This window comes from Gordonia sp. SCSIO 19800 (assembly GCF_018132775.1).
GTDB classification, from domain to species: Bacteria; Actinomycetota; Actinomycetes; order Mycobacteriales; family Mycobacteriaceae; genus Gordonia; species Gordonia hongkongensis.
Window position 1 is genome coordinate 57,378 of record NZ_JAGRQM010000010.1, and the last position, 101,401, is coordinate 158,778.

Annotated in this window: 83 protein-coding genes and 1 pseudogene (1 of these 84 running past the window's edge); 52 read left to right on the plus strand and 32 right to left on the minus strand. The window is 68.9% G+C overall.

The window, feature by feature from the left end; genetic code table 11:
• Both KB201_RS13515 and KB201_RS13520 read left to right on the plus strand, forming a co-directional pair.
• Positions 1-140: the end of an acetyl-CoA C-acetyltransferase gene (locus KB201_RS13515; protein WP_058252264.1), read on the plus strand. It extends 1,072 nt beyond the left edge of the window; the window shows 140 of its 1,212 coding nt (coding positions 1,073-1,212); the start codon falls outside the window, past its left edge; its stop codon occupies positions 138-140.
• A gap of 112 nt (positions 141-252) precedes the next feature.
• Complete coding sequence (locus KB201_RS13520; RefSeq protein WP_211539457.1) at positions 253-2,454, plus strand: 3-hydroxyacyl-CoA dehydrogenase NAD-binding domain-containing protein; 2,202 nt, start codon at positions 253-255, stop codon at positions 2,452-2,454.
• Between the two features lie 150 nt (positions 2,455-2,604).
• Here the strand turns inward: KB201_RS13520 and KB201_RS13525 are convergent, their stop codons facing one another.
• The 3 genes from KB201_RS13525 to KB201_RS13535 form a co-directional block, all read right to left on the minus strand.
• Positions 2,605-3,279 (minus strand): slipin family protein, encoded by a 675-nt coding sequence (locus KB201_RS13525; protein ID WP_211539458.1) that lies wholly within the window; start codon positions 3,277-3,279, stop codon positions 2,605-2,607.
• A gap of 744 nt (positions 3,280-4,023) precedes the next feature.
• Positions 4,024-4,881: an alpha/beta fold hydrolase gene (locus KB201_RS13530; protein ID WP_211539459.1), complete on the minus strand. Its 858-nt coding sequence runs from the start codon at positions 4,879-4,881 to the stop codon at positions 4,024-4,026.
• A 22-nt stretch (positions 4,882-4,903) separates the two neighbouring features.
• Complete coding sequence (locus KB201_RS13535) at positions 4,904-5,236, minus strand: helix-turn-helix transcriptional regulator (RefSeq protein ID WP_211539460.1); 333 nt, start codon at positions 5,234-5,236, stop codon at positions 4,904-4,906.
• A 95-nt stretch (positions 5,237-5,331) separates the two neighbouring features.
• Between KB201_RS13535 and KB201_RS13540 the strand changes: the two genes are divergently transcribed.
• The 5 genes from KB201_RS13540 to KB201_RS13560 are packed head-to-tail and all read left to right on the plus strand — an operon-like array spanning position 5,332 to position 10,339.
• Positions 5,332-6,963, plus strand: a complete 1,632-nt coding sequence (locus tag KB201_RS13540; RefSeq protein WP_211539461.1) for an ABC transporter substrate-binding protein — start codon at positions 5,332-5,334, stop codon at positions 6,961-6,963.
• 34 nt (positions 6,964-6,997) lie between these two features.
• Positions 6,998-8,104 (plus strand): ABC transporter permease, encoded by a 1,107-nt coding sequence (locus tag KB201_RS13545; RefSeq protein ID WP_078113266.1) that lies wholly within the window; start codon positions 6,998-7,000, stop codon positions 8,102-8,104.
• Positions 8,101-8,967 carry an ABC transporter permease gene (locus KB201_RS13550; RefSeq protein WP_211539462.1) on the plus strand — a complete coding sequence of 289 codons (867 nt, stop codon included), beginning with the start codon at positions 8,101-8,103 and terminating at the stop codon, positions 8,965-8,967. Before KB201_RS13545 ends, KB201_RS13550 begins: the two co-directional genes overlap by 4 nt.
• Positions 8,964-9,725: an ATP-binding cassette domain-containing protein gene (locus KB201_RS13555; RefSeq protein ID WP_211539463.1), complete on the plus strand. Its 762-nt coding sequence runs from the start codon at positions 8,964-8,966 to the stop codon at positions 9,723-9,725. Before KB201_RS13550 ends, KB201_RS13555 begins: the two co-directional genes overlap by 4 nt.
• Positions 9,722-10,339: an ABC transporter ATP-binding protein gene (locus KB201_RS13560; protein ID WP_211539464.1), complete on the plus strand. Its 618-nt coding sequence runs from the start codon at positions 9,722-9,724 to the stop codon at positions 10,337-10,339. The genes KB201_RS13555 and KB201_RS13560 overlap by 4 nt, the downstream gene beginning before the upstream one ends.
• Positions 10,340-10,489: 150 nt before the next feature.
• Here the strand turns inward: KB201_RS13560 and KB201_RS13565 are convergent, their stop codons facing one another.
• Complete coding sequence (locus KB201_RS13565; RefSeq protein WP_058252256.1) at positions 10,490-11,446, minus strand: R2-like ligand-binding oxidase; 957 nt, start codon at positions 11,444-11,446, stop codon at positions 10,490-10,492.
• 400 nt (positions 11,447-11,846) lie between these two features.
• Here KB201_RS13565 and KB201_RS13570 point away from each other — a divergent pair, with 400 nt between their 5' ends.
• Positions 11,847-12,974 carry an NDMA-dependent alcohol dehydrogenase gene (locus KB201_RS13570; RefSeq protein ID WP_058252255.1) on the plus strand — a complete coding sequence of 376 codons (1,128 nt, stop codon included), beginning with the start codon at positions 11,847-11,849 and terminating at the stop codon, positions 12,972-12,974.
• Between the two features lie 24 nt (positions 12,975-12,998).
• On the opposite strand, the gene KB201_RS13575 is transcribed toward KB201_RS13570, so the two are convergent.
• A complete protein-coding gene (locus KB201_RS13575; RefSeq protein ID WP_058252254.1) occupies positions 12,999-13,568 on the minus strand; it encodes a potassium channel family protein in 570 nt (189 codons plus the stop codon).
• Positions 13,565-15,562, minus strand: a complete 1,998-nt coding sequence (locus KB201_RS13580; RefSeq protein ID WP_058252253.1) for a M13 family metallopeptidase — start codon at positions 15,560-15,562, stop codon at positions 13,565-13,567. The genes KB201_RS13575 and KB201_RS13580 overlap by 4 nt, the downstream gene beginning before the upstream one ends.
• A 399-nt stretch (positions 15,563-15,961) precedes the next feature.
• Between KB201_RS13580 and KB201_RS13585 the strand changes: the two genes are divergently transcribed.
• Positions 15,962-17,413 carry an NAD(P)/FAD-dependent oxidoreductase gene (locus KB201_RS13585; protein WP_211539465.1) on the plus strand — a complete coding sequence of 484 codons (1,452 nt, stop codon included), beginning with the start codon at positions 15,962-15,964 and terminating at the stop codon, positions 17,411-17,413.
• 36 nt (positions 17,414-17,449) lie between these two features.
• On the opposite strand, the gene KB201_RS13590 is transcribed toward KB201_RS13585, so the two are convergent.
• A complete protein-coding gene (locus KB201_RS13590; RefSeq protein ID WP_211539466.1) occupies positions 17,450-17,896 on the minus strand; it encodes a pyridoxamine 5'-phosphate oxidase family protein in 447 nt (148 codons plus the stop codon).
• Positions 17,897-17,989: 93 nt separating this feature from the next.
• Here KB201_RS13590 and KB201_RS13595 point away from each other — a divergent pair, with 93 nt between their 5' ends.
• The 3 genes from KB201_RS13595 to KB201_RS13605 all read left to right on the plus strand — a co-directional run bounded on the left by KB201_RS13595 (position 17,990) and on the right by KB201_RS13605 (position 20,462).
• On the plus strand, positions 17,990-18,733 hold the full coding sequence (locus KB201_RS13595; protein WP_211539467.1) for a FadR/GntR family transcriptional regulator: 744 nt from the start codon (positions 17,990-17,992) through the stop codon (positions 18,731-18,733).
• A 15-nt stretch (positions 18,734-18,748) separates the two neighbouring features.
• The gene (locus tag KB201_RS13600; RefSeq protein ID WP_058252317.1) at positions 18,749-19,468 is read left to right on the plus strand and encodes a sterol desaturase family protein; all 720 of its coding nucleotides are present in this window, start codon (positions 18,749-18,751) and stop codon (positions 19,466-19,468) included.
• Positions 19,469-19,544: 76 nt separating this feature from the next.
• On the plus strand, positions 19,545-20,462 hold the full coding sequence (locus KB201_RS13605; RefSeq protein ID WP_211539468.1) for an NAD(P)-dependent oxidoreductase: 918 nt from the start codon (positions 19,545-19,547) through the stop codon (positions 20,460-20,462).
• 124 nt (positions 20,463-20,586) lie between these two features.
• Here the strand turns inward: KB201_RS13605 and KB201_RS13610 are convergent, their stop codons facing one another.
• Complete coding sequence (locus tag KB201_RS13610) at positions 20,587-21,351, minus strand: pirin-like bicupin family protein (RefSeq protein ID WP_058252248.1); 765 nt, start codon at positions 21,349-21,351, stop codon at positions 20,587-20,589.
• A 204-nt stretch (positions 21,352-21,555) separates the two neighbouring features.
• Here KB201_RS13610 and KB201_RS13615 point away from each other — a divergent pair, with 204 nt between their 5' ends.
• A complete protein-coding gene (locus KB201_RS13615) occupies positions 21,556-23,193 on the plus strand; it encodes an NTF2-like N-terminal transpeptidase domain-containing protein (RefSeq protein WP_211539469.1) in 1,638 nt (545 codons plus the stop codon).
• A gap of 27 nt (positions 23,194-23,220) precedes the next feature.
• Here the strand turns inward: KB201_RS13615 and KB201_RS13620 are convergent, their stop codons facing one another.
• Entirely contained in the window at positions 23,221-23,688 is a 468-nt protein-coding gene (locus KB201_RS13620; RefSeq protein WP_058252246.1) for a DUF3054 domain-containing protein, read from the minus strand.
• Positions 23,689-23,694: 6 nt separating this feature from the next.
• Entirely contained in the window at positions 23,695-24,960 is a 1,266-nt protein-coding gene (locus tag KB201_RS13625) for a YbhN family protein (protein WP_159371612.1), read from the minus strand.
• A gap of 115 nt (positions 24,961-25,075) precedes the next feature.
• On the opposite strand from KB201_RS13625, the gene KB201_RS13630 reads away from it, so the two are divergent.
• The 3 genes from KB201_RS13630 to KB201_RS13640 are packed head-to-tail and all read left to right on the plus strand — an operon-like array spanning position 25,076 to position 28,309.
• Positions 25,076-26,401 (plus strand): AI-2E family transporter, encoded by a 1,326-nt coding sequence (locus KB201_RS13630; protein WP_058252316.1) that lies wholly within the window; start codon positions 25,076-25,078, stop codon positions 26,399-26,401.
• Complete coding sequence (macS, locus tag KB201_RS13635; protein ID WP_058252244.1) at positions 26,398-27,609, plus strand: MacS family sensor histidine kinase; 1,212 nt, start codon at positions 26,398-26,400, stop codon at positions 27,607-27,609. The genes KB201_RS13630 and macS overlap by 4 nt, the downstream gene beginning before the upstream one ends.
• A gap of 22 nt (positions 27,610-27,631) precedes the next feature.
• Positions 27,632-28,309: a response regulator transcription factor gene (locus KB201_RS13640; RefSeq protein WP_058252243.1), complete on the plus strand. Its 678-nt coding sequence runs from the start codon at positions 27,632-27,634 to the stop codon at positions 28,307-28,309.
• A 179-nt stretch (positions 28,310-28,488) separates the two neighbouring features.
• On the opposite strand, the gene KB201_RS13645 is transcribed toward KB201_RS13640, so the two are convergent.
• The 3 genes from KB201_RS13645 to trmB form a co-directional block, all read right to left on the minus strand.
• The gene (locus KB201_RS13645; RefSeq protein ID WP_211539470.1) at positions 28,489-31,752 is read right to left on the minus strand and encodes an MMPL family transporter; all 3,264 of its coding nucleotides are present in this window, start codon (positions 31,750-31,752) and stop codon (positions 28,489-28,491) included.
• 220 nt (positions 31,753-31,972) lie between these two features.
• On the minus strand, positions 31,973-32,644 hold the full coding sequence (locus KB201_RS13650) for an NYN domain-containing protein (protein WP_058252241.1): 672 nt from the start codon (positions 32,642-32,644) through the stop codon (positions 31,973-31,975).
• Positions 32,637-33,428: a tRNA (guanosine(46)-N7)-methyltransferase TrmB gene (trmB, locus tag KB201_RS13655; protein WP_058252240.1), complete on the minus strand. Its 792-nt coding sequence runs from the start codon at positions 33,426-33,428 to the stop codon at positions 32,637-32,639. The genes KB201_RS13650 and trmB overlap by 8 nt, the downstream gene beginning before the upstream one ends.
• Positions 33,429-33,651: 223 nt before the next feature.
• Here trmB and KB201_RS13660 point away from each other — a divergent pair, with 223 nt between their 5' ends.
• The 8 genes from KB201_RS13660 (at position 33,652) to KB201_RS13695 (ending at position 43,950) form a co-directional block, all read left to right on the plus strand.
• Positions 33,652-34,530, plus strand: coding sequence for a hypothetical protein (locus KB201_RS13660; protein ID WP_211539471.1), 879 nt, complete (start codon positions 33,652-33,654; stop codon positions 34,528-34,530).
• On the plus strand, positions 34,527-36,074 hold the full coding sequence (locus KB201_RS13665) for a hypothetical protein (RefSeq protein WP_211539472.1): 1,548 nt from the start codon (positions 34,527-34,529) through the stop codon (positions 36,072-36,074). The genes KB201_RS13660 and KB201_RS13665 overlap by 4 nt, the downstream gene beginning before the upstream one ends.
• Positions 36,071-36,475, plus strand: coding sequence for a DUF6802 family protein (locus KB201_RS13670; RefSeq protein WP_374193923.1), 405 nt, complete (start codon positions 36,071-36,073; stop codon positions 36,473-36,475). The genes KB201_RS13665 and KB201_RS13670 overlap by 4 nt, the downstream gene beginning before the upstream one ends.
• A gap of 211 nt (positions 36,476-36,686) precedes the next feature.
• Positions 36,687-38,513 carry a phosphoenolpyruvate carboxykinase (GTP) gene (locus tag KB201_RS13675; RefSeq protein ID WP_058252237.1) on the plus strand — a complete coding sequence of 609 codons (1,827 nt, stop codon included), beginning with the start codon at positions 36,687-36,689 and terminating at the stop codon, positions 38,511-38,513.
• 75 nt (positions 38,514-38,588) lie between these two features.
• Positions 38,589-39,596, plus strand: a complete 1,008-nt coding sequence (locus tag KB201_RS13680) for an esterase-like activity of phytase family protein (RefSeq protein ID WP_058252236.1) — start codon at positions 38,589-38,591, stop codon at positions 39,594-39,596.
• Between the two features lie 93 nt (positions 39,597-39,689).
• Positions 39,690-40,505 (plus strand): ABC transporter ATP-binding protein, encoded by an 816-nt coding sequence (locus tag KB201_RS13685; RefSeq protein ID WP_058252235.1) that lies wholly within the window; start codon positions 39,690-39,692, stop codon positions 40,503-40,505.
• Positions 40,506-40,526: 21 nt separating this feature from the next.
• Positions 40,527-43,073 (plus strand): ABC transporter permease, encoded by a 2,547-nt coding sequence (locus KB201_RS13690; RefSeq protein WP_078113300.1) that lies wholly within the window; start codon positions 40,527-40,529, stop codon positions 43,071-43,073.
• A 55-nt stretch (positions 43,074-43,128) separates the two neighbouring features.
• Positions 43,129-43,950: a hypothetical protein gene (locus tag KB201_RS13695; protein ID WP_078113255.1), complete on the plus strand. Its 822-nt coding sequence runs from the start codon at positions 43,129-43,131 to the stop codon at positions 43,948-43,950.
• A gap of 106 nt (positions 43,951-44,056) precedes the next feature.
• Here KB201_RS13695 and KB201_RS13700 read toward each other — a convergent pair whose 3' ends face one another.
• The gene (locus KB201_RS13700; RefSeq protein WP_078113254.1) at positions 44,057-44,824 is read right to left on the minus strand and encodes a class I SAM-dependent methyltransferase; all 768 of its coding nucleotides are present in this window, start codon (positions 44,822-44,824) and stop codon (positions 44,057-44,059) included.
• Between the two features lie 103 nt (positions 44,825-44,927).
• On the opposite strand from KB201_RS13700, the gene KB201_RS13705 reads away from it, so the two are divergent.
• Positions 44,928-46,088, plus strand: coding sequence for a glycosyltransferase family 4 protein (locus KB201_RS13705; RefSeq protein ID WP_078113253.1), 1,161 nt, complete (start codon positions 44,928-44,930; stop codon positions 46,086-46,088).
• Here KB201_RS13705 and KB201_RS13710 read toward each other — a convergent pair.
• Together KB201_RS13710 and KB201_RS13715 are read right to left on the minus strand one after the other, a co-directional pair.
• A complete protein-coding gene (locus KB201_RS13710) occupies positions 46,045-47,931 on the minus strand; it encodes a hypothetical protein (RefSeq protein ID WP_211539474.1) in 1,887 nt (628 codons plus the stop codon). The two genes, KB201_RS13705 and KB201_RS13710, sit on opposite strands and share 44 nt — an antisense overlap.
• Before the next feature lie 13 nt (positions 47,932-47,944).
• Positions 47,945-48,883 (minus strand): CoA ester lyase, encoded by a 939-nt coding sequence (locus tag KB201_RS13715; protein ID WP_058252230.1) that lies wholly within the window; start codon positions 48,881-48,883, stop codon positions 47,945-47,947.
• 161 nt (positions 48,884-49,044) lie between these two features.
• On the opposite strand from KB201_RS13715, the gene KB201_RS13720 reads away from it, so the two are divergent.
• Together KB201_RS13720 and KB201_RS13725 are read left to right on the plus strand one after the other, a co-directional pair.
• A complete protein-coding gene (locus KB201_RS13720; protein ID WP_211539475.1) occupies positions 49,045-50,226 on the plus strand; it encodes a polysaccharide biosynthesis protein in 1,182 nt (393 codons plus the stop codon).
• A 49-nt stretch (positions 50,227-50,275) separates the two neighbouring features.
• The gene (locus KB201_RS13725) at positions 50,276-50,746 is read left to right on the plus strand and encodes an SRPBCC family protein (protein ID WP_078113249.1); all 471 of its coding nucleotides are present in this window, start codon (positions 50,276-50,278) and stop codon (positions 50,744-50,746) included.
• Between the two features lie 12 nt (positions 50,747-50,758).
• On the opposite strand, the gene KB201_RS13730 is transcribed toward KB201_RS13725, so the two are convergent.
• The gene (locus KB201_RS13730; RefSeq protein WP_211539476.1) at positions 50,759-51,946 is read right to left on the minus strand and encodes a DUF3068 domain-containing protein; all 1,188 of its coding nucleotides are present in this window, start codon (positions 51,944-51,946) and stop codon (positions 50,759-50,761) included.
• Positions 51,947-51,990: 44 nt separating this feature from the next.
• Between KB201_RS13730 and KB201_RS13735 the strand changes: the two genes are divergently transcribed.
• The gene (locus tag KB201_RS13735) at positions 51,991-53,313 is read left to right on the plus strand and encodes an acyltransferase (protein ID WP_211539477.1); all 1,323 of its coding nucleotides are present in this window, start codon (positions 51,991-51,993) and stop codon (positions 53,311-53,313) included.
• A gap of 2,114 nt (positions 53,314-55,427) precedes the next feature.
• Here the strand turns inward: KB201_RS13735 and KB201_RS25170 are convergent.
• The 5 genes and pseudogenes from KB201_RS25170 to KB201_RS13760 form a co-directional block, all read right to left on the minus strand.
• A pseudogene (locus KB201_RS25170) lies at positions 55,428-57,491 on the minus strand (DUF3367 domain-containing protein); the annotation flags it as partial.
• Positions 57,492-57,543: 52 nt separating this feature from the next.
• Positions 57,544-57,744, minus strand: coding sequence for a DUF2613 domain-containing protein (locus KB201_RS13745; protein ID WP_004023745.1), 201 nt, complete (start codon positions 57,742-57,744; stop codon positions 57,544-57,546).
• A gap of 75 nt (positions 57,745-57,819) precedes the next feature.
• On the minus strand, positions 57,820-58,542 hold the full coding sequence (locus tag KB201_RS13750; RefSeq protein WP_211539478.1) for a DJ-1/PfpI family protein: 723 nt from the start codon (positions 58,540-58,542) through the stop codon (positions 57,820-57,822).
• A gap of 36 nt (positions 58,543-58,578) precedes the next feature.
• Positions 58,579-59,544: a GlxA family transcriptional regulator gene (locus tag KB201_RS13755; protein ID WP_211539479.1), complete on the minus strand. Its 966-nt coding sequence runs from the start codon at positions 59,542-59,544 to the stop codon at positions 58,579-58,581.
• Positions 59,545-59,870: 326 nt separating this feature from the next.
• Positions 59,871-60,428 carry a universal stress protein gene (locus KB201_RS13760; RefSeq protein ID WP_211539480.1) on the minus strand — a complete coding sequence of 186 codons (558 nt, stop codon included), beginning with the start codon at positions 60,426-60,428 and terminating at the stop codon, positions 59,871-59,873.
• 98 nt (positions 60,429-60,526) lie between these two features.
• Here KB201_RS13760 and KB201_RS13765 point away from each other — a divergent pair, with 98 nt between their 5' ends.
• Together KB201_RS13765 and KB201_RS13770 are read left to right on the plus strand one after the other, a co-directional pair.
• A complete protein-coding gene (locus KB201_RS13765; RefSeq protein WP_211539481.1) occupies positions 60,527-61,690 on the plus strand; it encodes a glycoside hydrolase family 3 N-terminal domain-containing protein in 1,164 nt (387 codons plus the stop codon).
• 108 nt (positions 61,691-61,798) lie between these two features.
• Positions 61,799-62,401: a TetR/AcrR family transcriptional regulator gene (locus KB201_RS13770; RefSeq protein WP_058252311.1), complete on the plus strand. Its 603-nt coding sequence runs from the start codon at positions 61,799-61,801 to the stop codon at positions 62,399-62,401.
• Between the two features lie 114 nt (positions 62,402-62,515).
• On the opposite strand, the gene KB201_RS13775 is transcribed toward KB201_RS13770, so the two are convergent.
• The gene (locus KB201_RS13775) at positions 62,516-63,403 is read right to left on the minus strand and encodes a MaoC/PaaZ C-terminal domain-containing protein (protein ID WP_211539482.1); all 888 of its coding nucleotides are present in this window, start codon (positions 63,401-63,403) and stop codon (positions 62,516-62,518) included.
• Positions 63,403-64,767, minus strand: a complete 1,365-nt coding sequence (locus tag KB201_RS13780; protein ID WP_211539483.1) for a 3-oxoacyl-ACP reductase — start codon at positions 64,765-64,767, stop codon at positions 63,403-63,405. Before KB201_RS13780 ends, KB201_RS13775 begins: the two co-directional genes overlap by 1 nt.
• A 90-nt stretch (positions 64,768-64,857) precedes the next feature.
• Here KB201_RS13780 and KB201_RS13785 point away from each other — a divergent pair, with 90 nt between their 5' ends.
• The 6 genes from KB201_RS13785 to KB201_RS13810 all read left to right on the plus strand — a co-directional run bounded on the left by KB201_RS13785 (position 64,858) and on the right by KB201_RS13810 (position 72,937).
• The gene (locus KB201_RS13785; RefSeq protein ID WP_068970533.1) at positions 64,858-66,171 is read left to right on the plus strand and encodes an acetyl-CoA C-acetyltransferase; all 1,314 of its coding nucleotides are present in this window, start codon (positions 64,858-64,860) and stop codon (positions 66,169-66,171) included.
• 282 nt (positions 66,172-66,453) lie between these two features.
• A complete protein-coding gene (locus tag KB201_RS13790) occupies positions 66,454-68,151 on the plus strand; it encodes a VanW family protein (RefSeq protein WP_249145492.1) in 1,698 nt (565 codons plus the stop codon).
• A 105-nt stretch (positions 68,152-68,256) separates the two neighbouring features.
• On the plus strand, positions 68,257-69,036 hold the full coding sequence (locus tag KB201_RS13795) for an SDR family NAD(P)-dependent oxidoreductase (protein WP_058252218.1): 780 nt from the start codon (positions 68,257-68,259) through the stop codon (positions 69,034-69,036).
• 147 nt (positions 69,037-69,183) lie between these two features.
• Entirely contained in the window at positions 69,184-70,749 is a 1,566-nt protein-coding gene (locus tag KB201_RS13800; RefSeq protein WP_211539484.1) for an SLC13 family permease, read from the plus strand.
• Positions 70,750-70,843: 94 nt separating this feature from the next.
• Positions 70,844-72,061: a glycerate kinase gene (locus tag KB201_RS13805; protein WP_211539485.1), complete on the plus strand. Its 1,218-nt coding sequence runs from the start codon at positions 70,844-70,846 to the stop codon at positions 72,059-72,061.
• Between the two features lie 132 nt (positions 72,062-72,193).
• Positions 72,194-72,937: a hypothetical protein gene (locus tag KB201_RS13810; protein ID WP_211539486.1), complete on the plus strand. Its 744-nt coding sequence runs from the start codon at positions 72,194-72,196 to the stop codon at positions 72,935-72,937.
• A gap of 117 nt (positions 72,938-73,054) precedes the next feature.
• Here the strand turns inward: KB201_RS13810 and KB201_RS13815 are convergent, their stop codons facing one another.
• A complete protein-coding gene (locus KB201_RS13815; protein ID WP_211539487.1) occupies positions 73,055-74,890 on the minus strand; it encodes an acyl-CoA dehydrogenase in 1,836 nt (611 codons plus the stop codon).
• Positions 74,891-75,143: 253 nt separating this feature from the next.
• On the opposite strand from KB201_RS13815, the gene KB201_RS13820 reads away from it, so the two are divergent.
• The gene (locus tag KB201_RS13820; RefSeq protein ID WP_165629459.1) at positions 75,144-75,710 is read left to right on the plus strand and encodes a hypothetical protein; all 567 of its coding nucleotides are present in this window, start codon (positions 75,144-75,146) and stop codon (positions 75,708-75,710) included.
• Positions 75,711-75,718: 8 nt separating this feature from the next.
• Here KB201_RS13820 and KB201_RS13825 read toward each other — a convergent pair whose 3' ends face one another.
• A complete protein-coding gene (locus tag KB201_RS13825) occupies positions 75,719-76,489 on the minus strand; it encodes a deoxyribonuclease IV (protein ID WP_065630358.1) in 771 nt (256 codons plus the stop codon).
• Between the two features lie 115 nt (positions 76,490-76,604).
• Complete coding sequence (locus KB201_RS13830) at positions 76,605-76,820, minus strand: hypothetical protein (protein WP_065630359.1); 216 nt, start codon at positions 76,818-76,820, stop codon at positions 76,605-76,607.
• Between the two features lie 235 nt (positions 76,821-77,055).
• Here KB201_RS13830 and KB201_RS13835 point away from each other — a divergent pair, with 235 nt between their 5' ends.
• From KB201_RS13835 to KB201_RS13850, 4 genes are all read left to right on the plus strand, one after another.
• The gene (locus KB201_RS13835) at positions 77,056-78,345 is read left to right on the plus strand and encodes a phosphatase PAP2 family protein (RefSeq protein ID WP_374193924.1); all 1,290 of its coding nucleotides are present in this window, start codon (positions 77,056-77,058) and stop codon (positions 78,343-78,345) included.
• A gap of 17 nt (positions 78,346-78,362) precedes the next feature.
• Positions 78,363-78,818 carry a hypothetical protein gene (locus KB201_RS13840; protein ID WP_165629460.1) on the plus strand — a complete coding sequence of 152 codons (456 nt, stop codon included), beginning with the start codon at positions 78,363-78,365 and terminating at the stop codon, positions 78,816-78,818.
• A 103-nt stretch (positions 78,819-78,921) separates the two neighbouring features.
• Positions 78,922-79,569: a DUF305 domain-containing protein gene (locus KB201_RS13845; RefSeq protein ID WP_211539488.1), complete on the plus strand. Its 648-nt coding sequence runs from the start codon at positions 78,922-78,924 to the stop codon at positions 79,567-79,569.
• Positions 79,570-79,723: 154 nt separating this feature from the next.
• Positions 79,724-80,233 (plus strand): nitroreductase/quinone reductase family protein, encoded by a 510-nt coding sequence (locus KB201_RS13850; RefSeq protein ID WP_065630362.1) that lies wholly within the window; start codon positions 79,724-79,726, stop codon positions 80,231-80,233.
• Between the two features lie 45 nt (positions 80,234-80,278).
• Here KB201_RS13850 and KB201_RS13855 read toward each other — a convergent pair whose 3' ends face one another.
• Both KB201_RS13855 and KB201_RS13860 read right to left on the minus strand, forming a co-directional pair.
• A complete protein-coding gene (locus tag KB201_RS13855; protein ID WP_058252206.1) occupies positions 80,279-81,349 on the minus strand; it encodes a DUF4185 domain-containing protein in 1,071 nt (356 codons plus the stop codon).
• 80 nt (positions 81,350-81,429) lie between these two features.
• Positions 81,430-82,308: an acyl-CoA thioesterase domain-containing protein gene (locus KB201_RS13860; RefSeq protein ID WP_065630363.1), complete on the minus strand. Its 879-nt coding sequence runs from the start codon at positions 82,306-82,308 to the stop codon at positions 81,430-81,432.
• Positions 82,309-82,415: 107 nt separating this feature from the next.
• Here KB201_RS13860 and KB201_RS13865 point away from each other — a divergent pair, with 107 nt between their 5' ends.
• Positions 82,416-83,003: an HdeD family acid-resistance protein gene (locus KB201_RS13865; RefSeq protein ID WP_068971230.1), complete on the plus strand. Its 588-nt coding sequence runs from the start codon at positions 82,416-82,418 to the stop codon at positions 83,001-83,003.
• A 238-nt stretch (positions 83,004-83,241) separates the two neighbouring features.
• Here the strand turns inward: KB201_RS13865 and KB201_RS13870 are convergent, their stop codons facing one another.
• Positions 83,242-87,108 (minus strand): Pls/PosA family non-ribosomal peptide synthetase, encoded by a 3,867-nt coding sequence (locus KB201_RS13870; RefSeq protein WP_165629466.1) that lies wholly within the window; start codon positions 87,106-87,108, stop codon positions 83,242-83,244.
• A gap of 159 nt (positions 87,109-87,267) precedes the next feature.
• On the opposite strand from KB201_RS13870, the gene KB201_RS13875 reads away from it, so the two are divergent.
• From KB201_RS13875 to KB201_RS13885, 3 genes are all read left to right on the plus strand, one after another.
• Entirely contained in the window at positions 87,268-88,242 is a 975-nt protein-coding gene (locus KB201_RS13875) for an alpha/beta hydrolase (RefSeq protein ID WP_159371587.1), read from the plus strand.
• A gap of 4 nt (positions 88,243-88,246) precedes the next feature.
• Positions 88,247-88,654, plus strand: coding sequence for a YidH family protein (locus KB201_RS13880; protein WP_068972081.1), 408 nt, complete (start codon positions 88,247-88,249; stop codon positions 88,652-88,654).
• Between the two features lie 75 nt (positions 88,655-88,729).
• Positions 88,730-89,011, plus strand: a complete 282-nt coding sequence (locus KB201_RS13885; protein WP_159371585.1) for a hypothetical protein — start codon at positions 88,730-88,732, stop codon at positions 89,009-89,011.
• A gap of 251 nt (positions 89,012-89,262) precedes the next feature.
• On the opposite strand, the gene KB201_RS13890 is transcribed toward KB201_RS13885, so the two are convergent.
• Positions 89,263-91,179: an ABC transporter ATP-binding protein gene (locus tag KB201_RS13890; RefSeq protein ID WP_058249912.1), complete on the minus strand. Its 1,917-nt coding sequence runs from the start codon at positions 91,177-91,179 to the stop codon at positions 89,263-89,265.
• A 234-nt stretch (positions 91,180-91,413) separates the two neighbouring features.
• Here KB201_RS13890 and fgd point away from each other — a divergent pair, with 234 nt between their 5' ends.
• Complete coding sequence (gene fgd / locus KB201_RS13895) at positions 91,414-92,424, plus strand: glucose-6-phosphate dehydrogenase (coenzyme-F420) (protein ID WP_065630452.1); 1,011 nt, start codon at positions 91,414-91,416, stop codon at positions 92,422-92,424.
• On the opposite strand, the gene KB201_RS13900 is transcribed toward fgd, so the two are convergent.
• The gene (locus KB201_RS13900) at positions 92,425-93,324 is read right to left on the minus strand and encodes a LysR family transcriptional regulator (RefSeq protein ID WP_078113230.1); all 900 of its coding nucleotides are present in this window, start codon (positions 93,322-93,324) and stop codon (positions 92,425-92,427) included. It abuts the gene before it with no gap.
• 96 nt (positions 93,325-93,420) lie between these two features.
• Here KB201_RS13900 and KB201_RS13905 point away from each other — a divergent pair, with 96 nt between their 5' ends.
• Genes KB201_RS13905 through KB201_RS13930 form a run of 6 tightly spaced genes read left to right on the plus strand, consistent with a single transcriptional unit; the run spans position 93,421 to position 100,781 of the window.
• Positions 93,421-94,512 carry a DMT family transporter gene (locus KB201_RS13905; protein WP_211539489.1) on the plus strand — a complete coding sequence of 364 codons (1,092 nt, stop codon included), beginning with the start codon at positions 93,421-93,423 and terminating at the stop codon, positions 94,510-94,512.
• Positions 94,470-95,069, plus strand: a complete 600-nt coding sequence (locus tag KB201_RS13910) for a hypothetical protein (protein ID WP_211539490.1) — start codon at positions 94,470-94,472, stop codon at positions 95,067-95,069. Before KB201_RS13905 ends, KB201_RS13910 begins: the two co-directional genes overlap by 43 nt.
• 17 nt (positions 95,070-95,086) lie before the next feature.
• The gene (locus KB201_RS13915; RefSeq protein WP_065630369.1) at positions 95,087-95,692 is read left to right on the plus strand and encodes a TetR/AcrR family transcriptional regulator; all 606 of its coding nucleotides are present in this window, start codon (positions 95,087-95,089) and stop codon (positions 95,690-95,692) included.
• Positions 95,689-97,341, plus strand: coding sequence for an FAD-binding oxidoreductase (locus KB201_RS13920; RefSeq protein WP_211539491.1), 1,653 nt, complete (start codon positions 95,689-95,691; stop codon positions 97,339-97,341). The genes KB201_RS13915 and KB201_RS13920 overlap by 4 nt, the downstream gene beginning before the upstream one ends.
• Positions 97,342-97,383: 42 nt before the next feature.
• Positions 97,384-99,582, plus strand: coding sequence for a phosphate acetyltransferase (pta, locus tag KB201_RS13925; RefSeq protein WP_211539492.1), 2,199 nt, complete (start codon positions 97,384-97,386; stop codon positions 99,580-99,582).
• Positions 99,579-100,781, plus strand: coding sequence for an acetate kinase (locus KB201_RS13930; protein WP_211539493.1), 1,203 nt, complete (start codon positions 99,579-99,581; stop codon positions 100,779-100,781). The genes pta and KB201_RS13930 overlap by 4 nt, the downstream gene beginning before the upstream one ends.
• Positions 100,782-101,401 lie beyond the last annotated feature (620 nt).

The window sequence follows — 101,401 nt, forward strand, 5'->3', positions numbered from 1 at the left end:
GGCACCCGCTCGGTGCAACCGGCGCGATGATCTACGGCACCTGCCTCGACGAGCTCGAGCGCACCGGCGGCCGCTACGGCCTGATCACCCTCTGCATCGGTGGCGGCATGGGCGTCGCGACCGTCATCGAGCGTCTCTGACCCTTCGAGGCTCGCTTCGCTCGCTCCTCAGGGGGCGGCGGGGCGCGTCGCTTCGCTCGCTCCTCAGGGGGCAGCGATGACCACTTCACGAGAAAGAACTCTGCGAATCACCATGAGTGACAACATGATCAACTGGGAGAAGGACGCCGATGGCGTCGTCATCCTGACCATGGACGACCCCAACCAGGGCGCCAACACGATGAACGCGCTGTACCAGGAGTCGATGGCCGCGACCGTCGATCGCCTGGAGGCCGAGAAGGACGACATCACCGGTGTCGTCCTCACCTCCGCGAAGAAGACCTTCTTCGCCGGCGGCGACCTCAAGGACATGACGAGCGATCGCAGCGGTGTCTCCAAGGAGGAGATCGCCACGCAGATCACCGAGACCACCAACGCCATGAAGAAGGTGCTGCGTCGTCTCGAGACCCTGGGCAAGCCGGTCGTCGCGGCCATCAACGGTGCCGCACTCGGCGGCGGCCTGGAGATCGCGCTGCACACCCACTACCGCATCGCCGCAGACGTCAAGGGTGTTCAGATCGGCCTGCCCGAGGCGACTCTCGGCCTGCTGCCCGGCGGCGGTGGCGTCGTGCGTACCGTCCGTCTGCTCGGTATCCAGAACGCCCTCATGGGTGTCCTGCTCCAGGGCCAGCGCTTCAACCCGACCAAGGCCAAGGAGACCGGCCTTGTCAACGAGGTCGTCGGCTCCATCGAGGAACTGATCCCCGCCGCGAAGGCATGGATCAAGGAGAACCCCGAGGCTCAGCAGCCGTTCGACGTCAAGGGTTACAAGATCCCGGGCGGTGCCCCCACCAACCCGGCGTTCGCCGCCAACCTCCCGGCGCTGCCGGCCCTGCTGCGCAAGCAGATCAAGGGCGCCAACATGCCGGCTCCGCGTGCCATCCTGGCCGCCGCGGTCGAGGGCGCCTACGTCGACGTCGACACCGCCGACATCATCGAGACCCGCTACTTCGTCTCGCTGGTCACCGGCCAGGTCGCGCAGAACATGATCAAGGCGTTCTTCTTCGACCTGCAGCACATCAACGGCGGCGGCTCGCGCCCCGAGGGTTACGACAAGTTCACCGCCAAGAAGGTCGGCGTCATCGGCGCCGGAATGATGGGCGCGGCAATCGCTTACGTGTCGGCGAAGGCCGGCATCGAGGTCGTCCTCAAGGACATCGACCTCGACGCCGCCAAGCGTGGCAAGGGCTACTCGGAGAAGCTCGAGGAGAAGGCTCTCGCCAAGGGCAAGACCACCCAGGAGAAGAGCGACGCGCTGCTCGCCCGTATCCACCCGACCGTCGATGCCGCCGACTTCAAGGGCGTCGACCTCGTCATCGAGGCCGCCTTCGAGTCGGTCGAGGTCAAGCACAAGGTGTTCCAGGAGATCGAGGACATCGTCGAGCCCGACGCCGTCCTGGGTTCCAACACCTCGACGCTGCCGATCACCATCCTCGCCGAGGGTGTGAAGCGTTCCGAGGACTTCATCGGAATCCACTTCTTCTCGCCGGTCGACAAGATGCCGCTGGTCGAGATCATCAAGGGTGAGAAGACCTCGGATGCCGTGCTGGCCAAGGTCATCGACTACACGCTGGCGATCCGAAAGACCCCGATCGTCGTCAACGACAGCCGTGGCTTCTTCACCAGCCGCGTCATCGGCACCTTCGTCAACGAGGCCATCGCGGCCGTCGGCGAGGGCGTCGAGCCGGCGTTCATCGAGCATGCGGGCACCCAGGCCGGTTACCCGGCCGCGCCGCTGCAGCTCATGGACGAGCTGACCCTGACCCTGCCGCAGAAGATCCGCAAGGAGACCGAGGCAGCGGCCAAGGCCGAGGGCAAGGAACTTCCGCAGCACGGCTCGAACGCGGTCGTCGACTGGATGGTCGAGAACGGCCGCACCGCCAAGAAGGACGGCAAGGGCTTCTACGACTACGACGAGAACGGCAAGCGCACCCAGCTCTGGCCGGGTCTGCGTGAGCACTTCAAGTCGGGCACCACGGAGATCCCGCTCGAGGACATGAAGGAGCGCATGCTCTTCGCCGAGTCCCTCGAGACCGTCAAGTGCTTCGACGAAGGTGTGCTCACCTCGGTCGAGGACGCCAACATCGGTTCGATCTTCGGCATCGGCTTTCCGGCCTGGACCGGTGGTGTCATCCAGTACATCAACGGTTACGAGGGTGGCGTGCCCGGCTTCGTCGCGCGTGCCAAGGAACTCGCGGGCAAGTACGGCAAGCACTTCGAGCCGCCGGCCTCGCTGGTCGAGAAGGCCGAGCAGGGTGTCATCAAGCTGACCAACGAAAACCTCGCTGCGAAGTAGGGATTTCGCTGGGTGACCAGCAGACAACAAGGGCCCCGGCCGGATTCGTTCCGGCCGGGGCCTTGTTGTGCCAAAACCGTTCCCGCGTGGCCATTTCCATCCCGCTGATCTGATCCGATCAGCGGGACGGAAACGGGACCGCGGGAAGGCTCAGTCCTCGGTCGCCACCTCGGCACCGCCGACGCTGAGGACGACGCGGGCGCCATACGGCACCGACTCGACGAGGCGCAGCTGGGCCAGTGCCGGGTGGGCATCGAGCAACCGGCCCGCGTTGGCCAGCGCGCGCAGCGCGGCGGTCTCCGCGCGTGCCGCCTCGAGCTTGGCCTGACCGCGGGTCTTCGCCGTGATCACCTCGAGGGCCGCGGTGCGGACCTCGGCCGGGACGATGACGTCGCGAATGACGACCTCGAGAACCTCCAGACCGACGGTGCCGGCTACCTCGGCAGCCGCGGCGCGGATCGGCGCGACGTCGACGGTGTCGCCGCGACGGATGAGGTCGTCCGAACCCACGCCGGCGCAGACCTCGCGCAGCGCGACCTGCGCGGCCAGGTAGACCGCGCCGATCGGGTCGGCAGACCGCTCGACGAAGGCAACCGCGTCGATCACGCAGGCACGCAACGTCATCGAGACACGGACCGACATGGAGTCGGCGGTCAGTATCTCCTGCGGCGCGACGGGGATCAGTCGCTCGCGCAGGTCGACGTCGAACGTGGCGTCAGGCTTGCGCACACGATGGCGGCCGGCGGGCAGCGCCTGGACGGCGGTACCCCGGTAGGCCAGCACGGTGTGGCCCGGCGGGACGGTGATTCGGTTGTGGAACAGCATGGCGATCCTCCTTCCGTTGCGTCGCAATGCTTGTCGGGTCGGGTGTGGGTTCGGATGGCGACACCGCTCGCGGGTGGACCAGCCGGTGGGGTTCGCCGCGGAGTCGCGGACGGCTCGGACGACGACCACAAGACCGGCCCGGCCCGTGCTCCCGGGAGCGGTGCCGTGTCAGGACTCGAACCTGCTCGGGATGTATCCCTTGCCATCTGAAGGCGGACGAGGATTCCGACGCGCAGAAACACTTTGCGGTACCCCGCTCCGGTCTGCTGGTCCTCGTGCCGAACGGGAACTATGCCAGCGTCGTGCGCTGGGGCGCAACGGAATAACGGCGAGTGCGGGGGTGACCCTTCGTGATGCGCCCTCCGCAAGCTCCAGGCGCTCCTCAGCTCAGGGAGCGGAGGGATCGCGGGCCCGACCGCTTACTCGGGGCGCATCCTCGGCGTCGGCCCCTGGGTGGGTCGTCACGCGCCCGGATGCAACGGAATGTCGGCCGTCACGAATCCCGATGGAACCGATGGGCGCCGAGGCACGTCCAACTGTTCGTGATCCCGATACCCACCGATCGTTCCGGCCTGATCCTGCGCGAGCACGCCGTGCGTGCCGGATTCTCCGAAGCCGACCTCGACGAGGCGGTGAGCTGCGATCACCTGGTATGTCTTGGTCCCGGCGTCTTCGCCCTCGCTGTCGGGTATGTTGTGGTCGCGGGGGTGACGACGCCCGGCGGCGCGACTCGACCACAAGCGGTCATCGGGCGAGGAAGGCTCCCACCGTCGCCTCGAACGCAGCCTTGGCCTCGATCATCACCCAGTGCCCGCACCTCGGGAAGATGTGCAGCTCGGCGTCGGGGATCAGGCGCATCGGGACCATCGCCATGTCGGGTGGGCTGACACGGTCGTCGCGGCCCCAGGTCAGCAGCGTCGGGCAGGCGACCTTGTGCATAGACGCCCAGTACGGCGGGTTGTCGGACGCGGCCATGAACTGCTGCTGCATCTCGAATGCGGCCGAGCCGTACATCATCTGCGCCGTCTTCTGCGCGTCGGGATTGATGGCGGCCTCCCAGCGCTCGGCGATCAGTTCCTCGGTGACCAGGGCGCGGTCGAAGACCATCGAGGTGAGCCAGCGGACGAGCTTGTCCTTGTCCGGGGCGTCGGTGAACTCCTGCAGGAGTCGGAGGCCCTCACTGGGGCTGGGGCTGAACACATTCGGGCCGACGCCGCCGATGGTCACGAGCTTCTCGACGCGCTCGGGCTTCTTGATCGCCAGGTTGACGCCGACGACGCCGCCCATCGAGTTGCCGATCATCGCGGCCTTGTCGATGCCGAGCGCGTCCATGAACCGGATGACCGAACCGCCGGCGGTCAGCACCGGGTGGCCTTCGACGGCGTCGCTGACGCCGAAGCCGGGGAACTCGAGAACGAAACAATGGTGCGTCTGTGCGAAGTGTCCGAGGTTCCCGCGGTAGTTGCGCCAGCCGGTCACGCCGGGGCCGGACCCGTGCAACAGGATCAACGGCGGCGCGTCGGCGTCACCGGCCTCGTGATAGCGCAGCGTGCCCTGGTCGGTCGTCAGTTCCCGTTTGGTCGCATCGAAGGTGACATCCACGTCGACCAGACTAGAACGTGTTCTAATCCGTTGTCACCGGGTGGGCGTGATCCGGCCGATCCGCTGAGGTCAGATGCCCGACCCCGATGATGTCGTGCAGGATGCGGTGCACGATCGCGTCGCCGACGACCTCGTAGTGGACCGCCCGTCCGGATTTCTCCGAGCGGACCCACCCCTGGTCGCGCAGCTTGCGGATCGACTGCGACGCGGCGTTCTCGGTGACGCCAATGCGGGAGGCCAGTTCGGCGACCGTAGAACCCGGGCGCGCGTGCATCTCGGCGACGAGACGGAGCCGGTTCGGGTCGCTGAGCAGCATGAACCGCGCGGCCCAGGAATTTGCGTCGAAATCGGTCATCGGGCCTCCTGATGGTTCCGGCGACATAGCAATAGTTGTACGCCGATCGTTCACCGCCCTGTCGGGTGGCGGCAAACGTGTGTCTGGGAGAACATATGTCTGTGCACACAGGTGTTGGAAGAACGACGTCCACGATCCGCGGGATCGCCATCGCAGGCGCGGCCGCGCTGATCGCGACCGCCGCGCTCGCCGGCTGTTCCTCGTCGGATGGGACAACGGCGACAGATCAGATCGTCCTCGGCGAAGGTCAGGACCTCGGCGACTTCAACCCCATGCTCGGGTATGGACAACTCGGCGTCTCGCCGATCTACGACGGTTTGCTGAGCCCGGCGGCCGACGGTGACGACCGGGTGCCCGATCTCGTGGCATCGCTCGCCGAGTCGGAGCCCGAACGAGTCGGGCCGCGCACCTGGCGGGTACCGCTGCGATCGGGTGTGACGTTCTCCGACGGCACCGCGTTCGACTCCGCCGACGTCGTGGCGACGTACGGCGCGGTCGTCGATCCGCAGGTCGCGTCCGACATCTCGACCGATTTCGCCCCGATCGTCGCGATCGAAGCAGATGGGCCGCAGGCCGTCACGGTGCGGATGAACACCGAGGCCGACCCGTCGCCGTATCTGCTCCTCGGGATCGTGCCCTCGGAGAAGGTGGAAGCGAAGCCTGCCGCCGAGTGGGCGCTGAACACGGCACCGGTCGGTACGGGCGCCTACGTACTGGACTCGCTCGAACCCGATCAGGCCGTCCTTGTGGCGCGTGAGGGCTACTGGGGTGAGCAGCCGTCGGTGACACGCCTGGTGTATTCCCATGTGCCCGATGACAACACACGGGCACAGCGCATCACCACCGGCGAGATCGACGGCGCCAATCTGCCACCCCGAGCGGCCGAGAGCCTGGCCGGCCGCGACGGTATCGACGTCGTCGCGGTGAAATCCGCTGACTGGCGCGGTGTCTCGTTGCCCAGCGCCAACGCGTTCACCGCCGACCCCGCCGCACGACGGGCGATGAACCTGGGTGTGGACCGGCGCGCCGTCGTCGACGACGTCCTGATCGGCAAAGGAGAAGCGGCCAGCACGCCGATCGCGTCGGTCTACGGTGAGGAGGTCTACGACCAGGGCGCGCAGTTCCCGTTCGACACCGACGCGGCTGCGGCGGCCCTCGATGCCGCGGGATGGCGCATCGGCGACGACGGCGTCCGCGCTCGAGGCGCCGATCGTGCGTCGTTCCCGCTGCTCTACAACGCCGAGGACACGCTGCGGCGCGACCTCGCGGTGGCGTTCGCGGCGCAGATGAAGGCCATCGGGGTCGAAGTCCTGACCCGGGGAACGTCGTGGGACGAGATCGAGACGAAGATGACCTCCGCCGGTGTGTTGCTCGGTGGCGGGGCGACGCCGTACAGCATCGACTCCCAGGTGTACGACACCCTGCACACCCGCGTGCCCGATTCCTCGCCGTACTCCAACCCGGGCAACTTCACCGCGCCTGGACTCGACGCGCTGCTCGACGAGGCACGCGAGAGTGCGCCCGGCCCCGAGAACGATGCCCGGTACAAGCGGATCCAGCAGATCTACGAGCAGCAGCCGTCGTATGTCTTCCTGGCCTTCCTGCACCACACGTACGCATCGCGAAGCGCGGGCTGGCAGCATGACGCCCCGATTCTCGAACCGCACTCGCACGGCGTCTCGTGGGGGCCGTGGTGGAACATGCCGTCGTGGCGTCAGCAGGGGTGACCCCGTCGGGTGGGCCCCGCCCGAGCGGAACCTCATGACACGGTCAGGCACACGGGATGCGGCGCTGCTGGGAACGGGTGTGACCGCAGCGGCCGGAGCCCGACGCCCGGATGTGGCGAAGACACCCGGGAAACCGCTGGGCGAGAGGCCATCGCGTCGCCGCTCGCGGGTGCGGGCTGTCGGCCGGCTGCTGGCGCGTCGTGTCGCGCTGATGGTTCCCACCGCAATCCTGGTGTCGCTGGGCATCTTCGCCATCGCCGCGGCGTCGCCCTTCGACCCCCTGACCGCCCATCTCGGTGACAACTACCAGTCCGCTACCCAGTCTCAGCGCGACGCGGTCACGGCCGCCTACGACCTCGACCAGCACTGGCTGCAGGCGTGGTGGAACTGGTGGGGCGCACTGCTGCACGGCGATCTGGGCTGGTCGTCGACACGAGGTCAACCTGTCGCCGACGTCATCGCCGAGCGCTGGCCGTTCACGCTCGGGATGTCACTCGCGGCGCTCGTGTCGGCGGCGGTGATCGCTGTCCTGGGCGGGGCTGTCATCGGGATGCGCCGGGGCGGAATCCTCGATCGCGCGTGCACGGCAACGGCCGCACTCCTCGCCGCGACCCCGCCGTTCGTGGTGTCGCTCGTCCTGGTCAGCGTGTTCGCGGTCGGTCTGGGGTGGTTGCCCACCTCGGGTGCCCGTCGTCCCGGCGACGACTATTCGCTCGACGGCCTGCTGACCCACGCGGTCCTGCCGTACGTCGCGCTGACGTTGTCGATGATCCCGTGGTTGCTGCTCACCATGAGATCCGCGGTCGTCGACGCCGCGGCATCCGACGCCGTGAACGGCGCTCGCGCGCGCGGTGTCAGTGGCTGGGCACTGCTGCGAGGCCACGTTGTCCCGGTGTCGGTGCTGCCGACGCTGGCACTCCTCGGCACTCGCCTGCCGGAACTGATCGCCGGGGCGGCCATCGTCGAAACGGTCTTCGGCTGGCCGGGTCTGGCGCAGTCACTCGTGGATTCCGCTGTCGCGCTCGACTTCTCGCTACTCGCCGCGCTGGCGGTGGGATCAGCTCTGCTCGTACTGCTCGGCTCCGCACTCTCCGATGCGGCCGCGGTGTGGGTGGACCCACGGATCGGCATGGTCGCATGACGGCACTGGCGGCGCATCAGCCTTCCACATCGAGCCGCCGCGCCGAGTTCGCGTTCCGACTACGGTTCCTCGCCCCCTGGATCGTGATCGCGATGATGGTCCTCGTCGCAGTCGGCTGGCCGCTGATCGCCGGTGAACAGACCGCCGATTTCGCGAGGTCCCTCCAGGCTCCCGGTGGCGAGTCGCTGCTCGGCACCGACCACTCGGGGTACGACCTCGGGGTCAGAACAGCGGAGGGGCTGCGCATCTCGTTGCTGATCGCAGCTGCCTGCGCGGTTCTCGCGACTGCGCTCGGACTGATGATCGGCATCGGTTCGGTCACCGCGGGCGGTTGGGTCGACGCGATCGTGATGCGGGTCGTCGACGGCGTCAACGCACTTCCGCACCTCGTGGTGGGCGTGGTCATCGCGGCGATGTGGCGGGGTGAGCCGGTCGCGATCATCGCCTCCATCGCGTTGACGCATTGGCCTGCGGTGGCTCGCGTCGTGCGGGCCGAACTGCTCGAGGTCACCTCTGCCGGATGGGTGGAGGCGTCGCGGCTTGCCGGGGCGACGCGGACATTCGTGGCCACCCGGCACCTCCTCCCGGCCGTCAGCGGTCAGGTGCTGGTGGCGATGACCGTGCTGCTGCCGCACGCGGTGTGGCATGAGACGACCCTGTCGTTCCTGGGCGTCGGCCTCTCACCCGATGCCGCGAGTCTGGGCACCCTTCTCGGACAGGCACGCGGCGACGTCCTGACCGGTGCGTGGTGGACGCTGGTGGTGCCAGGAGTCGCACTGATGGTCACCGCGCTGGCGTGCGCGGCCGCGGCGTCGACTCTGCGCAGGGCCACCCTGCCGCCGGCCGGCGGGGTGTGGCGATGAGTATCGCGGTCGAGAACATCACCGTCGACATCGCCATCCGTGACCGCTGGCGCCGGTCGTTGGTGCGGGTCCTCGACGCGGTGACCCTCGAGGTACCCGCCGGATCGATGACCGCGCTCGTGGGCGAGTCCGGTTGCGGAAAATCGATGATCGCCTCCGTGCTGACCGGACTCCTGCCTCCCGGGTCGACCGCGAGCGGAAGTCTGCGGATCGACGACGAGCAGTTCCGCGACGACGCGCTGGTCGACGACCCGCGCTGGCGCAGGTTGCGTGGGCACCGCATCGGGTTCGTCCCGCAGTCCGCCGCGACATCCTTCACTCCGGTGCGCACGATCGGCGCCCAGCTCCACGAGGTCATCGCACACCTGGGTGGCACGTCCGACGCCGTCGAGTTGTGCCACCGCGTACACCTCGACCCCGACGCACTCCGGTCGTGTCCCCACGAACTGTCCGGCGGTATGGCGCAGCGCGCCGCGATCGCCGCGGCGCTGGCCGGGAACCCCGACATGATCGTCGCGGACGAGCCGACCTCGGCGCTCGACTCGGAGCTCGCCGCCTCCGTCTGGGAACTCCTCGCCTCCGCCGCTCGGGAAGGCGCTGCGGTCCTGGTCATCACACACGACGTCGAGACGATGCGGCTCGGGTGCGATTCGGTGGCCGTCATGCGTGCGGGGCGGATTGTCGAGCAGCGCCGGCTCGATCAGATCGCGGACTCCGACGACGCCTATGTCGCCGGATTCTTCGAGGCTGCGTCGTGAACACCGGCGAGCTCCTCGTCGGTACGGGGTTGAGCGCTCACTTCGATGACACGGTCGTGTTCGACGGCCTCGACGTCGCCGTCGGACCCGGGGCGGTGACCGGGGTCGTCGGACGATCGGGGAGCGGCAAGACGACGCTGCTGCGCATCCTCGCGGGTCTCACCGCCCCCGCGGGCGGGACGGTCGAGTGGCGCGGGGACCGCCGGCGGCCCGGGGATGTCGGTCTGCTGGCCCAGCATCCGCGCCTGGTCACCAATCCGCGCTGGACACTGCGCCGGATCGTCGCCGAACCCGCGACAATTGCCGGACGTACCTGCGACACCGAGTCGGTGGCAACCCGGGTCGGTCTCGACAGTTCGCTGCTCGACCGTTACCCCGCGCAGGTGAGCGACGGCCAGTTGCAGCGGGCATGCATCGGGCGGCTCGTGGTGCAGGGGCCGCGGATCGTGCTGTGCGACGAACCGACCGCGATGCTGGACCCCATGGCGACGCGCTCGGTGACGGCGCTGCTCGACGACCTCGTCGCCGACGGGGCAGGGCTGCTGCTGGTGAGCCACGACCGACGGCTCGTGGAATCCCGCAGCCGGGACGTCATCGACCTTGATCTGCGCTGACGGTCCGGCCGGCGTGCGGGTCGCCTTGTGGCTTCGACTCGGCGCCTCGACCTCGACGCGCTCCTTCGTCGCTTGCTCGGCCCGGCGGCTGCGCTCGGTGCCGGCTCAACCAGCGGTGGGGGGCTCGACCAGCGGTGGGCGGAGGGACTGTCACATCTGCAGGCGGATGGCGTCGTCCTCGCCGAACTGGTCTTCGAGGACCTCGGGGGAGTAGTCGAGGTCGATCTCGGTGACCGGGCGGCCCCGGGCGGACTCGATGGCCGACAGCCGGCGCTGGGCGCGGTCGGCGGCATAGGCCAGGAACTCGTCGTTGTCGAGGCCGAAGGGTTGGACCTCGAACTGCTGGTTGACCCACTCGATCATGCCCAGGGCGAGCGGCAGCAGCTCGTTCATGCGTTCGCCGACGGCGTCCCAGAGCGAGTCATCGGCGGCCACGTGCCGGCGGCACGTGAAGGTTCCCCACGCCATGTGCCGGCGCTCGTCGTCGCCGATGAACCGGATCAGCTTCTGCATCCCGGGGAAGATCCCGTGCTGGGTGCAGACCTTCTGCCACGCGTGGTAACCGGTGAGTGCCAGGCTGCCCTCGATCACGTGGTTGTAGGTGACGCTGGCGCGGATCTGGTTCCGTGGCGACGGGTCGTGGTCGAGGATGTGCAGGGACGCCGGCAGCTCCTCGTAGAACAGCTGGTGGTAGTACGGATTCGCGCTGACGAAGTTCTGGAGGTCGCCGGTGAGGCCGACGGCGTCCATCCATCGCCGGAACACCTGGGTGTGCTTGGCCTCCTCGAAGCAGAACTGGGACAGGTACATCTCGTCACCGAAGCGTCCCTCGGTCGCCATCGCCTTCATGAACGGCTGGATGTCCTGGGTGACCGCCTCCTCGCCGGCGATGAACTGACTCACCAGATAGGTGGCACTCCGCCGCTGCTCGTCGGTGAGCTCGGCCCAGTCCTGAGCGTCCTGCGCGAAGTCGATGGCGACCGGGTCCCAGAACCGGGCATTGCCTTTCACGAAGAGCCGCAACGGAAACGAGTCCCAGTTGAGACCGCCTTGTCGCAATGACGAGAAGTCCTGCCGGCCCTCCGCTTTGTGTTCGATGAGAGTCATGAGATCACCAGCCAGACACTTCGGAAGTGGAATACCCCGACGCTAACCCGTTCCTCGATCCGCAGACATGAGATCGGCCAACTCTGTTGTCGCCGAGGTACTTTGCGGTGTGATGCCGACCGTCCGGCGCCGTCGTCGCTTCGGACCCGTCGTCGACGGTGCGCCTCGTTCGTCGACTGTGCGTCTTTCGCCGTCGACTGTGCAGCGGTTCCCGGCCGCCGGGACAGCGGTCGCGCCCGCCACGAAATCCTCGGCTGGAACGTCACCCCCAATCCTGTGCCATGGATTGCGTGAAACGCCTGCGAAGGTGTCATCGGTGGACCACCATGTGATCTACGTCGCATAAGCAGACGGCGATATCTGACGCCCCGATTCGGGGTAGCACGAGCGAGGAGCACGAATGAAGACCAAAGGTGCAGTTCTGCGCAATCCGGGCGAAGAGTGGAAGATCGAGGAGTTCGAGCTCGGTGATCCGGTCGCGGGCGAAGTCCAGGTCAAACTCGTCAGCTCGGGTCTGTGTCACTCGGATCACCACCTGCGGACCGGCGACAGCCCGGCACCCATGCCGGTGCTCGGCGGACACGAGGGCGCCGGCATCGTCACCAAGGTGGGCCCGGGTGTCACCCGCCTCAAGGAGGGTGACCACGTCGTCACCGCCTTCATCCCCGCGTGCGGCACGTGCGAGCCGTGCTCACGCGGTCAGCAGAACATCTGCGACGAGGGCGCGCGGCTCCTGACCGGCCTGTCCATCGCAGACGACACGAACCGCGCGTACACCCACGACGGGGTGCCACTGGTGCAGATGTGCATGCTCGGCACCTTCGCCCCGTACATCACGGTCAATCAGGCGTCGCTGGTCAAGATCGAGGACGACATCCCCCTCCAGACGGCTGCGCTGCTCGGTTGCGGTGTGGCGACCGGCTGGGGTTCGGCCGTCGAGATCGGCGGCACGCATGCCGGTGACACCGTGGTGGTCGTGGGCATCGGTGGTGTCGGTATCAACTCGGTGCAGGGTGCCGCGGCGGCCGGTGCGCGCAACGTCATCGCCGTCGATCCGGTGCCGTTCAAGTTGCAGATGGCCGAAAAGCTGGGTGCGACACACACGTTCCCGTCGATGGAGGCGGCGCTCGAGGCGATCGGTGACATCACCTGGGGCAAGATGGCCAACACGACCATCCTCACGGTGGGTGAGATCGACGGGTCGATGATCGCCCCGGCTCTGGCTCTCACCGGCAAGGCGGGACAGGTCGTCGTCGTGGGCATGGGCAACTTCGCGTCCATGGACGCCCAGATGAACCTCTTCGATCTCACCCTCATGCAGAAGCGCGTGCAGGGCGCCATCTTCGGCGGTGCGAGCCCCCGCACCCAGGTTCCGGCGCTCCTGAACGAGTATCGGGCCGGCAAGCTCAACCTCGACGGCCTGGTGACCAACACCTACCGACTCGACCAGATCAACGAGGCCTACGACGACATGCTGGCGGGCAACAACATCCGCGGCATGATCGTCTACGGGGACGACGACTACTGAGACTGAGCCAGTAGCGACGCCAGGTCACCGTCCGGTGGCCTGGCGTCGCTGGTTCACCAGCAGGTTGAGGAAGCGCACGCCCAGACCGAGGAGCAGCAGGGTGCTCGCCATCTGGATCGACACCGCGACGCGCGCACCCTGCGAATCCGGCGCGATGTCGCCGAAACCCGTCGTGGTGAACACGGTGAGGCAGAAGTACAGCGCGTCGACCCGGGTGAGCGACTCGTTGAAACTGCCGGGATCGTATTCGGAGAACAGGAAATACGTCGTCGCGAATGCGACGATGTAGAACCCGGCCAGCGCCACCAGCATCTCCATCGCGGTCGCGACGGGCCGGTCGGAACCGGCGAACTTGCGGACCTCCCAGACACAGAACGCGATCAGCAACGCGGCCCCGACGACGAGCCCGAGATAGTTCAGATCGCTCTCTTTGTCGATGGGCAGCAGGAAGTATCCGGCGAGCAGGACGACGGCGGCTCCGATCGGTCGCAGCAGAGCGACCGTGAGTTCGCGTCCCCGCACCAGACCCAGTGATGCGGCCGTACCCGGCGGACCCTCGTCGCGCGGATCGGGTCCGCCGGGCACGTCGTTCACCAGATCCGCACGCGTTCGGCGGGGTCCAGGTACAGCGAGTCCCCGGGCTTGACGTCGAAGGCCTCGTAGAACGCGTCCATGTTGCGGACGACGCCGTTGCACCGGAACTCCGGCGGCGAATGCGGGTCGATCGAGAGGCGTCGGATGGCTTCGGCATCTCGGGTCTTGGTCCGCCAGATCTGCGCCCAGCTGTAGAACACGCGCTGTGTTCCGGTCAGGCCGTCGATGATCGGCGGTTGGGCCCCGCTCGCCTCGTTCGCGATCTGGTACGCGACGAGTCCGATCGACAACCCGCCGAGGTCACCGATGTTCTCACCGATGGTGAAGTCGCCGTTGACCTTGTGCTCGGGATCGAGTCCGGTCGGGGTGAACTCACCGTACTGGTCGATGAGTTTGCGTGTCCGCGAGGAGAACTCGGTCCGGTCGGTGTCGGTCCACCAGTCGACGAGGTTGCCGTCGCCGTCGTACTTCGCGCCCTGATCGTCGAATCCGTGCCCGATCTCGTGACCGATGACCGCGCCGATGCCGCCGTAGTTGACCGCGTCGTCGGCGTCGGGGTCGAAGAACGGTGGCTGCAGGATCGCGGCGGGGAACACGATCTCGTTCATGCCGGGGTTGTAGTAGGCGTTGACCGTCTGCGGCGTCATGAACCATTCGTCGTGGTCGACCGGTGAGCCGATCTTGGCGAACTCGCGGTCCTGCTCGAACGACGCGGACCGGGCGACGTTCCCGATGAGGTCGCCGCGATCGACGCTCAACGAACTGTAGTCGCGCCACTTGGCCGGATAGCCGATCTTGGGGGTGAACTTGCCGAGCTTGACCAGCGCCTTCTCCCGGGTCTCCGGGGTCATCCACGGCAGGTCGGAGATGTTGCGGCGGTAGGCCTCGACCAGGTTGGCGATCAGCTCGTCCATCCGTGCCTTGGCCTCGGGCGGGAAGTGCTTGGCCACATAGAGTTTGCCGACCGCGAATCCCATCGCGGCCTCGACGAACCCGACGCCCCGCTTCCACCGGTCGCGGTTGGCCTCCGCGCCGGTCAGGATGCGGCCGTAGAAGTCGAAGTTCTCGTCGACGAACGGTGCGGACAGGTACGACGCGGCCGAATGCACGAGCCGCCAGGTCAGCCAGGTCTTCCACTCGTCCAGGGGGCGATCCGTGAGGAGGCCGGCGACGCCCGACAGGAACGACGGCTGCGCGACGACGACCTCGGCGAAGGTCGCGTCACCGCTCGTGCCCAGGCCGCCGAACCACTCCGAAAACGGGAAACCGTCTGCGGTGGTGCTCAACTCGTCGAGGGACATGAGGTTGTAGGTGAGCTCGGCATCGCGGCGTCGGACCACATCCCAGTGCTGAGCGGCGATAGCCGTCTCGAGGTCGAGGACCGTCGCGGCCCGGGCGGCGGCGTCGTCGAAGCCGGCGAGCGCGAACATGCGCTCGACGTGCGCGACATACGCCGTCCTGGTCTCGGCGTGCTTGTCCTCCCGGTAGTAGGACTCGTCGGGAAGTCCGAGACCGGACTGCGTCAGGTGCACGAGGTATCGGTCGGACTGCTTCGCATCCGTGTCGACGTAGTAACCGAACAGGCCACCGGTGCCGTGGCGCTGCAACCGTCCGATCCGCCGGGCGAGCGCCTCGAGCGAGTCGATGGCCGCGATCTTCTCCAGTTCGCCGGTGATCGGGCCGATCCCGAGGGCCTCGATGTGGTCGGTGTCCATGAACGACGCGTACAGGTCGCCGATCTTCTGCTCGTCGGAACCGCTTTCCGGGTTCGACGAAGCGCAGTCGGTGATGATGTCGCGCACGTTCTCCTCGGAGTTGTCGCGCAGCACGTGGAAGGCGCCGTCGACGGAACGGTCGTCGGGGATGACGTGCGACTCGAGCCACTTGCCGTTGACGTGAGCGAACAGGTCGTCCTGAACGCGGACGGAATCGTCGACCCACTCGAGGTCGAGTCCGGAGCTGAGGTCGGTATTCGATGCAGTCACGCGCTCCATCCTGTCACCGGATCGTCCATTCGTCAGCCGCCTCCGCCGTGGGCGAAATCGGAGAACCGCTGGTCGATGCTGCTGGAGACCCTTCGTGACGGCCCTCCGCAAGCTCCGGGCCTCCTCAGGGAGCGGGAGGTGCTGTCCTCCGCAAGCTCCGGGCCTCCTCAGGGAGCGGGAGGTGCTGTCCTCCGCAAGCTTCGGGTGTCCTAGGGGAGCGGGGGGTACGACGAGTCCGGGGGCATTGTAAGCCGCTGAGCGGATCAGACTGCCCCGGACTCGATGCGGCGCCCGCTGCAATCTGAAATACGCTGCGAGAGAGTGGATCATGTCCCTCGAGCCGGTTGGAGCCTCGAGGCAATCTGTGCACTCACCTACCCGGTTTCGAATCCGACCTACGCTGAACCCATGGATGCAACCTTCGACGTCGTCGTGATCGGTGGCGGTCCGGTGGGCGAGAATGTCGCCGACTATGCGATACGGGGCAGCGATCGAACTGCTGTCGTCATCGAGCACGAGCTCATGGGGGGTGAGTGCTCGTACTGGGCATGCATGCCGAGCAAGGCGTTGTTGGGTCCGGGGTCCGCGCTCGAGGAAGCCCGTGCCCTGGCGGGTGCGCGTGAACGGGTGAGCGGCGATCGTCCGGACGCCGACGCCCTCCTGGCGTGGCGCGACACAGTGAACGACCGACGGGACGGGCCCGGGGCGACCCACGACGACTCCGGGCAGGTGAAATGGGCCGAAGGTGCCGGGATGACGGTGATCCGCGGGCATGGGCGGTTGTCGGGTGAGCGGCAGGTGACTGTCGGCGACACGGTGGTGACGGCGCGTGAGGCGGTCGTGGTGGCGACGGGGAGCACGGCGTCGATCCCGCCGACACCGGGTCTGGCCGAGGCGCACCCGTGGACCTCCCGCGACGCGACGAATCTCGTCGAGGTGCCGGATCGGATTCTCGTCGTCGGCGGTGGCGTCGTGGCGTGCGAAGCGGTGACCTGGTTGCTCGACCTCGGTGCGGAGGTCGTCATGGCCATCCGCGGTGACCGGTTGCTGCCCAAGATGGAGTCGTTCGTCTCAGAGCGGATCGCTGACTCGCTGACTGCCCGCGGCGTCGACATCCGGTTCGGGACGACGATCGAGTCGGTCGACCGGCCCGGCGCCGCCGACACCGGCTACGGACGCATCCACGGCGGCCCCGCCACCGTCCGGCTCGACGGTGACGGCGCAGGTGAGCTCGTCGTCGACGAGATCCTGGTGGCGGCGGGACGCTCGCCCGCGACGCGGGATCTCGGTCTGGAGTCGGTGGGACTCGAGGCGGGCGGCCCGCTGCGCGCCGATGACCATCTGACGGTGGCCGACCACCCGTGGCTGTACGCGGTGGGAGATGTCAACGGTCGTAATGCGTTGACACACATGGGTAAGTATCAGGCGCGGGTGGCGGGGGACGTGATCGCCGCACGTGCCGAGAACCGGGACCTCGACGGTCCGCGGTACGTCGCGAGCTCCGACCACGGTGCCGTACCGCAGGTGGTGTTCACCCGGCCGGAGATCGCATCTGTCGGGCTGACCGCGAAGCAGGCGAAGGACGCCGGCATCGATGTACGGATCGCCGACGGGGACATCTCCGTGGCGGGGTCCTACCTGACCGATCCCGAGTACTCGGGTCACGCCTGTCTCGTCGTCGATGCGAGCCGCGACATCCTCGTCGGGGCGACCTTCGTGGGGCCGCAGACCGCGGAACTCGTCCATTCGGCGACGGTCGCCATCGTCGGCGAGGTCCCGCTCTCGCGGCTATGGCATGCGGTTCCGTCGTACCCGACCATCAGCGAGGTCTGGTTGCGGTTGCTCGATCAGCTGCGATGAGCCGCGGCCCGGCGGTCGCCGAGTCGAAGGCCCCGCTCAGAAGCTCAGTCGCCGGATCTTGTCCGGCCGGATGACGATCCGCACCCAGTCGTCGGCGAGGATCTCCGCGAGATCCTTTGCGCGGGTGGGATCGTCGAGGTCCCAGTAGCGGTCGGCCAGTCGTGCTGCGAGTTCGCGCGCGGCCGCACCGTCGGTCTCGATGCGCGTGGCGCCGGAAACGGAGATCCAGCGCTCGCGTTCCTCGACCGGGGTCGCGACCACGATCGAGGCGCGTGGATCTGCCTTGAGGCGACGCACCTTCAGCGAATCGGGACCGGTGAAGAGCTGGATCTCGCCGTCCGCGGTCGCCTCGAACCACACCGGCCGAGGCTGCGGCGGCGTCGGGCCGGTCGCCGTCGAGAAGAAGCCGAGGAGTGGGCGGCTGAGAAAGTCCAGATCGTCGGCGGTCAAGGTGTTGGACGAAGGCGCGGCGATGTCACTCATGGTGGGTACAACCCGAGCGCCCACCGAACATTCCTCGGTGGACGATTGGTCTTACCACTTGACCACCAGTCCTCCTGGTTCTACGGTCGGTGCATGCCGTTCGAGCCCGTGTCCCAGCAGAGCGCCCCCGAGATCGTGTTCGACCAGATCGTCGAGGGCGTGCTGTCGGGTGACCTACCGGCCGGCGAGACCCTTCCGAGCGAACGGGAACTGGCCCGCATCCTCGGCGTCTCGCGGCCCACCGTGCGGGAAGCGTTGAAGCGGGTGGCGGCGGCCGGTCTGGTCTCCATTCGGCAGGGCGACGGCGCACGGGTCCAGGACATCGCGCGGACGGGTGGCCTCGATCTGTTGCCGCGACTCCTGATCCGGGGCGGCGCGCTCGTGCCGAGTGTCGCTCGCTCGATCGTCGAGGCGCGCGCCGCGGTCGGCCCGGATGTCGCCGGACTGGCGGCGAGGCGGGTGACCGACGACCAGATCGCCAGGCTGACAGCGCTGCTCGCCGATCTCGCCGCCGAACCGGACCCGGTCGGACAGCAGGTCGCGGCACTCGAGTTCTGGAGCGCGATCGTCGACGCGGCCGACTCGATCGCATTCCGTCTCATGTACAACTCGCTCCGCGCCGCGTACGAACCGGCGCTTCCCGCGCTCGCGTCGATGCTGGAGCCGGAGGTCGGCAACATCGACGGCTATCGCGCGCTCGTCGACGCGATCACGTCTCGCGAACCCGGCCGCGCCGAGGCCGCTGCCCGTGAACTGCTCGCGCCCGCGACTGCGGCATTGCTCGAACTCTGTCAGGCACTCGAGGGTGCGGAGTCTGACATCGGAGAGGGGAACTGAATGTCTGCCGAGAGCATCGACGCCGACCACATCGACCACAGAGCGCGCCGGCAGGTGGCGGCGGAGGAACGGCGAATGCGATCACGGCGGTCGACGACCCTGCGTGCCGCATTCGCCGAGTTCCTCCGGCACCCGTCGCCCTGGATGATCGCCGCGTTCCTGGTGACCTCGTCGGCGGCGCGAATTTGGCTGGGCGGGTGGGGAATCGCCGATCTGGTCGTCCCGGTCGTGATGATCGCGAGCTTCCCGCTGGCCGAATGGCTGATCCACGTCGTCGTGTTGCACTGGCGGCCGAAGCGCCTGGGACCGGTCACCATCGATCCGCTGGTGGCGCGTAAGCACCGCGAGCACCACTCGGACCCGCGGAACATCCCCCTGGTGTTCATCCCGTGGCAGGTGCTGGTCACGGTCGTCCTCGCGGCCGTCGCGGTGGGGCTCCTCGTCTTCGCCAGTGCCGAGCGCGGTCTCACGTTCATGGCGACGCTCGCGGCGATCGGACTGGTCTATGAATGGACGCACTATCTGATCCACTCCGATTACCGGCCGCGCCACGCCTACTATCGCCGGTTGTGGCGCAACCATCGATTCCACCACTACCGCAACGAGCACTATTGGTTCGCGGTCACCACCGCGGGCACCGCGGATCGGTTGCTGCACACCTATCCAGATCCCGACACGGTCGAGAAGTCGCCCACCGCAAAGGATCTGCACGCTCTATCGCAGACGGGGGACTGACCGGCGAACCACATGTCGGTGCGGTTTGTCCCGGTAACCGGGACAAACCGCAACGCGATCCGGGATACTCGCCCGCATGCGGGTATTCGTCACCGGCGGTACGGGGGCCATCGGGGGATACGCGGTGCCCGCATTGGTCGCCGCGGGACACGACGTGCGTGCGCTGGCGCGCTCGGATGCCGCCGCTTCCGCGCTGCGTGCCCACGGCGCCGCCCCGATTCGGGTGTCGCTGTTCGATCGACACGGACTCGCCCAGTACTTCGACGGCTGCGGCGCGGTCGTCAATCTCGCGTCCTCCCTTCCGGGGACCGCCTCGTTCGTCCGGAAGTCGGCCTGGGCGGACTGTCATCGCATCCGGCGGGAGGGCTCGGCCGCGGTGGTCGACGCCGCACTTGCCGCCGGCGTGCCGCGGGTGGTGCAGGAATCGGTCGCCATGGTGTACACCGACGCCGGTGACCGGTGGATCGACGAGGAGTCGCCGGTCGACCACTATCCGATCGCGGTGGGCAACCACGCCGCCGAGGCCTCGGCCCGCCGGTTCACCGATTCGGGTGGGGTCGGCGTGGTGCTCCGGTTCGGGTTGTTCTACGGCGTCGGCGCCGCCCACAGCGAGCAGCTCATGGCGCTCGCCCGACGACGGATCGGTTTCCGGGCCGGCCGACCTGGTGCCTACGTCTCCTCGATCCACCTCGCCGATGCCGCCGACGCCGTGGTGTCCGCACTCGAAATCGGTTCCGGCACCTACAACATCGTCGACGACCTACCGGTCACCAAGAAGCACCACACGGCTGCCCTGGCGGGTGCGGTCGGCAAACATCCGTACGTGACCGGTCCCGGCCGGGCCGCCCTCCTACTCGGCGAACGCACCACGTCGCTGACACGTTCGCTTCGGGTGTCCAACAGACGGTTTCGGTCGGCGGCCGGTTGGCGACCGCGGTACGCCTCGGTGTGGGAGGGGTACGCGCAGATGGCGCGGGACCTCGTCGCGGCCTGAGTTCGTGACGTTCCGCCCTCACTGCCAGACCTCAAACTCGACCGCCAGACTTCGGTCGAAGTCTGGCGGTCGAGTTGAAATCCATACGTCGCCGGCCGGACCACGGGAGGGGCTGGTGTCCGGTTCACGCACCACCCAGCCCGGCGGCCATCGACCACACCAGCACCTCGGCGTCGGAGTCGTCGCCGGCGCGGATCGGGAACGACGCGGAGTCGACGCCTCGGAGGGCGTCACCCGGGCCCAGAACGCCGATCTCCCGGACGCCGACCCCGTCGACCTCGATCTGTCCGTGCACGACGAACAGGTGGGTGAACCGGGAAGCGGGTACCTCGACGGTCTCGCCGGGGCGGAGTCGCGCCGCGAACAGGGTGGCGCCCGAGTTGGCGACGGAGACCGCGGCGTCGACATCGGCGACGCCCGACGCGATCGGTACGAGTCCGCCCGCGGCGAGTCGGTCGCGGACATCGGCCTGCGCGTACGACGGCGCGAGGCCGTGGCGGTCGGGCATCAGCCACATCTGGACGTAGCGGACGGGCTCGGTGCCGGCGTCGGGCAGGTCGGGCCATGAGTCGTTGCGCTCGGAGTGTTCGACGCCGGTGCCCGCGCTCATCCGCTGTACCAGGCCGGGGTACAGGACACCGGAGTGCCCGGCCGAGTCGCGGTGGACCAGCGTCCCCGCGACCACCCACGTCACGATCTCGCTCTCCTGATGGGTGTGGAGATCGAAGCCCGCGCCGGGTGCGACGACCTCGTCGTTGACGGCGAGCAGCGCGCCGAAGTGCGTGTTCGACGGGTCGTAGTGGTCGCCGAAGGAGAAGCAGTGCCGTGAGGTCAGCCAGTCGGTGGCGGTGACCGGACGATCGTCGCCACGGAAGACGGTGAAAACCATGCGCCCATTGTCGCAGTGCGGCAAGGTGAGGGCGGTCGGGGACGGCCGGGTCCGGGATCTGTCGACGTCGGTCCTCGGACGGCGATCGCGCACGCCGCGGAGTGTCAAAAGTCCCGTGGGCGAGATGAGTTCGTGACCGGCTTGATCCCCGAATGGAAGCTGGCGGCGTCGATTTCGAGTGTTACACGAGTGAAAATTGTCGTCATGAAGATCTGGGTCAAGCGCGCGACGACAGCCGCTTGTGCCGCGGTCACGTGCGCGGTCATGGTGAGTTCCTGTGGGTTCGCCGGTTCGACCGACACGGGCGCCGCTGCCGCCATCGACGCATTCGCCGACGCCCTCAGCCGCCAGGACGCCGGCGGGGCCGCCACGTTCACCACCGCACCGGGACAAGCCGGTGACAGTCTCACCACCACTCTGAGACAGATGGATGCCCAACGCGTCGACGTCGACGTCGAGAATCCGGTCGAATACAGCGACGGGACCGCGACCTTTTCCGTCACGACCACGTGGAACTGGGACAAGGGCCGCGTGTTCGAATCGACCAGCGGTGGTACCGCGCGGAAGCTGTCGTCGGGGTGGAAGGTCACCTGGGACCCCGCCATCCTGCACGCCGGCCTCGCCGCCGGTGGCGCGCTGCGCGAGATCCGCACCGACGCGAAGCCGGCGCCGACCGTGCGCAGCCGGACCGGCCGGATCTTCATGTATGCCCAGCCGGTCAACGAGATCGTGCTCGACCCAGCCCGCACCTCCGACCTGAACGCCTCGGTCCGGGCCCTCGCCAGGGTGATCGCGCCGATCGCACCCCTGATCACCGGCCAGGTGATCCGCGAGAAGCTCGACGCGGCGCCGGGCCGGGCCATCACCGCGGTGGGTCTGCGCGACTCCGACATGGAGGTGCTGGCCGGCGACCCGCGTCGAGTCCCCGGTGTCGTGGTCAACCGGTCCGACCAGCTGGTGATGGCGGACCGGCGCCTGTCCTCCCCCCTCGAGGACGGGCTGACCAACTACTGGCAGGCCATCCGCGACGCCACCGCCGGGTGGCAGGTCGAGATGCTCGGTCCGGGTGCCGCGCCCCGCAAGTTGGCCGGCGAGCAGGGTCCTCCCGGACCCGACGTCCCGACCACCATGGACCAGGGCGTCCAGCTGTCCCTGGGCGACGCGGCCGTCGAGGTCGGTCAACCCGCGACGATCATGACCCTCGACGCGCAGACCGGTGCGATCACCGGGATGGCGCAGAACTCGTATGCGATCGACAGCGGCGTCGACCTCGACCAGCCCTATCCGGTCGGCACCACCCTCAATCCCGTCTTCGGTGCGATCGGGCGAGCCGTCGGGTCGGACCAGCAGCGTGGCGACGAACTGCTCGACCGGCTCGGGCTCGGCGTCCAGTTCACGGTGCCCGGCGCGAGCGTTCCGACCGCTGACCGTCCCGGGATCGCGACCATCGACTACCGTCCCGGCTCGAGCATGATGTCGATGACCAACATGGCCGCCTTCGGTGTCGCCATGGCGCGTAGCGCCTCCGGGCAATCCTCGTCGGTGCCGCCGTTCGTGCTGAAAAACGTGCCGACGAAGATCGCGGGCGGCGAGCTCGGCGGGCTCGATCCGGCCGTCGTCCGGCCGGTGCTGCAGGCGATGACCGCCACTGCCGCCACCGGCGACGCCAGTGACCTCACCCGCGCGCCGGGACTGCGTGCCCTCGTCGGCACCAACGGCCCCGAGGGGCCCGGCTGGTTCGTGGGGCTCCAGGGCGGTCAGGTCGTCGTCATCTACACCGAGGGACCCAAGTCGGGGACCGCCGCACTCCAGGTCGCGCAGAAGTACTTCACGATCAAGTAGGTCCGCGAACGCTCGCGGCCCTCGTCGTCAGGCGGCGGCGCGACGACCGAGGTAGGCGAAGACGGCTCGCCAGCCGAGCAGGAAGAGCGCGAGCACCACGGCCGCGACGATGACGAAGCTGACCGCCACGCCCTGGCTGAGGATGAAGCGCAGGATCATCGCGACGGTCACCGTGCAGAACCAGATGACGAGACCGACCGGGACGACCCGGTCCGGCCGGAAGTCGTGACCGAAGAAGTCGCTCGACCGCACATGCGCGTAGACGTAGGTGATCGACCAGCCGGCCGCACAGCCGGCGAGGAACGGCCACAGCGTGTGCAGCACCGAGGTCAGCGCATAGCCCTCTTCGTGACTGGCCCGGCCGATGAGGACGAAGACCGTGATCGCCACGGCGTCGAACAGGGCGGCGACGGGACCCGTCGCCGTTCCGCGCGCCGGCGAGGACCCCGTCTCCGCCGTCGCGTCGGAGCCCCGGTCCGTCTTCGAGCTCAGCATGGTGGATTACCGTACCGGGTCCGACGGCGGATCGGTGTCGGACGTTCGTGCGGAGTCCCCTCGTTGCGGGTTGTCGGGTCCGTCCGTGGGCGGTGCCCCCGGGCGCGGCGGTTCGACACCATCCGGCGGCGGGATGGGAAGCGCCGTACCGTCGGGCGTCGTGGGCGACGGGTCGTCGGCCGAGCGTTCGAGGGCGTCGGCGTCCCGCTCGACCTCGTCGATGAACGTGTCGTCGCGCTTGATGCGGTTACGGAACATGAGACCGATGACCACCCAGCCGATGCCCGACACGATCACATAGCTGATCAGCCGGTAGATGAGGACCGCCGTGATGGCGTCGGCGGCGGGCATCCCGGCGCTGGTCAGCGCGGGGACGAGCACCGCGTCGACGACGCCGATGCCGCCCGGCAGCAGGGGGATCGCCGAGCCGACCGCCTTGCCCGCCGCGTAGGCGACCATCAGTCCGGAGATGCTCGGGTGGGCGTCGACCGCCCAGCAGGCGAACATCAGACACCCGACGTCGGCGACCCAGTTGAACAGGCTCCAGCCGAATGCGACCGAGGTGTCGCGCTTGGTGAGTTGCACCGCCCGGAGCTGTTCGAGGGTCTCGAACAACTTCTCGGTGCCGTGGTCCTCCGGCTTGTTCCGGAGTTGATTCACCCAACCCAGGACTCGAATCCCGGTGCTCTTCAACGATTCCGGATGACTGGCCAGGTACTGCAGGACCACCGCGACCGCGAGGAACCCGGCAACGGAGAAGACGACCGAGAACGGGCTGGTCTTCGCTCCGGCCAGGAGGGCGCCGCCGAACCCGAGCACCGCGAGACCGATGCCGGCGAGCAGGCCCGACATGACGACCTGCCACGACGCGATGACCGGTGTCGCACCCCACTTGCGGGTTTCCCGATAGGTGAACGCGGGGGCGAGGACCTGGCCGCCCGGCATCGTCTGGCTCAGCGAGTTGGCCGCGAGGATGACCGACAGGGACTTCCACTGCGTGACCCGCAGGCCCGCCGAGCGCAACAGTGCGCGCTGGACCTGGGCGAAACTGTCCATCGACAGCATCGCGGCGACGAGACACGCCGCGACCCAGTGCCACTCGATCTCACCGATACGCAGCCAGGCGCCCCGCAGTTCGGGCCAGATGAGAACGACTTCGACGGCGAGGATGACCAGGACGACGGTGAGCAGGACCCATCGGACCCACCAGAACCGAGGACGGGTCACCGGGGCTGCCGCGCCCCCCGGCGAGCCAACATCCTCCGACGACATACGTGCCACCCTAGGGTAGGGGGGCCGGTGTCGGTGACGACCCCCGTCGGCGACCTGCGCAATCGGGGGTGTGTACGGCGTCCTGTCCCCGCGGTGCAGCACTAGTGTGACTCTCGTGACCGAAGCCGAACGAGCCGACCGGCCGCGCGACGTCCGGGACCTCGCGTCCATCGACCGGGCGAAGGTCCATCCGCAGGTACGCGCGGCGGCGGAGTGGGCGTGGCGGCTACTGCTCCTGGTCGCGGCCGCTTACGTCGCGACCAGGCTGTTCCGGGAGTTCGAGGAAGTCCTCGTGCCGGTCGCCCTCGCCATCCTGATCTCGGCGATGCTGGTTCCCGGGGTCGACGCACTCGACCGGCGCGGTCTGCCGCGTTCGCTGGCGGTGATCGTCAACCTCGTCGTCGCGATCGGGTTGCTCGCCGCCGTCATGACCTTCGTGGTCCGCGAGTTCATCGACGGTGTTCCCGAACTCGCCGAGCAGGTCACCGTGACCGTCGAGAAGACCAGGGAATGGCTCATCAACGGGCCTCTCGGGCTCGATCGCGACCAGGTGCGCAACTTCGGCACCGACACGCTCGACTTCATCCAGCACAACCAGGACCGTGTCACCAGTGGTGCGCTGGCCACCGCCACCACGGCCAGCGAGATCATCACCGGCGCCCTGCTGACGTTGTTCCTGTTGATCTTCTTCCTCTACGGCGGTGGTCAGATCTGGCAGTTCTCGGTCAAGCTCATCCCAGAAACCAATCGGAATCGGGTGTGGGAGGCGGGTATCGCCGGTTTCGGCACACTCGTCGGGTACGTCCGGGCGACCGTCGCGGTGGCCTTCGTCGACGCCTGCGGCATCGGGATCGGACTCGCCATCCTGCAAGTGCCCCTGGCGCTTCCGCTGGCCTCGCTGGTCTTCCTGGGCGCCTTCATCCCGATCGTCGGTGCCCTGGTCACCGGCACGCTGGCGGTGCTCGTCGCCCTGGTGACCCAGGGCTGGATCGCCGCGGTCGTCGCCCTCGCCATCGTCGTCGGTGTCATGCAGCTCGAAAGCCATGTGCTGCAACCGTTCCTGCTTGGGCGGTCGGTGCGCCTGCATCCGGTTGCGGTGGTGCTCGGGATCGCGGCCGGCCTGGTGTCGGCCGGCATCATCGGTGGTCTGCTCGCGGTGCCCCTGATCGCGTTCTTCAACACCGCGATCCGACGCCTGAAGGGGGACTCGACCGAGCCCGTGGACGGGCGCCCGGGGGTCGTCGCCGAGCCGGATTCACCGGCGTGGGACACCGACGACCCCGACGCCGCGGCCGAGACGCTCGCACACGAGGCCCCCGGCACCCCCTCGAAGGCCGGGAACCCAGGATCCGAACGCCCGGCGGATGGTCGCCGGGACGAGGTCGAGACCGACCGCGAGGGCAGTGACCGGGGCGGGGACGGTCGGGGCGCGGGAACGTGACGCGCCGGTGGCCGGGGCTCGAGGTCGGCCCGCCGGACCGGGACACCGATCCGGATCGTCTGGCACGTGTCATCGACGACGACCCGGTCGGTCCGCTGTGGCGGGGCGCCCAGATCTTCCGGCTGCTGTCCTATCTGTACGCACTCGGCTTCCACATCGCCGTCAATCCCGACCTCGACCGCGGCGGCGTCGCCTGGGTGCTCTTCGGCCTGCTCTCCGCGTGGACACTGGTCAGCGGGATCGGCTACTTCGTCGGGTTCGCGCGAAACCGGGTGTGGGTCGGTGCCGAGGTGCTCGTCGTCTGCGCGCTGATGTTGTCCACGTCGTATGTCGCCGGCGCGGAGTGGGCGTGGAACAACCAGAGCTGGCCGACGACGCTGTGGGCCACCAACGCGGTCATCTCGGTCGCGATCCTCACCGGCCCGGTCGGGGGGATCGTGTCGGGGCTCGTCATCGGCGGCACCAGCACCTTCGTGAAGGGCGAACTGAACCTCGACTTCGGTCGGAACGCCACCATCATCGTCATCGTGGCGACCGGTATGGCGGTCGGGCTCGCGGCTGCGAACGCGCGTCGGGTCCAGGACCAGCTGTCCCGGGCGGCGCGGATCGCTGCGGCTGCCGAGGAACGCGAACGGCTCTCCCGTGAGGTGCACGACGGGGTACTCCAGGTGCTCGCGCTGATCGCGCGTCGCGGACGCGAGATCGGCGGTCCGACAGGTGAACTCGCCACCCTCGCGGCGGAGCAGGAGCGTACGCTGCGTCGGCTGATCTCCGACACGGACGAACCCGTCGCCGCCGATACCGATGCGCAATGCAGCGTTGATCTCGCCGCCGCCCTGCGCGTCTTCGCCGACGCGCGGGTGTCGGTGAGTGCTCCCGCGGACCCGGTCATGGTGTCAGCGCAGAGGGGCGCGGAGATCCGCGCGGCGGTGGTCAACGCGCTCGACAACGTCGTGAACCACGCCGGTCCCGGTGCGCGTGCGTACATCCTGGTGGAGGATCTGGGGCGGGACATCGTGGTGAGTGTGCGGGACGACGGGATCGGCATCCCGGACGGCCGGCTCGCCGAGGCGGTTGCGCAGGGACGCGTCGGGGTGTCGAAGTCGATCGTCGGACGGATCGAATCCCTCGGCGGCGCCGCGCGCCTCGACACCGAACCGGGTGCGGGTACGGAATGGGAGTTCACCGTCCCGCGGGACGAGAGCTGAAAGGCGAAGGGGAGCATCGAGTATGAGTGCAGGCCGGAGTGACGAGGGGCGGGCGCCGCTGCGGATCATGGTCGTCGACGACCACCCGATCTGGCGAGAGGCGGTGGCCCGCGATCTCGCCGACGAGGGATTCGACGTCGTCGCCACCGCGGACGGCGTGGGCAGTGCCGGTCGACGTGCGGCCGCCGTCACCCCCGATGTGGTCCTGATGGACATGCAGCTGACCGACGGGACCGGTACGGAGGCGACGACGGCGGTCCTGGAGGTCTCGCCGAAGACCCGCATCCTCGTGCTGTCCGCATCGGGTGAGCGCGACGACGTTCTCGAGGCCGTGAAGGCCGGGGCCAGCGGCTATCTGGTGAAGTCGTCGTCACGCGAAGAACTGGTGGACGCGGTCCGGGCGACGGCCGACGGCCAGGCGGTCTTCACCCCGGGTCTCGCGGGGCTGGTGCTGGGCGAGTACCGGCGCATGTCCCAGCAGCCCGACGCCGCACCCGCCGCGCCCGCGCTCACCGAGCGTGAGACCGAGGTGCTGCGTTTGGTCGCAAAAGGACTGAGCGCCAAGCAGATCGCGCGGCGCCTCGACCTGAGTCACCGGACCGTCGAGAACCACGTCCAGGCGACGCTGCGCAAACTCCAGCTCGGCAACCGCGTGGAACTGACCCGCTACGTGATCGAACACGGCCTGGACGAGGACTGAGTCCTCGGCCAGGCCGTGTTCGACGGTGGCGGGTGCCGCCGGGTCACTCGCTGACGGCGAGCCCCGAGGTCGTCAGCGAACCGCTCGCGGGCGCGTCTGCCGGCTTGGGTGACTTGACCAGCATGACTCGCGATCAATCCGCTTACGAGACCCGTGGCCGCGAACGGGGGTCCGAGCGGTCACTTCTGTGAGCGACTCCGCTTCAGCAGTTCCTGGACGCTGATCTGGCCGTCGTCACCGGTCTCGTCGGACCGGGCGTGCCGGTCGGTACGCGGGCGACGGCGGCGGTTCGACTCGTCGGCCGGGCGATCCTGCTCACCCGAGGCGGGACCGGCGTCGGACCGCGCGGCGGCCGGGGTCGCATCGGCGCTGAGTCCGCGCTCCATCGGCGACGGACCGTTGCTGCGACGACTCCGAGACGACGGGGTCGAGGTCTCGGGGCTGACCGAGGCGGCCAGGGGGCGACGACCGGTCTCGTCGAGGGCGGGCCGGCGTCCGAGCGGTGAGCGCTGGCCGGTCGGCTCCGGCGTCGGCCGGGCGGTTCCGGGATTCGGACGCCCGCCGGTCTCCGGCACCCGTGGTGGGGCGGACGGGGGAGTGACCGTCGGACGGTCCCCGTTCCCCGGGTGAGGTGCGGCGTCGCCGAGTCGGATGCCACCCTCGCCGAGGCTCCAGCCGCCGGTGTCGGGACGATCACCCTTCGACACGGTGGAGCGGCGGTAGGGCGTCGCGGGACGGCGTCCGGCCGGTTCGGGGGCCCGGGCACCGGGCACGGGCGTCGGTCCGACGCGCGCCGGCGGAGTGCGCGGCGGGGTCGGCGCAGTACCCGGGCGGCCGGTGGTGGCCGGCGGCGGACCCGAGGGGGACGGCGGAGTCGGGGTGGGACCGGAACCGGTGCGCTGGTCGGGGGCCTGACCCGGCGGGCGGCCGTTGGTGAGCGGTCGGTCCGGGGCGGGCCGTGGCGGTGCGGCGGGGCGACCGACGGCGCCCGGGACACGACCCCGGGCGGGGACCGCGCCGGCGGCGACCGGTTGCCTGCGTGCCGCGGCCATCACCGAGGTCGGCGCCTCGGCCACCACGGTGCCCGCACTCATCGGGCGGGCGCCGGCACCGGCGTCGCGCTGTTCGTCGGGTTCGTCGTCGAGGACGGTCTCGCCGAGGCCGATCTTGCGCTGGACCACGCGCATCCACCGCGGTGCCCACCAGCAGTCGTCCCCGAGCAGCTTCATCACCGACGGGACGAGCAACATGCGGATCACCGTGGCGTCCAAGATCAGCGCGGCGATCATGCCGAACGCGATGTACTTCATCATCACGATCTCGGACAGGCTGAACGCGCCGGTGACCACGACCAGGATCGCGGCGGCCGCGGTGATGATGCCGCCGGTGTGCGCGGTGCCGCTGCGGATCGCCTCGGTGGTGCTCGCGCCCTTCTGTCTGGCCTCGACCATGCGGGAGAGCAGGAACACCTCGTAGTCGGTCGAGAGGCCGAACACGATGGCGATGATCAGCACGAGCACCGCTGCGAACAGCGGGCCGGGGGTGAAGTTGGCCAGCTCGGCGCCGTGACCGTCGACGAAGATCCACGTCAGGATGCCGAGCGTGGCACCGAGACCCAAGGCCGTCATGAGCGCGGCCTTGATCGGCAGGACGATCGAACCGAACTGCAGGAACATCAGCAGGCCGGTGATGAGGACGAGCATGACCGCCATCAGCGGGAGCCGTTGCATCAGCGCGTCGATCGAGTCCTGGGTGAGGGCCGGGGTACCCGAGACGTACATCGTGAGGCCCTCGGTGTCGATCGCGCGTAATTGCTCGATCGCCTGGGCGGCGGTGTTCCGGTCCTGGAGACCGGCCGACACCTGGTAGACGCCCACGTTCGGGTACCGCTCGGCGTCGAACGACCCGAAGTCGGACTTGTCGGCGTCGCTGAACTTGTTGGTGAAGCCGGGGACCGCGTCGGCGCGTTGCGCGATGGCGTCGAGCTTGTTCTGGTCGGCCTGGCTCGACTCGTCGTAGATGATGACGAGCTTGATGGCCTCGGTTCGCTCGCTCGGGAAGTATTCGTCGAACTTCTCCTGCGCGACCCGGTTGGGGTTGTCCGGCGGCAGGAACTTCTCGCTGATCCCGCCGAACTGGATGCTGCCGAACGGGATGATCAGCGCGAGCAAGAGGAGCACAGTCGGGACCGCGGTCTTGACCGGGTGCTTCATCACCCACGTCGCGAGTCGGCCCCAGAAGCCGTTCTCGACTTCCTGGCTGGTCTTCATGCGACCGCTGAACCGGTTCTCGATGGCCGCTGCGCGTTCCTCGCCGGAGAAGCGGCGGGCCAGCGGGACCGCGGTGTACTTCATGACCGTGCTGATCGACAGCATGTTCACGCGGGGGCCGAGGATGCCCAGGATCGCCGGGAGGACGGTGATCGACAGGATCGCGGCGAGGGACACCGATGCGATCGCGCCGTAGGCGACGGATTTGAGGAATCCCTGCGGCATGATCAGCAGACATGCCAGGGCGGCGACGATGATCGTCGCGGAGAAGACCACCGTCTGACCGGCGGTCATCACGGTTCTTCGGACCGCGGCCTTGGTCGAATAGCCTTCACCGAGTTCTTCGCGGAAACGCGACACGATGAACAGGCCGTAGTCGATCGCGATGCCGAGACCGATCAGCGTGACCACCGACTGCGCGAAGATGTTCAGCTCGGTGGTGAGCGCCAGGATCTTCATGATGCCCAGCGAGCCGGCGATGGTCAGACCACCGATGAGGACGGGCAGACACGCGGCGACGACGCCGCCGAAGACGAAGAACAGCATGATCGCCACCAGCGGCAGCGCGAGGACCTCGGCGCGGTGGATGTCCTTGTCCATGCCCTCGGCCATCGATCCGGCGACCGGTTGCAGGCCGGCGAGCTCGAAGGTCGTACCGGGTAGATCGAAGCGTTCGGGGATGTCCTCGAAGAACGGTTCGATGGTCTTGTAGTTGTTGAGGACCGTCGTGTCGTCGTTGCCGGCGACGCCGATGCTGATGAAGGCGTGTCTGCCGTCCTCGGTGAACAGTCGCTCCTGCAGCGTGCTCTGCGCGGGCTGGACGAGGAACGGGTCGTACAGACCGGGATCGGCGCGTCCGACGATGTCGGGGTGCGTCGCGATGAGGTCCTCGACGAACGTCTCGACCTTCGCGCCGAACGCCTTGTCGTCGACGCGGGTGCCCTCCGGCGGGGTGACCAGCAGGATGATGTCGGACGTGTGGTCGCGCCCCAGCGCCTGGTCGGCGTAGCGCGCACCGGTGTCGGACTCCGACGTCGGATCGAACCAGCCGCTCTGACTGAGGTGCTTGCCGAGATCGAGACCGTACAGCCCGAGTCCGGCCATCATCGCGATGAGCACCGCGATGACGAGGAAGCGCATTCGGTAGACGAATGTGCCGATGAACCGGAACACGCGATGTCCTTTCGTGTACGACTGGTCAGGCCTGTTCGGCGCCGTCGTCTCGGGGCGCCGGTGGCGATTCTGTCAGTTTCCCGAAAGATCCTGACAGTGTTGCCTGAGTGATCCCTGAGGCGTGGGCCTCGGGGTCACGCGCGGGCACACCCGCATCGGCGTCGGATGCCGGGTCGCGGACCGCCGCCCGACGACCCCGGCAGGGCCACGACGCCGCAGGTCAGCGCAACAGTGCGCTGAGCGGGCGGAAGGGTGTGAGCCAGGCGCCCTCGTCGGGCAGGGAGTCCAGGCCGATGCGTGGCAGCGGCTCGCGGAACACGCCGGGGATGTCCTCGAGATCGATGAACTCCAGTTCTTCGGTGCTCAGCGCCCAACTGGCGTGTTCGCGGAACCCGATGACGGTGACGGGCACCCCGTCGCCGACCACCTCGAGCAGCGGTTCGCGGAATGCCTGACCGTCGGCGGACGCCACGATCACGCCGGCTAGTCCAACAGTGTGCCTGCGAAGTTCGATGTGGTCGAGCATGTCGGAGTCGACATCGCTGTCGTCGGACAGCTTCGGCTTGGCGAACACGGCGAAACCGACATTACGGAGAGCGTCCACCCACGGCCGGACGACGTCGGCGCTACCAGGGGCGATGTTGGTGAACACGGTGGCCTCGGGCTCGACCGCGCCGCCTCCGTCGGTGAGAGCGGACACATCTGCGGTCCGCTGCAGCAGCCACCGGCCCAGGGCGTCGAACCGGGGACGGTGCGCGGCGGTGGGGCGTCCGCCGAGCAGGGCGCCGAGGCCCATGTCCATGTTGGGTGCGTCCCACACCAGCAGCATGCGGCGCGTCCCCGTCTGGCCGGAGATGGTGTCGGCGAAGCCGGTCGGGCTGTGGTCACTCATGGCGGGCTCCCGTCGGGGTGTCGCCGGTCGAGGTGGCCGGCGGGATGGGCCGCGTGTAGACGAACTCGCTGACGTAGCGGCCCTCGCGCTCCGCGCGTCCCTCGAACTTCGTCGTCGGCCGCTGCAGCGAGATCGGCGACTCCCGCGTCAACTGCACGACGTGGGGGCGGTCGGCGTCCTGGGTGGCGAGCGCCTCCGCGATCCACTCCGCATAACCGGCGTGATCGGTCGCGATGTGCAGCACCCCGCCCGGGACGAGCCGGTCCGCGATCAGTTCCAGTGTGCCGGTCTGGACGAAGCGTCGCTTGTGGTGACGCGATTTGGGCCACGGGTCGGGGAAGAACAGCCGCACACCGGTGAGGCTCGACGACGGGATGAGCTCGGTGAGGACGATGGCCGCGTCGCCGCGGATCAGGCGGACGTTGGTCAGGCCGTTGCGGTCGACGAGGCCGAGGAGCTGGGCCAGGCCCGGCTTGTAGACCTCGACGGCCACGACGTCGACATCCGGTTCGGCCTCGGCCATCGCGGCGGTCGAGATGCCGGTACCGCTGCCGATCTCGAGGACCTTCGGGGCCTCGCGCCCGAACAGTTCGGTGAGGTCGAGTTGCGGCTCGGGGACCCGCTCCGGCCCGATCTCGAGGTCGCGGCCCAGCACCGGCCACAGGGTCTCCCAGTTGCGCTGCTGACCGGTCGTCAGCGTGCCGCGGCGGAAGCGGAAGCTCGTCACGCGGGGGTACAACCGGGACCTGTCGGGGCTGTTGTTCACGCGTCCATCGTTGCGCATCGTGCCGTCGCGGCGAAGTCGCGGGGGAATGGCGGCCCGGACGGCAGCGGTGCGGACGCGGACCCGTCCGGCCCCGCGAGGGGATGTGGAGCTGTCTCCGCCGTTCGCCCGGATCCCGATTATTCTCGGCCCTGTCGCGGTTCACGTGCGCCGATGCCCGGGGTGGCGGTGCGGTGGACGCGGGTCGTGGGAGGCGCAGGGGTCGGATGGCGAGGAGGCTGCGGTGGGGGCACCGGTGAACGGTGGCCGGCGTGGCGTGCCCGCCGGGAGCGAGTTGTGGACGGCCGCCGAGCAGGGACGACTCGTCGACCTCGTCGACCCGGTGTCGCCGCTCGTGCCCGTCCTGGCCGGCGCGGGCCGGCGTTTCCTCCGTCCGTTGCACGTCCAGGTCGTCGGCCGGCCCGGGACCGGTCGGGACACGATGGCTCGTGCGCTGCGAGAACGACTGTCGCTCACCGTGATCGGGCCCGGTGAGGACGAGCAGGGGGCCGCTGACACCGATCTGTGGGTTCTGGTCCTGGCGGGACCGCCGCGGCGCGCCGACCGCGAACTCTTCGCGTCCCTCCCGGCCGACCGGCTGCTCGTGGTGCTCGGGAAGGCCGACACGCACGGCGACTGGGATGCGGCGGTCGCGGTGGCGGCGTCGTGTGCAGGGCGTCTGGACACGCCGGTGTACCCGGTCTCGCAGTTGCTGGCCTGCGCCGACCTCGACGATGCCGAGTTCGCCGCGCTGGCGACGATGGCGGCCGCGGGCGTCGGCATGCCGTCGATGGCCGGCCGATTCCTCGTGGGACGTCCGGGTTCCGACGAACGGCTGATGCGGCAGGGGTTGCTGCGCCGGCTCGACGCCTTCGGCATCGACACCGCGCTCGCGCTCATCGAGTCCCGTTCCGCCGTGGCCGCGAACGCCGAGGCCCTGAGCCGGGCGCTCCGCGACGCCAGCGGCGTTCCTGATCTCGCGGGACCGATCGGGGAGCGGGTCGACCGGATTCGACAGTGGCGTGAGGTCGAGTTGCGTGCCCGGTTGGAGGAGGCGGCCGCGGCGGGCGTCGACCGCGCCGGTGCCGAGCGACTTCTGGCCGGGGCAGGAGCGGGCGCATGACCGACACGGCACTCGCCGCCGCGCGGGAGCTGACCGGCTTCGACGCCGTCGGGGTCGACGCGGGCACCGACGTGCTGGTCGTCGGGACCGACGGGGTGGGCGTCCGCACGCTGGTCGAGGCCTGCCGGGCGCTCGCCCCGGACCTCGACATCGTCGCCCGCGGCGGGCGCTCGCGTGCGTCGGCCGGTGCGGCGGTCGTGGTCGTCGACCCGTCGTCGTCGGTCGGTGAGGAGGAACGTCTCCTCGTCGAGCAGATGCGCGCGCAGGTCGGGATCGTGGCGATCGTGTGCACGAAGATCGACGCGTTCTGGGAGTGGCCGCGGACCGTGCGCGCCCACCGGGCCGTCCTCGACCCGTTCGCGACGCTGCCGTTGTTCGGGGTGTCGTCGGTCGCGGCCCTCGAGGGTGCGGTGGACGAGTCGGGGATCGACGCCCTCGTGGAGTGGCTGCGTGAGACGACTGACGCGCCGGGCGTGCTCCGCGCCGAGCGGGCAAGGCTCGCGGCGGGCCTCGGGGCGGTCGAGCATCTCCTCGGCGCGCCGACGGGCGGCGTCGACGAATCGGCGTCCGCACAGGCTGCCGTCGACGATCTCCTGGCCACGCGTCGCGAACTGGTCGCCGCACGTGACCGCGGACGCCCGGACCGGTTGGCGGCGGTACGCGCCGGACTCGCGCGCGTCCGTTCGCAGACGTCGGCGGAACTGCACGCCGGGGTGCGCGATCTGGCGGCGTCCGCCGCCGGCCACGCTCCCGCCGCGGATTCTGCGTACGGCGCATGGGCCCGTACCGGCTGGGCCGCCCTCGCCGACGGCGTCCGTCGTCGCGCCGACGAGCGCGTCGACGCGGTCCGGTCGACCGCCCTGGTGGGCCTGGACGCGGAGCCGTCGGCCGACGAGAACTGGCCCGCGGTACCCCTCCACACCGAGCGGTCGCGCGGCCGGGCGCGGCGCGCAGGCGCCGAAGACGCGTTGGTGGTCGTCCTCGGGGCCTCGACCGGTCTGGGTGTGGGACGCCTCGTCGTCGCACCGATGGAGTCGGTCCAGACGTTGCAGTGGGTCAGCATGCCGCTCGCCCTGATCCTCGGAGTCGCGGTGGCGGCGTGGGTGATCCGTGTCCGGCGCAGTGCTGCGGAGCGTTCCGATCGCGAGGCGCGCACCGCCGAGCTCCTCGCCGAGGCGCGGGCGACGCTCGATCACCAGCTCGCCCTGCGCGTCACCGCGGCCGAGACCCGGATCGCCGGCCAGATCGCCCGGGCGCACGAACGCCGGAACCGAGAGGTGGCGGCCGACGTCGCGCGCCTCGACGAGGAGATCCGCCGACTGCGCAGCGGGGTCGGGGTCCGCGACGCTCGAACCCGTCGCGAGCGCGCGGCGGAGATCCGCCGTGAGTTGGTGGCGCGGTCGGAATCGCTCTGGGCGGTCGCCTCCCGCACCGACGACCCGGGTGAGGAATCCGACGATCCGGCGGGACGTCGGGACGACCGAGGGCATGACGACGGAACGGCCGGGGTCGCCCGGGCCGGCCACGACGACGGGAAGCAGTGATCTCGATGGACCCGATGTTCCCCGACGACCTTCCGGACCCGGCCCGCCCGGACGAGGCCTCGCTGTTCGGCGCGGCCGAGGGCGCCGACCCGCACCCGGTCGACTCGGTGGCCGCATTGCACGAGACGCCGGCGTCCGACGATCTCGACGATCACCTGTGGATGCACGACGACGGCCGGATCTGGGATCTCGGACCCGCCGAGGTGGACACCGACAACGACGGCATCAACGATTCGCTCACCCGCAACGGGCCCGACGGCTTTACGGTGTACACGGACAGCGATCGGGACGGGCAGGTCGACAAGATCACCGAGATCGGTGCGGACGGCGAGTTCCGTTCCGCGGTTCTCGACCCGGACACCGGCCAGTGGATCTCCGGCGGATCGGGACGAATCGGCTGACACGTGACCGGCGCCCGACCCGGACTGCTCCGCGCCGAGACCGAGCGCGCGCGATCACCAGGGACTTTCGTCACCTGTCCGTCGGGTGTGGGATAGACCGCACCTGGCGAACCCCGTGACCTAACGCCCGCTCGGTGGACGTATCCTTGACCGCGAGACGACCTGACAGGTGGCCATTCAAGCGGCCACCACCTCGGAGGAGGCCCCAACGATGACCGCAGCCACCATTCCCGGACTGGACCCGAGTAGCGCTCCGACGAAGCACGCGGGACTGCTGGCCTGGGTGGCCGAGGTCGCCGAGCTGACCCAGCCCGACCGGGTGGTGTGGTCCGACGGCAGTGACGAGGAGTGGGAGCGCCTCACCGCCGACCTCGTGAAGGCCGGCACCCTGGTCAAGCTGAACGAGGAGAAGAAGCCGAACTCCTTCCTCGCCAACTCCGACCCCGCCGACGTGGCCCGCGTGGAGTCGCGGACCTACATCTGCTCGGAGAAGGAAGAGGACGCCGGCCCGACCAACAACTGGGTCGATCCCGCCGAGATGCGTTCGACGATGACCGAGCTCTACCGGGGCAGCATGCGCGGTCGCACGATGTTCGTCATCCCGTTCTGCATGGGCCCGCTGGACTCCGACGATCCCAAGCTCGGTGTCGAGATCACCGACTCCGAGTACGTCGTGCTGTCGATGAAGATCATGACCCGCGTCGGCCCCCGCGTCCTGGAGATCCTGGGCGAGGACGGCTTCTTCGTGAAGGCGCTGCACTCCGTCGGTGCGCCGCTCGAGGACGGCCAGGCCGACGTGCCGTGGCCCTGCAACACCGAGAAGTACATCACCCACTTCCCCGAGACCCGCGAGATCTGGTCGTTCGGATCGGGTTACGGCGGCAACGCGCTGCTCGGCAAGAAGTGCTATGCCCTGCGCATCGCCTCGGTCATCGCCCGCGACGAGGGGTGGATGGCCGAGCACATGCTGATCCTCAAGCTGACCAGCCCGGCGAACAAGGTGTACTACATCGCCGCGGCGTTCCCGAGTGCCTGTGGCAAGACCAACCTCGCGATGCTCCAGCCGACGATCCCCGGCTGGAAGGCCGAGACCGTGGGCGACGACATCGCCTGGATGCGCTTCGGCGAGGACGGGCGTCTCTACGCGATCAACCCCGAATTCGGTTTCTTCGGTGTCGCTCCCGGCACCAGCTACGACTCGAACCCGAACGCGATGAAGACCATCGAGGCCGGAAACACCCTCTACACCAATGTCGCTCGCACCGACGATGGCGACATCTGGTGGGAGGACATCGACGGCCCGGCGCCCGAGCACCTCACCGACTGGCTCGGCAACGACTGGACGCCGGAGTCCGATCACAAGGCAGCGCACCCGAATTCGCGCTACTGCACCCCGATCTCGCAGTGCCCGTCGCTGGCCGACGAGTGGGATGACCCGAAGGGCGTGCCGATCTCGGCGATCCTGTTCGGCGGCCGCCGCAAGACCACGGTGCCGCTGGTTACCGAGGCCCGCGACTGGCAGACCGGTGTCTTCATGGGCGCCACCGTCGGCTCCGAGCAGACCGCCGCGGCCGAGGGCAAGGTCGGCACCGTGCGCCGCGACCCGATGGCGATGCTGCCGTTCATGGGCTACCACGTCGGGGACTACCTGCAGCACTGGGTGAACATCGGCAAGAACGCCGACGAGTCGAAGCTGCCGAAGGTGTTCTACGTCAACTGGTTCCGTCGGGGCGACGACAAGCGCTTCCTGTGGCCCGGATTCGGCGAGAACAGCCGCGTGCTGAAGTGGATCATCGAGCGCATCGAGGGTGAGGCCGAGGGTGTCGAGACCCCCATCGGCATCGTCGCGAAGCCGGAGTCGATCGACGTCAGCGGCCTGGACGTGCCTGCGGAGGACGTCGCGGAGGCGCTCGCCTTCAACCCCGACGAGTGGCGCGAGGAGATCCCGTCCATCGAGGAGCTGTTCGACTTCGTCGGCGAGAAGCTGCCGAGCTCGTTGCGCGACGAGCTCGACGGTCTGAAGCAGCGCCTGGCCTGACGCGGCCTTGCTGCGCGGTTCCGAGGCTGAACGTACGGATGGGTCTGAAGTGACGGTTGAGGTATCGTGCCCCTCATGAAACTACGTCTGTGGGGCGCCTCGGTCGCCGCTGCCTGCGTGCTGGGACTGGCGTCGTCGGTCGCGGTCCAACCGGCTTCGGCGACACCGTCTTCCGGGGCCGGGGTCACGGCGTTCTTCACGGATTCGACGACGATCGGGAGCGGGCTTCCCACCGTCAACCGGATCTCCGGTATCGATCGGACCGGTAACGGCAACTACGTGATGATCGCCGAGGACGTGCTCCCGGCTCGCTTCTTCACGGCGTCGATCGGGTACACCTCGGTGACCGCGTCCTTCACCGGGCAGCCGCGGATCAACGGCGGCGGCACGGTCCTCGGCCCGTGGTTCCTCCCGTTGCTGCCCGGACAGGCCCAGTTCGAGGGCATCCGCCAGTCCGCGGGCGGTTACACCGTCGTCAGCGGCGGCAACAACCAGTTCGTCCGGCAGATCGGGCCCATTGGACAGGTCCTCCGCGACCTTCCGCTCCCGTCGGTGTGGCGCCCGTCGTCGAAGTCGGGTCTGGCAGGCCAGCTCGGACTCACCGGCGTGGCCGTCGGACCCCAGGGTCAGGTCAGCGTCCTGACCGCCGGCGGACTCCGGCAGGACGCCGCACGATCGGCCCGTCTGCTGACCTTCGGCAAGACCAATCGCGAGTTCGTCTATCGCACCGACGCCAACAAGGTGGCCGCCGATGTGCTGGCCATCAACTCGACGGACTTCCTCGTGCTCGAACGTGGCCCGGGCAAGCTGTCGAACATCTTCTGGACGACGACCCGGGGCGCCACCTCGGTGACGAACAAGAAGAAGCTGAGCGGACGCGAGAAGGCGATGACCAAGCGCCGCATCTTCTCGACCACCGCGACGCCCCACTTGCTCACCGGCAACATGTCGGGACTCGCCTGGGGCAACTGGCACCCCGACAACCCGTTCGCGAAGACCCGCACCCGCACCCTTCTCGTGGTGTCGGACAACGTCGGATCGCCCAATCGCCTCCACTCCTTCGAGGTCCAGATCCCGAAGTAGAGGCCGCAGCAGTGCCCCACGTCACTGCCGTCAGGGTGGGGTCAGGGTGTTACCTGATGGCCAACCGGCGCAGGATTTGGCACCGTTGAGGGCATGACGACGACTGATGTGGCCGCTCGAGACGACGGTGGCGATGATTTTGGGACGCCGAAGCACGCGGTTGCTGCCGGGGCAGACAACCTTTCCAAGCGGTACGGCGTCGGCGACACCGCCGTCGAGGCCCTGAAGAGCGTCTCCATCTCGTTCCGGGAGGGCGAGTTCACCGCCATCATGGGGCCGTCGGGGTCGGGTAAATCCACCCTGATGCACTGCCTCGCCGGTCTCGACGTCGCGAGCGACGGCAAGGTGTTCATCGGCGACACCGATCTGACGGCGTTGTCGGACAAGGCGATGACGATGCTGCGTCGCGACCGCATCGGTTTCGTGTTCCAGGCGTTCAACCTCGTGCCTACGCTGACGGCCAAGGAGAACATCACACTGCCGGTCGACATCGCCGGCCGCACCGTCGACACCGAGTGGTTCGACGCCGTGGTGGCCCGGCTCGGGATCACCGACCGGCTCGGACATCTGCCGAGTGAACTGTCCGGTGGTCAGCAGCAGCGCGTGGCCTGTGCTCGTGCGCTGATCGGCAAGCCGTCGATCATCTTCGGTGACGAGCCGACGGGCAACCTGGACTCCCGCTCCTCGGGCGAGGTGCTGTCGATCCTGCGGGCGGCGACCGACGAGTTCAAGCAGACCGTCGTCATCGTGACGCACGATCCGCGCGCGGCGTCGTACGCCGATCGAGTGGTGTTCCTGGCCGACGGCCAGATCGTGCAGGAGCTGTCCCGGCCGTCGGCCGACGATGTCTTCGAGGTCATGAAGAACCTCGACAACGTGCCTGCGCCCGACACCGCCGAAGCGCTCTGAGCCGTGGCGTCCTCCACGGTGATGCGCCGGGTCTCGCTACGGAACCTGCGCGCCCACAAGCTCCGGCTGTTCCTCACCCTCTTCTCGATCGTCCTCGGCACCTCGTTCGTGGCCGGGTCCATCGTCTTCACCGGGTCCATCTCGAAGGCTTTCAACGACATCTTCGACAGTGCGGCGCAGGGTGTCGCGGTCGAGGTGACCCCGGCCGACCGGCAGTCGCCGGGTGTGCCGAACACGATCGTGGACCAGCTCCGCGACCAGCGTGCCCAGTTCGGCATCGACAAACTCGTCGTCAACAACAACGGCCTGGTCACGGTCGCCGACTCCGACGGCAAGGCCATCCAGACCGGTGGCGCCCCGAGCGTGGGCAGCACCTACATCCCGCCGGCGGAGGCGCTCGACCCGGACGAGTCGCGGATCCTGCCGGGTGGACGCGGGCCCGAGAACGCCGGCGAGATCGTCTTGAACACCTCGGCGGCCGAGGCCGCGGGGCTGAAGGTCGGGTCGAAGACGAAGATCGTCGTCGGGCAGGGCAACTCGGAGCCGCTCGAGGTCACCGTCGTCGGCCTCGTCGACGCGCCCAGCTCGACGGGTGGTTACGTGAACGCCCAGTTCGACGCCGCGACGTCGGCCCGTCTGTTCACCGACGGTGAGCACGTCGGCGTCGTCGACATGTCGGCCGTCGCCGGGGTCACCCCGGAACAGTTGCAGGAACGGATCATCTCCGCGCTCGGCGCCGACGCCGATCTCTACGACGTCCGCACCGGCGACCAGGTCCGCGAGGACCAGAAGGCGCAGGTCAACGAGTTCCTGCAGATCTTCCAGTACATCCTGCTGGCGTTCGCCGCGATCGGTCTGGTCGTCGGCACGTTCATCATCTACAACACCTTCTCGATGATCGTTGCGCAACGGAATCGGGAGTTCGCGCTGCTCCGGGCGGTCGGCGCGAGCCAGCGCCAGGTCTCGCGCTCGGTGCTGTTCGAGGCCTTCGTCGTCGGTGTCCTCGGCGGCGCGCTCGGTCTCGCCATCGGCATCGGGCTGGCGGCCGCCTTGAAGGCCATCACCAGTGCGACATCGGGCCTGCCGGACGGTGAGTTGGCGATCGGTCCGGATGCCATCCTCGCCGGCATCCTGGTCGGCGTCGTGGTGACCATGGTCAGTGCCTGGGTGCCGGCGGCGCGAGCCGCCCGGGTGCCGCCCGTGGAGGCCATGCGCGCATCGGCCGCCGAGGGGTCGGCCTCGTTGCGCAACCGCACGATCATCGGCGCGGTCATCGGTGTCGCGTCGATCGTCGCGATCGTGGTCGGCGCGATGGGTGAAGGTGCCGGCCCGGCGATCACGGTGGGTGCCGGCGCCGCGGGCGCGGTCCTGTCGGCCGTCCTCATCGGCCCGGCGATCGCGCGTCCGTTCGTCAGCGTGCTCGGCCGGGTCATCGGTGCGCCCTTCGGCATGATCGGGCGCCTCGCCCGGACCAACGCGGTCCGCAACCCGCGGCGTTCGGCCGCGACGGCGTTCGCGCTCACCCTCGGGCTGATGCTGGTCGCGATCATCGGCACCCTCGGACAGTCGTTCAAGGGCACGGTCGACGACGCCGTCGACGCCGGCATCACGGCCGACTACATCGTGGCCGGAACCAACCAGTCGCCGCTGCCGCCCGCGGTGACCGGGGCGATCGACGGTGTGCCCGGCGTCGCCGAGGTGGTGTCGTTCGGCATCGTCCAGGCCAAGGTCGAGGACAAGTCGGAGACCGGGTTCTCGGCGCTCGGCGGTCCGCTGAACAGCGTGACCGTGATGGACATGCAGGACGGCGCGTCGTCGGATCTGCCCGCTGACGGGATGCTGATCAGCGAGCGGACCGGAAAGGCGAACGGCTGGCAGCGTGGCGACGTGGTCACGTTCACCTCCGCGACGGGCGAGCAGGTCCAGGTCCCGATCGCCGGCGTCTACGCGGACAACGAGGCGCTGCAACCGTGGGTCGTGGGTCCGGACGTCTACGAGAAGCTGGTCCCGCCCTTCGCGCGGGTCAATGTCACGCTCTTCGTGAACGCCGCGCCGGGCACCGACCTCGAGACCCTGCGCACCGATCTGGAGAATGCGACGTCGGACTACCTGACGGTGCAGATCCAGGACCGGGATCAGTTCAAGGGCCAGATCTCGTCGCAGATCGATCAGATGCTCGGCACGCTGTACGCGATGCTCGGGCTGGCACTGCTGATCGCCGTCCTCGGCATCATCAACACGCTCGCGCTGTCGGTGGTCGAACGCAAACGCGAGATCGGGATGTTGCGGGCGATCGGCATGATCCGAGCCCAGGTGCGCCGCTCGATCTACCTCGAATCGGTGCTGATCTCGATCTTCGGCGCAGTGCTGGGTGTGCTCCTCGGGACCGTCATCGGCGTCGCGTTGGTCCGCACGCTCGCCGAGTGGGGCCTGGGCGCGCCGGTGATCCCGTGGTCGCTCATCGCGATCACGCTGATCGCGTCCGCGGTGGTAGGGGTGCTGGCCGCGTTGTGGCCGGCCGTCCGCGCGGCGCGCACCGGACCGCTCGAGGCGATCGCCGACATCTGACGCAGGTTCGTGGTGGTCGGGTCGGGGATCGGTCCGGGATGACAGAATCGTCCGCATGACCCGACCACCAGAGGGCGATCCCAACGATCCGCGGAACGATCCGCCGGAGACCCGTCAGTTCGATCCGGACTTCGACCCGTCGGCACCGCCGTCGCAGGCCTACACCGAGCAGCAGCCCGGGCAGCCGTATCCGGGTCCCTACACGGAACCGCACCAGGCCGGTCAGCCCTATCCGGGTCCGTACACCGAACCGCATCAGCCGGGACAGCCGTATCCGGGTCACTACACCGAACCCCAGTATGGCGACCCCCAGTACACCGGCGGGTCGCCCTACGGTGCCTCGCCCTACGACGCGCCCGCCGGCGGCGAACCGCCCCGCGGTTCCGGGTCGAAGGGCCGGACCATCGGGCTGGCGCTGGTCGCCCTGATCGCACTCGTGGTACTGGGTCTCGTCGTCGTGCTGGTCACCCGCTCCGGCGACGGCGACTCCACCAGCGCGGCGTCATCGTCGACCACCGAATCGAGTGATCCGGCGACGACGAGCGAGACGACGTCGTCGAGCACCCCGACCACCGAGGAGACGACGTCGACCACGACGACGACTCAGCGCTCCGGAACCATCACCTACCAGCTGACCGGCAACGGGGACGTCGTCGCGCTGACGTTCACCCGCGGCCAGGGATCGCCGACGGTGATCCCGGCGATCGGCTCGCCGTGGTCCCAGCGGGTGCAGCTCGAGGGAACCCGCGCGAGTATGTCGGCCATCGTGATCCGCGGACCGGTGTCGTGCGCCATCCTCGCCGACGGTGAACAGCTGGCCGCCGCGACCAGTCAGGGCGGCACCCTCAACTGCACCGCGGACCTCGCCGCCGAGTAGTTCAGGCCGCTGGGTGCGGAGGTGGCTTCGACTCGGGGCTTCGCTTCGCTCAGTCCCGGCTCAACCAGCAGTGGGCTCAGCCAGACGCAACCGGACTCCGAGCACTTCAGCGTCGACGCAGGACGAGCACGAGGTTGGTGCCCAGGACGTCCCGGAGCACCGGTACGCGCATGACCCACCACATCCAGCGCGGGATGTAGCGGGGGAACGCCGCGACGAGGTCGGCGCGCCCGGCACCGGTCGCCGATCGGGCCCAGCGCAGCCCGTCGGCGGCGGAGACCGCGAACAGCGATGTGCCGTACAGGTTCTTGGGCGGATGACCGTGGCGTCGGGTGTACAGCCGGGCCGCCCGATGGCCGCCGAGATAGTGCGTCAGGCCCATCTCGTGACCACCGAACGGTCCCCACCACAGTGTGTAGCTGATGATGACGACGCCGCCGGGACGCGTCACCCGCAGCATCTCGTCGGCCATCTCCCACGGCGTCGGTGTGTGCTCGACGACGTTCGACGACAGGCAGACGTCGACGCATCCGTCGGCGAAGGGCAGGGCCTGGCCGGAGCCGCGGACCGATCCGCGATGCTCGAGCCCACCGGCGTGCATCTCGGTGGGATCGGGTTCGACGGAGACGTAGTGCGCGCCGCGGTCCCGGAAGGCGTCGGCGAAGTATCCGGGACCGCCGCCCACGTCGAGGACCACAGATCCGCCCATGTCGGGGACGAACGCCTCGACCATGTCAGCGGTGTCGCCGGCGAGCGCGCCGTAGAAGCGCGCGGGATCGGATTGTTCGTAACGGAAGTCGTTCAGCAGTCCCGCGGCGCGTCGCAGGGTGGCGAGCCGGGCCATCCGCGCGCCGCCGGGAAGTGAAGTCGTCATCGTCGGGTCACTCTAGTGGGGTGTCTCGGCGACAGGTTCCTCGCCGGGCGGTCGCGCGGCGGATTCCGGCGCTCATGGCCTGGTCGGTAGGCTGACGGACAACATGCGCACACCGTCGAACATCCTGCTCCTGTGCTGGCGGGACACCCGCCACCCTCAGGGCGGCGGCAGCGAGACCTACCTGGAACGGGTGGGCGCCGAACTGGCTCGACGCGGCGCGAACGTCACCTTCCTCACGTCCGCGTACCCGGGGTCGCTGCGCCACGAGCACCGGGACGGCATGCGGTTTTTCCGCGCCGGCGGTCGGATCAGCGTGTATCCGCTCATGCTCGCAACCATCGTCGCGGGCCGGCTCGGGTTCGGCCCGCTGTCGGGGTGCCGCCCCGACGTCGTCGTGGACACCCAGAACGGTGTCCCGTTCTTCTCGTCGCTCGTCTCACCGGCTCCGACGGTCGTCCTCGTCCATCACTGTCATCGCGAGCAGTGGCCGGTCGCCGGCCGTCTGCTCGGCCACATCGGGTGGTTCCTCGAGTCGCGGGTCTCGCCGCGCGTCCATCGGCGCAACCGATACGTCACGGTCTCGACGCCGTCGAAGTCCGAACTCGTCGCGCTGGGGGTCGATGCCGGGCGGATCGCGGTCGTGCGCAACGGGATCGATCCGGTACCTCACGGTATCGAGGCGCCCGCGCGCACCGGGGCGTCAACTCCCGGTGTGCCGGTACGACTCTGCGTACTGTCGCGGCTGGTGCCCCACAAGCAGGTCGAGGACGCGTTGACCGTACTCGCCCGGCTGCGTCGCGACGGTGTCGACGCCCGTCTCGATGTCATCGGCGGTGGCTGGTGGTCGGACGAATTGCACCGCGCCGCAGCCGACCTCGCGGTGACCGATGCGGTCACCTTCCACGGCCACGTCGACGAACGCCGCAAGCACGAACTGCTCGCCCGGGCCCGGGTCCACCTCATGCCGTCGCGCAAGGAGGGATGGGGCCTCGCGGTCGTCGAAGCCGCCCAGCACGGTGTCCCGACGATCGGTTACCGCAGTGCCGCCGGACTCGCCGACTCCATCGACGACGGGCGCACCGGGCTCCTCGTCGACGGTGTCGACGAACTGGCCAGCGCAACGAGGAAACTCATCGACAATCCGGACGAGGCGCATCGACTCGGCCGGAACGCGCAGACCACGGCCAGCCGCTACTCGTGGTCGGCGACCTGCGACGGGTTCATGGCGACGTTCGACGCCGTGCTGTCCGACTCGCGCCGCTGATCACACCGACGCCGAGACCGACGAGGCCGGTGATGAGCAGCGCGGCCCATACGAGGTGCGCGCCGAGGGCGATCGCACGGTCGGTGGCGTCGGCGGACCGATCCACGACGTCGCCCACCTGATACAGCCTCAGATCCGGCCCGTCGAACACAAGCCGTCCGGCGGCCGCGAGTTGGCCAGGCGGAGAACCGTTCTCGACCAGCACCCACCCGACGCCGAGCTCGGCGAGCGCTGCCGGTGAGCCGCCGGACTCCAGCACCCGCGTCACCGCTGCGGCATGCTCCCCGGCCGGGTCGATCACTTCGCCGTCCACCCGGAGTTCCCCGGATTCGACGACCGGTGCCCGCAGCATCCGTGCGGCGGGATCGAGCGACGGATCGCGCGCGAAGGGGTACTCACGCACCGTGCCGGGAGGCCACAGGGCGACCGAACCCCGGTCCGGCGGCACGATCTCGGCGACCTGCCGCCACTCGTCGGGATAGTCGATCGCGCGCACCGCACCGCCGACCCCCCACGCCAGGTCGGGGAGCGGCGCGACCGCGAGCAGTGCGACCGCGGCGAACGCGAAACCCGACGGGACCCGACGCCTCGCCGCTGCCACGGCCGCGGCCACACACACCGCGACCGCCGGGACGAGAAGTGCGGCGAACTTCTGGGTGTCGCGGAGGAGCCCGCTGCCACCGACGTGCTCGACGACGAACCCCAGGCCGGTGCGGACCGGTCCGAAAGTGCTCAGCATCAACGCGATCGCGGTCACCGACGCCAGCACGGTGATGGCGGGTACCAGCGGATCCAACTCTGCGCGACGACGCCACAGGTGACCGGCGCCGACCGCGACGACGAGGAGCAGGCCGAGGGTGGCCACCGCGGCCCACCCGATGCTCCGACTCGCCGGCACCGCGTCGGCGTTCCAGATCCCGCCCAGCGACAGGGCCGTACCCACGGGGCCGAGCCACGGCTCGGACCGCAGGCCGAATGCCTCCACCCCGGCGGCCGCGGACGTGGTCGCGGCGTCGGTGATCATCGACGTCAGCAACCAGGGCACGGTGCTGAGGAGCCAGAGCGCAACGACGGCCATCGTGGGTCGCAGACCGATCGGACGGGCCACGAGCGCCGTCGCCAGCACGACTCCGGCCAGGACGGAACCGGTAGGTGTCAACCCCGCGACGGCGAACAGCCCGCCCAGCTGCAGAATTCGGACGGTGTCCGCTCGAGCGTCCGGTCGCCGGGTGGCTTCGACTCGGCTCCTCGCTTCGCTCGGTGCCGGCTCAACCAGCGGGGGGACTCGGCTCCTCGATCTCGATGCGCTCCTTCGTCGCTTACTCGACCCGGCGGCTTCGCTCGGTGCCGGCTCAACCAGCGGGGGGCGCCCACGCAGATCCAGAATCGCGACGAGAATCCACCCCAGTGCCGCATAACCCGCCAGCAGGCTCCAGTGGCCCTGGAGAAGACGTTCGGCGACATACGGATTCCACACCGCGACGAGCGTGGCCGCCGCGGCACCGGTGCGCCCGGCGCCCGGGACCAGGCGAGCTGCCAGACGTCCGTACCCGACGCCTGCGCAGACCAGGGCCGCGGCGAGGACCGCCAGCACGACGATCCCGCCGTCGACGACGGTGCTCACCATCGCGAGGAACCAGTCCTGCGGCACGGCGCGAGGCGGCAGGTCACCGATCCCGAGCGTGGTGTCCGTGACGTGGGTGCGCGGCGTGGACACCGCATCGCGATACAGCAGGTACCGGTCGCCGGCCCCGATCAGGCCCGGCAACAGCGGTGCCAGGATCACCGCGGCCGCAGCGACACCGGTGCCGTACAGAACCGGCAGCAGTCCTCGGGGAGTCACCGCGGCGAGCCGATCAGAAGTGGTGGGTGTCCGAGGGGGCGGGGGCGTGCACCGGGTCGTCGTCGTAGTCGGACTCGGTGATGCCGTACGACCGGGCCAGATCGAGAATTTTGGTCGCCCGCGCGATCCGCGGCAGGTCGGAGCCGTTGCGGATCTCGCCGCCGTCGCGCTCGAACTCGGCGAAGAACTCGCGCGCCCAGGTGATCTCGTCCTGAGAGGGGGACAGTCCCTCGTTGACCTGCGCGCACTGGCCCGGGGTGAGGCAGATCTTGCCGGTCATGCCGAACTCGGCGCTGACCGCGGTCGCCTCGCTGAGCTTGAGCGCGCTGGAACCGACCGTCGGGCCGTCGATGGCGCTGGGCAGGTGGGCGGCCTTCGCGGCGATCGTGAAACGCGAACGGGCATAGGCCAGGGTCTGTGGGTTCTCGCCGAAGCCGGTGTCGCGGCGGAAATCCCCGATACCGAACGCGAGACGGAACGTGCCCTTGGTGGCCGCGATCTCGCTGATGCGTTCCAGCCCGCGTGCGGTCTCCACGAGCGCGACGATCGGCAGGCCGGGCAGTCGCTTGGCGGTCTCGGTGACGTGGTCGACGGACTCGACCATCGCCAGCATCACCCCGCCGACGGCGGTCTGCGACAGCGCCTCGAGATCATCGGCCCACCACGGTGTGCCGAATCCGTTCACGCGAACCCAGTCTCCGGCGCCGGGGCCGGCGGTGCCGTCCTTCGGCCCGAGCCAACGGACGACGTTGTCGCGCGCGGAGACCTTGTCCTTGGGAGCCACCGCGTCCTCGATGTCCAGCACGACGATGTCGGCGCGCGAACGCGAGGCCGGCTCGAACTTGGCGTAGTGGGAGCCGTTGACCAGCAGCCAGCTCCGGGCCAGCACCGGGTCGATGCGCGAACCGATGTCGGTCGACTCGGCGTCGTAGGTGGGGTTGTCGTCGTACATCACGGTCTCTCGGTCCGGTGGACACGCGCGATCGGGGGACCCGCGCTCGGCAACAGCCTTCCCATCGTTGCCTATGCCCGACTGCCCGTGCAAAACCCGGCTCGCTTACCTCGTGCCCGCCCCGCGCGAGACCGCCGCGGTGCGATCGGCACACTTGGTCCATGCAGCAGACGCGTCGGACGACGGGCACGGTCGGCGCCGTCGGGTCGGTGGCGATGGGGTCGATGGTGGCCAACGTCTGCATGTACGTGGTGCACCTCGTCGCGAGCGCGCATTTCCTCGACGTCAGCGAATACGGCGAGTTCGCGGTGCTGCTGTCGGCGATGCTCGTGCTGGGTGTGCCGGCGATGGCGCTGCAGAACGTCATCGCCCGGGAGGTCGTGCTCGGCGGTGACGAGGGACGGCTCCGCGCGCTGGGTGTGGTGACGACGTGCTGGGTCGTCGTACTCACCTTCGTCGCCACCCCGCTGGTCGCGCTGCTGCTGCGCACCGACGTCGCGACGACGGCCGCGGCACTCGCCTCGGCGCCGCTGCTGGCGCTCATCGCCGCAGGTCAGGGGATTCTGCAGGGGCGCGGCGAGTTCCGGGCGCTGTCCTGGGTGCTGGCCGCCGTCGGAGTCGCACGATCGATGCCGATCATCGGGGCGTTCGCCGCCGGAGCCGGACCGGCCGGTGGGCTGCTGGCCGGGACGCTGGGTGCCGCCGCGTCGGCGGCCGTCGTCTGGCTCGTGGTCTGGTCGATGTCACGGGCCGGAAGGCCGGGTCGGCCGTCGGGAGCCGCCGGGGTGCTCAGCGTGGTCCGCGCGTCGCAGGTCCAGTTGGTGTTGATCGTCGCGTCGTCGATCGACCTGCTGCTCTCGCCCCGGGTCCTCGACGCCGAGGAGGTCGGGGTGTACGCCCTCGGCGCGATCGCGACGAAGGTGGCCTTCTGGCTCCCGCAGGCGATCGGCGTCGTCTTCTATCCGCGCCTCGCCGACCCCGCACGGTCGTCGGCCTCGTTGCGTCAGGCGGTGACGGTGGTCGCCGGGATCGGGGTCGTCCTGACCGTGCTGGCGGGCGCGGCCGGCCCGGTCGTCCCGTTCGTCTTCGGGGACGGCTACGACGCCTTGGTGCCGATCCTGTGGCTCTTCGCCTACATCGGCGCCGCGCTCGCCGTCCTGCAGGTCGTCTTGCTGTCGGCGATCGCGCGCGACCGGACGCGCGTGGCGCTCGGGACCTGGCTGGTCGTGGGCGCCGAGGTGCTGGTCATCGTCACCCTCACCGGCTCGGTGGTCGGGGTCGCGGGCACTGCGGCCGTGGCCGCCACGATCGCCGCGCTGGGGACGTGGGCGGTCGCGCGCTGAGTTGAGGTCGGACGTTGCCGAGTCCCCGAAGTTTCGGCAGTGTTGTGTCATGAGCGACAACGAGAGCACACAGGTCACTGTCCAACGCACGATCGAGGCGCCCGTCGACGCGGTGTTCGACGTCCTCTCCAATCCCGAACGGCATCAGGCGCTCGACGGTTCGGGTTTCATCCGCGGCGTGGACCACGCCGATCGCATCCAGCAGGTCGGTGACGTGTTCACGATGAACATGTCGGGCGACCACATGGGCGGCGACTACAAGACCGACAACCATGTCACCGGTTACGCCAAGGACAAGCTGCTGGCATGGCAGACCGCCCCCGCCGGCACCGAGCCGCCCGGGTGGGAATGGCTCTGGGAGTTGGAGTCCCAGGGTCCGAACGAGACGCTGGTGCGCCACACCTACGACTGGTCGAAGGTCACCGACAAGAAGCTGCTCGAGAAGGTCAAGTTCCCGCTCGTCACCGAGCACCAGCTGAACGACACCCTCGGCAGGCTCGCCGCCGAGTCGACCTCCTGACGCCGGTCTCCGTCACTCCGGTTGCCCGCCAACGGTTTCCGCGCCACTCCGGCGCCGGAACCGGGCGGGTAGCCAGGCCGGGTTGATCAGTATCAATCCGGCCACCAGTGCCACCAGGCCCAGGACCGCGGTGCCGATCGGTACGAGCCGGCCCCAGATGAGGATCGGGGACGCGAGATCGTCGGCCAGGTCCGTCATCCGGGCCTGCGTGTCGTCGTCGTAGCCGAAAGTCGCGCGCAGATGCGGCAATTCGAAGCCGGCCGGGACGCCGGGGATGCCGTCGGGGAAGCGGTACGCCTCGTCGACGGTGATCGTGGCGTCGACAATGGTGCCGGTCCGGGTGTCGACGGCGAGATCCCACGAACTCCGGTGATGGAGGCTCGCGGTCAACGGCCGGCTCGAGTCGCCGAACCCGAACCACGACGCCGGACGCGTGACCGAGACATTCGTGCCGACCGGTCGACCCAGCGCTTCGCGGGCGAGGTCGGTGTCAGGGACCTCGGCGCGGAACCGTGCGACGTCGCGACCTTGCACCTCGGTGTCACCGTCGTAGACCAACGGCACGGTGGTGCGGGTGATCGGGTCGAAGAACTCGCGGTCGGCGGTCGCCGTGTCGAAGGGCAGCAGGTAGGTGACGCCGCGACGGTCCGGGACGAGCACCGCGGCCTGACCGCTGTCGTACTGGATCTCCGACGCCCCGCGCGCGGCGAGTCGCGGCAACGCGTTCTTGCGGTCGAGGGTGACCCGGTCCTTGATGGCGTTGACCGTGGCGTCATTGCACGGCTGCGCCGCGTCGTCGGAATCCGACACACCGGGCCGCGGATCGCCGGGGTCGGCCTCCCGGCCGTCGATGCGCAGCGCATCGGCCTGGATCGACGTACCGGCCTGCAGCGTCACCCGGTGTTCGTCGGACGGCTGCACCGCCACGACGCGCTGCTGCCGGACGAGGTCGGCCCCGACGGTACGGGCCGTCCGTGTCTCCAGCGAGCACCGGTCGAAGATCGTCGCGTCGTCGGCCGTGGCGACGGTGGTGAAGTCGGTGCTCAGCGGGATCGTGCGGAACCCGCCGACGAGCAGGGTGGGCAGCGCGATCGTCACCGCGAGCAGGAACGCGCCGACGAAGATCAGCGTCGGCCCCGCGAGGTCCGCCGTCGACCAGCGATGGGGTTCCGGGTGCGACGACGAGGACGGCGAGGACATGGTGGCGAGGGTACGCAACGCCTCCCGGCTACCCTGTCAGCAGCATGACCAGCACCGACCCCGGCCCCACCAGCCCCGCCACCGCCGAACCCGCAACGGGTTCCGCCCGGCGGTTCTATCCGCAGCTCGAGGGCATGCGGGCCATCGCCGCGATCGGGGTCCTGGTCACGCACGTGGCCTTCCAGACCCGCGCGGTCGAGATCCCCGTACTGGGACCGGTCCTTGGTCGCCTCGACCTCGCGGTCGCCTTGTTCTTCGCGCTCTCCGGTTTTCTGCTCTGGCGACCGTGGGTCGACGCCGCACATCGCGGGACCGGTCATCCGTCGGTGCCGCGGTACTTCCGCCATCGCGTCGTCCGGATCTGGCCGGCCTACGTGGTCGTGGTGACGCTGGTGATCCTGCTGCTCCCCGAGGCGCAGGGAGCGGATGCGCAGGTCTGGCTGGCGAACCTCACGCTCACGCAGGTTTTCGTGCCGCTGACACTGACCGCCGGTCTGACCCAGATGTGGAGCCTCTCGGTCGAGATCGCGTTCTATGCCCTGCTGCCACTCATTGGTTTCGCGCTGCTGCGGCTGCGCGGGAGCCGTCTGCGGGCGCGGGTGCCGGCGCTCGTCCTCCTCGGTGCGCTGAGCCTCGGCTGGGCCTGGGTCGGCACCTCGCTGCCCGTGGCCGACGGCGTGGAGACCAAGAACTGGGTGTTCGGCCACCTCCCGTGGTTCGTCGCGGGGCTGGTCCTGGCCGAGATCGCCGGGGTCCTCGACTCGGCCGCCGGAGCGTCCCGCCCGGGACGCTGGATGGCGCGTGTCATCCGCGTCAGTGCCAACCGCCCACTGATGTTCGGCGTCCTCGTCGTCGCCTACGCACTGGCGTGCACCAGGCTCGCCGGCCCGACAGGTCTCGGCGCGGTCACCGAGATCGAGTTCGCCACCAAGATGGTTCTCGGCGCGCTCTGTGGATATGCGCTGCTCGCGCCGCTCGTCTGCAACGACGGGCCGTTCCGCATCCTCACCTCACGCGTGATGCTCGCGCTCGGGAGGTGGTCGTACGGGATCTTCATCTGGCATGTCGCGATACTGGCAGTGGTCTTCCCGCTGTTCGGCATCGTGCCGTTCAGCGGCGACACCCTCCTGGTGCTCGTGATCACCCTCGGTCTGTCGATCGGCGTCGCTGCGGCCAGCTATGCCTTCATCGAAGAGCCGGCCCGGAACTGGTTGCGCAACCGTGAGAATCGTCGTCGCCACCGTTCGCGCCACGACGCGGCCGACGCCTTGTCGTCGTCAGGCCCGCCGTCATCGGGCCGGTCGTCGACGGCCGACCAGAACATCAGCCACGCCGTCATCGACACTGCCACCAGCGCCGGTAGCTGAACCCACCATTGCGACCCGTGGTACCCGCCCGAGGCGTGCCAGGGGCCGGCCGCCAGACCGATGGTCGCGGTCATCATCGCCACGAATGTGATTGTGACGCCGGCTTTCTGCGGTACCGCTGCGGCGAGGGTGCCGACCACGACGGCGGCCGCGAGTCCCCACCAGCCGGACACCAGCCACGCCGCGGCGAGCACCGCACCCCCCGCGACGAGCACGGTGCCGCGCCCGGACGGAACCACGATGGGGTCACCGGCCTGGGTTCGACGCGCCGACGGCCACCACGCGGCGACGAGCAGCAGCGCCATCAGCGCGAGCCCGATCACCAGCGCCCACCGGTACAGCGAGTCGAATCGGAAGGTGAGTTCGATGGTTCCGCTTGCACCGGCGGGGACGACCCACCCCTGTTGCCACCCGTCGACGACGACCGGCCGTAGCTGTGTGCCGTCGAGGTGCGCCTGCCACCCCGGGTTGGTGCTCTCGGGCACGACGAGCAGTCGTTGCGCACCGGCGTCGACCGTCACCGCTCGCCGCGCCGGCGACCACTCGGTCACCTCGGGGGACGTCGACGCGGGCGCCGAGACCGGATCACCGTCCACCAGCGACAGGGCGTCGACGGTGAAGGCGTCGCCGGGATTGACCGACACCTCCTGCTGGCCGGCGGGCAGTACGAGCCGGCCGTCGCCGCACGGGCGCCCGACCACCGGTTGTCCGCTGCGCAGCTCGGACGCGGTGGCGCGCACGGACATCCGGACGACCTGACCCGCGACGGTCAGGCCGATCCCGGCGTCGCAACCGATCTCGACGATCCGGTCGGCGTCCGTACCGGTCGCCGGCGACGGGAACACCTGCACCTCGGCGATCCCCGGTGGTGCGGGACTGGCGAACCCGAGGCTGTTGACGTCGATCAGGTCGGACTGGGCGCGAATGGTGATCTCGATGCGGTCGGTGACCGCGGGATCGAGACGGACGATGCCGCCGTCGTCGACCTCGCGGACCTGCTCGCCGGTGCCGAGGTCCACCGCGACCTCGGTGGGAGCGGCGGGATAATTCCGGGGGGCGACGATGGTCAGCGCGTCGACCCGTTGTGCCCGTGGGAGATCGAGGACCAGGGTGGGACTGTTCTCGTTCGCTGCCGCGTCCTCGTCGGCCGGGGAGTCGTCACCCGCTCGCGACGTCCGCTCATCGGGGATCTCCGGTGCGGTCCAGGATGTTCCGGGATCGCCGTCGACGGCGGCCGCGGGCCCGCCGCGGGGATCGGTCACCGGGCGGGGCCCGCGCGCCGTGACCCGGTCGTCCTCGGCGAGAAGCCGATCCAGAGCATCGCCGGGTCGGGGTCGAAGGATCGCGGTGGGGGAGACGGTGACATCCGACGGCACCGAGAGTGCGCGCCCGAACACCGCCGACGTCTCCGGCGAGAGTGCGAGACCCGTTGCGCACCTGGTCATCTGCCGCTCGGGGTCGGAGACGCACGACGCCCGCCCGGACAGCTCCTGGTACAGCAGCCACTGGGCCACGTCGGTGCCGGCCTCGAGTTCGGGCAACACCACGCGGTGGCGGATCCGCAACGGCGTCGCGGTCCGCAGATCAGAGACCGTCACCTCACCGAGCGCGAATTGGTTTCCCGCCGTGCCGTCGTCGGTGCGGAGCGCGCGGATCTGGAGCCAACCGGTGGGGCCGCTGGGGGCGGTCACGGTGACCGGTTCGCCGGGAGCGAGACCGGAGACCACCGTGCTGCCCGCCTCGGTGGTGATCAGCGCACTCGTGACGTCGGGTCCGAGCGCCTTCGCGGTCGTCAGGGTCACCGCGAGATCGGTGCGCGGCGTCGTGAAACCGATGCGCATCCATCGTCCGACCGCGGTCTCCAATCCGCCGCTCACCCAGGCGCTCTGCGGGTTGCCGTCGAAGGCCGCGGCCGCCGAGTTGGCCGGCGAGGTCTGCCCGGGCTGGACCGCGTCCGCCGCCGATCCCGACGTCGACACCTCGACTTCGCCGCTCTCGTTGTCCAACAACCATTCCCCGTGGACCAGTGGTTGGCCGTCGACGGGGTAGTCGGCGACGGCGTTCTGTGTCCGACGCGGGTCCGACGGCGACCTGATCGCCGAACTGTGGTCGTCGACGCGGCCGAAGTCGGTCTCCCGGTCAGCGGGTGTGTCGGTCACGATCAACGGGCCGTCGACGATCCCGGCGCGGCGGGCGTCGGCGTCGAGCACGACGGGTCCGAGCGGGGGAAGTCCCTGGCGTGCGCGGACGTCGGCCAGTTCGGCGATCGCCTCGGGCCCGCCGGCAATGCGGGGGAGCCCGGTGGTGTCGACGAGTCGCGGACCGGTGCCGGTCGTCGCGCCCGGTTCGCCGACGGCGTAGATCTGCACCGCGGGCATCGGCGGCCGTAGTCCGTTGTCGCGCACCACTCCTCGGACGCTGGGTGGCCCGATCGGCGGACCGAACTCGGCGACGCGACGGAGCCCGGGCGACTCGTCGAGTGCCTGTTGCGCGAGCAGCGGGCGGGCCGACCGCGAGGTGTCGGGGTCGAGATCGGCTCGGAGGACGACGAATCCGATGCCCTGCCCGGCGAGGGTGGCGGCGAGACCGGGGGAGCCACGGCCCGCGGCGATCTCCCGTTGTACGGAGTCGAGGGCGCGGATCGCGCCCGGCGGGGTGAGCGGGATCGCGTCGCGGACCGCCCACGGGGTGTCGGACAGGGGTTGCAGCGGTTCGTCGCGGGTGAGCCCCCAGAGCTGGTCGGCGAACGGGGCGCCGGGGACGACCAGCGCGCGGGCGGGCGGGGCGCCGTCGTCGCGTTCGCTGTGCTCGGTCAGCCAGTCGGCGGTCTGCTGCCAGTGGCGTGAAATCGCCTGGTACGTACCGTCCGGCGCGAGCTGACCGGTCCACATCAACGACCCGGCGCCGATCACGGCGACGAGCAGGACGATGGTCGCGGCGACCGGTCGCGACCGCTGGGGCTGGGCGAAGGCGGAGAGCGTCTCCCGGCGACTCGCACTCCCCGGCAGCGGAACCCGCGCCAGGAGATGTGCGACACCGAGGACCAGCGGGATGCGGAGCAGCGGCTCGAACTTGTGGATGTTGCGCAGCGGGGCGCCGGAGCTGTCGAGGAAGACGCGTACCTGCTCGGCGACCGGCGACCCGAGTTCACCCGCGTAGCCGACGCACATCAGGACGAGGCCCACGCCCAGGATCGCGACGAGACGGCCCCGGAACGGCATGTGCCGCATGCACAATCCGGCGAGCCCCGCGGCCGCGATGGTCCCGGTCGCCAGCACCGCGGCGGGCTGGGTGACGAGCACCGCCCCGGCGACGCGCTCCGGCGACACGAACGGCGTCCACGAACTCGCCCCGCGCAGCACCTCGGTGAGCGAGGTCCACTGCGTGGTGACCCGGGACGACTCGATGTAGTCCAGGAACGGCGGACTCACGCGCGACAGGATCAGCAGCGGGACGAGCCACCACGCGCACGCCAGGGTCAGGCCGGCGGCGGTCCAGGCGCCGAACCGCCACCAGCGTCGGTCGCGCGGACTGTGCAGCAGCCACCACAGGGCGGCGACGCCGAGCGCTGCCAGTGTGGCGACGGCGTTGACCGCGCCCATCAGCGCGACCGCCGCCGACGCACGCGCGGCCTCCCGCCACAGCGGGGCAGCGTTCTCCGCCCGGGTGTCGAGCGCCCGCACCACCGGGATCAGCACCCACGGGGCGAGCATCATCGGCAGGGTCTCCGACGAGATCGAGCCGAGGGTGGTCAGGACCCGCGGGCTGAGCACGAAGACGGTGGCGGCGATGATCCGCGATGCGGGCGAGCCCAGCCGCAGCATCTCGGCGAGGCGGACGATGCCGACGAAGCCGACGGTGAGCAGCACCGCCCACCAGAGGCGTTGCACGATCCACGGCGGAACGGCGAGAAGGTCACCCAGGGCGAAGAACGCCCCGTGGGGGAAGAAGTACCCGTAGGCCTGGTTCTGCACCTGCCCCATCGGTGCGTTCGGCGTCCACAGATGTGCGGCGCGCGCGAGGAACCCGAGCGGATTCGCGGTGAGGTCGAGTTTGGTGTCGGCGGCGATGCGGCCCGGTGACTGCAGCAGGCAGATCAGCAGCGAGATCGCGCCGACGACGGCGATACCGCGTCGGCTGAGTACGGACTGATCCGGTGGCGGAGGCGGGGTACTCAGTTGCGGCTGCTGTCGATCAGGAGACGCCGAGACCGGCGGCGTCGTGGACGGGTCAGTTGGTCTCGCCGGCTCCGCCGCGCGAACCGTAGTCCACCGAACCCTGGACGAATCCGTTGTTCGGGCTGATGTTGTTCAGATCGGTGGACGGGCTGTTCTCGGAGGCCAGGAACCCGCCGAGGAACACCGCGCCGAGTCCCACCAGGATGCCGGCGACCCCGGCGACGGCTCCGGCGACAAGGCGGTTGTTGGTCATGGCGATGAAACTACCATCGTCCGAGTCCGTTTCCGGGTGACACCCGCTGACACCTGCGGGTGCACCGTGTCGAGCTCAACGTCCGGAACGCACTTTCGTGAGGGCGCGATCCCACAACAGACGCACGCTCGACTTCACCATCTCGGGTTTGTCGACGTCGCGGCTGAGCAGCATCGTCGACGTCGCGATCGTCTTGGCAGACGCCTTGGAACGATGTCCGGAGTCCAGGTGGGGTTGCGGGTCGTACTCGATGATCAGCTGGATCGCCTCCGCGCGCGCACGCCCGGCGATCTGCTCGGCCAGCCACAGCGCGAGGTCGATGCCCGCGGACACACCGGCCGCGGTGACCAGGTCGTCGTCGGGCGCGGCGCGCACGATCCGCTGGTCCGACACCGGCTTCGCGCCGTGCAGCGACAGCCCGGCCATCGACGACCAGTGCGTCGTGGCCGGCTTCCCGTCGAGCAGACCGGCTGCGGCCAGGATGATCGAACCGGTGCAGACCGACGTCGTCCACTGGGCGCCCGGCCGTACGGCACGCAGCCAGTCGAGGACCTTCTCGTCCTGCGAGGCGGCCAGGAAACCGGGACCGCCTGGCACCAGGACGACGTCCGGCGACGGTGTCTCGTCGAACGAATGCGTGGCTCCGACGACGAGCACGCCCGAGTCGGCGACGACCGGCCCGGGTTCGTGCCAGACGAACCTCACCTCGGTGTCGGGCAGGGCTCGCAGCACCTCGTAGGGGCCGATGAAGTCCAGCGCGGTGAACTGCGGGTAGAGCACGATCGCTATCTGGGTCATGGATGCCTTTCGGGTCGTGGGTTCTCGGGTGTGCGTCTAGCGGAAGGTGCGGCGGTACTGATCGGGCGGCACGCCGAGCCGGCGGACGAAGGTGCGCCGCATCGTCTCGGCCGACCCGAACCCGCACCGGGTGGCGATCACCGGCATCGTGTCGTCGCCCTGGGTGAGTGCCCGGCGGGCGGCGTCGGTCCGGACCCGTTCGACATAGGCGCCCGGCGCCTCACCGGTCTCGTCGGTGAAGATGCGGGAGAAATGACGCGGGCTCATCGACGCGTCGCGGGCGAGATCGTCGACGCGGTGCACCCGGCCCGGCTCGGCCTCGATGCGTTCCTGGATCTCGCGGATCGCCGTGCGCCGGGCCCGAGGCATCCACACCGGCGGGGCGAACTGGCTCTGACCACCTGGGCGCCGCATGTAGAGGACGAGCCACCGCGCGACGAGCTGTGCGAGCTCGGTGCCGTGGTCCTCCTCGATGAGGGCCAGCGAGAGGTCGATACCGGCGGTGACGCCCGCGGAACTCCACACCCGGTCGCTGCCGCGCACGAACAGGGCCTCGGCGTCGACCTGGATCGACGGGTATCGCTCGGCGAGCAACCCGGTCACGGCCCAGTGCGTCGTCGCGCGTTTGCCGTCGAGGAGGCCGGCCTCGGCGGCGAGGAACGCGCCGTTGCACACGCTGACGACGCGTCGTGCCCGTTGCGCCGCCCGTCGGATCCAGTCGACGAGGTCGGGGTCGCGGGAGGCGTCGTGGACGCCGGTGCCGCCGGGCAGGATCAGGATGTCGAGCGGCTCGGCCGGGTCGGGCAGCGGCTGCGCGACGAACTCCAGCCCGACGCCGGTGCCCACCGGCAGACCGGACTTCGACACCAGCCGCAGGTCATAGCGGACCTGCGCGCCCTGGTCGGCAAGGGCATACGACGCGGTGGAGAACACGTCGGCCGGACCGGTCACGTCCAGGGCCTGCACCCCGGGGTATCCGAGGATCAGCACCGATCGAGTCATGAGGACATCGTTTCCGACCCGCACCGTGGCGTCCAGGCCACGCATCCCACAGATCAGGACACGTCACTGTTGTTTGAGCTGGTCCCCACCACCGGTTGAGCCGGCACCCGTCCCCGCTGCTCGAGCCGGCTCGCCCCCCGCTGGTTGAGCCGGCTCCGAGCGGAGCCGCCGGGCCGAGCAAGCGACCAAGGAGCGCGTCGAGGTCGAGGCGCCCCACCCCCGCTGGTTGAGCCGGCTCCGAGCGCAGCGAGGCGCCGTGTCGAAGCCACTTGGTGACCTCGACAAGCTCGGCCGTCAGGTGGGGACGCTCGACCAGCAGCGTTGCGCTACAGCGTGACCTGCGGTTCTTTCTCGCACTTCGCGGGAACGATGAACACCGGTCGATGACAGTGTTTGAGGACCCGTTCGGCGACGCTGGACCGCAGCAGAGCCTTGAGTCCCGATGCGCCGCGCGTTCCGGTGACCAGAAGATCGACGTTCAGCGCCTCGGCCGCGGCGACGAGCGCGCCCCACACCGTCGACTCCACTTCCACGAGCGATCCGCGCGCGGTCAGTCCGCAGTCGGCGGCGAGTGTCACGCCGCGCTCGTTGATCGCGGCGGCCTCGTCTTCGAGGGCCTGGTCGACGCCGGCGTCGAGTTGGGTGTCGATGAACGGCTGCATCCCGCCGGCCAGGGTGGACATACGTGCCGGCGTCATGCCGCCGGGTTGCCAGGCGGTGACGACCACTGCGGATTGCGCGCGGAGAAATTGTCCGGCGTAGCGAATGGCGCGGTCGGCGTTCGGGGACCCGTCATAGGCGATCATCAGTGTTTGTGCGGCACTGTTGCCGCCGCTACCGCGCCCGGCGGTGGCGGACCCGGACGAATCGGACCCCACGTCCATTGGCTCAGACTACATGCCAGACTCGTGCCATGGGCCCAACTCGCAGACCCCGGCGGATTCGTCGCGAAGGGATCCGTGACAACCGGATCCGGAATGCGATGACGACAGGGACGGTCGCCGTACTGTGCGCGGCGCTGGCGGCGTGCGCGTCATCGACGCCCGACTCACCGCCGCCGACTCCCTCGTCCTCGGCGTCGTCGTACGCCTCGGCGTCTTCGTCGGCGTCGCCGACGACCGTTCCGGTCGCAAACAGCTGTGGCGCAAGCGAACTCGCGAAGCTGTCCGTACGCCAGAAGCTGGCGCAGCTGATCGTCGTCGGCGTCACCGGGGCGGCCGACGCGCAGCAGATCGTCGAGAACGAGGAGATCGGGGGGATCTTCGTCGGGAGCTGGACCGACAAGGCGATTCTGACGAGCGGTGCGGCAGCACGTATTTCGCAGAACTCGCCGATCCCGCTGATGGTCACCGTCGATCAGGAGGGTGGTCGGGTGTCGCGCCTGTCCGCGCTCGGTATCGACCACGCGTCGCCGCGCGAACTGGCACAGACCAGGACGCCCGAGCAGGTGCGGGCGATCGCGGCCGATGTGGGCCGCAAGCTCAAGCGGCTCGGGGTCACCGTCGACTTCGCTCCCGTCGCCGACGTCAGCGACGAATCGGACAACGAGGTGATCGGCGACCGGTCCTTCAGCAACGACCCGGCCGTCGTCACCGAGTACGCGGGCGCGTACGCCGCGGGATTGGCCGACGCGGGAATCACGCCTGTGTACAAGCACTTTCCGGGTCACGGACACGGGTCGGGCGACTCGCATCTCGGCGTTGTGACGGTTCCGTCGCTCGCGGAGCTGCAGGACAGCGACCTCGTGCCGTTCCGGACGCTGTTGCGCGACCCGGGGACCGCGGGCGCCATGGTCGGGCACCTGATCGTGCCCGGTCTGACGAAGGGACTGCCCGCCAGCATCAGCCGGCCCGCCATCCAAATGCTGCGCACCGGCGTCGGCTACGACGGTCCGCGGTTCAACGGCGTCATCTACTCCGACGACCTGTCGGGCATGGCGGCGATCAGCGCCCAGTACCCGATCGAGCAGGCGGTGGAGAAGTTCATCCTCGCCGGCGGCGACATCGCGCTGTGGCTGTCGACCGACCGTGTCTCGTCGGTGCTCGACAATCTCGAACGCGCGGTGTCAGCGGGTCGCCTGGCGCCGGCACGACTCGACGACAAGGTCGTGCGAATCCTTCGATCCAAGGGTGTGGTGAACTGTTGACCTGCTGAGTCCCCCGGCGCCGACGGTCTGAATGGGGTTTCACCTTACCGATTGGTAAGTTGTTGATATCGTCGGACGGAACAGAAGTCGTGAACGGAGGTGGCGGTCATGTCGGGCGGAACCAAGCGCCTGCCCCGCGCGGTGCGCGAGCAGCAGATGCTCGATGCGGCCGTCAAGGTGTTCGCGCAGAACGGTTTTCGCGAGACCTCGATGGACGCCATCGCATCCGAGGCGCAGATCTCCAAGCCGATGCTGTACCTGTACTACGGCTCGAAGGACGAACTGTTCAGTGCGTGCATCGCCCGTGAGTCCGGTCTGTTCATCGACGCGATGAGCGTCGGTTTCGACCCGTCGCTGTCGCAACGTGAGCAGGCCGTCACGGTGATCCGTGAGTTCCTCCGCTTCGTGCACGAGCACCGGCAGTCCTGGCGGGTGCTGTACCGCGTCGCCATCGGCACCGCCGGTTTCGCCGGCATCGTCTCCGAGAGCCGCCAGCGGGTCACCGAGATGGTCGCCCAACTGATCAAGGCGGGCACGACCGTCGAGGTCGACAGCGACATCGACTTCGAACTCACCGCCGTCGCGATCGTCGGTGCCGCCGAGGCCGTCGCCGACCGCATCACCGAGGGCGACGTCGACCTCGAGCGGGCCACCAGCCTCCTCGTCGGCATCACCTGGCGCGGCCTGAAGGGCGTCGGTACCGACGCCTGAAGTGTCGACACCTGAGGTGCAACGCAAACGCTCCCGCGGCCCCGCTTCCTATCCGCTTATCGGATCCAATAAGCGGGACGGAAACGAGACCGCGGGAGCGAAAGGCGAAGGCCCTCAGCCCTCCCGCGTCGTCGCGGTGAGGTGCGGGAATCCCTTGCGGCGATCGCGGATCGCGATGTCGAAGCTGCCCCTGCCGTCGATGCGGCGGGTGTAGAGGGTCACCTTGGCCGGCAACAGGATCGGCTTGCCGAACCTGACGTCGTAGGTGACCGCGTCGGGCAGTTGCGCCTCCACGTTCGCGACAGCTGCTGCGGCACTCCACATCCCGTGGGCGATGGCCTTGGGGAAGCCGAATGCCTTCGCCGGCAGGTTGCCCATGTGGATCGGGTTGCGGTCGCCGGAGGCGGCGGCGTACTCGCGGATCCGCTTGAGGTCGACGGCCAGGATGGCGTCCGGCGGCGGCGGGGTCTTCGACTTCGGTTCGGGACCCCGCGGCTCGTCGGACAGGCTGGTGCGCTGCTGCTTCAGGAACGTCGCCGTCTGGGTGGTGACAAGTTCCGATCCGACGCGGATCTCGCTGACGACGTCGATCAGGATGCCCTTGCGGTGCTCGCGCAGGTTCTGTGCATGCGTGACGATGTCGAGCGGCTCACCGACCTTGATGGGCCGCGAACGTTCGATGGTGTTCGTCATGTGTACCGAACCGACGGCACCGAACGGGAACTCGTCGGACGTCATGAGCTTCATGACGACCGGAAACTGCAGCACGAACGGGTACGTCAACGGCAGGGTGCCGCCGAACCGCTGCCCGGTCGCGTGGCAGTACGCCTGCAGCGCAGTCGAATCCACCCGCACGCCGTCGAGTCGGTAACGCGTCTCGGGTGCGGTGGCGTCGGCCGACACCCGTGGCGGCTTGCCGATGCCGGGCAGCAGCGCGGTGACCGCCTTGCCGTACAGCTCGGCGGTGCCGGGTGCGGACGGGAGGGTGATCGTCTTGCCCATCAGGCCCCCAGGAATCCCTGGCCGCAGACGCGGACCACATTGCCGGTGACGGCATTGCTCGCCGGGTTGGCGAAGTAGGCCACGGTCTCGGCGACGTCGACGGTCTGACCGCCCTGCTGCAGCGAGCTCATCAGGCGGCCGGCCTCACGGGTGGCTAGCGGGATGGCCGCGGTCATCTTGGTCTCGATGAAGCCGGGCGCCACCGCGTTGATGGTGATGCCCTTCTCGGCGAGGATCGGCGCGTAGGCGTCGACGAGGCCGATGACACCGGCCTTCGAGGCGCCGTAGTTGGTCTGGCCGCGGTTGCCCGCGATGCCGGCGATCGACGAGACGTCGACGACGGCGCCGCCCTCGCGCAGCGCACCCTTCTCGAGCAGCGTCTCGACGAGGGTCTGCGGTGCGATGAGGTTGACCGCGATGACCGCGTCCCAGCGGGAGTCGTCCATGTTGGCGAGCAGCTTGTCGCGGGTGATGCCGGCGTTGTTGACGATGATGTCGATGCCGCCGTGCCGCTCGAGGGCGTGCTCGGCGAGCTTCGCGCCGGCGTCGGCCGCGGTGACATCGAGCGGGAAGGCGGTGCCGCCGACCTTGTTCGCCGTCTCCGACAGCGCGTCCCCGGCCTGCGGGACATCGGCGGCGATCACGTGCGCGCCATCGCGGGCAAGGACCTCGGCGATCGTCGCGCCGATGCCGCGGGCGGCACCGGTGACGACGGCGACCTTGCCCTCGAGGGGCTTGTCCCAGTTCTTCGGCGCGGTGGCGTCGGCGCCGCCGACCCGGATGACCTGGGCGTCGACGAAGGCCGACTTCGCCGACAGCACGAAGCGCACGGTCGACTCGAGGCCGGTCAGCCCGGTCTTGGCGTCGGGGGAGACGTAGACGAGCTGGACGGTGGACCCCTTCAGGAGTTCCTTGCCCAGCGAGCGGGTGAAGCCTTCGAGTGCACGCTGCGCGACGCGCTCGGAGGGGTCGGTGACCAGCTCCGGCGTGGTGCCGATGACCAGGAACCGCGCGCAGGCCGCGGTCGAGCGCATCGCGGGCTGGAAGAACTCGAAGAGTTGACGCAGCTCGGCGGGAGTGGTGATGCCGGTCGCATCGAAGACCAGGCCGCCGTACTTGTCGGCGCTGCGCCCGGTCGTGGCGTTCTGGATGAGGTCGTAGTCCTCGGTCGAGAGCATCTCGCGAAGCGGTTCGACGAGCCGGCCGGACCCGCCAAGCAGCACGGGGCCGGGCAGCGGCGGCTCGGAGGCCTTGTAGCGCCGTAGCGGCGGCGGGACGGGCAATCCGGCCTGCTTGGCGATGAATGCGCCGGGCGCGGAATGGACGAAGCTCGAGTACAGGCCAGTGTTTCCGTTGGCGGCCACGTTGATCTCCTCTGACTGTCGTTCGACAACGAACTTACTGATGAGTAAGAATACGCTATAGATACCGCACCCGACCCTTGGGAGATCGACGTGGCCGAACAGTCCAACCCCACCAGCAAGCCGAAGACCCGCAGCGATCGTCCCGTCGCGATCCTCGGCGGCAACCGCATCCCGTTCGCACGCCAGGACAAGGCGTACGCGAAGGTCGGGAACCAGGAGATGTTCACCGCCGCGCTCGACGGCCTGGTGAGCCGCTTCAACCTGCAGGGCGAGCAGCTCGGCATGGTCGCCGGCGGCGCCGTGCTCAAGCACGCCCGTGATTTCAATCTCATCCGTGAGTCGGTGCTGGGCTCGGCGCTGTCGCCGTACACCCCCGCGTTCGACATCCAGCAGGCCTGCGGCACCGGACTGCAGGCCATCACGACGGTCGCCGACGGCATCGCCCGCGGCCGCTACGACGCCGCGATCGGCGGTGGCGTCGACACGACGTCCGACGCACCGATCGCCGTGGGCGAGGGCCTGCGTCGTCAGCTGCTCGAGGTCAACCGGGCGCGTAGCACCAAGGACCAGATCCTCGGCGCCGCGAAGCTGCTGACCAAGCTCGGCATCGAGATCCCGCGCAACGGCGAGCCCCGCACAGGCATGTCGATGGGCGAGCACGCCGCCGTCACTGCCAAGGAGTTCGGCATCAAGCGAGCCGACCAGGACGAGCTGGCCGCCCGCAGCCACCAGAACATGGCGGCCGCCTACGAAGCCGGCTTCTTCGACGACCTGATCACCCCGTTCCTGGGCCTGACCCGCGACCAGAACCTGCGCGGCGACTCCACCGCGGAGAAGCTCGCCAAGCTCAAGCCGGTCTTCGGCGTCTCCCTCGGCGACGCGACGATGACCGCGGGCAACTCGACGCCGCTCACCGACGGTGCGTCGACCGTGCTGCTCGCCAGCGACGAGTGGGCAGCCGACCGCGGACTGCCGGTGCTCGCCTACTTCGTGGACAGCGAGACCGCCGCGGTCGATTACGTCAACGGCCCCGACGGGCTGCTCATGGCCCCGACCTACGCGGTGCCGCGTCTGCTCGCCCGCAACGGGCTCACGCTGCAGGACTTCGACTTCTACGAGATCCACGAGGCCTTCGCGTCGGTGGTCCTCGCGACCCTGCAGGCCTGGGAGTCCGAGGAGTACTGCAAGGAGCGCCTCGGCCTCGACTCGGCACTGGGTTCGATCGACCGCAGCAAGCTCAACGTCCACGGTTCGTCGCTCGCGGCGGGTCACCCCTTCGCGGCGACCGGCGGCCGGATCGTCGCGCAGGCGGCCAAGCAGATCAAGGAGAACGGTGGCGGTCGCGCCCTGATCTCGATCTGTGCCGCGGGCGGCCAGGGCGTCACCGCGATCATCGAGGGCTGACGACCCGAAGCGGACGTCATCGAGAGCTGGAATCCCGATAAGTGAGACGGATTGGCGACTGATCGGCCGATCCGTCTCACTTTCGTGGGACGAATCGGGGTACTTCGTCACATATTCGACAGAATCTGCCGTCCGGGGATGCCTCCGGCCGAAAAGTAGCGTAAATATGTCTATAGCTCCGGCTGCGCTGTCAGACCCCCGACCCGACAGCTCGGCCGGAGCGCCTACTTTCCCGACCGTAGTTCTGCGGCCACCCCCCGTTCGGCCGAGCTGCCAGCCCCGATGGATGGAGTTGTGACCCCAGGCTCTCGCCGAGCACGATCCGCGCTACGCGCCGTGCTCGCCGTCGTCGCCGTGATCACGCTCGTCCTCGCCGCGGAGTTCGTGGCCACCCGCTCCGATTCCCCGCGCAACGCCGTCGTCGGCGGTATCGATGCGGGCGGTCGGAACTCCGCCGAACTCACCTCCGTACTCGACGAGCTGACGGCGCGCTCGCGACAACCGGTCGTCTTGCGGACGCCGGAGGGCTCGGCCGAGGTCGCGCCCGCCGAGCTGGGACTCACATACGACGCCGATGCGACGCGGGCTCGTCTCCTCGAGCAACCGCGCAATCCGCTCGTCCGTCTGGCCGCGCTGTTCGGCCGCGACTTCGACGTCGAGCCGGTCGTCACGCTGGATCGGACGGCGATGAACGCGGCGCTCGACGCCCAGCGCGCGTCACTCGAGAAGGCCGCGGTCGAGGGCGGTGTGCACTACGACGGCACCGAGCCCGTCGGGGATCAGCCCGCCAAGGGTGAACGCATCGCGCGAGACGCTGCCGCCGCGACCCTCGTCGACCGTTGGCTGGACGGCGCCCCCGTCGACCTGCCCATGGAACCCTTCTCGCCGACGGTGAGCGCCGAGGTCGTGGCCGCGACCGTCGCCGGACCGGCCGAACGGGTGGTCGCGGCTCCCGTGAGTCTCGTGGACCGCCGCAAACGGACGGTCGAGGTGCCCGCGGGAGACCTGGCGTCGATGGTGACCTTCGGGCCCGACGGCCGCGGCGGGCTCACTCCCCGAGCCGACGAGAAGGTGGGGCGCGAGATCCTCGCCCCCGACCTCGACGCCTCGCAACGGGCCCCCGTCAGCGCGACGTTCAGTCTGGCGTCCGGCCGTCCGCAGGTGGTGCCGGGCGTCGACGGCGCCGCGATCAACTGGCCGAAGACCCTCGCCGCCGTCGCCACGAGTGCGGCGGCCGACGGTGGCGATCGCAGGGTCGAGGTCGTCTACGACGACGTCGAGCCGAAGCTCACGACCGATGCCGCGCGCAAGCTCGGGGTCACCGAACTGATCAGCGAGTACACCACCGGTGGCTTCTCGAGCGCTTCCGGGGAGAACATCCGGCTCGTCGCCGCCGAGGTCGACGGGGCCCTCGTCCTGCCCGGAAAGGTGTTTTCGCTCAACGGGCACACCGGGCCGCGCGGTTCAGAGCAGGGGTACGTGGAGTCGACGATCATCGACCATGGTCGGGCGTCGAACGCGGTCGGCGGCGGGATCTCCCAGTTCGCGACGACCCTGTACAACGCGACGTATTTCGCCGGGCTCGAGGACGTCGATCACACCGAGCACGCGTATTACATCTCGCGGTACCCGGAGGCGCGGGAGGCGACCGTGTTCGAGGGTGCCATCGACCTGAAGTTCCGCAACAACACGCGGCACGGCGTGCTGATCGAGACCGCCTGGTCGCCGTCGTCGGTGACGGTTCGGCTCTGGGGAACGAAGGCGTTCGAGGTCGAGTCGGTCACGGGTGAGCGGGTTGCCCCCACCGATCCGCCGCGAGTCCGCGTTCCGCGCGGGGACGACTGCATCCCGAGCAGCGGGAGCAAGGGTTTCACGGCGTCGGACACCCGGATCATCAAGGACGCGCGTACCGGACGGGAGATCGATCGGTCCACCCGCACCGTCCGCTACGCGCCCGAACCCATCGTGAAGTGCGTCTGACCCCGGGTGGTTCGGCGCGGGGTGATCTGATGTGGAGGATTTCGATGCGGGGTGTTTCCCCGAAGGGCTTTACCGAGCGATAGAACGCTCGATAGGCTCCGGGGCGTGGATATCAATGGAGCTAGTGCAATCGTCACGGGTGGCGCGTCCGGCATCGGCGCGGCTGCGGCTCGCCAGCTGGCGGCCAAGGGTGCAAAGGTCATCGTCGCCGACCTGAACGCGGACAAGGGCGAGGAACTCGCCAAGGAGATCGGCGGACAATTCGTCGCCGTCGACGTGACCTCGACCGAACAGATCGAAGCCGCCGTCAACGCGGCCACCGAACTCGGCCCGCTGCGTGCGCTGGTCAACTCGGCCGGCATCGGCTGGGCACAGCGCACCATCGGTCGCGACGGTGAGTTCGGGTCGGCCCACAACCTCGACGCCTACAAGAAGGTCATCGCGATCAACCTGATCGGCACCTTCGACTGCATCCGTCTCGCGGCCACCGCCATGAGCCGCAACGAGCCGCTCGACGGCCACGGTGAGCGCGGCGCGATCGTCAACATGGCCAGCGTCGCAGCCTTCGACGGCCAGATCGGCCAGGCGTCGTACTCGTCGTCCAAGGGCGGCGTCGTCGGCATGACCCTCCCGGTCGCGCGCGACCTGGCCGCGGTCGGCATCCGCGTCAACACCATCGCCCCCGGTCTGATCGACACCCCGATCTACGGTGAAGGCGAAGCGGCCGAGGCGTTCAAGGCCAAGCTCGGCGAGTCGGTCCTGTTCCCGCATCGCCTGGGTGCGCCCGACGAGCTCGCCTCGATGGTCGTCGAGCTGGTCACCAACAGCTACATGAACGCGGAGGTCATCCGCGTCGACGGCGGCATCCGGATGCCACCGAAGTAGATCCGACACACCACTGGGGTAACCGCGCAGACCCACCACCGGCCCGATCCGGTGGTGGGTTTGCCGTCTGTTCACCGGTTCTTTCCGTGAAAGAACTTTCATTCGCGCCTCATGAAGGTGTCACGCCGGCACCGCAGAGTGGTCGCCATGAACGTTCCGCACACGATCGACCGAGGCCCGGGACACCCGGGGCCGGTGACGATGTACGCGACGCGTCCACCGGTGCGCACGGTGACGCCGTCATCGCCGCCGCGGCGCCCCCTCCTCGACGCCGTCGGCAGCGTGCTGTCCCCGTGGGCGGCAGCCGGTCTCGTCGTCGTTCTCGGCGCCGGCGCGTTCGTCGGACATGCCGGGTGGACCGGGGAGTTGCCGTTCGACGCCGTTGTCACCCTCCTCGTCTTCCTGATCGCGGTGTGGGCGTGGATCTTCTCGCCGCTGGATGACACCTATGTCGCGCTGGGTGGCGGTATCGCTCTGGTGGTCTTCGGCATCATCGACGCCAACACCTTCGCGGGCACGCTCGGCTCCGGCGTGATCTGGTTGCTGATCGGTGCTTTCGTGATCGCGGACGCGGTCACGGCGTCAGGTCTGTCGGCTCGTGTGTCGGCGCGGGTCGTCCGCCGGGCCCGGACGCCTCGTCAGTTGGTCCATCTGATCACCGCGGCCCTGTTGCTGACCACGTTCGCGATCCCGGCGACGTCCGGCCGTGCGGCCCTTGCTCTTCCGATATTTCTCGCGCTCGCCGCGGTCCTGCGTGACCGACCGCGCCTGGTGCTCTGCCTCGCGCTGGTCTTCCCGATGGTGATCCTCTTCTCGGCGGTGGGATCGCTTCTGGGTGCCGGTGCGCACCTCATCACCGTCGAGATCGTCTCGGCCGCAACCGGTGGCGGTATCGGATTCCTGCACTGGGCGGTCCTCGGCATCCCCCTGGCGCTCGTGTGGTCGCACCTCGCGGCCGAGTCGGCACTGTGGTTGATGACCGATCGCGCCGAGCGGGCACGTCCGCTGTGCGTGCCGCCGACCGCTCTCGCGACGACCGGGACGGCGACCTCCGGCCCGCTCACGTCTGCACAACGACGGGTGTCCGGCATCCTCGGACTCGTTGTGGCGCTGTGGTGTTCAGAACCGCTGCACGGTGTCGACCCGGCCATCGTCGCGGTGCTCGGCGCGCTGGCCGCGTCGGCGCCGGCGGTCGGCGCGACGACGCTGGGCGCGGCGCTGAAGACCGTCCCGTGGACGCTCCTGCTGTTCATGGCCGCCACCCTCGCGCTGGGGATGGCGCTCAACTCCAGTGGTGCCGCGGAGTGGCTGGCGGATCAGGCTTTCGGGTCCATCGCCGAGACCGGGCCGGCGGCGGCGATGGTGTTCGTCGTCGTCGCGGCGATCGTCTCGCTGCTCGCGCATCTGGTGATCCAATCCCGTTCGGCCCGTTCGGCGGTACTGATCCCGATCATCGTGGTGACCGCCCCGGCCGTCGGGGTCGACCCCGTCGCCGCGGCCTTCCTGTCCACCGCGGCCGCCGGGTTCTGCATCACCCTCACCAGCTCGGCCAAACCGGTCGCCATGTTCGCGGCGAGCGACGACGTCCCCGGTTACGAACCCCGACATCTGCTCACGATGTCGGCGCTGCTCGCGCCGGTGTCGCTGGTGCTGCTCCTCATCTTCGCGTTCTGGGTCTGGCCCTACCTGGGTCTGCCCCTGCTCTCGTCCTGACCGTCGCATCGCCGCGACTGTCCCGAATGTGCCTCCGGGTGCGAGTTCCCGTCTCCTCATCAAGACCTTGTCCGATCGATCAACAGGAGTGCCGATGTCTGTCCGAGTTCCGCAACGAATCCTGGTCGCCCCGAGTGGTTTCAAGGAGAGCCTCGACGCCGTGTCGGTGGCGACCGCCATCGCCGCGGGGGTGCGGCGCACGCTCCCCGGGGTGCGCGTCGACATCGCACCGATCGCGGACGGCGGGGAGGGAACGGCACGCATCCTGGCGGCCGCGGGCAACGGGCGGCTCCACGAGCTGACCGTCCGCGGTCCCACCGGTGAGCCGGTGCAGTCGCATTGGGCCGAGGTCGGCGTCGGTCGGAACCGCATCGGCGTCGTCGAGATGGCCGCCGCAGCTGGATTGGCACTCGTTCCGGCGGGGCAGCGAGATCCCGGCGCCACCACCACTTACGGAGTGGGACAACTGATTGCCGCGGCCCTCGACGCGGGGGTGTCGGCGATTCTCGTCGGCTGCGGCGACTCGGGCACATGCGACGGCGGCGCGGGTGCGCTCCAGGCGCTCGGTGCGCGCGTCCTGGACCATGACGGTGACGAGATCGGTCGCGGCGGAAACGAACTGGCGCGCGCGGCGTCGCTGGATCTCACCGGCCTGCATCCGCGGTTGCGTGAGACCGAGGTGGTGGTCGCGGGCAACCCGCACAACGTCCTCTGCGGACCGAGCGGCGTCGCCCGCGTCTTCGGGCCGCAGAAGGGGGCGACGCCCGCACAGGTCGACTCGCTGTCGGCGGCGCTCGACGTCTGGGCGGACATACTGCAGCGGGATGGGCTGGCCGACATCGACTATCGGCAGGGGGCCGGGTCCGGCGCGTCGGGTGGACTAGGTGCGGGCCTGGCGGCAGCCGGCGGGAAACTGCGCTCGCGGTTCGACGCACTACTCGATTCCGGGCTGTCCGGCATCGACCTCGATCATCGGATCGGCAAGGCGGATCTGGTGATCACCGCAGAGGGTTCGATCGACTTCCAGACCCCGCGCGGCAAGGTGCCCGCGGAGGTGGCCCGCCGCGCCCAGTTGCGGGGTGTGCCCGTTGTCGCGCTGGCGGGTTCGCTCGGGCACGGTGCGCCCGCCGTCCACGACGTGGGGATCGGGGCGATCGCGTCGATCATCACGGTACCGATGCCCTTGTCGGAGGCAGTCGCCAATGGCGAGCAACTCCTCGCCGACGCCGCCGAGCGCACCATGCGGATGATCCTCCTCGGCGCCGCGGTCTCCGCCCGGGCCGGGCAGCGGAAGCGGAAGAAGGCGGTCTGACAGCTGCGCAAACCCACCACTTTTCGGCATATCCACCCCCTTCAGACGGGGTGGATATGCCGAAAAGTGGTGGGTTTGCGGGTTCGGCCGCCGGTCCGGTAACGGCACCGGCGCACCGGTAGTCTTCGCGGCGTGACCAACTCGCCATACCAGCCGGGGGACCCGCGATTCGGGCTACAACAGCCCGGGCAGTACCCACCGCAGGGCGGGTACCCGCCACCGAACCAGCCCTACGGCGCACCGCCGCCGAACCAGGGGCCTTACGGCAGTCCGCCGCAGTACCCGGGCCCGATCCCGGGCGGGATGTACCCGCCCGGGCCGCCGTTCCCGCCGCCACCGAAGAAGAAGCGCACCGGTCTGTGGGTCGCGCTGGGAATCGTCGGGGTGCTGCTCTTGATCGTGATCGCCGGTGGCGTGGCGCGGGTGCTGGTGTCGTCGGCGCAGGGAGGTGGGGTCACCGACACCAATGACGTCGACGCCGGCGAGTGCATCGTCGTGACGGCGGAGCCGGAGACCCTCGAAGCCGACGAGGTGTCCTGCGGCGACACCGACTTCCACTATGTCGTCGCGGAGAAGTCCATCACGCAAGGGCTCTGCGGTCCCAACTACTCGCGCTACTGGGTCGCGGGCGAGGAGGGTGCGCTCTGTCTGGCGCCGGTGTACCAGGAGGGCCGTTGTTACTACATCCCGTCGGCGACCGGTGGTACCGCGCTCGCCGACATTCGTGAGATCGACTGCGGATCGCCGGTTTCCGGCGGAACGAACATCCGCGTGGACACCAAGGCCGCGGGGGAGCCCGAATGTCCCGATTCGGACGGGACCTACTTCGCGGAGAAACCGCGGCCGGTCGGATACTGCTTCAGCGTGATCGAGTGACGATGCCGCACCGCGGGGTCTGAGACGCGAGTGCGCCGGCTCGACACAAAGAGGAACTCCCACCGGCGGATTCGCCGGTGGGAGTTCTCAGTTTGTTCGGGCTCAGAGGGGTTGGCCTCAGAAGGCCGCTTCGTCGAGCTCCATGATGTCATTGTCGATGTTCTCGACGGTGACGCGAACCGAGGTGAGCAGCGGGAGCATGTTCTTCGCGAAGAAACTCGCCACGGCGACCTTGCCCTCGTAGAAGGACTTGTCGGCGTCGGAGGCCCCGTTGTCGAGAGCGGCGAGGGCGACCTCGGCCTGGCGGAGGAGCAGCCAGCCGATGAGCAGGTCGCCGACGGCCATCAGGAAGCGGACCGAACCGAGTCCGACCTTGTACAGCTCGGCCGAGTTCTCCTGTGCCGCCATCAGATCGTTGGTCAGCGAGGCAGCCATCGCCTGCACGTCGTCGAGCGCCGTCTTCAGCAGTGCCCGCTCGGTCTTCAGCCGGCCGTTGCCCGCCTCGGAGTCGATGAAGCTCTGGATCTGTCCGGCGACGTGCGCGAGAGCCTGGCCCTTGTCGCGGATGATCTTGCGGAAGAAGAAGTCCTGGGCCTGGATCGCCGTCGTGCCCTCGTACAGCGAGTCGATCTTCGAGTCACGGATGTACTGCTCGATCGGGTAGTCCTGGAGGAATCCCGACCCGCCGAGCGTCTGCAGCGACTCGTGACCGAGGGTGCCGTAGGCGCGCTCGGAGCCGACGCCCTTGACGATCGGGAGCAGCAGATCGTTCACGCGGTGGGCCATGTCGGGATCGGCGCCGGACACGATCTTCGCGGCGGCGGTGTCCTGGTGCGACGCGGTGTAGAGGTAGATCGCGCGCAGACCTTCGGCGTAGGCCTTCTGGGTCATCAGCGAACGACGCACATCGGGGTGGTGGGTGATCGACACGCGCGGTGCGGCCTTGTCGGTCATCTGGGTCATGTCCGCACCCTGGATGCGCTCCTTGGCGTACTCGAGCGCGTTCAGGTAACCGGTCGACAGGGTCGAGATGGCCTTGGTGCCCACCATCATTCGCGCGTGCTCGATGACCTCGAACATCTGCGCGATGCCCTTGTGGACGTCGCCGACGAGCCAGCCCTTGGCGGGGGTGCCGTGCTGTCCGAAGGTGACCTCACAGGTGGCGGACGCCTTGATGCCCATCTTGTGCTCGACGTTGGTGACGAAGACGCCGTTGCGCTCGCCGAGTTCGCCGGTCTCGAAGTCGAAGTGGTACTTGGGCACGAAGAACAGCGACAGACCCTTGGTGCCCGGGCCGGCGCCCTCGGGGCGGGCGAGCACCAGGTGGAAGATGTTCTCGGTCATGTCCTGATCGGCCGAGGTGATGAATCGCTTCACACCGTCGATGTGCCAGGAACCGTCTTCCTGCTGCACGGCCTTGGTGCGTCCGGCACCCACGTCGGAACCGGCGTCGGGCTCGGTCAGCACCATGGTGGCGCCCCAGCCGCGCTCGGAGCAGATGGCGGCCCACTTCTTCTGCTCGTCGGTGCCGTTGTTGTAGAAGATGTTCGCGAAGCCCGCGCCGGCGGCGTACATGAACACGGGCGGGTTGGCGCCGAGGATCATCTCGCCGATGGCCCAGTACAGCGAGCGCGGGGCCGGCAGGCCGCCGAGCTCCTCGGCGACACCGATCTTGTCCCAGCCGCCCTCGACCAGGGCGTTGTACGACTTCTTGAACGACTCGGGGATCGTGACGGTGTGCTCGTCGGGGTCGAAGACCGGGGGATTGCGGTCGGCGTCGACGAAGGACTCGGCGATCGGGCCCTCGGCCAGCGCACGGACCTCGCGCAGCATGTCGACGGCGGTCTCGTGGTCGAGGTCCCCGAAGTCGCCGGACTCCAGTACCTTGTCGAGCTCGAACAGTTCGAAGAGATTGAACTGCAGGTCGCGCATGTTGCTCTTGTAATGGCCCATGGTTGTTCCTTGTCTGGTGTGGCCGTCTGCGATGGCGTCCTCGACCCGGTCCGATCGCTCACGGTTGTGCGCGTACCGGCCGGATGAGGGGGCTGTTCGGTCCGAGCTATGTTACTCGCCGGTAACCCTAGAGTAGCCCCATATCCCCGCCGGATCAATCAGAAGATGTGTGATCTGCGCCGGTTGGCGCACCCGGAGCGCCGAGAAATCCGCAACGCCGGCGCAGGAACCGCGAGTACGTTCCAATGAACGAATGCGCAGACTGGTGATCGGACCCGCACGTGTCGGTGCGACAGGTTTCGTGAGCGTGGTGATCTCGATCGTCGCCCTGGCCGCCGGACTCCTGGTGGCTGTCGCCCCGGCAGACGCCGCGGCGACGCCCTCGTGGGACGGCGTGTATTCGTTGAAGCGGTTCGCCGCCTCGAAGACCGGAACGAGCCTCGCGGCCCGGCAGGCGGAGCCGGACTTCTCCGACGACTACACCTTCAGGACATCGTGCGACGGCGGTACGTGCGTGGCGACGGTGATCGACGGGCCGAAACCCGCGAATCCGACGCTGCCGCAGCCGCCGCGCTACACCTGGGAGGCAGGATCCTGGGTGCACCGCTATGACTGGGAATGGGACTGCTGGCAGGGCGCCGGTGTGCCGAAGGTGTGGCGCCCGGCGACGTCGATCGCGACCTACACCCCGCAGGGCGACGGCACGCTGAAGGGCGTGTGGCGGACCACGATCGACGGCGGGCCCTGCGACGGGACGGTCGTCATGAACGTCGCCGCATACCCGGTGACTCCGCCGGCGCCCGCCTGGAATCTGTCGTGATCGACGTCTTATAGCGCCGAGCGCAGGTACTCGAGATCGTCGGGGATGCCGTCGCCGGGCGTCTCCAGGATGACCGGTGCGCCCGCCGCCTCGGCGACCGCGACGAGCACCTCGGGGTCGATGTGGCCCGACGCGAGGTTGGCGTGACGGTCGCGGCCCGAGTCGAACTCGTCGCGAGAGTTGTTGAGGTGCACGAGATCGATCCGGCCGGTGATCTGACGAACGCGCTCGACGAGTCCGATGAGATCCTCGCCGCCGGCCCAGGCGTGGCAGGTGTCGAGGCAGAAGCCCGCCTGGTCGAAGTCGCCGACGGCCTCCCACAGACGGTCGATGGACTCGAGCGTGCGTGCCATCGCGTGATCGCCGCCCGCGGTGTTCTCGATGAGGATCGGGACGCCGAAGCCGCCCTTGTCGGCCTGGCGGTCGAACAGCTTGCGCCAGTTGGCGAATCCCTCGGCGCTGTCCTCCCCGTCGCGCAGATGCCCGCCGTGGACGACGAGCCCGAAGGCGCCGAGCTCGGCGGCGGCCGCGGCCTGCTGCTCGACGGCCTTGCGCGACGGCATCCGCAGCCGGTTGTTCAGACTGGCGACGTTGATCTGGTAGCTCGAGTGCACGACGACGTCGATGTCGGACTCACGGAACTCCGCCGCGCGCGGGTTCGGCTGCGGCTTCTTCCAGCTCTGAGGATCCGTGACGAACATCTGGAAGACATCGATCCCGAGCTCGGCGGCAGTGGCCAAGGGGTCGGCGTCCTCGCGAAGATGGGCTCCGATGCGCATGTGACAACGATAGTGGCCCACCCCGACACGCCGACGCCCCCGTCGTCGTCGATGAGTGGGACACGCCGGGTCGGACGCCGCCCTCGTTCAACCGGCTCTCCGCGGCGACGGGAGATCAGTCGCCCAGACAGGGCTCGGTCTCGATGGTGATCGGGACCCCGGCTGCGATGAGGAGTCGACACGGTGCCGCGCTGTCGTGATAGAGGTTCAGCCACTCGTGACCGCGGGTTCCGTCGGCGTACACCGCGTCGAGGGTGCGGTTGAGACGGGCCTCCGCCTCCTTGTTGATGATGTAGCGCTGGTCGCCATAGCGCAGGTAGCGATTGGGCACCGAGACCTCCTCAGGGGATCGACGCCCTCCAGTGTGATCCACAACACCCTGATCGGCGAGGCGTCCGGCGAAAACCGCTGGCGGAGACCGTTCGCCCGGGCTTGCGGCATCGGAAATGCTCAAATCCGACATGCCTGGCCGTCGGCTTGGCTCGCGAACAACAGATGGCCATTACACTGACGGCAGTTTAAGTGGGTGGTTGCCCTGCGGGGTGTGACGGGCGGGGTTGTGTCGGGTGAGTGTCGACGAGACGGTGGGCGTCCCGCAGCCGGGCAGACCCTCCAAGCGCGACGAGCGCGAGAGCGCCGAGACGACCACCTCCGACACCAAGGACTCTGTGGTGGCCACCGGTCGTGAGGACACCGACCGCGACGACGCCGGACGCGCGGGTGTGGAACCGATCCTCGACGACCTGGCCGCCGCCGCCGAGATGGAAGCCGATCCCGAGAGCCGTCGCGATCTGACGATGGTCCGGCGCATCGCGATCGGTGCCTGGATCGTGCTGATGGCGGTGCACGTCGCCCTCTACGGTCTGGCCTTCGACCGCACGCGCCTGATCATCCTGATGTGTCTGGGACTCGCGGCTGCCTGTATCGGCCGGCGCAAGTTCATCACGATCCTCATCGACTGGGCGCCGTTCGCGCTGATCCTGATCCTCTACGACTGGACGCGCGACGTCGCGCGCATCGTCGACATGCCCACCCACTGGCATCTGGCGATCGATTTCGACGCCTGGCTGACCGGTGGGGTCAATCCCACGGCATGGCTGCAGGAGAACCTCAAGCAGGCGAGTCCGCCCTGGTGGGAGGTCATCGTCAGCATCGTCTACATGTCGTACTTCATCATCCCGTATGCCGTCGCGGCCGTGCTGTGGCTGAAGGATCGCGCCGCCTGGCGACGCTACGCGGCGTGTTTCGTGGCGACGACCTTCCTCGCCCTGGTCGGGTACACCCTCGTCCCCGGCGCCCCGCCGTGGGCCGCCGCGCGATGCACCGCGGCCGAGGTCCAGGACTTCCCGCGCGACCCGATCTGCATGTACTCGCCCGAGGCGCAGGAGCCCGGCGGTCTGCTCGGGCCGCTGGACAACGAGTACCCGGACGCCAATCCCTACGTCGAACGGATCTCGGCGCGCGGCTGGGGGTACCTCAACATCCACGCGGCGTCGAACCTCGTCGAGGTCGGGCAGGGCAAGTCCAACCTGGTGGCCGCGATCCCGTCGCTGCACGCGGGTCTGACGATGCTCCTCGCGCTCTTCATGTGGCCGCGGGTGAAGGCGCTCGGCAAGACCCTGTTCATGGGCTACGCCCTCGCGATGGCGTTCGCCCTGGTGTACACCGCCGAGCACTACATCTTCGACATCGTGCTCGGGTGGCTGCTGGCCGCAGCGGTGGTCGCGACCTACCAGATCATCGATCGCAAGATCTTGATCCCACGACAACGACGCCGAGCCGCCGAGGATGCAGCGTCGGAGTCGGGAGACGATCGGCGTCCCGATGACGCCAGGGCATCGACGACAGCATCGTGACCTCCTAATATGGCACCGTGAGCCGCCGCCGCAGAACCGGTCGTGGCGCCGTCGTACGGCGCCGCGCACTCGTTCTCCTGCTCGCTCTCGCCGTGATGCTCATGCACACGGTGGTGTCGGGTCATGGCGGGCCTTCCGGTGGCGGCGCCGGGAGCGGAGCGAGCGGGCCGGAATTACACGGCGAGAGCGGGATGTCCCACCATGCGGAGCATTCGGCGCTCACGGCATCGTCGACGATGACCTCAGCCCCGGAGATGACCGGAACCGACGACTGTGGTGAGCACTCGCACGACTGCGTCTTCATCCGTGCGGCGGGCGTCGATCTCCCGGCCGTGGTTCTCGTTCTCCTGCTCTGGTCGCTTGCGGCGCTTCCGCGGATCGTCGACACCGCTCGCCGTCGGACGACGATCCTGGGTCGTCCGCCGCCGTGGGCCATGTACTCCCATCTGCAACTACAGGTGATCCGCTGCTGAGTTGACCTCCGCGGACCGCTCGGTCCGTCGTGTCGTCATCTCTCCTCCCTCTCGGCCGGCGTCGCGCCCGCCGGGAACTCCGACAGCAGCAAGGAATGCACTCATGTACATACACAACACATCTCGGCGCCGTATTCGGACGGCGTCAGGGGTCGGCCTGGCCGCGGCGGCACTCATCGCGGTCGCCGGTTGCTCACCCGACGAAACGGCGAGCGACGCCACCTCCGCCAACACCTCGGCATCGGCGGCGACGCAAGCTCAGGCGTCGGCCACCCACAACGAGGCCGACGTCGAGTTCACCTCGACGATGATCGGACACCATGACCAGGCCGTGGAGATGGCCGAACTCGTCGAGGGCCGGACGGACAATGCGGAACTGGTCGCCCTCGCGTCGACGATCGAGAAGGCCCAGGACGCCGAGATCGAGCAGATGACGAACCGTCTGGAGAGTTGGGGCGTCAGTACCGACGGCCTCGACGACGGCCACGAGAACATGGGCCACGGTGGTCACTCCGCCATGCCGGGCATGCTCAGCCCAGACCAGATGACCGCCTTGCGGGACGCACGCGGTCCCGAGTTCGACCGGCTCTGGCTCGAGGGCATGATCCGGCACCACGAGGGCGCCATCGCGATGGCCGACGCGGTACTCGCCGACGGCGTCGACCCCGCGACGAAAACCCTTGCCCTGGAGGTCAAGCGGACCCAGCAGGCCGAGATCGACCAGATGAAGGGGATGCTCGGCCAGAGCTGAGCACAACAGAAGGCGCCGGGGCGGTTGGGTCCGGAAACGGACGTCAACCGCCCCGACGTGTCGGCGGGTCACCTACCGACAGGCGGCAGGACGAGTTTTCGTAGCGATTTGAGTTAGGACCGTAACTGTCCTAACTCGACGACACACTCGGATCATGAGTGAAACCGAATCGACCGCAGGACAGCCCGATCAGACCATCATCACCGACTACGACGATCCGAACGCGCCGTGGAACCAGGCGTGGGAACAAGAGGGCGGCATCGCCAACTGGAACGATGATGTGATCAAGGAGTTTCGGGAGAACGCGGGCAAGGTGGGCGGCGCTTACGCGGGCGCGGAACTCATCCTGCTCACCACCACCGGGGCCAAGAGCGGAAAGCCACACACGGTTCCACTGGGGCCCTGTTACCGCGACGACACCATGTACGTGAGCTCGTTCATCGAGGACAAGTACCCGGCATGGTGGTACAACATCAAGGCGAATCCACAGGTCAGGATCGAGTTCCGAAACAATACGCATCAGGGGACCGGCAAGGTGCTCGAAGGCGAGGACTACGACGAGTTCGCAGCCTGGGTGCTGGCCAACAACCCACTGCTGGCGGACTTCCAGTCCAAGGTCGACCGCCCCATCCCGCTGGTCGTGCTCACCATCGCCGACAGTTGATCATCGAGAGCGACGGGGCAATCGCCCCGATGTCGGTGGTCGAGGTCAGCCGCGCCGCAGCGGCAGACGCATGAGGTACACCTGATAGCCGATGGAGACCGAGTAGGTGAAGTAGAGGGTGCTGCCCTTCGACCACGGGTGGATGTACGGCGCGTAACCCGTGTACGGGTCCACCGAAGGTGCGACGATCTCGCCGGAAGTCCATGGGCCCCAGGGGTTGTCGGCGGTGCGCAGGGTGACGCCGACGTCCTGGCTCGCCAGCGAGATGTACTTGCCCAGATAGTCGTTCCACTGGACCGACATCTCGCCCGTCGGGGCGCCCATCACCGGGGTGGCGGCGTCGGGGTTGTTCGGAACCCAACGGCCGTATGAGAAGTACTGCCACTTGCCGAGATTCTCGATGTCCTTCTCGTCGACGCGCGCGAGGTAGACACCGCCCCAGCGGCCGTCGGGTGTGCCGTAGTAGTAGACGGTCTTGCCGACCTTCAGGAAGGCGCCCATCTGGAACTTCTTGTTGCCGCCGCCATTGGGGCGGAACGCACCGACCGAGCGCCAGTTCTCGCCGTTGTCGGTGGAGGAGACGAGGCCCGCCCAGTTGGTGGTCCAGATGCCGGGCGAATCCCACCGTTTGACCGACATCACGGTCATGTACTGCTTGCCGTTGGCGGCCACGCCGGCGGTCGGGATGATCGTGATCTCGCGGCGGACGTTCGGCTTGAGCAGGCGCTTGGCATGACCCGGCCGGCCGGCGTGCGAGGTGAACGTCATGCCGTCGGCCAGGTGGCGGTCCGTGCTGCGCAGCAGGACGTTGGACCGCCAGTAGTAGAGCTCGCCGTACAGGAGGGACCACCCGTTGAACGACTGGGTGTCACCGAACGCCGTGAGGATCTCACCTCGGCCGTTGTCCCACATGACACCGAGATCGGTACCGACGATGTTGAACCGTCCGATGGTGTCGTTCATCGCGAACGGCCCCGTCAATCGGTTGACGATGGTCGCCGGACCGTTGGCGTAGCGGGCGGCGTGGGCGGGGGAGGCGGCCAGGGTCGTCGTCAGGGCCAGAGCGAGCAAGGTGACGACTAGACCCAGGAAAAGCCGTGCGAGGCGCCGTGTCATGGCCGTGACCTTATCAAGACCTGAGAGATATGTGTGAGGTCCGCTACGGTGCCCGACCACCGCGAACGGTCGTGTCGAACTCAGGCTTCGCGATAGCGCTCCGAGGTGTCCACGGTGGTGAAGTCGATCTGCGCGGCGGCGTTGTTCACCGCGGTCACGAGCGCGGTCCCGAACATGCCGTCGGCGTCGTAGAGTCCGGCGTTGCTGACCGAGACGCCGTCGTCCTCGATGTGGACGTCGGCCTCGACCCCGACCCGCTCACCCGACGGCAGACGGCTCAGGGCGACGGTCAGATCGCAGTTGATGAATCCGATGCCGGTGGTGCCCCAGTTCGACACCAGGCTCGCGGATTCGGCGCTGACGACCGCCCGCTGGAACGGGGTGAGCTTCTCGCCCGCCACGATGGGTGCGGCCCGCGACCACATCCGTTTGCGGTGCCCGTTCTGGTGATTGCCCATGTCGCGCTCCCATTCACCGACGGCGTCGTCCGCGGCATCGGAGGCGAACCGGGGGGACAGGTCGTCGTCGGAGGCGATCTCGGGTGGGTGGAAGGTGACCGCGTCGGCGGGGCGATGCCACCGCCGCCCGGGCGGGTTGGTCGAGGTGCGCAGGAACACCGTCGTGCCGCGCGCGACGAGCACCTCATCCGCACCTTCGGGGTGTTGGACCACGTCGACGTCGACGACCCGGATTCGTCCGCCCGATCGGACGATTCGGACCCGGGTGGAGGTGACGATGTCGCGCGCGGCCTTGAAGAGGTCGATGGTGCACCGGGCGGGTACGAACTCATCGTCACCGAACTCGGTCTCGACCGCCCGCGCGGCGAGGCCGCACACCGCCGGACCGTTCAGGGTGCCGGGCGCCCACAGGCTGGCGGCGAAGGGTGTCGGCCGGTATCGGAGACCGGCGCCGGGCCGGCCGGTGTCGGAGATCGGCTCGAAGAACGCGATGTTGGTCATCGTTACTTGTTACCCCGCTGTTCATCTGCGTCGGCGATGCGGTCGGGTTTGTGCCGCTCCTGAGCGAATAGCGCGCCGGATCCTGCTGTGCCGGATAACCTCCCACCATGACTTTCGCCACGGTGTACACCAAGCACTTCCCCGACGAACTGGTCGGTGCCGTCCGCACGGCACTCATCATCACGTCGATCGTCGGCATCGTGATCGGGGTCATCGCGATCCTGTGGCCGGGGCCGACCATCGTCGTCCTCGCCATCCTGTTCGCGATCTCGCTGATCATCGCCGGCATCTTCCGCATCTATCAGGCCTTCGCGGCGTCGTTCCTGAGCACCGGGGTCCGGGTGATGCTCGGCATCGTCGGCGCGATCGTGCTGCTGGCCGGCGTGATCGCGCTGTTCAGTCCCGGCGACGCCGTGTGGCTGCTGGCCGTGTTCATCGGCATCGGCTGGATCTTCCAGGGAGTCGCCGACCTGTACGCCGCGATCACCAAGTCCGGGCACGCGCCCACCTGGTTCCTGATCCTCTCCGGCATCATCGCGATCATCGCGGGCATCGTGATGATGGTGTTGCCCGCGTTCTCGCTCGAGGTGCTGGCCTGGGTCGGCGGCATCATGCTCGTCGCGCTGTCGATCGCCACGCTGCTCACGCTGCCCAAGAAGGTCGAGCAGCCGGCCACCGGGGAGCCCGCGGTCTGAGCCGGAACACTCGTGAGCGTCACTGCTCTGCTCCCTGAGCTGAGGAGCGAGCTTGCGAGCGTCGCCCTCCGCTCCCTGAGGAGCGAGCTTGCGAGCGTCGCCCTCCGCTCCCTGAGGAGCGAGCTTGCGAGCGTCACGAAGGGTCTTCGCAACTCGTCTCGCCAGGACCCTTCGTGGCTCGTCGCTTGCGCTCCTCGCACCTCAGGGAGCAGGGGTGGGGTTATGCGATCCTCTCGGATCAGCGCGGCCAGGGAGCGATGGGGTTCCCCTGCCAGCGGGTGTGGGCCGGGACCACATCGCCGCGCATGACCAGCGATGCCGGTCCGACGGTCGCCGAGTCGCCGAGTCCGGACGCCGGTAGGGCGACGCAGTGCGGGCCGAGGGTCGCGCCGGCCCCGAGCGTGACGCGGTCGATGGCCATGACCCGATCGTGGAACAGGTGGGTCTGCACGACGCAGCCGCGCTGCACGGTCGCGCCGTCGCCGAGGGTGACGAGGTCGGCCTCGGGCAGCCAGTAGGTCTCGCACCAGACGCCGCGGCCGATCTTGGCGCCGAGCATCCGCAGCCACAGGTTGAGGATCGGCGTGCCGGTCGCGGCGTTGGCGAACCACGGAGCCGCCACTGTCTCGACGAAGGCGTCGGACAGCTCGTTCCGCCACACGAACGAACTCCACAGCGGATGTTCGCTCACCGTGATGCGGCCGACGACCAGCCATTTCGCCGCCGCTGCGGTGACGCAGGCGATCGCGCCGACGACCAGCAGGAGCAGACCGCTCACCGCTGCCGCGAGCCCGTAGTGCTCATGGACGGCCACGTACTGCAGCGCGAGCAGTAGTCCGACGCCGAGCCCGAACGAGACCATGACCGGCACGAGGCGCAATGTCTCGATCAGCGAGCGGGCGACCTTGAGCGTCGCCGGCGGGTCGAAGGTGCGCGAGGTGTCGATCTCGGCGGCGGTGCGGCGCAGGCGGACCGGTGGGCTGCCCAGCCAACTCGAGCCCGACTTGGCCCGGTCGGGCGTCGCCGACAGCACGGCCACCAGACCGTTCTTGGGGACCTTGCGCCCGGGGCCGGTCATGCCGGAGTTGCCGAGGAAGGAGCGCTTGCCGATCTTCGCCTCGTCGATGTGCAGCCAGCCGCCGCCGAGTTCGTACGACGCGACCATCGTGTCGTCGGCGAGGAAGGCGCCGTCGCCGATCGTGGTGAATCGGGGGAGCACGAGCGCGGTCGAGATCTCGGTTCCCTCGCCGACCTTCGCGCCGAGGATGCGGAACCACGTGGGGGTCAGCAGGCTGGCATACAGCGGGAACAGATACGTGCGGGCCGCGTCGAGGAGGCGTTCGGTGATCCAGACCTGCCAGCCGACGCGGGACCGGACCGGGTGATACCCGGTGTGGAGCCCGATCGAGGCGAGCCGGACCAGGACCGCGGTGATCGCCGCGAACACGAACAGGCTCGTCACGGTGGCCACGGGTAACAGGATCAGCGCGCGGATCCCGACGTCGCGCAACCGGTCCGCGGTCAGCGCCCAGGCGCCGATGACGGCCAGGCCCGAGGCCAGCGAGAGCAGGGGGATCGCGGCGAGCCCCAACGACGACAGTCCGTAGATGGGTACCCACCACGTCGCCCGCGGGGGCCGGTGGTCGGGCCAGGGATGCTCGGCCTTGCCGATCTTCACCGCGGGCGACCCGGCCCAGTGCTGCCGGGCCTTGACCCGCCCGAACACCGCCGAACCCGGGGCGACGACCGCGTCACGTCCGACGACCGCACCAGGGGTGAGCGTCGACCGGGCGCCGATCGACGCGCCGCGTTTGATGGCGATCTCGCCGATGTGGACGTCGTCGCCGTCGATCCACCATCCGGAGATGTCGACCTCGGGTTCGACGGACGCGCCGTCCCCGACCGTGAGCAGTCCGGTCACCGGTGGGATGGTGTGCAGGTCGACGCCGCGCCCGATCGACGCCCCGAGAGCCCGCGCGAGGTAGATCATCCACGGCGCACCGGACAGGTTGGCGGCACCGCTGGCGTCGAGGAGTCGCTCGGCCACCCACAACCGGACGTGGACGCTCCCGCCCCGCGGATGAACGCCCGGAGCGACCCCGGCGAGGAGCACCCGCGCACCGAGCGCCGCGATGCACATGCGACCGGGCGGGGTGATGAAGATCAGGAACGCCGCGAGCAGGACCCACCAGTTGATCTCGACCAGCCACTCGACCGTGCGATCCATCCGGTCGGCGACGAGCAGCGCCACGTTGTTCGCCACGCCGAGCCAAGTGGCCCACTGCAATCCGGTGAGCGTCGTCAGCGGGATGGTCAGCAGGAGCTGCGCCAGCCCGGCCGAGCGTGGGGTCGGTTCGACGAGGCGTTCATCGATGCTCGTCGTCGGGCGGCGGGCGTCGAGCATCTCGGCCATGGACCCGAGGCGCGGACGGTCGTAGAGATCGGCCACCGAGATGTCGGGGTAGCGTTCCCGCACCGCGGTGACGAGCTGGGCCGCGGCCAGTGATCCACCGCCCTCGGCGAAGAAGTCGACGTCCGGGCTGGAGACGGTCATGCCGAGGACGTCGGTCCACAGCTGCGCCAGCCACAGTTCGGTCTCGCTGAGTTCAACGTCGTCATCCACTGGTCTGTCGCTGCCCGGCAGGGGCCAGGGCAGCGCATCACGATCAACCTTTCCCGAAGTGCGCGTAGGCAATTCGTCGACGAGGGCGAGGGTGGGGACCATCGCGGCGGGCAGCTGTCGCCGCAGCTCGGCGTGCGCCTCGGCGACGTCGAAGCCGGGATCGGCCGACACGAGATAGCCGACGAGCAGACTGTTGCCGGCCGCGGACTTGCGGACCGCGGCTGCGGCTCCGCTCACGCCGGGCAGGTTCTGCAGAGCGTTGTCGATCTCGCCGAGTTCGATGCGCCGTCCGCCGACCTTCACCTGGTCGTCGGCGCGGCCCATGAACAACAGGCCGGCGGTGTCCAGGCGCACGAGATCGCCACTGCGATAGGCGCGTTCCCAGCCGAGCGTGGGCATCGGTGCGTACTTCTCCGCGTCCTTCGCGGGATCGAGGTAGCGCGCCAGGCCGACGCCGCCGATAACCAGTTCGCCGACCTCGCCTTCGGCCACCGGTTGGCCCTGGGCATCGACGACCGCGAGATCCCAACCGCGCAGCGGCAATCCGATACGGACCGGGCCGTCGCCGCCCAGCGGGGCGGCGCACGCCACGACCGTCGCCTCGGTGGGGCCGTAGGTGTTCCACACCTCGCGACCTGTGACGGCGAGCCGGTCGGCGAGCTCGGGCGGGCAGGCCTCGCCGCCGAAGATCAACAGCCGCACGGCTTCCAGCGCCTCCGGCGGCCACAGGGATGCCAGCGTGGGAACCGTCGACACGATCGTGATGTCGCGCGCCACCAACCACGGACCGAGGTCCATGCCGCTGCGGACCAGCGAGCGCGGTGCGGGCACCAGGCACGCGCCGTTGCGCCACGCCAGCCACATTTCCTCGCACGAGGCGTCGAACGCGACCGACAGTCCGGCCAGGACACGGTCGTGCGGGCCGATCGGGGCGTCCGGCAGGAACATGGCCGCCTCGGCGTCGACGAACGCCGCCGCGTTGCGGTGGGTGACCGCGACGCCCTTCGGCTTGCCGGTGGAACCGGAGGTGAAGATGATCCACGCGTCGTCGTCGGGTGTGGGGCGGGCAGGAGATTGCGCGGGCGTCGACGCCGGTTTCGTCGAACGGGGTCCGTCGGCGTCGACGATGGCGTCGACCTCGGCCTCGCCGAAGACGAGCTCGGCGCGTTCGTCCGGGTCGTCGGCGTCGACCGGCACATACGCGGCGCCGGCATAGAGGGTCGCCAGGATCGCGACGTACAGGTCCCGCGACCCCGACGGCATCCGGATGCCGACCCGGCTTCCCCGCCCGACGCCGACCTCGCCGAGACGTGCGACCGTGCGGCGGACCACGGCCAGCAACTGGCCGTAGGTGAGGGTCATCTCGCCGTCGTCGATGGCCGCGGCATCCGGGTGTGCACGCGCGGTGGCGGTGAGCACGTCGCAGAGGGTGCGCGGCGGGTCTGCCTGTGCAGACAGGAGGAATTGAGGTGGAATGGGCACCTAAACGGCACCTGCCGGGCGCATCCGCGATCTGGTCACGAGTCCGAGAATATAGCCGACGAAGGTGACCGAACGACCTCGACACCATGAACGGCGACCCCGACGAACGGACTGAAACGGACGCTCCCGGGGTGTACGTTCGGGCACAGGAGGAATCTGATGCCCATCGTTCATCACCGTCGGCCGAGCCTGCGGTCGTTCCCCATCTGGTTCGGTGCGCGTGCGCTCCTGAAACCGACCCTGGCGCTGTGGCCGATCAACAAGCAGGGGCTGGCGGGGCTGTTCCTCATCGACCGCATCTTTGCCGTTGGACCCAAACCCCGCGGCGTGGTCCGTGAGCAGCTTGTCCTCGCCGGGCGGCCCGCCGAGCTGATCATGCCGGTCGGACCGTCCCGCCGGGACGGCGACACCGCGATGCTCTACCTGCACGGCGGCGCCTTCGTGGTCTGCGGGCTCGGCACCCACCGATCGATCGCCGCGCGGATGGCGCGGGCGTGTGAGGTGCCGGTGTTCTCACTCGAGTACCGGCAGCTGCCGAAGGCCGGTGTCGGGACGTCCGTCGTGGACGCGGTCGACGCCTACGCCGAGCTGATCAACGAGCGTGGCTTCCGGCGGGTGATCGTCGCCGGTGACTCGGCCGGCGGTTTCTTGGCCGCGAAGGTGGTCGAGGCGGCCACGGCGCGCGGCCTGCCCACACCCACGGCGCTGATCGGGTTCTCGCCACTCCTCGACATGGACCTGGGGGTCCACCCGGACCGTTCGAGTCGATCCGACGCCTATCTGCCCAAGTCGAAGATGGCCCGGTTGGCGCCCCAGTTCGATCAGGGGCCCGTCCAGCTGACCGGTGTGCGCCGCATCGCCGACGCCGATCTCACCTCGTTCCCGCCGACCGTGCTGGTCGCGGCCGAAGGTGAGATGCTCGAGCCCGACGTCATCGACCTCGTCGAGTCGCTCGACGCTGCGGGCGTCACGGCCGTGGCGCACCTCTACGCATGGCAGGTGCACGCCTTCCCGGTGTTGAGCGCCCGCCACCCGGAGACCCTGGACGCGGTCGAGGTGACCGCGGCCTTCGCCGCCGAAGCGATCCGAGAGGGCAAGAGCACTGACGAGCGAACGGGCAAACGGGCCGGCTGACGGGGTGAGTGCCCCGAACCCGGCGACTCCGGATGCGGTGAACCCGGGGCAGTCGTACGCCGACGAGCTGGAGACCAGACCGCCAGGCGCAGTGGACGCCCGATTCACCCTCGCCGCCGAACGAACGCTGCTCGCCTGGGTCCGGACCGCACTCGGCTTCATGGCGGCCGGTATCGCGGTGGTCTACCTCGCTCCCGACGAGACGACGCCGATGGTCGACATCACGCTCGGCGTCGTGATGGTCGGACTCGGTGCCTCGCTGGCGGTTCTCGGGGCCTGGCGGTGGCGACGGACCACGCGAGCGCTGACCTCCGGTGGCGAGATGCCGGGGCCGACGCAGGTCATGCTTGTGGTCGCTGCGATAGTGGTGGTGGCCGTCCTCGTCGCGGTTGCCATGGTGATCCAGTCCTGACCTGCGCTCCACAACGGCACGCTGCCCATGTCGGCGGCCGCGACCATCAGCTGTCCACCACTGCAGGAGATCATCGTGACCACCGGCCCCGACTTCTCGCGGAGCGCGCAGACGTTCTCGATGACGCTGACCATCGTCGGCGCGACCATCCTCATCTTCTGCATCGGCTGGCTGACGGTCGGCTGGTGGCAGGACGGCCGGTGGTTCTGGGTGGCCGTCGGGATCGCCGTGGTGATCGTGAACGTCGTGCTGATCGCCATGCAGCTCCGCCGCCGCCTCGGTGAGCGGGTCAAGGACACCGACGATCGCCCCCGGCGCCGCGGCCTGATCGACAACTTCGACGACCTCGACGACTGAGCTCACCCCTGCTCCCTGATCCGAGAGAACGACATATCCATTGCTCCCTGAGGTGCGAGGAGCGCTAGCGACGAGCCACGAAGGGCCTGGTGAGACACCTTGCGAGACCCTTCGTGGCTCGCTTCGCTCGCACCTCAGGGAGCGGTGGTTGGGCTCGCTTCGTTCGCACCTCAGGGAGCAGGAAACCGGGCCGCGTCTGCCCCCGCTCCCTGAGGAGCGGGCGGAGCTTGCGGAGGCCGCGTCACGAAGGGTCACGCCGTCAGCGAATCCGAGTCCTCGGGGTCGTCCTCGGCGAACTGCGTTCGGTAGAGCTCGGCATAGCGTCCGTTGCGTGCCAGGAGCGTCGGGTGATCACCGCGTTCGACGACACGCCCGGCTTCGAGCACGACGATCTCGTCGGCGGCCCGGATCGTCGACAGCCGGTGCGCGATGACGATCGAGGTCCGTCCCTCGAGGGCCTCGCCGAGCGCCGCCTGGACCGCCGCCTCCGACGTCGAGTCGAGATGCGCGGTCGCCTCGTCGAGGATGACCACCGACGGTTGTGCGAGCAGCAGGCGGGCGATCGTCATGCGTTGGCGCTCACCGCCGGACAGCCGGTAACCGCGTTCGCCGACGACGGTGTCGAGTCCGTCGGGCAGCGAGCCGACCAGCTCGTCGAGCCGAGCCCGTCGCAGTGCGTCCCAGATCTCGTCATCGGACGTGTTCGGCTGGGCGAGCACGAGATTCGCCCGGATGGTGTCGTGGAAGAGGTGGCCGTCCTGGGTGACGAGACCGACGGTTCGATGGACCGATGCGGTCTGCAGTTTCCGGATGTCGACTCCGGCCAGCTGGATCGAGCCCTCGTCGACGTCGTAGAGGCGGGTCGCGAGACTCGCGATGGTCGACTTGCCGGCACCGGAACTGCCCACGAGAGCCACCATGCTGCCGGCCGGGACATCGAGGTCGACATGGTGCAGGACCGTCGTGCCGGCCCGATTGTCGAGTTGGGCAACCTCTTCCAGCGATGCCAGCGACACCTTGTCCGCCGCCGGATAGGCGAAGGACACGTCGTCGAATCGGACGGACACCGGCACGGGCCGCCCGCTCTCGGTGCCGGGCACCGGTACCGCGTCGGGTGCGTCGGCGATGAGGGGTTGTAGGTCCAGGACCTCGAAGACGCGCTCGAAACTGACCAGGGCGCTCATGATCTCGACCCGTGCGTTCGCCAGGGCCGTGAGCGGCGCGTACATCCGGGTGAGCAACAGGGCCAGTGAGACGACCGCGCCCGCGGACAGATGATCCTGTACCGCAAGCCATCCGCCGAGCCCGTAGACCAGGGCGAGGGCCAGCGCCGACACCAGCATCAGCGTCGTCATGAAGTACGCCTGCAACATCGACCGCCGTACGCCGATGTCGCGGACCCGGTCGGCGCGGTCGGCGAACTCGCGCGACTCGAGATCGGGGCGCCCGAACAGTTTCACCAGCGTGGCGCCGGGGGCGGAGAAGCGCTCGGTCATCTGCGTGGACATGCGGGCGTTGTGCTCGGCGGCCTCGCGGGAGAGCGCGGCCATGCGCCGGCCCATCCGCCGCGCCGGTATCACGAAGACCGGCAGCAGGATCAGCGCCAGCAATGTGATCTGCCAGCTGATCGCGATCATGACGCCCAGCGTCAGGGTGAGGGTGACGATGTTGGACACGACGCCGGACAAGGTGTCGCTGAATGCCCGCTGGGCGCCGATGACGTCGTTGTTGAGCCGGCTCACCAGGGCCCCGGTGCGGGTGCGGGTGAAGAACGCGATCGGCATCCGCTGCACGTGGTCGAAGACAGCTCGCCGTAGGTCGAGAATGAGACCCTCCCCGATGTTCGCCGACAGCCACCGGACCCCGATTCCCGCGGCGGCCTCGGCGACGGCGATCAGCGCGATGGCGACCGCGAGTCCGACGATCATCATCTCCGAGCCGCTCTCGGTGATGAGGTTGACGACGCGACCCGCCAGCAGCGGGGTCACGACGGTCAGCACAGCGGTGAAGACCGACAGCAGGAGGAACCATCCGATCCGGCGTCGGTGCGGTCGGGCGAACCCACCGATACGGCGAAGTGTCACCCGGCGGTCGCCCCGCAATCGCTTGCTGCTGGGCTGGGTGGAGGACTTGTACATCATGTCCCAGGCCACGGACTGCATACTCATGCCGTCCACGGTAGAACTTAAACCCAACTTGAGGTCCAGCGTGTTCGCTGCGGGAGGAATCCCGAGTGCGGATGTGCTGGCCCGCCACCGGCCGGTTGAGGTCCCGTCCGGCTCCCGACGTCGGCGTCTGTCCGCATGCTCTACGTTGGTAAGCGAGGTCACACGACGATTGGGCCGACTCCGCAGACCGGCCCGCGCCGGCGGGTGAGGGCCGGTGGCAAAGGAGCGATGGACATGGCAGAACTCAAGCTCGGTTTCAAGGCATCGGCGGAGCAGTTCGATCCGCGCGAGCTGGTGGAGATCGCGGTCGCGGCCGAAGAGCACGGCATGGATTCGGTTGCGGTGAGCGATCACTTCCAGCCCTGGCGGCACAACGGCGGCCACGCCCCGTTCTCGCTGGCCTGGATGGCGGCGGTCGGCGAGCGCACCAAGCGCGTGCAGATCGGCACCTCGGTCATGACCCCGACCTTCCGCTACAACCCCGCGGTCATCGCGCAGGCCTTCGCCACGATGGGCTGCCTCTACCCCGGACGCATCATGCTCGGTGTCGGCACCGGCGAAGCGCTCAACGAGTACGCGACCGGCTTCCAGGGAGAGTGGCCGGAGTTCAAGGAACGCTTCGCGCGCCTGCGCGAGTCCATCAAGCTCATGCGCGAACTGTGGACCGGCGAAGAGGTCAACTTCGACGGCGAGTACTACCACACGCAGGGCGCCTACATGTATGACATTCCCGAGCAACCGATCCCGGTCTACGTCGCCGCCGGCGGGCCGGTGGTCGCACGCTACGCCGGGCGTGCCGGGGACGGCTTCATCTGTACCTCGGGCAAGGGGCCCGAGCTCTACACCGAGAAGCTGCTACCCGCGGTCGCCGAGGGTGCGGCAAAGGCCGAGCGCGATGTCGACACCATCGACAAGATGATCGAGATCAAGATCTCCTACGATCCCGATCCCGAACTGGCGCTGGAGAACACCCGCTTCTGGGCCCCGCTGTCGCTGACCCCGGAGCAGAAGCACAGCGTCAACAGCTCGACCGAGATGGAGCGGCTGGCCGACGAGCTCCCGATCGAACAGGTCGCCAAGCGGTGGATCGTCTCCTCCGACCCCGACGAGGCCGTCGAGAAGGTCAAGTTCTACACCGACGCCGGGCTCAACCACCTCGTCTTCCACGCCCCCGGCCACGACCAGCAGCGGTTCCTGGAGAACTTCGAACGCGACCTCGCACCGCGCCTACGTAAGCTCGGCTGATCACGAAAAACCCTGCGCGACCGCGGCGTCGAGCATCTCGAGCACCCGTTGAACGGGCGGTAGGTCGAGTCCGCTCTGTCGTACCCGGACCCGCACCTCGCGTGCGGGCGTCGGGTCGACGATGGGAACTGCCGTGACGCCGGGCGGCAGGTCGACGAGCGCGAGCCGGGGGACGACGGTGAGTCCGACCCCGGCCGCGACGAACCGTATCGCGGTTGGGTAGTCCTGGGTCTCGACACTGAAGTCGGGTACGAAACCGACCGACGTACATGCGTCGAGCACTGCCTGCCGGCAGGGGCCCCGCGCCACGTCGTTGTCGACCCACGGCACCTGGGAGAGTTCGCGCAGGGTCACCGACTCCAGCGCCGCCCAGGCTGAATCCACGGGTACGACAGCGGAATACGGGTCGGTGGTCAGCCGGCGTCCGACGAACCCGGCCACGTCCGCGGACGGGCGTTGACTGTCCTCGACATAGATCTCGATGTCGGGTGCCGCCGACGACGGGCCCATCAGCTCGATGAGGCGGAGATCCAGTCGCAATCCGGGGAACTCGCGCGAGATGGTGGCGACGATCGGCGGGATCCAGGTGGCGCCCGCCGAGGCGAAGTAGTTGATGCGCAGCTGACCGAGTCGGCCGTCGCGCAGCTCCGAGATCAGACCGTCGATACGGGCGATCTGCTCGAAGACGGTGTCGGACTCGCGGGCCAGGATGGTGCCGGCCTCGGTGGGCACGATGCCGCGACCGTCTCGCTCCACCAGCGACAACCCGGTCTCGCGCTGCAGGGTGGCGATGTGCTGGCTGACCGCTGACGGCGTGTATCCGAGCGAGGCCGCGGCTCCGCCGATGGACTGCTCGCCGATGACCGAGCGCAGAACCCGAAGGCGGTGGATGTCGACCATGGAGCGACGATACCGCGGCGACTTTGCAGTGGCACTGAAATGTTCGGAACAAGTATTCACTTGTCCTGAAGTGCCGGATGAGTGAATCTGGAACACATGTCCTTGCGCCCGACACCGGCATCGGCTGGGTCCGCCACCGCATCCCTGCCGGCTCTGGCCGCCGTCGTCACCGTCGTGCTGTGGGCGTCGGCGTTCATCGGCATCCGCGCGCTCGGTGACACGTTCTCGCCGGGTTCCATGGCGTTCCTGCGGTTGCTGGCTGCGGTGATCCCGCTGACGCTCATCGTGATGGTGGTACGTCTGCGCGCACGGACAACGGGGGCGCCGGCCCGTCCGCTGATACCGCGCGGCCGTGCGCTCGCCCTGGTGACGGCGTACGGGGTCGCCTGGTTCGCGGGCTACACCGTCCTGCTGAACTGGGCCGAACGCCACCTCGACGCCGGGACCGCGGCGCTGCTGGTGAACCTGGCGCCGATCCTCGTGGCCGTCGCCGCGGGACTGTTTCTCGGAGAGGGGTTTCCGCGTCACCTCGTGATCGGTATGACGATCGCCTTCGCCGGCGTGGTGCTGATCGCCGCCGGCGGGTCCGCCACCGCGGACGCGCACGCCGACTGGCTCGGCATCGTGCTCGGGGTCGGCGCGGCGGTTCTGTACGCGACCGGGGTGCTGATCCAGAAGTCGGCCCTACGTACCGTCGACGCGCTGACCGCGACCTGGCTGGGTGCGGTCGCCGGCCTCGTGGCCACCGCGCCCTTCGCCCCCGCCGCCGTCACCGAACTGTCCGGCGCCGAGCCGGGGGCGATCTGGGCGGTGATCTACCTCGGGGTCGGGCCGACCGCGATCGCGTTCTCCACGTGGGCCTATGCGCTGGCCCGCACCGACGCGAGTGCGATGGCGGCCACCACCCTCGTGGTCCCCGCGATCGTCATCGTCCTGTCGTGGGCGCTGCTCGACGAGTTGCCCACCGGCGTCGGCATCGTCGGGGGACTCCTCTGTCTCGGTGGGGTCGCCATCGCCCGGCGGTTGCTGCCGATGAGGCCGCGTACGGGCCGGTCGGCGCGTAGCCTGGACGTGTCGTCGCCGACGATGACGCCCTCCGATATACGACGCGTTTCCGGCACGACCGCAACCGAGGAGACATCGCCATGCGCAAGTTCGTCGCCGGCCTCGCCATCGGCGGATCGCTGACTTTCGCCACGGCGACAACGCTTCTGGCTGTCGACTCGGAGTCGCCCGCGGCGTCGCCCAGTGTGAACTGCGGACCGCTCACCGGTTCCGGACCGATCCCGGGGTGTTCGTACCGCGTCGACGGGACCCGGTTGCAGATCGGTCTCTACAACAATGCGACGCGCAATCCGGCGGTGGAATGCACCCTCACACCGAGCGGCGCGGTCCACCCCACCGCCGCCACCACGATGGGGCCGGGGTCGCGTGGGGCCCTCACGGCGTCGGTGTATCCGAATGTGCCGAGGACCTTCGTCGTCCATTGCCTCGGCGGCGGTGCGGGCGCCGACCGCGTGGACCGGCAGACCACGATCACCGCGCGCGCCGAGACGCCGGAGCCGGCGCGGACGACGCCTTCGGTCCGCCGTACGTCACCGGCGCCTGTCCCGTCGGCGCCCTCGACGTCATCCGAACCGGATGATTCCGCCGGGATCACCACGACACCTCCGACCACCGAGGACGCCGCACCGGAGCGCGCCGTGACCACGACGACCACCACGACGGTTCCCGCCGCATCCTGATTCGCTACGGTTTTCGCATGGATCGTGACCGCATGGTGGATGTCGGAGTCGGGCTGGTGTCCCGGTTCGGGGCCAAGACGCTGAGTCTGACGTCGGTGGCCCGGCACGCCGGGGTGGCGCGGGCGACCGCCTACCGGATGTTCGGCGGCCGCGAAGCGCTGGTCACGGCCATCGTGGAACGCGAGGTGTCGCTGCTGCGGGTCAAGTTGATCGAGTGGTCGGCGACCGCGCCCGACGCGGCGGGCAAGATCCACGCGCAGGTGGTGAACGTGCTGCCCTACATCCGCAACCACGACGCGTTGCAGTACGTGCTGCGCAAGGAGCCGGAGGAAGTGGTCCGCGCGCTCGTCGCCACCAACGATTCGGCCGGGCCCACGCTCATCCATCAGATCGTGTCGGAGGCCCTGCCCGATCTGGAACCCGAGATCGGGGACCAGCTGTTCCCCACCCCGCGGGGGGCCGCCGAGTTCCTCGTGCGCACCATCTACTCCCTCATGCTCATCCCCGACAGCTTCCTGAGTGACGAGCAGATCGCCGAACTGGTCGTCCGGGCGATCGTCCGAGACGACACCGAGAGCGGTGGCGCGCCGACGGGCGGCAACCGGCCGGGCCCGGTCCGATGACCGGCGAGCACGTGTCCGACGAAACCGCGATCCCCGTCGTGGGGATGCTTCGGCCGCGCTGGGGAGACCCGGCGCGCACGGCCGAACTGCCCGGCGCCGCGGCTGCGCTGGCCGGGGACCGGAAAACCGACGCCGGCGTCGACCCGGGGACGATCTCGCCGGCTCGGTCGACCGTCGATGCTGCTGTCCGCGAAGAGGTCTCGGCTGTCGTCGGCGCCGACCACGTCTCCGACGCGGACGCGACACGGGTACAGCACACGCGCGGGTACTCCACCCCGGACATCCTGCGGTTGCGCGCGGGTGACGCCGACGACGCGCCCGACCTCGTCGTGTACCCGGGCGACCACGAGGAAGTGGTCGCGATCCTGCGGTTGTGTTCGGAGCGACGGATCGCGGTGGTGCCGTTCACCGGCGGGACGTCCGTGGTGGGTGGGTTGACGCCGGACCGCGCCGGATTCGCCGGCGTGATCAGTCTCGACCTGCGCCGTCTCGACCGCGTGGTGGAGATCGATGAGATCTCCCGGACGGCGACCCTGCAGGCCGGTCTGCGCGGACCCGCGGCCGAGGCGCTCCTGCGCGAGAAGGGTTGGACCATCGGTCATTTCCCGCAGTCCTATGAGGGCGCCGGGATCGGTGGATATGCCGCCACTCGCTCGGCCGGCCAGTCCTCGGCGGGGTACGGGCGCTTCGACGAGATGGTCGAGGGTCTCGTGTTGGCGACTCCGCGGGGAACCATCGAACTCGGTACCGCGCAGCGGTCGGCGGCCGGACCCGACCTGCGTCAGATGGTCCTCGGGTCGGAGGGCGTGTTCGGTGTCATCACGAGCGTGCAGATCCGTATCCGTCCGGCCCCGACGACCCGCGTCTTCGACGCCTGGCGGTTCGCCTCGTTCGCGGAGGGCGCGACCGCTCTTCGTCGGCTGGCCCAGGACGGTCCGCTGCCGACGGTGCTCCGGCTGTCCGACGAGGTGGAGACGGCGTTGAATCTCGCTGATCCCGTCGGCGCCGGGAGCGAAGCGAGCGGGCCGCATGAGAGCGGCGCCGGGAGCGAGCACGGCGATGACGGGGCCGGGTGCCTGGTCGTCGCCGGGTATGAGGGCGCGGCCGACGAGGTGGCGCGGCGACGCGATGCGGCGTCGTCGATGTTGATCGAATCCGGTGGCAGGGCGCTGGGGGAGGGTCCCGGGGAGGCCTGGCGGACAGGACGTTTCGCGGGACCGTACCTTCGCGACCCGTTGCTCGATGCCGGGGTGTTGGTCGAGACGCTCGAGACCGTCGCGTTCTGGTCGCGGTTGCACGACGTGCGCGCCGCGGTGACGGCCGCGCTGACGGACTCGCTCACTGCCTCGGGTACGCCGCCGCTGATCATGTGCCATGTCAGTCACGTCTACGCGTCGGGTGCCTCGCTGTACTTCACGGTCGTCGCACCGTTCGCCGACGACCCGCTGGCGCAGTGGGGGGCGGCGAAAGTCGCGGCCAATTCCGCGATCCGGGCGTCCGGTGCCAGCATCACCCATCATCACGCGGTCGGGCGGGATCACCGTGACGCGTACCACGACGAGATCGGGCCCCTGGCCCTGGACGCGTTGCGGTCGGTCAAGGCGTCGCTCGATCCCGACGGTGTGTGCAATCCGGGTATTCTCCTCTGACGCCCGACTCCGGGACCGGGGTTGCCCGGTCCGTCCGCCACTATGCTGGGGCGCATGGCCACGGATAGAGTCCAGACCGCCGACGCCGACGGACCCGCGAGCGCGGATCAGATCGTCGCCGACCCCACGACCAGCATCTACATCGCCTCGGCCGAAGGCGAGACCGGTAAGTCCATCGTCGCGCTGGGGTTGCTGGCCCTGCTGTCGGCGACCGGCGGGCGGGTCGGGGTGTTCCGTCCGATCTCGCGGACGGCCGCGGAGGATCGTGATCCGATCCTCGATCTCCTCCTCGACTACGAATCCGCCGACCTCCCGTACGAGGACTGTCTCGGTGTCACCTACGAGGAGGTGCACAACGATCCCGAAGGTGCGGTCGCCGAGATCGTCGCGCGCTTCCACGCCATCCAGTCCCGCTGCGACCGCGTGGTCATCGTCGGTTCGGATTACACCGACGTCGGCACCCCGTCGGAGCTGAGCTACAACGCCCGGATCGCCGCGAATCTGTCGGCGCCGATGGTGTTGGCGATCAAGGCGATCGACCGGTCGCCGGAAGAGATGCACGGTCTGGCCGAGGGGCTGATCGCCGAGGTGACCGCTGCCCATGCCACCCCCGTCGCCCTGGTTGCCAACCGGTGCGACCCCGACCGCCTCGACGAGATCCGGGACCAGTTGCGCAGCACCGGGATTCCGGTGCTGTGCCTACCCGAGGAGCCGGTGCTCTTCGCCCCCACGATGGGGGAGCTCAAGGAGGCGCTCGGCGCGACGATGTACAGCGGTGACGAGGAATTGCTCGACCGCGAGGCGCTCCGGGTGATGGTCGGTGGCATGACCGTCGAGCACATCCTGGAGCGGCTCACCGACGGCACCGTGGTCATCACGCCCGCCGACCGGTCGGATGTTCTCCTGGCACTCGTGAACGCCAACACCGCACAGGGTTTCCCGCGTCTCGCCGGCATCATCCTCAACGGCGGACTCAAACCGCACCCGATGATCGAGGCGCTGGTGAGCGGGTTGAAGCCGACCCTGCCGATCATCAGCTGCCCGCAGGGCACCTACGACACCGCGCGTACCGCCGCCCACACGCGCGGCAAGGTGGGGGTGGGCTCGGTACACAAGATCGAGGCCGCACTGGCGATGATGGAGACCCATGTCGACCCCGAGAAGGTCATGCGCAACCTCAACGTGTCGACGCCGACCGTGGTGACGCCGCAGATGTTCGAGTACCGCCTGATCTCCCGTGCGCGCGCCGACCGAAAGCACATCGTGTTACCGGAGGGCGACGATGACCGGATCCTGCGGGCCGCCAACAGGCTTGCGCGGCGCAGCGTTGCCGACCTCACTCTGCTCGGTGATCCCGAAGCGGTGCGCGAGCGTTCCATCGAACTCGGACTCGACCTCTCCGACGTCACGGTCATCGACCCGGCCGAGTCGGAGTATCTCGACGAGTTCGCCCGGATCTACACCGAGCTGCGCAAACACAAGGGTATGGATCTGGAACGGGCCCAGGAGAAGATGCGTGACGTGTCGTATTTCGGCACGATGATGGTGCACACCGGGCGCGCCGACGGGATGGTGTCGGGGGCGTCGCACACCACGGCCCACACGATCCGGCCGGCCTTCGAGATCATCAAGACCAAACCGGGTGTGTCCACCGTGTCGAGCGTGTTCTTCATGTGCCTGGCCGACAAGGTGCTCGCGTACGGCGACTGCGCCATCGTCCCGGATCCGTCCGACGAACAGCTCGCCGACATTGCCATCTCCTCGGCGCAGACGTCCGCGGCCTTCGGTATCGATCCCCGGGTCGCGATGCTGTCGTACTCGACCGGGACGTCCGGATCGGGCGCCGACGTCGAGAAGGTCAAGACCGCAACCGAACTCGTGCGCGAGCGGCAACCCGATCTGCTGGTCGAGGGGCCGATCCAGTACGACGCCGCGGTGGAACCCTCGGTGGCGAAGACCAAGATGCCCGACTCGCCGGTGGCCGGCCGTGCGACCGTGCTGATCTTTCCCGACCTCAACACGGGCAACAACACGTACAAGGCGGTGCAGCGGAGCGCGGGGGCGGTCGCGATCGGCCCGGTGCTGCAGGGCTTGAACAAGCCGATCAACGACCTGAGCCGCGGCGCCCTCGTCTCGGACATCGTGAACACGGTCGCCATCACCGCGATCCAGGCCCAGCAGGAGGGCGTGGACCCACTCGCCGAGAACGCCGCCTCCGCCGAGGCCGAGGGTCCCCGATGAGCGGGGCGTCGGGTGCGGTGCTGGTGCTCAACGCCGGCTCGTCGTCGCTGAAATACCAACTGGTGCAACCGGCGGACGGCACGGTGATCGCGGAGGGCATCGCGGAGCGGATCGGCGACTCCGGTTCGTCGATGACACACGAACAGAACGGCGAGACCGTCACCGAGACACTGGAACTCGACGATCACCTCGCCGCGGTCCGACGGGCGGAACGCTTCTTCGCCGACAACGGAACCGATCTGGCCGACGCGGGACTGAGTGCGGTCGGACATCGGGTGGTGCACGGTGGCCGGTCGTTCTACGAGCCGACGGTGGTGACCCCCGAGGTGATCTCGGAGATCGAGCGGATCTCCCCGCTGGCGCCGCTGCACAATCCGGCCAACCTGGTCGGCATCCTGGCGGCCCGGGAGTTGCTCCCCGACGTCCCCTCGGTGGCCGTGTTCGACACCGCGTTCTTCCACGGTCTCCCCGACGCGTCGGCGACATACGCGATCGACCGTGCGGTCGCGGACGAACATGCGATCCGCCGCTACGGTTTTCACGGCACCAGCCACGAGTATGTCTCCGGTCAGGTGGCCGAGTTCCTCGACCGCGACCCGGCGTCGCTGAACCAGATCGTGCTGCACCTGGGCAACGGCGCGTCGGCGTCGGCCATCGCGGGCGGGCAGCCGATCGACACGTCGATGGGTATGACCCCGCTCGAGGGACTGGTGATGGGAACCCGCAGCGGTGACCTCGACCCCGGGCTGGTCCTGCATCTGAACCGGGTGGCGAACCTGTCCGTCGACGAGATCGACACGCTGCTCAACAAGCGTTCGGGACTTCGAGGTCTGTGCGGCGAGAACGACTTCCGCGCCATCACCGAGCTGATGGACAACGGTGACGACGCCGCTCGACGCGCCTTCGACGTCTACATCCACCGCCTGCGCCGTTATATCGGTGCCTACGCCTTCGCCCTCGGACGCGTCGATGTCATCACATTCACGGCCGGGGTGGGGGAGAACTCCGCAGTCGTCCGCGCCCGTGCGCTGGCGGGGTTGGAAGGGTTCGGGATCGTCGTCGATGACGAGCGAAACGCGGTGCGTGGCAAGGAGGCTCGTCGTATCTCGGCGGATGACAGCGCGGTGGACGTGCTCGTCGTGCCGACCAATGAAGAGCTGGCCATCGCGCGGCAGTCGGCGGCGGTGGTGGCGGGTTGACATCCGGTCGAAGACTGGACGTCTAGGCCAAGGTGCTCAAGGCGGGACGCTGCAAGCCCGCGTTGAGGTGCGCGGGTTAGGATCAGTTGTTGCCCAATTCGGTCCGCGGAGTTGGTGCGTCCGGATGGAACGCGGTCTCAGCAAGCGGTGCGGTCGCGAAGTTGTGCAGCGCGTACCCCAACGGTAACCCGTCAGGATCTTGAATAGTCTAGGCCACGCCTCATCTCGTGACCGCATAACGCGGGCCGAACAGCGTCCGACGCAGCAGCGCCGCGAAGCGCGAGGCAAACGCGAGCATGAGACCGCACCACCCCTTCAGGGGAGCACTCATGATCACGATCATCAACGTCGCATACGGGACCGGGGTACGCACGAAGCAAGCTCGCCGCGTCGCACAGCAGGTCGGCGTGACGGTCCAGGACCGCGTGGGCACGTCTTACGCCCTGAGACGACGCACAGCTCCTCGTTCACGTCCTACGTCTTTTGCCTCGGTCGATCGAAGAGGACAGCTCCCCAGAACTGCCGCTGAGCGACTTGGCTCATTGTCAACGGCCAGTTTGATGTCCCCGCTGGTGGCCAGGTAGAAGTCCCCACCCTGTGCGGGATGTTCTTAGGTTGGC

Excerpts from the sequence above, each read along its gene's own strand:
- KB201_RS13520 (WP_211539457.1), top strand. The coding sequence starts at position 253 with ATGAGTGACAACATGATCAACTGGGAGAAGGACGCCGATGGCGTCGTC.
- KB201_RS13525 (WP_211539458.1), bottom strand. The coding sequence starts at position 3,279 with ATGCTGTTCCACAACCGAATCACCGTCCCGCCGGGCCACACCGTGCTG.
- KB201_RS13535 (WP_211539460.1), bottom strand. The coding sequence starts at position 5,236 with ATGACCGATTTCGACGCAAATTCCTGGGCCGCGCGGTTCATGCTGCTC.
- KB201_RS13540 (WP_211539461.1), top strand. The coding sequence starts at position 5,332 with ATGTCTGTGCACACAGGTGTTGGAAGAACGACGTCCACGATCCGCGGG.
- KB201_RS13545 (WP_078113266.1), top strand. The coding sequence starts at position 6,998 with ATGACACGGTCAGGCACACGGGATGCGGCGCTGCTGGGAACGGGTGTG.
- KB201_RS13550 (WP_211539462.1), top strand. The coding sequence starts at position 8,101 with ATGACGGCACTGGCGGCGCATCAGCCTTCCACATCGAGCCGCCGCGCC.
- KB201_RS13555 (WP_211539463.1), top strand. The coding sequence starts at position 8,964 with ATGAGTATCGCGGTCGAGAACATCACCGTCGACATCGCCATCCGTGAC.
- KB201_RS13565 (WP_058252256.1), bottom strand. The coding sequence starts at position 11,446 with ATGACTCTCATCGAACACAAAGCGGAGGGCCGGCAGGACTTCTCGTCA.
- KB201_RS13570 (WP_058252255.1), top strand. The coding sequence starts at position 11,847 with ATGAAGACCAAAGGTGCAGTTCTGCGCAATCCGGGCGAAGAGTGGAAG.
- KB201_RS13580 (WP_058252253.1), bottom strand. The coding sequence starts at position 15,562 with ATGGAGCGCGTGACTGCATCGAATACCGACCTCAGCTCCGGACTCGAC.
- KB201_RS13585 (WP_211539465.1), top strand. The coding sequence starts at position 15,962 with ATGGATGCAACCTTCGACGTCGTCGTGATCGGTGGCGGTCCGGTGGGC.
- KB201_RS13590 (WP_211539466.1), bottom strand. The coding sequence starts at position 17,896 with ATGAGTGACATCGCCGCGCCTTCGTCCAACACCTTGACCGCCGACGAT.
- KB201_RS13595 (WP_211539467.1), top strand. The coding sequence starts at position 17,990 with ATGCCGTTCGAGCCCGTGTCCCAGCAGAGCGCCCCCGAGATCGTGTTC.
- KB201_RS13605 (WP_211539468.1), top strand. The coding sequence starts at position 19,545 with ATGCGGGTATTCGTCACCGGCGGTACGGGGGCCATCGGGGGATACGCG.
- KB201_RS13610 (WP_058252248.1), bottom strand. The coding sequence starts at position 21,351 with ATGGTTTTCACCGTCTTCCGTGGCGACGATCGTCCGGTCACCGCCACC.
- KB201_RS13615 (WP_211539469.1), top strand. The coding sequence starts at position 21,556 with ATGAAGATCTGGGTCAAGCGCGCGACGACAGCCGCTTGTGCCGCGGTC.
- KB201_RS13620 (WP_058252246.1), bottom strand. The coding sequence starts at position 23,688 with ATGCTGAGCTCGAAGACGGACCGGGGCTCCGACGCGACGGCGGAGACG.
- KB201_RS13625 (WP_159371612.1), bottom strand. The coding sequence starts at position 24,960 with ATGTCGTCGGAGGATGTTGGCTCGCCGGGGGGCGCGGCAGCCCCGGTG.
- KB201_RS13640 (WP_058252243.1), top strand. The coding sequence starts at position 27,632 with ATGAGTGCAGGCCGGAGTGACGAGGGGCGGGCGCCGCTGCGGATCATG.
- KB201_RS13650 (WP_058252241.1), bottom strand. The coding sequence starts at position 32,644 with ATGAGTGACCACAGCCCGACCGGCTTCGCCGACACCATCTCCGGCCAG.
- trmB (WP_058252240.1), bottom strand. The coding sequence starts at position 33,428 with ATGCGCAACGATGGACGCGTGAACAACAGCCCCGACAGGTCCCGGTTG.
- KB201_RS13665 (WP_211539472.1), top strand. The coding sequence starts at position 34,527 with ATGACCGACACGGCACTCGCCGCCGCGCGGGAGCTGACCGGCTTCGAC.
- KB201_RS13675 (WP_058252237.1), top strand. The coding sequence starts at position 36,687 with ATGACCGCAGCCACCATTCCCGGACTGGACCCGAGTAGCGCTCCGACG.
- KB201_RS13680 (WP_058252236.1), top strand. The coding sequence starts at position 38,589 with ATGAAACTACGTCTGTGGGGCGCCTCGGTCGCCGCTGCCTGCGTGCTG.
- KB201_RS13685 (WP_058252235.1), top strand. The coding sequence starts at position 39,690 with ATGACGACGACTGATGTGGCCGCTCGAGACGACGGTGGCGATGATTTT.
- KB201_RS13690 (WP_078113300.1), top strand. The coding sequence starts at position 40,527 with ATGCGCCGGGTCTCGCTACGGAACCTGCGCGCCCACAAGCTCCGGCTG.
- KB201_RS13695 (WP_078113255.1), top strand. The coding sequence starts at position 43,129 with ATGACCCGACCACCAGAGGGCGATCCCAACGATCCGCGGAACGATCCG.
- KB201_RS13700 (WP_078113254.1), bottom strand. The coding sequence starts at position 44,824 with ATGACGACTTCACTTCCCGGCGGCGCGCGGATGGCCCGGCTCGCCACC.
- KB201_RS13705 (WP_078113253.1), top strand. The coding sequence starts at position 44,928 with ATGCGCACACCGTCGAACATCCTGCTCCTGTGCTGGCGGGACACCCGC.
- KB201_RS13715 (WP_058252230.1), bottom strand. The coding sequence starts at position 48,883 with ATGTACGACGACAACCCCACCTACGACGCCGAGTCGACCGACATCGGT.
- KB201_RS13720 (WP_211539475.1), top strand. The coding sequence starts at position 49,045 with ATGCAGCAGACGCGTCGGACGACGGGCACGGTCGGCGCCGTCGGGTCG.
- KB201_RS13725 (WP_078113249.1), top strand. The coding sequence starts at position 50,276 with ATGAGCGACAACGAGAGCACACAGGTCACTGTCCAACGCACGATCGAG.
- KB201_RS13730 (WP_211539476.1), bottom strand. The coding sequence starts at position 51,946 with ATGTCCTCGCCGTCCTCGTCGTCGCACCCGGAACCCCATCGCTGGTCG.
- KB201_RS13735 (WP_211539477.1), top strand. The coding sequence starts at position 51,991 with ATGACCAGCACCGACCCCGGCCCCACCAGCCCCGCCACCGCCGAACCC.
- KB201_RS13745 (WP_004023745.1), bottom strand. The coding sequence starts at position 57,744 with ATGACCAACAACCGCCTTGTCGCCGGAGCCGTCGCCGGGGTCGCCGGC.
- KB201_RS13750 (WP_211539478.1), bottom strand. The coding sequence starts at position 58,542 with ATGACCCAGATAGCGATCGTGCTCTACCCGCAGTTCACCGCGCTGGAC.
- KB201_RS13755 (WP_211539479.1), bottom strand. The coding sequence starts at position 59,544 with ATGACTCGATCGGTGCTGATCCTCGGATACCCCGGGGTGCAGGCCCTG.
- KB201_RS13760 (WP_211539480.1), bottom strand. The coding sequence starts at position 60,428 with ATGGACGTGGGGTCCGATTCGTCCGGGTCCGCCACCGCCGGGCGCGGT.
- KB201_RS13765 (WP_211539481.1), top strand. The coding sequence starts at position 60,527 with ATGACGACAGGGACGGTCGCCGTACTGTGCGCGGCGCTGGCGGCGTGC.
- KB201_RS13770 (WP_058252311.1), top strand. The coding sequence starts at position 61,799 with ATGTCGGGCGGAACCAAGCGCCTGCCCCGCGCGGTGCGCGAGCAGCAG.
- KB201_RS13775 (WP_211539482.1), bottom strand. The coding sequence starts at position 63,403 with ATGGGCAAGACGATCACCCTCCCGTCCGCACCCGGCACCGCCGAGCTG.
- KB201_RS13790 (WP_249145492.1), top strand. The coding sequence starts at position 66,454 with ATGGATGGAGTTGTGACCCCAGGCTCTCGCCGAGCACGATCCGCGCTA.
- KB201_RS13800 (WP_211539484.1), top strand. The coding sequence starts at position 69,184 with ATGAACGTTCCGCACACGATCGACCGAGGCCCGGGACACCCGGGGCCG.
- KB201_RS13805 (WP_211539485.1), top strand. The coding sequence starts at position 70,844 with ATGTCTGTCCGAGTTCCGCAACGAATCCTGGTCGCCCCGAGTGGTTTC.
- KB201_RS13815 (WP_211539487.1), bottom strand. The coding sequence starts at position 74,890 with ATGGGCCATTACAAGAGCAACATGCGCGACCTGCAGTTCAATCTCTTC.
- KB201_RS13820 (WP_165629459.1), top strand. The coding sequence starts at position 75,144 with ATGCGCAGACTGGTGATCGGACCCGCACGTGTCGGTGCGACAGGTTTC.
- KB201_RS13825 (WP_065630358.1), bottom strand. The coding sequence starts at position 76,489 with ATGCGCATCGGAGCCCATCTTCGCGAGGACGCCGACCCCTTGGCCACT.
- KB201_RS13845 (WP_211539488.1), top strand. The coding sequence starts at position 78,922 with ATGTACATACACAACACATCTCGGCGCCGTATTCGGACGGCGTCAGGG.
- KB201_RS13850 (WP_065630362.1), top strand. The coding sequence starts at position 79,724 with ATGAGTGAAACCGAATCGACCGCAGGACAGCCCGATCAGACCATCATC.
- KB201_RS13855 (WP_058252206.1), bottom strand. The coding sequence starts at position 81,349 with ATGACACGGCGCCTCGCACGGCTTTTCCTGGGTCTAGTCGTCACCTTG.
- KB201_RS13860 (WP_065630363.1), bottom strand. The coding sequence starts at position 82,308 with ATGACCAACATCGCGTTCTTCGAGCCGATCTCCGACACCGGCCGGCCC.
- KB201_RS13865 (WP_068971230.1), top strand. The coding sequence starts at position 82,416 with ATGACTTTCGCCACGGTGTACACCAAGCACTTCCCCGACGAACTGGTC.
- KB201_RS13875 (WP_159371587.1), top strand. The coding sequence starts at position 87,268 with ATGCCCATCGTTCATCACCGTCGGCCGAGCCTGCGGTCGTTCCCCATC.
- KB201_RS13890 (WP_058249912.1), bottom strand. The coding sequence starts at position 91,179 with ATGAGTATGCAGTCCGTGGCCTGGGACATGATGTACAAGTCCTCCACC.
- fgd (WP_065630452.1), top strand. The coding sequence starts at position 91,414 with ATGGCAGAACTCAAGCTCGGTTTCAAGGCATCGGCGGAGCAGTTCGAT.
- KB201_RS13900 (WP_078113230.1), bottom strand. The coding sequence starts at position 93,324 with ATGGTCGACATCCACCGCCTTCGGGTTCTGCGCTCGGTCATCGGCGAG.
- KB201_RS13905 (WP_211539489.1), top strand. The coding sequence starts at position 93,421 with ATGTCCTTGCGCCCGACACCGGCATCGGCTGGGTCCGCCACCGCATCC.
- KB201_RS13910 (WP_211539490.1), top strand. The coding sequence starts at position 94,470 with ATGCGCAAGTTCGTCGCCGGCCTCGCCATCGGCGGATCGCTGACTTTC.
- KB201_RS13915 (WP_065630369.1), top strand. The coding sequence starts at position 95,087 with ATGGATCGTGACCGCATGGTGGATGTCGGAGTCGGGCTGGTGTCCCGG.
- KB201_RS13920 (WP_211539491.1), top strand. The coding sequence starts at position 95,689 with ATGACCGGCGAGCACGTGTCCGACGAAACCGCGATCCCCGTCGTGGGG.
- pta (WP_211539492.1), top strand. The coding sequence starts at position 97,384 with ATGCTGGGGCGCATGGCCACGGATAGAGTCCAGACCGCCGACGCCGAC.
- KB201_RS13930 (WP_211539493.1), top strand. The coding sequence starts at position 99,579 with ATGAGCGGGGCGTCGGGTGCGGTGCTGGTGCTCAACGCCGGCTCGTCG.